The organism is Pseudomonas sp. UBA5706 (assembly GCF_002419965.1).
GTDB lineage: Bacteria > Pseudomonadota > Gammaproteobacteria > Pseudomonadales > Pseudomonadaceae > Aquipseudomonas.
In genome coordinates, this window is record NZ_DIHC01000034.1 from 1 (window position 1) to 115343 (window position 115343).

Below are 115343 nucleotides of genomic sequence, written 5' to 3' on the forward strand. Positions count from 1 at the left end.
TTTTACCGGACACTAGTGACGTTCTGCGTGGGAATGCCGCCAGGGACGCTCTGCGTCCCATCGACGCAGAGCATGGGCATGATCATTTACCAGCGTTTCAAACCAACTCGACCTTACGCAGCTCGCTTTTCAGGTAGGCGTAATAAATCGGCCCTGCTACCACGCCGGGTAATCCGAACGCGGCTTCGAATATCAGCATCGCCAGCAGCAATTCCCACGATTTGGCACTGATCTGCCCGCCCACGATGCGCGCGTTGAGAAAGTACTCGACCTTGTGGATCACGATCAGATACCCCAGTGCCGCCAGTGCCACCCAAATGGATAACGACATGCCGACGATGAAAATCAGCGTGTTGGACATCAGGTTACCCACCACCGGCAGCAAGCCCAGCAGGAAGGTCAGCACGATCAGGGTCTTGGTCAGGGGCAGGTGCACGCCACACAACGGCAGGACCACGGCAAGGAAGATCGATGTAAAGGCAGTGTTCAGCAGCGAGATCTTGATTTGCGCGAACACAATGTTGCGAAATGCCTGGCTCAGCAGATGCAGACGCTCGAACAGTGCCGCCGCCAGTGGCTTGCGTTTGGTGACATCGGGAATGCGTTGCAGCGCAATGATCGCCCCGAGCACCATGCCGATCAGCAGTGTCACGAACATGTGCGCCGCGCCTTTGCCCAGCAGTTGCAGCTCGCCGATATGCTTGGTCAGCCAGGCGCTGAGCGACACCTGAAATTCAGTGGCACTGGCCGGCAGGTAGCCATCGATGAACGGCGGCAATTGTCCCCGGGCGCGGTCGACCAGAATCATGAACTTGTCCAGCGATGCTCCCGGGTTCTCGGCCTCATGCAGCACGAAACTGATCGCTCCGGCAAACAGCAACGCCAGCACACTGACCACCAGCGTCCCCAGCAATGCCACCGCCAGCCAACGGGCACGCTCACCGGCAATCAGGCGCTGCAGTTGCGGTGTGAGCATGTCAACGAGTTCGTAGACCAGCAAGCCTGCCAGCAGACTGGGCAGCAATTTGAGCGGCAACACCAGCAGCAAACCAACGAACACAAGGATGCAACTGGCCAGGTACACATGACGCGGCGAAAACGTTGGCATACAGCCTCAAAACGAACGGCTTGAAAAGACGGGCAGTCTGCCAGCGTTCCTGGTCGAGGACCAGCGCCGAAAAGTGTCGTTAGTCGACAGGGCATCGCTTCGCCAACCTCTGGCGCCACACGGCCTGCCGCTGGCGGCGGAATCATGATCGCCGCCTTCGGCAAGCCGCGCTGCTATGTGTTAGGCGGGGTGAGTGACGCTTTACTTTTTCTTCAGGCACTCGCTCATGAAAGTCTTGCGCGCATCGCCCTTCAACGACTGTGTGCTGGCGCTCGTGTTGCAGGTTTTCATCTTCTCCTGCTGGGTGGCGGCTGGCGCAGGAGCGGCTTTCAGGCAGGTGCTCATGAATGCCTTGCGCTCATCGCCCTTCAAGGATTTGGCCGATGCATCGGCGTTGCAGGTGGTCATCTTGTTTTGCTGTGCGGTGGCAGCGAAACCTTGGGAACCCATCAACAGGCCCACGACCAGTAAAGGAACACGGAGCATTTTCATCGACTTTCTCCAGGGACGCCGCGAGTCGCGCAGCATTAAAAATGCAGTGTAGCCAAAGAATGTTGCGTCATATTTCCGAGAAAACCCAAGACGCGGTAGACGTAGTTCCTGACACGTCGATAATGGCGCCTCACTTTACTGCCGGTAACACCATGCAATACCTGTATCCCCTGTTCACCGTCATGATCTGGGCGGGCAACAACGTCATTACCAAAGCTGCCGCCGGACGCATCTTTCCGGCCGAGATCGGGTTTTATCGTTGGCTGCTGGCAGGGCTGCTGTTCACGCCGTTCCTGCTGGGCCCGGTACTGCGTAATCGCGCCGCAATCAGGCCTATCATCGGCAAGGTCGCGATACTGGGCGTGCTGGGCATGGCGATTTATCAGAGCCTTGCGTACTACGCGGCGAACATCACCACCGCAACCAACATGGGCATCATCCTTTCACTGGTGCCAGTGATGACCCTCGGTATGTCGATTGCCAGCCTCGGCACAGCGCTCACCGCAGGCGCATTGGTCGGGGCACTTGTGTCATTCGCAGGGGTGCTGTTGGTGGTGTCGCAAGGCAGTTGGGCGGTGCTTGTCGCGCACGGGGTCAATCTGGGCGACCTGATGATGCTGATCGCAACGCTGGCCTATGCGACATACAGCACGCTGCTAAAGAAGTGGCAGTTGCGCATGCCGCCGCTGCAGTTGCTGTACCTGCAAGTGCTGGTGGCAATCGTTGCGCTGTTTCCGTTCTTTGTGCTGTCACCAAAGACCGGATTGAATGCCGGCAATATCCCTCTGGTGCTCTATGCCTGTATTCCGACCTCGATGGTTGCACCGCTGCTGTGGATGAAAGCCATCGGCATGCTTGGCCCGAGCCGCACGACGCTGTTTTTCAACCTGGTGCCGATTCTCACAGCGCTGGTCGCAGCCCTGGCATTGGGCGAACGACTGGCGTCGTACCATTTCATCGGCGGTGCACTCACGCTAGGCGGCGTGATCCTGGCTGAACGCTGGACCACGCCGCTGCGCAAAGCCGCGATCAGGTGACGCTTCACACCTCGTCGCGATTTTCCGCGCTGTGAATCGACACGTCGGTGATGCCCGCGACATGGGGCAGATCGACATGCGGATTGCCTGCGTCGAGCGGATCGTCATCCAGCGCGACATGGTGCTTCAGCGCCAACTCGTGAACCACTTCGATGATCGGTACATCCAGATTTTCAATCACATCAACGTGATGTTCCCCAGCGAGGGTGTACTCGATTTCATAAAGCTCTTTATCGCTCATCGCACTACTTCCTTAATGACCCCGGATGGGTCGACTGATCACGAACTACGGCTCATAAAGTCAAAGGCCGGCGGCTTTGAGGCGCGCGGCGTGCTCGAGAAACAACCCCACAGGATTTGCCCCCTTGCCCACCAGACCCCAGTGCTGGTTGACGATGTCGAAATGGTCGAGCGGGTAGTCGTCACCGATGACCGTGCCCAGGTGCGAACTGTATCGCCCGACCATGCCATCTGATTGACCTCGCTCTTTCGTGAACGTGCGAGCAAATATTCGACAGGCGAGATTAGTGGTATCCAAGCGGTTCTTGCCGCGATTGGTACGCCCCGGTTGCAAGGTGCCCGACCAGGAGTAGTAGCGCACGCCATTGACCAGTTCCTGGCCGTGACCACCCCAGGTCTGCGGCAGCCCCTGCGGGAATGAAGCATTGAATCGAGCTACGCCGAGGGTGGTCAGGGAGTGGTGCGCAGCGTCGACATCGGTAGGCAAGCGGGTGCCGCGATAGCCGGTATCAAGCGCCGCCAGAATCAGCGCGATCATGCGTATGCCGCCATTGACCAGCCGACCACGCACCGTACCCGGCGGGAAACGCTCCTCAAGATGGTCGGCCAGTTCCGAGCCATGATTGGGGCCGGCGATCGAGGTGACGGATGCCACCAGGTCCGGCCGCACGCCGGCGACGTAGCGAATCGTCAGTGCGCCTTGGCTGTGGCCGATCAAATTGACCTTGGCGGCGCCGGTTTGCTTAAGGATTTGCTGCACTCGCGCCAGCAATTGCTCGCCGCGGATCTCGGTGGAGTTGACTGCCGAGACCATCACTGGAATCGCCGTCGCCCCGCCGCGGCGAAGTGCAGGGACGATGCCGTACCAATACGGATAGCCCCCTAGCCTGACGAACCCCAACAGTCCGGGCACCAGTACGATCGGGTAACGCGTGGCTTGTTCGTGCGTCATGGGCCGTTAATTTCCTGTGTGAGCGGTGTAGCAGGGGTGCATTTCTACAGACACTCGACGCAACCCATCTATCCCTCATGGAAAACCCGGTAATGCCCCATCGCCATCTTTGATCGAACTCTTTTCGTGCGCCGATGCCCATAACTGCAACGGGCCGCTAACGGCTTTTCTTATGGAGTGAAAGGTTATGTACAAGCAATCCCTGGCAGTAGTGTTCGCAATGGCCGCGCTGGCTGGCTGTACATCGACAACCTTGCAAAACCCGGTGGACTACGCGACGTATCGCAATGAGCCGCTGGTCAAGCAAATCGATGACGGCATGACCGAGCAACAAGTGCTGACTATCGGCGGCGAGCCTTCGAACCGCGTACATCGCAAGGTTCACCCAGGCACCTGCAACAACTACATCCTGAACAAGGATGGTCATCAGCAAGCCTATTACGTGACGTTCGGCGCCAATGACCGCGTGGACAGCAAAGGTTTCATGACCTGCGAACAGCGGGAAGCGAATGAGAAGGCGAACTGACCGCCTGATGGCCTGAGGGCAGGCGACCTGCTCGCCCACGCTCAGATAGGCAGCCAAACGTGCCCTGATTGACTGGCTTGCCGGCCTCAAGCTGTTCAGGGCAAGCCTGCTGCCAGCAGACCCGATGCGGCAGCAGGTCACGCCTCAAGCGTCGAAACAGATAAAACTTTGCCCGCGCGTAAGACTCACACCTTAAGACCCGATCTCACCGGGCGCCGGTCAGGCGTAAACGGCCGGCGTATCAAGAGCGAGACGGCAAAACCGTATTAGCCCTGGAGATGAATGATGAGTGATGTGCAGCAATTAACCGATATCAGTATCCTGCGCGAACGTGCGCGTCACAACGTTGAAAACGGCGCTGTGACCGAAGGCTATGACGCCGACCGCGAACAAATCCTGCGCCTGCTCAACGCCTCGCTGGCCACCGAATGGGTCTGCGTGCTGCGTTACAAGCGCCACTACTACATGGCCAAGGGCGTCAAGGCTCAAGTGGCTGCTGCCGAATTCCTGGAGCACTCCGAGCAAGAAGCCCAGCACGCTGACAAACTTGCTGAACGCATCGTGCAACTGGGTGGCGCACCGGAACTGAACCCCGACCTGTTGTCGAAAAACTCTCACGCTCAATACGTGGCAGGCAACACGCTCAAGGAGATGGTGACCGAAGACCTTATCGCCGAGCGTATCGCCATCGACAGCTATCGCGAGATTATTCAATACATTGGCGAGAAAGACCCGACTACACGCCGGATCTTCGAAGAAATCCTCGCTCAGGAAGAAGAACATGCCGACGATATGGCAGATATCCTCGACGGGCTGTAACGCTTCAACAAGATGCAAAAAGCCAGGGCATATGCTCTGGCTTTTTTGTGGGTGCAACGCCTGTAATCGGCCCCCCCTTCCAGCACCGGCAACCGTTTGGACAGGCCTTGGGAAAGAAGAACAACAGGCCTGTAGCCGCCCGGCCTGCCAGCGGTGGCGTCTGATGATCGCCACCGTCGGCAAGCCCTGCACCACAAGATGTGTGAGGTTACTGCACAGTCTTCGGCGCGTTGCCCGAGCGCATCTGCTCCAGCAACGGCGCGCACTGGTTGGGTTCGCCACCGCTAGGCGCCACCAGCGCCAGAAGACCGGCCGCCGGACCCGCCGCCGCGCCGAGCAGAACCATGCCAGCGCCACGCAGTAACAACGGACCAGACTGTACACCCGCGCTCGGCTTGACGAACGGCCCGCGCACGTAAAGCGGGGAGCGCAGGGAGAACAGTCGGAAGCCTTTGGATTGCGGCGTGATCTTCATGTCCAATTGCTCGGTTTTCATGTTCGCCGTGCCATTGATGTAGATGATCGCGTTTTCCGTATCGAATACCGAGAGTTTGGTGGTCGCAAGACCGTCCTTGATGTCCAGGTCCGATGCCGCGCAATTGATCTTCACTTCCTTGTCGCCGAACAAGGTGCCGATGATGTAATTACCCACGTTCAGGCCGGCAATCTCCATCAGGTCACGACTGATCGCCCCGTCATTGACCAACAGCTTGAGCTCGCCGTTGGCAGTGCCCAACAGGGCCGCCACCGAGTTACCTTTGCCACTGATGTCGGCATCGCCGTTAAGCTCGCCAAAGCTGGTCTTCATCGGTTCAAACGTCGGAAACAATTGCTTGAGCTTGAAGTGTCGAGCCGTCAACTTCGCCCGGCCGTCAAGCGGATGGGTATGGCCGTCGAGCTTGATATCAGCGTCCAGCGTGCCACCCGCCACACCGAAGCGCAGCGGTTGCAGAATCAGCTGACCGTTATTGAGTACCACATGGGTATACAGGCCAGTGAACGGCAATTCGGCGCTCTGGACGATTTTCTTGCCGGTGAATTCGACGTCGGCGTCCATCGCGCTCCAGCGATCGGTCTTGAACTCCTCGACCGGCAGCACCTTATCGGCCGGCTGTTTGCTTTCGCCGCCGCGGTTTTTCTGCTCGGCGTTAGAGTCGGCACCAATCAACGGTTTTAGGTCGGCCATTAGCAACTGATTGGAAACCAGCGCGCCGGTCAACTTGGGACGCGGCTGACCGGCAACGAAGCCCAGATCACCGTGAATGTCACTGTTGCCGATCTTGCCATTAAACCCCTTGTACTGGAACGTCGCCCCAGCCGGGTCATGCAGCTTGGCAATCAGGCGGCCATCAGTGGAATAAGGCGGTGAATCCGGCAAGGTCACGCCCGTCAGCGGGTACAGATTGCCGAGGCTGTCACCCGACAATTTCAAACGCAGGTCCAGCTCGCCCAGGTTCTGAGGGTCGGTAACCGTGCCCGCGACCGCCACCCGTGTATGCCCGGCACTGACATCTGCCTGCACTGGAAAAGGCAGTGCCGCGTCTTTCAGCGCGAGTAAGCCACCCACCTTGCCGCTGCCGTCGAGTTTCTGGCCGTGATATTGGCCCTTGGCAGTGAACCCAAATGCATAATCCTGAGCTGAGGCGCCTTTGTCCTGAACCTTCTTGGCCTCACCGCTACCGACGATGTCACTGAACGGAATCGGCTTGCCCAGCGGGTCGACGACGACATCGACCGACGTGTTGATCTTCTGGTCGTTGTAGCTGACCAACCCTTTGTCGAAACCAATCGAGCCGATATCCACGACCCAGCTGGAAGGCTTGGCGTTGGGATCACTCTTGGGCAAGTCAAATACCCAGTTCGCGCGACCGTCAGCCAAGCGCTCGATCTTCGCGTCGGGTTCGGTGAGGTCAATCCGCGGGATGACCACGCGCTGCGCCAGCAACGGCAGCGGTGACAGACGCATATCCACGCGCTTGAGGGTCACCATCTGCGGGGTCTTCGACCACTCGGGGTTACCCAGCGCAATGTCTTCGGCCGACATATGCGGCCACGGTATCCACGCGCGCCAGCCCCCTTCATCCGGCTCACGACGCCAGTTCACCGCCAGATTGCCATTAATGGCGAACGGCCGATGCAACTCGGCGGAGACCTTTTCATTGATGGTCGGCTTAAGCCGGTTCCAGTCGAAGGTTGCGATCACGATGATCAGTATGGCCAGCAACAGCAGCAGAATGCCGACTGTCCAGGCAAAAATCTTACGGCCTCGCGTCATTGCGTTTTCCCCCTTATACCGACGGCCCATCCTGGACACGTCTCACACGTCGTAGCCCTTCGACTGACAAAAAGGCTGTGGGTTTGATGAAATGCAGAACTTGGCGTGCGAATAGTTCCGTATACCCGATTCGGGACGCTTGCAAATCTGCCTGCAAGCGCTCGCCGATGCAGCTTCAGACCCCGTCTTATAAGGGCTAGCAGGCTTAATCAATTCTGTCGATGGTGACCATCAGCTCTTTGAACTTCTTTATAAACACCTGGCCGGTAAAAATAGCCCCACGTTCACCACACGCACTTATCACGAGCAACATCCCATGAAACGCCAACTGATCGCGTTGACACTTTCGCTTCTCGCTTCAAGCGCGTTCGCCATGCCAGCGAGCCAACAGCCCCTCGGCGAAATGCACACTGCTCGACAGGCTGGCCTGCCGACCCTGGCCCAGGACGCGCCGAACCGCTTGATCAATCAATATCAACGCGTCGCCGACAACGGTCCCGATCGGCTGGTACAGCAATACCAGCGCGTATCCTGAGTGATCGCCGAGTCGATGACACCGTCCAAGCCTGGCCCAGAAGCCGGGCTTTTCAGTTCCGGCGACACCAACCCGGTTCGACGTCGTGCAAACGCATTTGCTAGAGTGCTGCCCATTCTTCCATCAGATGCCGCTCGCCCCATGTTGCCCCGCGCCGAACAGAAACAGCAGACTCGCCACGCCCTGCTCGATGCAGCCAGGGGTCTGATGGAGAGTGGCCGCGGTTTTGGCAGCCTGAGCCTGCGAGAAGTGGCGAAGACGGCCGGCATCGTACCCACGGGCTTCTATCGCCACTTCGACGACATGGACCACCTCGGTCTGGCGCTGGTCAGTGAAGTCGGCCAGACCTTCCGTGAAACCATCCGCCTGGTAAGGCGCAACGAAAACACCAACGGCGGGATCATCGATGCATCGGTGCGGATCTTTCTGGATGTGGTGGCGGCCAACCGCTCGCAGTTTCTGTTCCTGGCTCGCGAGCAATACGGCGGTTCGCTGAAGGTGCGTCAGGCGTTGGGGGCGCTGCGCGAAGCGATCATCGCCGACCTTGCGACGGACTTGGCGTCGATGTCGAAATTTCATCACCTGAACACCGATGACCTGTCGGTGATGGCGGACCTGGTGGTCAAAAGTGTGTTTGCCATGCTGCCTGAACTCATTGACCCACCGCCGGTGACTCTGGCAGAGCACCTTACCCCGCGTGCCAAGATTACCCAGCAACTGCGCTTCATCTTCATCGGCGCCAAGCGCTGGCAGGGGCTTGGGAGCATCGAATAACGCTCTAAGTCCCGCGTGCATCGGGCCACACGGAACGCTGCAGGGCCCAGGTAACTGGAAGGCACGCCGGATTAAAGCGTTCGGAATCGGTGCAGCAACAGTGTGCGCGCACCATAAAAGAGCACGCCAACGCCCTGCTATAAATCACATCACCGCGCTCACCGGCTAATTCCTGACTAAGCTGTCATTTGGCAAGCCACTTGCTCTGGCTTACGCATCGCACATTGCTGGAAGTTTTCCGATGCTGGTGATTCATCAACGTATCGAACCTCAGGCCGCATGGACCGCCGAGCTGCATTTGAATTTCGAGGCGCGCAGCAAGAGTCGCCTGCGCTGCTTCAGCGCCGCAGGCGAAGACGTGGGCCTGTTTCTGGAACGCGGGCAGCCACCGCTGCGCGACGGGGATTTTCTCAAGGCTGAAGATGGCCGGATCGTGCGCGTCTGTGCCCGCCCCGAACAACTGATGCACGTCACCTGCAGCAACGCCTTCGAATTGACTCGCGCCGCCTATCACTTGGGTAACCGCCACGTCGCGCTGCAAGTCGGCGACGGCTGGCTGCGCCTGCTCGACGATTACGTGCTCAAGGCCATGCTCGATCAACTGGGCGCGACTACCGAATCCATTGAAGCGCCATTCCAGCCGGAACATGGCGCCTATGGTGGCGGCCATCATCACTCCCGCGCCGGAGAAGAGGACTTCAATTACGCACCGCGCATTCATCAATTCGGCGTGCGCACATGAACAAGGCCTGGGCGCTGCTGCGTCTGGCCAGCCCGCAATTGCCCATCGGCGGCTACAGCTATTCGCAGGGTCTGGAGATGGCCGTGGAGCAGTCCATCGTCAGCGATCCACCCAGCGCCGCTCGCTGGATCGGTGACCAACTGTTGCTCAACCTCGCACGCTTCGAAGCGCCCTTGTTGCTGGCCCATTGCACGGCGGCTGCCGAAGACGATTGGGCAACCTTGCACCGATTGAGCGACCAACACCGCGCCAGTCGGGAAACCCGCGAGTTGCATCTGGAAAGTCGGCAAATGGGTTACTCGTTGCAGCAGTTGCTCTACGGGTTGCCCGAACTGGATCAGGCGGCACGTGACTGTCTGCAACAGGTCGAGCAACCGCATCTTGCGCTCGGGTGGGCGCTGGCGGCCCGCGCCTGGCAAATCGAGCCACAGGATGCCCTGGCCGCCTGGCTCTGGAGCTGGCTGGAAAACCAACTGGCGGTGTTGATGAAAACCCTGCCGTTGGGTCAACAGGCCGCGCAACGGCTGACCAGCGAGCTGACACCGCTGCTGCAGAACGCGCAGCAGCATGCCACCGGGCTTGACCCCGAATACATTGGCAGTGCCCCGTTCGGCCTGGCGCTGGCGAGCATGGCCCACGAGCGTCAGTACAGCCGCCTGTTTCGCTCCTGACTGCTTGCGCCGCATTACCTAGCACTGCAACACGAACCGCATAAGAAGATAACGGAGAGCATTTCATGAACAGCCAACCTTTGCGCGTCGGCATCGGCGGCCCGGTCGGGTCCGGCAAGACCGCCCTGACGCTTGCCCTGTGCCTGGCGCTGCGCGATCGCTACAACCTCGCCGTGGTGACCAATGACATCTATACCCGCGAAGACGCTGATTTTCTGGTGCGCAATGAGGCCCTGGCGCCCGAGCGCATCATTGGCGTGGAAACCGGCGGCTGCCCGCACACGGCGATTCGCGAGGACGCCTCGATCAACCTCGAAGCCGTGGACCAGTTGAATCGTCGATTTGCAGGGCTTGACCTGATCATCGTTGAGTCGGGCGGTGACAACCTTTCCGCGACGTTCAGCCCTGAGCTGTCGGACCTGACGATTTACGTGATCGACGTTTCGGCAGGCGACAAGCTGCCACGCAAGGGCGGTCCGGGTATCTGCAAATCCGATCTGCTGGTGATCAACAAGATCGACCTGGCACCGCTGGTGGGTGCGTCGCTGGAGATGATGGACCGCGACACCCGGAAGATGCGTGGCGACAAGCCGTTCGTATTCAGCAACCAGAAGACCGGACATGGCCTCACGGACATCGTCGCCTTCATCGAACGCCAGGGTCTGCTGACCGCCGCCTGATTTCATTTACTAAGGAAGACCATTGATGAAGTGCAAAAAAAATTTGGGCAAACACGTCTTTGGCGCGCTGGCGCTGTTGCTGGTTCCGGCGCTCGCCTTCGCCCACCCTGGCCACGATGAAAGCGGGCTAATGGCGGGTATCAGCCACCCATTGGGCGGCGTCGATCACCTGCTGGCGATGATTGCCGTCGGCTTGTGGGCGGCGCAGCAGAAAGGCGCAGCGCGCTGGGCCCTGCCTTGTACATTCGTCGCCGCCATGCTGATCGGCGGGCTGCTGGGCTTCGAAGGACTGGAACTGCCGGCGCTGGAAAGCGGCATTGCGGCCTCGGTGTTCGCACTGGGTCTGGCCGTGGCGCTGGCTGTGCGGCCGCCGCTGTTCGTGGCAGTCGCTGCGACTGCGTTGTTCGCGATTTTTCACGGCGTGGCGCACGGGCTGGAACTGCCTGAGATGTCCAGCCCCTGGGGTTACGCACTGGGCTTCATCGGCGCCACCGCTGCCCTGCACGCTGCCGGTTATGCCGTCGTGCGTTTGCTGCCAGCGGCGGCTGCACCGGTTGTACGGATTGCCGGAGCGATGTCAGCTGCTACCGGCGTGTGGTTGTTCGCGGGCTGAACAACGACTCGAATTCCGCTTGCCTCGTGCCTCTGTGGTCTCAACAGCGTTCGCGCCTCTTTGGCCCGACGCAATCCCCGTGGGAGACGCCGGAGGTTACGACGGCAGCGAAGCCATCATTCAGATTACTCAGCACCGGCTGACCCACCGCATTCTCCACTGTCGCACAGCTCCAGAAGCCCACAGGTTCAGCAGTGTTCTCACCTACACAGGCTCGCGGCGTTTGTATCTGTACAGGTCGGCATTTCATCCAATGCAGATGTGCTCCTGACTCAACATCCCCGCCTCCTGCTACCATGTCGCGCCATTTGCCCCATTGCTGCGACGACATCCGATGCCTGACGCTTCTCTCAACGCCGCCAAGTCCCAAATGTCCGCCGTGTTCTCCACTGTGGAGCATCACTTCATGACGGTGATCGTGCCGCTTTGGCAGGGGCCTGGCTGGAATGCCGAGATGGCGTTGCCTTACGAGGCGCTGGACGCGCAGCACCAGCCACTGGCGCCGCAGCGTTATCGGGCCATGGCGTGTGCGCGGCAGCTGTTCCTGTTCTCCAGCCTGATGGGCCACCCGTGCGTTCCGGATGCGCAGGTACGTGCGTCTGCGCTGTTCCGCTCGCTGCAACGGCATTTCCACGATGCCGAGCACGGCGGGTGGTTTTACAGCATTGATCCACAGGGTGCCCCGCTCGACCGGCGCAAGGATCTCTACACTCACGCCTTTATCATCTTCGCTTGCGCGCATTACTGGGCGAAGGTGCGTGAGCCGCTGGTGGAATCGGTACTCAACGCTGCTCTGAACGTCGTGGCCGAGCGATTTGCCGATGGCGACGGTCTCTATGAGGCCGTGCTGAACGAAGACTGGTCATCGCTCGATGCCGGGCCGCTGCAAAACCCGCTCATGCACCTGGCTGAGGCTTTTCTGGCGACACTGCAAGTGCGCGAAGACGCCAACACCCTGACAGCCCTGGATGCTCTGGTAGAAGCCATGCAGCGGCGCTTTGTCGATGTCGAACACGGGGTGATGCTGGAGAAGCCGCTCGGCGCGGTGGATAACTGGTCCGAGCCGGGGCATCAGTTCGAGTGGTTCTATTTGCTGGAATCCTCAGAACACCTGCGCGACACGCCCCTGCATCGCTCGCTGACCCGCGCTTTCGCCCGCGCACAGGCTCAGGGGGTCGATGCGGTCGGCGGCGCAGTGGTCGCGATGCTGGAGGTGGATGGTTCGGTGAAAGACGGCACTCAGCGCATCTGGGCGCAGGCTGAATACCTGCGCGCGTTGACCCTGCGTCCTGACAATCAGGCAACGTTGGCCTGTCAGTTGAACGCGCTGCGGCAGCGCTTTCTGCATCCGCTTGGCTGGCACGAATGCCTGGACGGCGAGGGCCACATCAGCCGCAGCGACATGCCCTCGACCACGCCTTATCACCTGGCGACCTGCTATATCGGGCTGGCGGAGTATTTTAAGGCCTGACCCAAACAGGCTGGAGCCAGCAAGCCGGCTCCTGCAGTCATGCGCCACGCTGCAACGCCAGCCTGTTACTTGGCCTCCCCACGCGAACGATCAATCGAGAAGCCTGCCCAGGTCTGGCTCACTGGCATCAGTTCCAGATTGTTTACATTGACGTGGGCTGGCGTGTTCATGATCCAGAAGATGGTTTCGGCAATGTCCTGCGGCTGGATCGGTTCGGCACCGGCGTAGGTCGCGTCGTACTTGGCCTGGTCGCCACCGAAACGCACCATTGAGAACTCGCTCTCGCACAGGCCCGGCTCAAGGTTGGTCACGCGTACGCCGGTGCCGACCAGATCATTACGCAGGTTCAGCGAGAACTGTCCGACAAACGCTTTAGTGCCGCCATACACATTACCGCCCGGGTACGGATAATTGCCCGCTACCGACCCCAGATTGACGATGCTGGCCCCGCGACCGTAGGCGATCAGACGAGACAGCAGCGTACGGGTAGTGTAGACCAGCCCTTTGACGTTGGTGTCGATCATGGTGTCCCAGTCATCCAGATCGCATTTGGGCGCAGGGTCGATACCCAAGGCCAGACCTGCGTTGTTGATCAGGCCGCGAATCTTCGCGAACTCGGCCGGCAGACCTTCGACGGCTTTCTCCACGGCCACGCGATCGCGCACATCCAGCGTCAAGGTATGAACCTTGGTCTGCTTCGACAATTCGGTGCTCAGGGCCTGCAGGCGATCCTCACGACGCCCGGTCAGCACCAGCGACCAGCCCGCCTCTGCAAAGCGTCGCGCGCAGGCTTCGCCAAACCCGGAAGTGGCACCGGTAATGAACACGGTAGAAGTCATGTGGTTCTCCTGACTGGATACGGGCTTATGAATAAGCGTGGATTAACGCAAATGTCTTGCGTGTAGGAAAGTTCTGGAGAATGCCCGCGCCAATGGCTATGGATCAAGCCCAAGGCGAATAATCGTCCTACTACGCGCTCACCCTGGCCAAACTGATCAAAAAACATACAGCGCGATCAACGCCATATGCCCCGTGGCCTGGACGCAGTTTTGCCCACGTTATCCACAGTCAGGCCCACAAAAACCGGGGGCAACCTTGAAACGTGCAAGCCACGTCATACGGGGCCTGTGGGCACATCACCTACCGATTTCTCTTGACCCGCGCCCGCGTATCTGTACATAAATCAACGACGCATCCCGTCGACAGACAGGATCCAGCTGACAAGCCTAGAGATGGCGCTACCTGCGGCGGTCTTTCCAAGGGTTGCACACAGAGTTATCCACAGGCGTGCGCACATCGTTAGCTGTATAAAAAACCAGCTAAGCAAGCGTTGACAACTCGCCTCAAAATACCTTTCGAACCCACTGATCAATAATTAACCACCGCGCTACACACCACGTATAACGAGGCCTGTAGCCAACTGCCACCAACTTATTCACAGCCACTTCCACAGTAATTCTGAACAAGTCAAAACAGTGACAAAACAACCATTTGCAGCGGCTATATGTCGCGCTTTAACAGCTGTTCAAAATTGTTTTCCACAATTTCAATCCTGAAAAAAAATGCCCCGTGTGCGATCCACCGGGGCATTGTTTTTGGGATTGCTGGTGAAGGCGTCAATGCCCGCCAAGATAAGCGTTTCTGACCTCTTCGTTGCTCAGTAACTCCTGGCCCGTGCCTGTCAGTCGAATCTCGCCATTGACCATTACATAGGCCCGATCCGACAGCTTCAGCGCGTGGTTGGCGTTCTGCTCGACCAGAAAGATCGTCATCCCGGTCTTCGCCAGTTCGCGCAGTGTGGAGAAGATCTGTTTAACGATGATCGGCGCCAGGCCCAGGCTCGGTTCATCCAGCAGCAGCAACTTGGGCCGGCTCATCAACGCACGGGCGATGGCCAGCATCTGTTGCTCGCCGCCGGACATGGTCATCGCCCGCTGGTTACGCCGCTCCTTGAGCCGCGGAAACAACTCGAACATGCGCTGCATGTCTTCGCTGGCGTACTTATCCCCAATCGGGATCGTGCCCATCATCAGGTTCTCTTCTACAGACATGTCGGGGAACACGCGTCGGCCTTCAGGCGATTGAGCAATGCCGTTGGACGCAATGTAGTGCGACGACTTTTGGGTGATGTCCGTGCCCTGGTAGATAATCTGCCCGCTGGCGGCACGCGGCTGGCCAAAGATCGACATCAGCAGCGTGGATTTACCCGCGCCATTGGAACCGATCAGGCTGACGGTTTCGCCTTCGTCGATATGCATCGAGACTTTTTTCAGGGCCTGAATCGGCCCGTAATACACATCGATCTCTTTGAGTTCGAGGATCGGCTTATTCATACCAGCTCCTCTTCATCAGCACCCAGATACGCCGCGATCACCTTCGGATCGTTACGGATCTGCTCCGGCTTGCCTTTGGCAATGACGTTGCCGTGGTCAAGCACGACGATGTCGTCGGAAATCCCCATGACCATGCCCATGTCGTGCTCGATCAGCACGATGGTCATGTCATGGTCGTCGCGCAGGTGACGGATCATGCTGCTTAGCGCTTCGGTTTCCTGGGGGTTCAGGCCGGCCGCCGGTTCGTCCAGGCAGATCACCTGCGGGCGGGTGCACATGGCCCGGGCAATCTCCAGACGCCGTTGCTGGCCGTAGGAAAGCTCACCGGCCAAGCGGTTGGCACAGTCCACCAGGTCCACCACTTCCAGCCAATAGAACGCCGTGTTCATGGCGTCATCTTCGGCCTTGCGGTAACCCTTGGTGTTGAGGATCCCGGCAATCATGTTGCGATTGACCCACATGTGCTGAGCCACCAGCAGGTTCTCGACGACCGACATTTCCTTGAACAGCCGAATATTCTGGAAAGTGCGCGCCAGCCCTGCGCGGTTCACCAGGTGCGTGCCGCCGAACATCTTGTAGAACAGGCGGCTGCCGAAACGCTTGGGCGAGGCGAAATCGCTGGCGCGGAACTGCTCACCGAGCAGCTGGATCACGTTGGTTTTCTTGCCCCGCGCATTCAGCTCGATGCGCCCGCCAGTGGCTTTGTAAAAGCCGGTCAGGCAGTTGAACACTGTGGTCTTGCCTGCGCCATTAGGGCCGATCAAGGCGAAGATCGAGTTACGACGTACCTGCAAGCTCACGTCGCTGAGGGCCTTGATGCCACCGAAGTGCATCATCAGGTTCTCCACGGATAGAACGATTTCGTCGCTCATCACGCGCCCTCCACATTGGCCAACACGCCTTTGCGTGGCTGAACGCCGGTGCGGCTGATGCGGATCAGGCCCCGTGGGCGCCAGATCATCATCAGCACCATCAGGATGCCAAACAGCAGCACGCGATATTCGGCAAAGCTGCGCAACATTTCCGGAGCGACGGTGAGCACGAACGCGGCGATCACCACGCCCACGGTGGAACCCATGCCGCCCAGGACGACGATGGCCAGGATCAGCGCAGACTCGAAGAAGGTGAACGAGGTCGGGTTGACGAAGCCTTGGTAGCTGGCAAAGAACACCCCGGCCAGGCCGGCAGTGGACGCGCCGATGGTGAACGCCGAGAGCTTGACCAGTACGTGGTTCAGGCCCATGGAGCGGCACGCGATTTCGTCTTCGCGCAGGGCTTCCCAGGCACGGCCGACCGGCATACGGGTCAGCCGGTGCTTGATGTACAGCACGGCCAGTACCACAAGGAACAGCACAGCGTAGATGAAGACGAATTTCAGATTCGGGTTGTAATCGAAGCCAAAGTACTCATGGATCGGCACCCCGCCGTCCTTGGCACGACGCCCGAATTCCAGGCCGAAGAAGGTCGGAGAAGGCACGGGGACGCCGTTCGGACCGCCAGTGAACGACAGCCAGTTATTGAGCACCAGACGAATGATCTCACCGAAACCCAGGGTCACGATGGCCAGGTAATCGCCGTGCATGCGTAATACCGGAAAGCCGAGGATGCATCCGGCGAAAGCCGCAGCAATGGCCGCCAGCGGCAGCGCCGACCAGAACCCCAGGCCCAGATACTGGTAACCCAGTGCCAGGCCGTACGCACCAATGGCATAGAACGCCACGTAGCCCAGATCGAGCAGCCCGGCCAGGCCCACTACGATGTTCAGGCCAAGACCCAGCAGCACGTAGATTAGGCCGAGGATGACCACGGTCAGCACGTACTTGTCAGCGAACACCGGGAAGATCACGGCGATCAGGATCATCAATGGAATGATGAAGCGCAGCCGAGTCTTATAGCCCGGTGGCAGTACGTGCACGCCGGAGCCGGAGCTTTCGAAGCTTTGGGCAATGGCCACGCCTTTAGGCGTTTGCAAGAACAGGCTCATCAGAAAACGACCAACCACGACCACGCCAACCAGCACGGCAACACGCCCCGGCTGCATATTGAAGCCGTAGCCGTCCAGGACGATGCCGACGATCGGGCCGAATACAATCAGCGCCAGCAGACCGGCAACCACCGCGTCGATCACGCTTTGTTTGATATCGATGGGTTTGACAGGAGCAGACATGATTACACCTTCGCCACGAGCGGGCGACCCAGCAGGCCTTGGGGACGAAAGATCAGAATCACTACCAGCAGGCCGAAACTGAACACGTCTTTGTAGTCGGAGTTGATCAGTCCGGAAAATTGCGACTCGGCAACCCCCAGGATCAATCCGCCGAGCATCGCGCCCGGCAACGAACCGATACCGCCGAGTACCGCTGCGGTGAAGGCCTTGATGCCGATGACGAATCCGGCGAAGAAGTCGAACGTGCCGTAGTTCAAGGTAATCAGCACGCCTGCCAAAGCGGCCATGGCTGCACCGATGACGAATACGTAGGAGATGATCCGGTCGGTGTTGATGCCCAGGATCGAGGCCATCTTGCGATCCTGCTGCGTGGCGCGGCACATGCGGCCCAGCTTGGTGTACTTGATGATGTAGGTCAGCACGCCCATGCCGACGAACGCGGCAATCAGGATGAAAATCTTGGTGTAGGTGATTTGTACGAAACCACTGCCGACGTCAAAGCGCATGGCGCCTTCAAGCAGGGTCGGAACGCCTTGTTGGCGCGGGCCCTGGGCGATCTGCGCGTAGTTCTGCAGAATCAGGGAAATACCGATGGCACTGATCAGCGGTGCCAGACGCGTCGAGTTGCGCAGCGGCCGGTAGGCCACCCGCTCGATGACGAAGCCGTACACACCGGTCACCACGATGGTAAAGATCAGCGTGCCTAGAATCAGGAAAGGGAACGACTCGATGCCGAAAAACGACAGCACGGCCAAGCCGATGGCTGCGAGATAGGCCGAGATCATGTACACATCGCCGTGGGCGAAGTTGATCATGCCGATGATGCCGTAGACCATCGTGTAACCGATGGCGATCAGGCCGTAGACCGAACCGAGGGTCAGGCCATTGACCATTTGCTGCAGGAAAATACCATCCATCACGCACGCTCACGAACTTGAAAGGCCAACCTGGCGCGCGCCGGATGTCTCCTCGTGAGAAACAAAGGCACGTGCGCGAAGGCAACAGAAGGTCCGATGCCGCGCGAAGCAGCATCGATTACCGGCCGGGGCCGTTTCGAGGTTCCAAGCCAACGAAACACCCCAACCGACTAGGCGCTCGACTTACTTCTGCTTTTCGAGCTGGTGGTATTTGCCGTTCGCGTCCCACTGGTAAACCACGTAGTCGGAGACCTTCAGGTCGCCTTTGGTATCCCAGGCCTTTGTGCCCATGACCGTGGTCACATCGTGGGATTTGAGGAACTTGGCAGCGTCTTCGCCCTTGTTCGACTTGGCGCCGTTGAAGCCAGCGGCCAGGGCCTGAACCGACGCGTAGGCGTACAGGGTATAGCCTTCAGGCTCGTACCCGGATTTGCGGAACTGCTCAACCACTGCCTTGCTGTCCGGCAGCACGCGCGGGTCGGCGCCGAAGGTCATGTACACGCCGTCGACGTACTGTGCGCCGCCTGCGGTGGTGACCAGTTCGTCGGTGACAACGCCATCGTCCGACATGAATTTCACGTCTTTCAAACCTTCAGTGCGCAGTTGTTTGACGAGCGGGCCGGCTTCCGGGTGCAGGCCGCCGAAGTAGACAACATCGGCGCCGGTAGAGCGGATTTTCGTGACCAGGGCGCTGAAGTCTTTCTCGCCACGGGTCAGACCTTCTTCCAGGACAGGCTTCACGCCGCGCTTGGTCAGTTGCAATGCCGTAGCGTCCGCCAGGCCTTTGCCATAGGTGTCCTTGTCGTTGATGACCGCGACTTTCTTGGCCTTGAGCACGTCAACGATGTAATCGCCTGCGACCACGCCCTGCTGGTCGTCACGACCGCACATACGGAACATGGCGCTCAGGCCGCGCTCGGTAACGGTGGGGTTGGTCGAGCCTGGGGTGATCGCGATGATGCCCGCCTCGTCATAGACTTCCGAAGCAGGAATGGTCGAAGACGAGCAGAAATGGCCGACGACGCCCGCCACTTTGTCCGAAGCCGCCTTGTTGGCGACCGCTACAGCCTGTTTCGGCTCACACGCATCGTCATAAGCCGTGAGGGAGATCTTCTCGCCGTTGACACCACCCGCAGCATTGATCGCATCGGCTGCCGCCTGGGCGCCTTTCATGTATTGCTCACCGAATGAGGCATTCGCACCCGTCATCGGACCCGCCACGCCAATTTTCACGTCAGCCTGCACAAACGTAGCCGCACCCATTGCAGTAGCGATTGCGATTGCCAGAAAGCCTTTCCTGTAAAACGTCTGCGACATGAGTTGGTGCTCCTAGGTTTTTTAATTAGCACTGCGACCGCCCGTAACCGGTGAGCAAGTGGCGTGCCATCGGTTTTTTATTCTTTAAAAAGTCGTTGTTTTGTTGTTATTCGACTGTTTCGAGCCCTTGTGCATCGGGCGTGCAACCCTCTAAACCATTCAAGGTGCAACCACGCATCTTAAGAAGAGCAACCCTGCCTTATAAATTTCGCAACCGGCGCAACCTGACCTGTACAACCCTGTTGTTACAACGTGCGTCACCGAACTGCACACCGTTAGTGCGCAACCGCTACGGGACGCACCATATCAGGAGAACAACAGCGTGAGCATGCAGCTCTGCCGTGCTGGAACGCGTCATATCACCACCCTCAAACACTGCCCCGCATGGTATAGCGAAAAGCCAGCCTCGTATAAAGAGCTGCGTAGACCAATGGCGCTGAGCGGCTTCATCGGTGTGAACGGAATCGGCAGCGCATCCTGGCTGCCGCTGCACAGGTAATCGGCGAACGCTTTGCCCACGACCGTGCCGGTGGTGTTGCCGCGACCGTTGTAGCCTGTCATCGCGACCAGTCCTGGTGCAGGCTCATACATGCGCAGCAGGTGATCTGGCGTAAAGTCGATGCGGCCCGTCCAGGTATATTCCCAGTCAACCTTTTTCAGATACGGAAAATAGTGTCGTTGCACGCGATCGGCCCAGGCTTCGAGGAACCAGTTCGGCTTCCGGTTGCCGTTGCCCAGACTGCCCAGCAGCAACCGCCCGTCAGCATCGCGACGAATACTGCTCAGCACCTGACGCGTGTCCCAGGAGCCTTGCCCGTCGGGCAGAATCTGCCGCGCCGCATCTTCGGTAAGCGGCGCTGAGGCAACCTGGTAGTAATAACCGGGGAAGAAACTGCGGCGCACCTCGGTCCACTGCCCTTCGGTGTAGGCATTGGAGGCGATGATCACTTGATCGGCAACGACCGAGCCATGCTCGGTGATTACGCACCAGCGCTGGCCTTGACGCTCCAGACGCTTGACCGGCGAGTGATCGTAACGCTCGCCACCCAGCATCGCGACTGCAGCTGCCAGACCGCTGGTGTAGGCCATCGGGTTGATGGTGCCCGCACGGTGGTCCAGCAAGGCCGAGGTGATCTGCCGGGTGCCGGTGGCTTGCTGGCAGGCTTTGCCGGTGAGCAACTCGACGGGTGCTCCGCGACGGCGCCATTGTGCTTCGCGGCTGCGCAGGTCGATTTCGCCCTTGGCGTTGTGCGCCATGTGCAGCGTACCTTTGCGCGTGGCCTGGCAGTCGATGGCGTATTTCGCTATCAGGCTGAAGACCAGCGACGGCGCATTGCCGAGCATGCTGTTGAGCTGGCTGCCGACTTTCTCGCCGAAACCGGCTTCGATCTGGTCGGGTGGAATCCATAGCCCGGCGTTGACCAGACCCACGTTGCGCCCTGAGCCGCCCTGGCCGGTACGATGAGCCTCGACGATAGCAACCTTCTTGCCGTGTTCGAGCAGATGCAGCGCTGCCGACAACCCGGTGATACCTGCGCCGATGACGCACACGTCAACGCTCGCCTCCTTCTTCAACGCTGGCGCTTGCGGCCTTTGCGGCGTCAGCGTTTCCCACAGACATTCTTCGCGTAGCGGCATCGCAATTCCTCGGAAAGAGACAACGATGATTCAAATAGACTGACCAACCGTTCCTAGGCTGCGCGTCGGAACGCATTCAGTGATGCTCTGCGTCACCGCCGAGCGTCCATCAGCGCGCACTCACGCAGAGCGTCGGCACCCTCACCAAAACTCGATGTTGTTTGGGCTGCCCTCTTCGCCAGCAAACTCACTCGCGAATGAGGCCTGCGCGGTGCCGCTTGTGCACCGCCCCGGTCAATCAATCAAAGGTGATCCCCTGCGCCAACGGCAGCTCGCGGGAGTAGTTCACCGTTGCTGTCTGACGACGCATGTAGCCTTTCCAGGAATCCGAACCCGATTCGCGACCGCCGCCGGTTTCCTTCTCGCCGCCGAACGCGCCACCGATCTCTGCACCGCTGGGGCCAATGTTGACGTTGGCGATGCCGCAGTCGCTGCCCAACGACGAAATGAACTGCTCGGCCTCGCGCACATCGGTGGTGAAGATGCACGAGGACAGGCCTTGTGGCACGTCGTTGTTCAGGCGCACTGCGTCGCTGAACTCGTCATAGCCGACCACATATAGGATCGGTGCGAAGGTTTCGCTGCGCACCACATCGCTGTGCTCCGGCATTTCGACGATGGCAGGCGAAACGTAGTACGCATTGGGGAATTGATCGGCCAACTCGCGCTTGCCGCCGAACACCTTGCCGCCTTCACTCAAGGCTTGTTCCAGCGCTTGCTGCATGTTGTCGAAGCTTTGCCGGTCGATCAACGGCCCAACCAGATTGCCTTCCAACGGGTGACCGATGCGCACTTTGGCGTAGGCCGCCTTCAGACGCTCAACGAACTCGGCCTTGACCGAGTAATGCGCGATCAACCGACGCAGCGTGGTGCAACGCTGGCCCGCAGTGCCGACTGCGCTGAACAAGACCGCCCGCACGGCCAGGTCCAGGTCGGCGCTCGGGGTCAGGATCATAGCGTTGTTGCCGCCAAGCTCCAGGATGCTGCGAGCGAAACGTGCGGCGATCTTTGGCGCCACTTCGCGCCCCATGCGGGTGCTGCCTGTGGCACTGATCAGCGCCACGCGGGGATCGTCCACCAGCGCTTCGCCGGCGTCACGGCCACCCATCACGCACTGGGTGAGGTACTGCGGCGCATCGGCGAATTCAGCCGCAACGCCGTCGAACAGCGCCTGACAGGCCAGTGCGGTGAGCGGTGTCTTTTCCGACGGTTTCCAGATCACCGAGTTGCCGCACACCAGCGCCAGTGCGGTGTTCCACGACCAAACCGCTACCGGAAAGTTGAATGCGCTGATCACGCCGACCACGCCCAACGGATGCCAGGTTTCACGCATATGGTGGCCGGGGCGCTCCGAGGCGATGGTCAGCCCGTAGATCTGGCGGGACAGGCCGACGGCGAAGTCGCAGATGTCGATCATTTCCTGCACTTCGCCCAAGCCTTCCTGAGTGATCTTGCCGGCTTCCCACGACACCAACTCGCCCAGATCGGCCTTGTGCTTGCGCAGCGCTTCGCCGAACAAACGCACCAGTTCGCCACGACGTGGAGCAGGCACTTTGCGCCAGGCCTGGAACGCGTGTTCGGCACGGGTGATGCGCTGCTCGACCTCGGCGGCCGCTTCCCAGCTTACCGAGGCGACCTGACTGCCATCGATCGGCGTATGAACAGGCTTGTCGCCGTTTTGGTAAAGCGCAGGGTCGACACCGAGGCGTTTAAGTAAGTCGCTTAGCAGAGCGTTGGGCATGATTTCTCCAGACTTGAGGTAGAGCGTTAACGCGAATTCGCAATGTCGGGACACGAGCGTTTCGTCAGGGTCTAGTAATAGCTGGCCGTGAGCGAGTCAACAAACGACCATTAAGCGAGATATCATTCCGTTTTTTCATGCTGACGCCGAGCACGCCTGAATATGCTGAACAAACGTCATCTACCGTCCGTCACGGCGCTGCAATGTTTTGAAGCGGTAACCCGGCACCTGAGTTTCACCCGCGCCGCCGAAGAGCTGAACCTGACCCAAAGTGCCGTCAGCAAGCAGGTCGCGCAGCTTGAGGAGATGGTCAGGCATCTGCTGTTCAGCCGCGTGCGGCGACGCCTGCAATTGACGCCGGCCGGGGCGTTGTATCTGGCCGAGGTACGCAAGGTCCTCACGCAGATGGAGATGTCCACGCACTTTTTGCGCTCCTACGGCGGCGAGACGCAAGTGCTGCGGGTCTCTACGCCATCGACCTTCGGCGCGCGCTGGCTGGTCCCGCGACTCAAAGGCTGGCGCCTGCGTCATCCGCACATTCATCTGGACCTGGTGAACGAGCAGGAAAGCGACGACCTGGCCCAGAGCCGCTGCGACATGTCGTTTTATTTCGGTCAGGGCGCCCGGCCCGGCGCAGAAAGCGTGAAGCTGTTCGGCGAGGAGTTGGTCCCGGTCTGTTCTCCCGGCAGCCTGCCGGATGAACCCTTTACCGATCCGACCCAGTTGGCCGACCTGGTCCTGCTGCAAAACGCCCATCGTCCACAGGGCTGGCATGATTGGTTCGACAGCCAGGGTTACCAGACTGAACATAGTTACCACGGACCGCGCTTCGAAACGTTCTACATGTGCATTCGTGCCGCGCAAGTGGGCTGCGGCGTGGCGCTGCTGCCAAGGTTTCTGGTGGAGGAAGAACTGGCGGACGGCAAGCTGGTCATCCCCTGGCAACACGCGCTGCCCAGCCGTGACGCGTATTACCTGGCCTACCCGGAACACGCAGCGGAAGTGCCGAAAATCAGGGTGTTCGTGGAATGGATGCTCGAGCAACTGCAAGCCCCCACTCCCCATTAAGCCTATGGGCGCGCTGGCCCGCGATAGGGCCGTGTCAGAAACCTATCAGCCAAGAGACATGCCGCCATCGCGCACGCCCACACTAGATGGATACTTCGCCGAAACAAATCTGCCCCAAGCTGGCGACGACTGGCATTATGTCGGCCATCGTCAATAACAAGCCGGGCGTAGTGGCATGGAGCCAATATTTGCCGTCGCCACAAGGCTGTATGCGTCACCGACTCGGTTTTCTTAAGCCGCACATTTGCGGCCACTGCTGGCTGGAGCGACACAATGAGTGAGAGCGCTTTTGCAGGTCGTATCGTTCAGAACCTGCTCGATACCGACCTCTACAAGCTGAGCATGATGCAGGCTGTACTGCACAATTACCCCAACGTCGACGTGGAATGGGAGTTCCGCTGCCGCAACGGGGAAGACCTGCGCCCTTATCTGGCGGACATCCGTCATCAGATCGAGCGGCTGTGCGATCTGTCGCTGAGCGCCGAAGAAACCGGGTTTCTGGAGCGCATCAATTTCATGAAACCGGATTTTCTGCGCTTTCTTGGTCTGTTCCGATTCAACCTGCGCTACGTGCAGACCAGCATCGAGAATGACGAGCTGTGCATCCGTCTCTCTGGCCCCTGGCTGCATGTGATCCTGTTCGAAGTACCGATCCTGGCCATCGTCAGCGAAGTCCGCAATCGTCATCGCCACCCCGAGATTCTGCTGAGCCAGGCCCGCGACCAGCTGTATCGCAAGTTCGACTGGCTGAACGCTACCGCTACCGCCGATGAGCTGGCAGAGCTGAAAGTCGCTGATTTCGGCACCCGAAGACGCTTCTCGTTCGCGGTGCAGGAAGACGTCGTGTCGGTATTGAAAAAGGACTTCCCCGGCCAGTTCGTCGGTACCAGCAACGTCTACCTGGCGCGCAAATTCGACCTCAAACCGCTGGGCACCATGGCCCACGAATGGATCATGGCGCACCAGCAGTTGGGCCCACGCTTGATCGACAGCCAGATCGCCGCGCTCGATTGTTGGGTCCGCGAATACCGCGGCCTACTGGGGATTGCTCTGACCGACTGCATCACCACCGATGCCTTCCTGACCGACTTCGACCTGTTCTTCGCCAAGCTTTTCGATGGCCTGCGTCATGATTCGGGGGACCCGGTGCAGTGGGCCGAAAAATGCATCACCCATTACCAGAAACTCGGCATCGACCCGATGAGCAAAACACTGGTGTTCTCCGATGGCCTGAACCTGCCCAAGGCGCTGGAAATATTTCGCGCCTTGCGCGGTCGGATCAACGTCAGCTTCGGTATCGGCACCAACCTCACTGCCGACATTCCCGGCACCGATCCTATGAGCATCGTGCTCAAAATGACGGCCTGTGCAGGGCAGCCTGTCGCGAAGATTTCCGACGAGCCCGGCAAGACGCAATGCAAGGACCCGGAATTTGTGTCCTACCTGCGTCACGTATTCAAGGTGCCAGCCTGATTCGAGCACCGCATTTACCCTTTTGAATGCCTATTTTTCTTCTTCTAAAAAAGGAGTCAATCATGCAAGCCGTACAGCTCGAGATCGCCAGGGCCCTTAAGGTTCAGGCGCCCTTCGCCAATCAGGGCGAGCTTGAAACCGAGGTCGCCCGTCGAATTCAGTTCATCAAGGATTGCCTGCACAATGCGCGTCTGAAGGTGTTGGTGTTAGGCATCAGCGGCGGCGTGGACTCGTTGACCGCTGGCCTGCTGGCGCAACGTGCCGTGCGCCAGTTGCGTGAAAGCACCGGCGATGACGCCTATCAGTTCATCGCCGTGCGTTTGCCGTATCACGTCCAGCACGATGAACACGAAGCCACCGCGTCCGTGGATTTTATCAATCCTGACGAGCGTCACACCGTGGACATCGCACCATCGGTCAAGGCGCTGGTCGAGCAGGTCAAGGCCTTCGAAGGCCAGCCCGATACGGCTGTCGATTTCGTCAAAGGCAACGTCAAGGCGCGCACACGCATGGTGGCGCAGTACACCATTGCCGGGGTACGCGGCGGGCTGGTGATCGGTACCGACCATGCAGCCGAAGCGGTGATGGGCTTCTTTACCAAATTCGGTGATGGCGCCTGCGACCTCGCACCGTTGAGCGGCCTGGTTAAGAATCAGGTACGGGCCATCGCCCGCAGCTTTGGCGCGCCGGAATACCTGGTCGAGAAAATTCCGACTGCTGACCTCGAAGACCTGGTGCCAGGTAAACCCGACGAAGCGTCCCACGGCGTGACCTACGCCGAGATCGATGCTTTCCTTCATGGCCAGCCGCTGCGTCAGGAAGCGTTCGACATCATCGTTAATACGTATCGCAAGACGCAGCACAAGCGTGACCTGCCGTACGCACCGTAATAAAGGCGAGCATTTGTAGCAGCACGGCGTGCCGGCGGCGGTTCCAACGTCGGCAAGCCGCACTGCTGCAAGGGTCCCGCGTACAGCCCCTTTGGGGCGGTCAATAGAAAATGGAATGAACCCGTCGATTTTTTTCGCTTGATGGCATTTGCCATCGGGGCTTACATAGCGTCCTGACTTTCTCGCTCAGAGACGCTAACGATGACCGCGTTCCAAGGCCTGTTCTCCCTCGTTGCTGCAACCGTCGGCCAGCCTGCTGCAGATTGGCTGGAACACCGCGTCGAAATCCCGCAGGCGCTGCAGAACTTTTCCTGGTCCCCCGATGGTATTCATCGTGTCTGGCTGGCCGAAGCGTTGAACCTGTGCCTGTTTCGCAAACTAGTTGAGGCGGTGCCGGACGGTCTGCGGTATGTCGATGAGCAGTTCGAAGACGGTCGTAAGGTGGTGTTCGATCATGGCGCCATTCGGACCGTGGACTGGGCGCACAATGGTGAGCTGCCACGCGGACGACAAGCCTTCTCGCGGCTGCTTGAACCGCTTGGCTTCACTGACGTGCGCACCTACCCGCTGACCAAATTGCACATGACCGGTTGGGGCTACCGGCAGATGGATCTGCCCGAAGACATCGCGCAGTTTTTCGTCTCCGAGCTGCACCCGGGCCGTCTGAGCCAAGCGTTTCAGGATGCGGTTAGCCGCGTGGTCGGTTCCAGCCGCGACCCGCTGAGCAGCGAAGACCTAAGCGTGCTCCAACGCCTGCGGGCAACCCGCCATTGCAGTTTCGATGAAGCTTTGCATCTGCTACCAGCCCTCTACCGTGCATTCGGACGCCAGCACGGCGCGGTACGGGAAGCCGACTACCGTCAGTTGCTCAGTGAAAGCGCGGAGATGGCCTGGATCGCTACCGAGGGCAATAGCTTCAACCACCTCACGGATCGAGTGGAAAACCTGGAGGGCACGGTCGAAGAACAGCATCGTCGCGAGCGACCGATGAAGGACAGTGTCGAAGTATCAGGCTCGGGACGTGTGATGCAGACCGCATACAAAGCGTGCAGCGTGAGCCGCGACCTGCTGAACGCCGAAGGCCTGCTCGAGATGCATCAAGTGCTGGGCTCGTTCGTCGAATTCATCCAGCGCAAGATTGATCCCGAGAGCGGCAGGATCGATCTGAATTTCGACAGCAGCAACGCGCAGGGGATTTTCAAGATGACCGACTCGAAGCGGGCGTGAACGGGCGGCGTCTCCCACGCGTATCCGGGGCAGTCAGCATCGTGACCGCCCCGCTACGTGAATCACTTTAGCGTTACAGTGCCTTTCATCATGCTGATGTGGCCTGGGAACGAGCAGAAGAAACCATATTTTTCTGCCGGGTCGAGCTTGGAGACATCAATCTTCAGCGAATCGGTCTCGCCCGCACCGATGACCTTGGTGTGAGCGAGGACGCGCGCGTCGCCCTCTTTCAGGTAATCCTTATCAATCCCGACGCTCAGACCGTCGGTGGCAATCGAGGACATGTCAGCTTCTTTGCTGATCACCAGGTTATGGCCCATGACGTTTTTCGGCAGGCTGCCGGAGTGCCTCAGATTAACGGTGAACTCCTTGCAGCTTTTGTCGATTTCGATGGCTTTGGTATCGAACGACATTTGGTCAGTAGAATCCACGTCCACTGAGCATTCAGCGGCAAAAAGGTGGCCACTGACGAGAGTAAGCAGGGATGCAGCGACAATCTTGCGAATCATGGTGACTCTCCTGAATGGGTATCTCTGTATTTTTGTATACAAAGCTTGCCCTAACTTTAAACAATTTAATAGCCGCATAGTATCAAAGATGCCTGACTGGCCTCTTTGGGTGCCATGAAGACGATCAAGCAGCGCACGATACAGAGTCCTTCCAGGATGGGCACCTCACTCATCCATCATGCCGCTCAATAACCGTTGGCGCAGTTTGCTCGCCGCCTATACCTGTAGCGCGGGCGGCGACTGCGCCAATGCCCGTCAGGATTTCAGCAAATGCTGCCCTGCGATTTACGGGGCTGATCGTACAAAATCCAGAGCGGTGCCACTGAAACGAACTGCCCTGCATAAAATACAGGTCAGGCTACGCACCGTTCTCAGGCAGAATGGACAGACTTATCGCCCGCCTCGAGGATTGCCCATGGCCAAACCCAACTATTCCTTCGCCAAACGTCAACGCGATCTGGCCAAGGAGCAGAAGAAAGAAGAAAAGTTGCAACGCAAGCAGGCCGAGAAAGCAGAGCCTGTTGCCGAAGAAGGCGAGGCCGTTGAACAGCAGGAACAAGACAAGCCCGCCGATTGATCCGCATTACACCCCCGACCCATCCCAGGGTATGTGGGTATGGGCACCCCCGATAGCAAGACGCTTGCCCGCGATGCGCCAGTCAATCCGGCGCATCCATGGCGCAGGCGCGCACTTCGGATGCCTGCAACCCGTCTCACCCCGCAATCGGCATCACTGTGACGCGCACTTCCGGGTCGTGATGGCCACCGCCGAGGATCACGCCGCGCAGCGGCGAAACATCGGAAAAATCCCGCCCCCACGCCAGGCTGATGTGTTCAAGCGAAGGCTGGATATTGTTGGTCGGATCGAAGTCCACCCAACCCAGCACCGGACAGAACACCGAAACCCAGGCGTGTGACGCATCAGCTCCAATCAGGCGCGGCTGACCGGGTGGCGGCTGGGTCAGTAGATAACCACTGACGTACCGCGCCGCCAGTCCACGTGAGCGCAAGCACGCCAGCATCAGGTGCGCGAAGTCCTGACAGACGCCGCGACGGGCTTCCAACACTTCCACCAGCGGAGTCGCCACCTGGGTCGCTTCACCATCGAAGATGAACTCGTCGAAGATCTTCTCCATCAGTGCCTGCGCACACAGCAGCAGCGGCCGCCCTGCCGGGAAGCAACTGACCGAGAATTCGATGAACGACTGCTTCAAGTGCACATAGGGCGATTCGAAGCGATAACGACAGGCTTCCAACAGGTCTGGCGACATTCTCGACGCGCTGTAGGTTAACGTGCTGCGCGCCAGGTCCCATGGCGCGGATTGCTGGAAGTCCAGTGTCGGGCGCTCCAGCACCTCGATCAGCAGACGCGCGTTGACCTGCAATTCATCATGGGGACGCTCGAAGGCCAGACGCGTCAGCGGGTTGCCAAACACATCCAGCTCGTCCCGGCGCGTCGTGGGCGTCGGACTGATCACCAACTCCTGCTCCAGACAACGCTGCCAGGGGCTGTGCCGCGGCCACAGGTGAGCCAATTGCTGAGCCAGCGACACCGGGGTGTCGTACTTGTAGTGGGTGTCGTGAAATATCTGGTAATGAGCGCTGTTCATCAGACGGACACCGTGCGCTGGCTTACATCGTCGACGTGGGCAAAATGGCGCAGCGCCAGACGGTCGGAGACCTGGCCAGTGGTGTCGCCAATGCTTTGCAACAGATCCGCCAGACCGTGCAAAGCGGCCCTGACACTGCTTTCACCAAACAGGCCGTTCTCCAGACAACCCAGATCGAAAGCCGCCAGCCGTTGCGTCAGCTTCGCAAGACTAGCTTCCTGGGGCACACCGAAGTCGTCGTTCAAGCGTTTTACCGAGCGTGTCACCAGCTTGAGCTGGAACAGCACGGCGTGGGGGTTCTGTTCATTGAGCAGCAGCAGGTCAAGCACCGGAATTACCTGCGGCATCGCCAGATATCGCGAGCGGTAGGTGATGCCGCTGTTACCCAGTTCCAGCAGCCAGTCGAGCGCGTCCTGATCGAAAACGGCAGCGCTGCGCAGGAACGCCGCCAGACTGGTACTGAGAAACTGCAGTCGCTCGATGCGCCGACCGATCATCAAAAAGCGCCAGCCTTCGTCGCGGGTCATGTCATCCAACGCAAAACCGGACAGCGCCGCCAGGGACATGACCAACCGATTAAGCAAGTCCAGCAGTTCGCCGAAGTTCGGGGTGTCGGTGTCCAGGTTCGCCGCTTCGTGCTGCAACTCCACCAAGGCCTGCCAGTTTTCTCGCGACAGCTTGCCGCGCACCTGCGACGCCGCCCACTGCAACCGCTGCAGATTGGAGCTAAGGCTGAACGACCACTGTTCACCCCGCAATGCCGCAAGCAAGCGTTCGCGCAGCTCGGTGCCTGCTTTCTCGTCTTTGCGAGGCACAAGGTGCAGGCGCTCGCCCAGTTCGACCGCTGCTTGCAGGGCCAGCGGGTCATTACCATCGACGTAGCGCGCCAGCATGATGCGCAGCAGCCGCGCACTGTCGTCGCAACGCTCACAGTAACGGCCGAACCAAAACAGATTTTCCACTACCCGCGAGGGCAGATACGGGTCGCGGCGAATCAGGTCGTGCACGCCCAATGAACGCTGGCCTTTCCACTGTTCGCTGCCCAATGTGCGCTCGCCGAGAATCCAGGTGTCCTTGCTGGCGCCACCGCGCTGCATCGACACCACATCGGCGTCGGCCTCGGCGGCCACCCGCGTCAGACCACCCGGCAGCACGCGATAGCCGTCGGCCGTCGCGACCGCATAGACCCGCATCCCGATGGCGCGGGGTTGCAGTTGCGTTTGCGCACCCTGCCAGACCGGCGCCTGAGACAGTTGCGCCAGTTCCTGAGCGACATAGGCGTATGGCCGGGCCTGCATGCGTGCGGCCAGGGCCTGGCGCTGTTCCTCGTTCAAATCGCGGCCAAACACCGGCGCGAAGCTTTGCGAGGGGAACGCAGGCTTGATCAGCAATTCAGGCATCTTCTCCAGCGCCTGGGCCAGCACCGGCGGTTCGCCGCACCACCAGGTCGCGATCGACGGCAGGACCAACGCTTCGCCGAACAGGTACTCATTAATCTTTGGCAGGAACCCCAACAGCCCCGGTGATTCCAGCACGCCACTGCCCAAGGCGTTGGCGACCAGCACCCGGCCCTGACGTACAGCTTCCAGCAAGCCGGGGACGCCGAGCGCCGAGTCGGTGCGTAACTCCAGCGGGTCGCAAAAGTCATCGTCGAGGCGCCGCATGATCGCATGCACTCGGCGCAGGCCATTGAGGGTTTTCAGGTACACCGTCGCATCGCGCACGGTCAGATCGCTGCCTTCGACCAGCGGATAGCCGAGCTGACCGGCCAGGTACAGGTGTTCGAAATAGCTTTCATTGAAGCGTCCCGGCGTGAGCAACACGACCAGCGGGACCTCATTGTTGCTCGGTGCCTGCCGCGCGAGCGTTTCCTGCAGCGAGCGGAAGAAGCCGGACAAATGCTGCACTTCAAGGTCGCGATACAACTCGGGAAACGCCCGCGACACGATCAGACGACTTTCAAGCGCGTAGCCAGCACCGGACGGCGCCTGAGTACGATCTGCCGTGACCCACCAGCGGCCGTCAGGGGCGCGCGCCAGATCGACCGCATAGACATGCAAGAACGTGCCCTCCGGCGGCATCACACCTTGGCACGGCCAGAGAAAATTATTGTGCCCGAACACCAGTTCGGCCGGCAGCAGCCCTTCGGCAATCAATAGCTGCGGGCCATAAAGATCTGCCAATACCGCGTTGAGCAAGCGCGCGCGCTGGGCGATGCCTGCTGCGAGCCGCTGCCATTCCTCGACCGGAATCAGATGCGGCAGCAGGTCCAGCTCCCACGGCCTGTCCGCGCCTTTGGGGTCGGCATAAACGTTATAGGTGACGCCGTTTTCCTGAATCTGCCTGGCGACCAACGCCTGACGCTGGATCAATTGCGCAGGTGTGCTGCGTTGCAGATGCTCATAGAAGCGCCGCCAATGCGGTCGGACAGCGCCACTGGCATCGAGCATCTCGTGATAGGTACCCGCGCAGAACGGGTATCGGTCAAGCAGGTCGGGCATGGAAGGCTCGGCAGACAGCTAAAGGAGTCAGGTTAGCGCAGAGAAAAATGACACACGGTGGCTGGCTTCCCTGCGGCCACTTTCCGGGTCAGCCTGACGTGCAAATTCAGGCTGACCGTCCGGGCCGTGTTTTTACCGATGCAGACGCATATCCAGCGTCATGGGTAATTCATCGTTGACGGTCAGTTCGGGTACCGTCAGTTTGCCGGGGCTGTGGCCGATGCGGAAAAACCGCGACAGGCGCCGGCTCTCGGCTTCGTTGGCGTTCACTGGCAGGGATTCATAATTGCGCCCCCCCGGATGGGCGACATGGTACTCGCAGCCGCCGAGCGAGCGCTGCATCCAGGTATCAAGAATGTCGAACACCAGCGGCGCATGCACGGGAATGGTGGGCTGCAAGGCATTGAACGGCTGCCAGGCGCGATAACGCACTCCCGCCACGAACTCACCGACCCGGCCAGTGGGCTGCAGCGGCACCGGCACGCCGTTACAGGTCAACAGGTAGCGCTGCGGCGGCAGCCCCGTGATTTTCACCTGCAAGCGCTCAAGCGACGAGTCCACGTAGCGCACCGCGCCACCTGCCGCGCCCTCCTCACCCAGCACGTGCCAGGGCTCCAGAGCCTGACGCAGTTCCAGCTCGATACCGCTGACCGCGTAGTCGCCGACTTTCGGAAAACGAAACTCCAGATGCGCCGCGAACCACTCGGTGCGCAGCGGATAACCGGCCACGTTGAGTTCGTCGATGACATCAGCGAAGTCCTGCTCGATGAAGTGCGGCAGCATGAAGCGATCGTGAAGTTCTGTGCCCCAACGGGCCAGCTTGGCCGGTGCATAGGGCTCGCGCCAGAATCGAGCGACCAGGGCCCGCAACAGCAGCTGCTGCGCCAGACTCATGCGCGCATGGGGCGGCATCTCGAACGCACGCAGCTCCAGCAGCCCCAAACGGCCGGAGGCGCCATCGGGCGAGTACAGCTTGTCGATGCAGAACTCGGCGCGGTGGGTATTGCCCGTCACGTCGATCAGCAGATTACGCAGCAGCCGGTCCACCAGCCAGGGCGGGCACTCCTCACCTGGCGCCAGCATCTGCGAGAAAGCAATCTCCAGCTCGTACAGCGAGTCGTTGCGTGCCTCGTCGACACGCGGAGCCTGCGAGGTCGGACCAATGAACAGGCCGGAGAACAGGTACGACAGCGACGGATGGTTATGCCAGTAACTGATCAGGCTGCGCAGCAGATCAGGCCGACGTAGGAAAGGTGAATCCCCCGGCGTCGCGCCACCCAGCACGAAGTGGTTACCGCCGCCGGTGCCGGTGTGACGCCCGTCGATCATGAATTTTTCGGTGGTCAGGCGTGTCAGCCTCGCTTGCTCGTACAGAAACTCGGTGCGTTCGACCAACTCGTCCCACGTGGATGAAGGCTGCACGTTGACCTCGATGACCCCCGGATCCGGTGTAATACGGAAGTTGGCCAGGCGCGGATCACTCGGCGGCTCATAACCTTCAAGCAACACTGGACAATTCAGCGCCTCGGCGGTCGCTTCTATGGCGGCCACCAGCTCAAGGTAGGCCTCAAGAGATGGCAACGGCGGCATGAACAGATACAGACGCCCCTCCCGCGCTTGCGCGCTCAACGCGGTGCGGGTCAGCCAGTGCGCCGATTCATCGATTTTCGGCGTACGTTCGCTGTCGGTGTCTTTTTGATCGGTCAGGTTGTTCAGACTGCTCTGCACCTCATCACGGTCCGGCAGATCCGGGAAGTCCTGGTTATGGTCGATCGGATGAATGTACGGGTATTGCGCAGCGTTGACCCACGGCTGCGAAGCCAGCGGCAGACGATAGCCCAAGGGAGAATCCCCTGGCACCAGCCGGCAGTGGTCGTCGCGCAAGTACCAACGCCCGCTCTGCCAGCGATCATCGGCGGCAGTGCGCGCCAGCGGCAGGACGTGACCAATGATCTCGTCCAGGCCCTGGGCAAAGACTTTCCTCAGCCGCGCGCGCTCCAGATCGTCGCTCAGGCGCGAATCTTCAGCGGTGACGTTTTTTGGCAAGGCGCCTTCACGCCACAGGTAATAGAAGTGATCTTCATAGGCCGCGAAGACGTAACGCGTCGGCAGTTTCAGCCGCTCGGCAACGTTGCGCAGGAAGCGTCCGGCCAGCTCGCCGTCGGTGCCGTAATCCTGCTTTTCATCAGCGATCAACGCGGCATTGCGCCATACCGGTTGGCCATCGCGACGCCAAAAGCAGTTCAGCGACCAGCGTGGCAACTGCTCGCCCGGGTACCATTTGCCTTGGCCAAAATGCACGAGGCCGTGGGGCGCGTAATGTGCGCGCATGCGCTGATACAACTCGGCAGAGAGCGCGCGTTTTTTCGGCCCCAACGCGGCAGTGTTCCATTCGTCGCCGTCGCGGTCATCGATGGACACGAAGGTCGGTTCGCCGCCCATGGTCAGGCGAACATCGCTGGCGATCAAGTCGCTGTCGATCTGTCGACCTAGCGCCTGAATTTCAAACCACTGCGCTTCGCTATAAGGCTTGGTGACACGCGGTGCCTCCCAGATACGTTCCACTGACATTTCGTGGCTAAACCGGGTTTCGCACGGCTCCACCATCCCGCTGATCGGCGCCGCGGAAGACGGTTCAGGGCTGCACGCCAGCGGGATGTGGCCCTCACCGGCAAACAGCCCGGACGTGGCATCAAGCCCCACCCAGCCTGCACCGGGCAGGTATACCTCGCACCAGGCATGCAGGTCGGTGAAATCAACATCGGTGCCGGAGGGACCATCCAGCGCTTTGACGTCAGCCTTAAGCTGGACCAGATATCCGGAAACGAACCGCGCAGCCATTCCCAGGTGGCGCAGCAACTGCACCAGCAACCAAGCCGAATCCCGGCAGGAGCCTGACGCGCTTTCAAGGGTGAATTCCGGGGTCTGAATGCCCGGTTCCATGCGAATCAGATAACCGATGTCGCTGGCCAGGCGCTGATTGAGGTTCACCAGAAAATCGATGGCCGGCACAGGGGTGCGGTCAATGCTGTCCAGGTAGGCCTGAAACCTGGGTGTCAGTGGCAGCTTTTCCAGATACGGCAACAACTCGTGGTGCTCATCTCTGGCGTAGGTGAACGGGATCTTCTCGGCGTAGGGCTCGAGGAAAAAATCGAACGGATTGAACACCGCCATCTCGGCGACCAGATCCACTTCAATGCGCAGTTCGTCGGTCCGCTGAGGGAATACCAGCCGTGCCAGGTAATTGCCCTGCGGGTCCTGCTGCCAATTGATGAAGTGATTGTCAGGCAGCACGTTCAGCGAATAGGACAACACTCGCGTACGGCTGTGCGCCGCCGGCCGCAGGCGCACGATCTGCGGCCCCAGCTCCACCGCCCGTTCATAGCGGTAATGCGTGACATGGTGCAAGGCAAAGTGAATCGACACGGCGTGCCTCCTGCGAGCCTGGACGGTAGCGAAACCGCGCAAGACTTATGCCAGCCAGACAAGTCTGCCGCGTTTGGCGCTGCAGGGGCTCGGTCAGCCAGGCACGGCACCAAAACCGCGCCCGCTTCGGCGGATGGTGCAAGGCTCGCACGGAAATGAGGCGGGTGAAGTTATTTACGGCGACGTCCTCGGGCGTGGCGGATCGCGAGAAAGCGGTTGCGCTGATAACGGAGCCGCAGGACGGCTTTGCGCAACTCCCGATACTGAGCGCAGTTGAGAACCAACAGCCCGAGTATTGGGCAAAACACTCCCAGAAAATAACTGACCTTATGTGGGCGGTGTTCGATGGTCGGCAGCACTGTGAGCAAGCATGAGAACAACACCAGAACGATGCCCCATATCCACCGTGGACGGCCCAGGATGACGAAGACGTGGCAAACGCAAACGAAGACGATGGCCACTGTCACCGCTCGTTCCATCCACAGTCTGCTGATGTCTGGCGGTACATCCGGGTAGAACGCGCTGGTCGTCAGGATGCCTGTCATCATCACAGAACCGACGGTTGCGAGCAGGCCACTGATGAAGAATGGAAAATAGCCCTTCATGAACGAATCCTTTCATCCTGACACGTGTTCATGCGAGGAAGGATAGGCAGTCAATGGTGGTGTCGATGTAGGAGGGATTTCACTGTGGTGTAGGAACGGTCTCAATCTCTCTGAGCGTATTGCGGTCATGGCGCCAGTGCGAAAAGGTGCGCGTCGACAATGGGTCGATCACTGTTTTTCAGGGAGCATTAATGGCAATCGATATGTTTTTGAAGCTGGGCGATATCAAAGGCGAGTCCAAGGACAGCGTCCACGCCGAAGAGATAGACATTCATACGATGCAGTGGGGCATGTCGCAAGCAGGCTCGATGCATCAGGGCGGCGGCGGTGGGGCGGGCAAGGTCAGCATGCAGAACCTGAATCTCAACAAGGCGCTGGACAAGGCCTCGCCCAATCTGATGATGGCGTGTTCCAGCGGCAAGCATTACCCGGAAGCGACGCTGACTGTGCGCAAGGCCGGCGGCACCGCCCCCGTGGAGTACATGATCATCACGCTCAAGGAAGTGATGGTCGCCTCCTATCATACGGATGCCGGTAGCGGCGATGAGACATTGCGCGAGACCATCGCGCTGAACTTCGGCAAGGTCGAAATCAGTTATCAGCCGCAGAAAGCAGACGGTAGCAAGGATGGCGGGCCAGTGAAGTACGGCTGGAACATCCGCGAAAACGTGAAGATGTAAACGCAAAACGCCAGCTCTAAAGCTGGCGTTTTTGTACCGCGTGATTCGTCAGCGCGGAAAGACAGGTTGGCGCGAGGGCTTATTGCTCTTTGCGCCCTTCCCACCTTTGGCTGCATCGGCGCGCTCCTTGGCAGCCTGCTTGTTGCGTGCAGCAGCGGCGGCCTTGGCTTCTTCGCGCTTGTCCCAAGGCTTGCTGCCGTCGCTGCCACGTTGCGGCAGGCCAGTGTGTTGCGTGAGGATCTTAGTGGTCCTGGCCACCTTATGGCTGCCAGCCGGGGTTGAGTTATTGCGACGAGCGCTTTGGTACCCCTCGGTCTCAGGCTGATGAGACGGAATCAGCTGGTTTTTGCCAGGGCCGATAAGGTCGGAACGCCCCATGCGCTCCAACGCCTCGCGCAGCATCGGCCAACCCTTCGGATCGTGATAGCGCAGGAACGCCTTGTGCAGACGGCGCTGCTCCTCACTCTTGACGATGGTGACCGCGTCGCTCTTGTACGTAACCTTGCGCAGCGGGTTCTTGCCCGAGTGGTACATGGCGGTCGCGCTGGCCATCGGCGAAGGATAGAACGCTTGCACCTGGTCAGCCCGAAAGCCGTTGCCCTTGAGCCACAGCGCCAGGTTCATCATGTCTTCATCGGTGGTGCCGGGGTGGGCCGCGATGAAGTACGGGATCAGGTATTGCTCCTTGCCCGCTTCTTTGGAGTATTTCTCGAACATGCGCTTGAACTTGTCATAGCTGCCAATGCCCGGCTTCATCATCTGGTTGAGCGGACCTTCCTCGGTGTGTTCCGGGGCGATCTTGAGGTAACCACCAACGTGGTGGGTCACCAGTTCCTTGACGTACTCCGGCGACTCGACTGCCAGGTCGTAACGCAGGCCAGACGCGATCAGGATCTTCTTCACACCCGGCAGTTCACGCGCACTGCGATACAGCTGGATCAACGCCGAGTGGTCGGTGTTCAGGTTCGGGCAAATGCCAGGGAACACACACGAAGGCTTGCGGCAGGCGGATTCGATTTCCGGGCTCTTGCAGGCGATGCGATACATGTTCGCGGTCGGACCGCCGAGGTCGGAAATGACGCCGGTGAAGCCAGGCACCTTGTCACGGATCTCTTCGATCTCGCGAATGATCGAGTCGTGGGAGCGGTTCTGGATGATCCGGCCTTCGTGCTCGGTGATCGAGCAGAAGGTGCAGCCGCCAAAACAGCCGCGCATGATGTTTACCGAAAAACGGATCATGTCGTAGGCCGGAATCTTTTCCTGGCCGTAAGCAGGATGAGGAATACGTGCGTACGGCATGCCGAACACGTAGTCCATTTCTTCGGTGGTCATCGGAATCGGTGGCGCGTTGAACCAGACATCGACATCGCCATGCTTCTGGACCAATGCACGGGCGTTGCCGGGGTTGGTTTCCAGGTGCAATACGCGATTGGCGTGCGCGTACAGAACCGGGTCGTTACGCACTTTTTCCATGGACGGCAGGCGAATGACGGTTTTGTCGCGGGTCATGCGCGGGCTCGCCAGGATCTGCACGACCTTGGCTTCGTTGGCATCCTCGACCGGACCCTTTTCCTGCTCGATGGCGCAGGCTTGGGTGTCCTGGGTGTTCACATACGGATTGATGATCTTGTCGACCTTGCCCGGCCGGTCGATGCGGGTGGAATCGACTTCGTACCAGCCCTCAGGCGTGTCGCGACGGATGAACGCAGTGCCGCGCACATCGGTGATGCTTTCGATGGTTTCGCCGTAGGACAGACGATTGGCCACCTCGACGATCGCCCGTTCGGCGTTGCCGTACAGCAGAATGTCGGCGCAGGCGTCGATCAGAATCGAGTTGCGCACCTTGTCTTGCCAGTAGTCGTAATGCGCAATGCGACGCAGCGAGGCCTCGATGCCGCCAAGAACGATTGGCACGTTCTTATAGGCTTCCTTGCAGCGCTGGCTGTACACCAGGCTCGCACGATCCGGGCGTTTGCCGGCCATGCCGCCAGGGGTGTAGGCGTCGTCGGAACGGATTTTCTTGTCTGCGGTGTAGCGGTTGATCATCGAGTCCATGTTGCCGGCAGCAACACCGAAGAACAGGTTCGGCTCGCCCAGCTTCATGAAGTCGTCTTTGGATTTCCAGTCTGGCTGGGCAATGATCCCGACGCGAAAGCCTTGCGACTCCAGCAGCCGGCCGATGATTGCCATGCCAAACGACGGGTGATCGACGTAGGCATCACCGGTAACAATGATGATGTCGCAGGAATCCCAGCCGAGCTGATCCATTTCTTCCCGGCTCATCGGCAGGAAAGGCGCTGGCCCGAAACACTCGGCCCAGTACTTGGGATAGTCAAATAACGGCTTGGCTGCTTGCATGTCGATGACCAGTGTTCGTAATCAGGAAGGCGAGTTTCGCGTGGGAATTCGCGGGCGCGGAGAATAGCACAAAATTTGATCAAATCCGACGGCGTAGGTCGGATTTGTGGGTTGGCGTGGGATTGCGGTTTTGGTGCCCGTTGGGGCTATCGCGAGCAAGCGCGCTCCTGCATTTATTGCAACGTGCCGTATTCAGAAAGACCGCGTTGGTCGCCTTGCGGGGGCCGAGGTTTTGCTGACCTACTCATCATCGTCAAAGTTGTAACTACCCGGCGCCAGGTTTTCAAAGCGCGTGTACTTACCGATAAACGCCAGCCGTACAAAGCCGATGGGGCCGTTACGCTGTTTGCCGATGATGATTTCAGCGATACCCTTGTGCTCTGTTTCCGGGTGATACACCTCGTCCCGGTACACGAACATGATGACGTCGGCGTCCTGCTCGATCGCTCCGGATTCCCGCAAGTCGGAGTTCACAGGACGTTTGTTGGGCCGCTGCTCAAGCGAGCGGTTGAGCTGTGAGAGCGCCACCACCGGACAGTTGAATTCCTTGGCCAGCGCTTTCAGGGACCGGGAAATCTCGGAGATCTCGTTGGTCCGGTTATCACCGCTAGAGCCCGGAATCTGCATGAGTTGCAGGTAGTCGATCATGATCATGCCGATCTCGCCATGCTCACGCACGAGTCGACGAGTCCGCGCGCGCATTTCCGACGGACTGATACCAGCCGTGTCGTCGATGAACAGCTTGCGGTCATTGAGCAGGTTCACTGCAGAGGTCAGCCGCGGCCAGTCATCATCGTCCAGTTGACCGGAGCGGACTTTGGTCTGGTCGATGCGACCGAGCGAGGAAAGCATACGCATGATCAGCGATTCGCCTGGCATCTCGAGCGAGAAGACCAACACCGCCTTTTCGCTACGCAGCACCGCGTTCTCGACCAGGTTCATCGCGAAGGTGGTCTTACCCATCGACGGACGGCCCGCAACAATAATCAGGTCAGAGGGCTGCAGACCGCTGGTTTTCTCATCGAGGTCGGTGTAACCGGTCGACAGACCTGTGATCCCCTCACCGAGGTTGAACAAGGTGTCGATACGGTCGATGGCCTTGGTGAGCAGGTCGTTGACCCCCACCGGGCCGCCGGTTTTGGGCCGCGCTTCAGCGATCTGAAAAATCTGCCGCTCAGCTTCGTCGAGGATTTCCTCAGCGGTGCGCCCTTCCGGGTTGAACGCGCTGTCGGCGATTTCGTTGCTGATACCGATCAGTTGCCGCAAAGTCGCGCGCTGCCGCACGATCTGGGCGTAGGCCTTGATGTTGGCGACCGACGGAATGTTCTTCGCCAGCTCGGACAGATAGCCAAGGCCGCCGACTTGCGACGTCTGGCCTTCCTTGTCCAGTTGCTCGGACAGGGTTACGACGTCGATAGGCAGGTTCTGATCGGCCAGTTTGGCGATGGCGCGAAAGATCAAGCGGTGGTCATGCCGGTAGAAATCGCCATCCGAAACCTGATCAAGCACGCGTTCCCAGGCGTTGTTGTCCAGCATCAGACCACCGAGCACGGCCTGTTCGGCCTCGATGGAATGCGGAGGCACCTTCAGGGCAGCGGTTTGCAGGTCGTATTGCTCGGGAGCGGAAATATCGTTCATGGCCACACGGAATCAGGGAGTTGAAACAGGATACTCAGAAATGACAAAGGGCACGACCTGAGAACAGGACCGTGCCCAATGCTAACCGGCTGACGAGCGAGTCGCCAAACGGTCAGATTCCCGCACCAGGGTGCAGGAATCAAACGGCTTAAGCAGCCACCACAACAACGCGAACGGTTGCTTCAACATCGCTGTGCAGGTGCACGGCTACGTCGTATTCGCCAACGTTACGGATGGTGCCGTTCGGCAGACGAACTTCAGCCTTGGCAACTTCAACGCCAGAGGCGGTCAGTGCGTCAGCGATGTCGTGAGTACCGATCGAACCGAACAGCTTGCCTTCGTCACCAGCGGTGGCAGTGATAGTCACTTCCAGCTCAGCCAGTTGAGCAGCACGACTTTCAGCCGAAGCTTTACGGTCTGCAGCGGCTTTTTCCAGCTCAGCGCGACGCTCTTCAAACGCGGCCAGGTTGGCAGCGGTTGCAGCGGTGGCTTTGCCGAAAGGCAGCAGGTAGTTACGACCGTAGCCAGCCTTAACGTTTACTTTGTCGCCCAGGTTGCCCAGGTTGGCGATTTTTTCCAGCAGGATGAGTTCCATTTGGTAATAACCTCTTAACTTTAACCTTCACCGTTCGCAGAACCGTTATCGGCGTCCTTCGACGCCAGACGGCCGCGAAAATCAATCAGGCTGTCGACAATGGCAAACACCACCAGCAACGGATAAATCAGCTGCATGAACAGCAACAACGTGACGTACAACCCCACCAGCCAGAACCGGGTCAGGCGCCTTGCAGCCACCAGACCATGAACCAGAGCCAGCCCCGCGAACATGAGCGGCACGCTGCACAACGGCGTCAACATTGCCAGTTGCGGACCGAAATTCGGTCCCACTAGCATGCACACCAGCAGCACCAGCATCGGTGCCCGCGGGAGTTTCAAGCTGCGAAACTCGCGCCCGAAACCGCCCGGGTTATACAACAACGCCTGCCAGTAACGCCCAAGAATCAGGCATACCACGCTGACGATCTGCAACAACGCTGCTATCAGGCCGTTAAGGACCGGTGTAATCAGTGCTCCCAGACGCGCTCGCTCTTCTACCGACATCTGCTGGTAGACATCACCGAAGACGTGAGGCAGAAGTTTCTGCAACTCCCCCGCCATGGCTTCGATGGGCTCGCGGAAAACCGCCCCCAGAATCACTGCGTACAACAATCCAAGCCCCACGCTGACCAGCAGCACGCGGACCCAGGACTCGCTGGCGCGCAACACAGCCGCCAACCCCCATGAACCCAGCAACACCATCAGGGTGCGTGGTTCACCGAAATACCACCAGACCAAGGCCGGCAGCAGAGCCCAGGCGAGTACGCTCAAGGCGTCGCTCAACCCGCGTCGCAGGAGCACAAGGCAACCTGCGGCAGCACTCAACCAGAACAACAGCGGCAACGCCGCACATCCAACCACTACCAGAGTGGCCTGCACGCGGCCGCGCATGATGAAGTCAGCCATGGCGCGCATGCGATTTATCCCTTACTGCGTTTTGTCGACTTAACCTGGTCTCAGCGGCCGTGGCTGTCGGTGTAGGCCAGCAGGGCCAGGAAGCGGGCGCGCTTGATAGCGGTAGCCAGCTGACGCTGATAACGAGCTTTGGTACCGGTAATGCGGCTAGGAACGATCTTGCCGGTTTCGGATACGTAGGCTTTCAGGGTGTTGAGATCCTTGTAATCGATCTCCTTCACATTTTCAGCTGTGAAGCGGCAGAATTTACGACGACGGAAGAAACGTGCCATGTAATGGGCTCCTCAAAAGGTCCGTGGATTACTCGTCAGCGTTATCGCTGTTGTCGCTGTCATCACTGTCAACGCCTTCAGCGTCGGAGTGCTCAGGACGGTCGCGACGCTCACGGCGCTCACTGCGGTTTTCTTCAGCCTTGAGCATTTCGGACTGGCCGGTAACGGCTTCGTCGCGACGGATGACAAGGTTACGGATCACGGCATCATTGTAACGGAAGTTGTCTTCCAGCTCGGCCAGGGCCTTGCCAGTGCACTCAACGTTCAGCATCACGTAGTGAGCCTTGTGAACATTGTTGATTGCGTAGGCCAGTTGACGACGACCCCAATCTTCCAGGCGGTGGATCTTGCCGCCGTCTTCTTCGATCAGCTTGGTGTAACGCTCAACCATGCCGCCGACTTGCTCGCTCTGGTCCGGGTGAACCAGAAAGATGATTTCGTAATGACGCATGAATGCTCCTTACGGGTTGTAGCCTGCCGCCAAAGCGGTCAGACAAGGAGTGAATAACACTGGTTTATCTTGCACAGGGACAGGCACATGAGCGCCTGCCGTGACAGCAAGGGGCGCAATTGTAGGGAAGGCCCCGTGACGAAGCAAGGAGATTGGTGAATATTTGAGCAACAGATACAAGCTACAAGCCAACGCAGGAACCGCTTGAGCCTGAGGCTTGTAGCTTGAGGCAGACTATTTCCGTGCAGCGGCGCGCTGGCGCATGGCCTCGAACAGGCAAACGCCTGTTGCCACGGAGACGTTCAGGCTGCTAACGCTGCCCGCCATGGGCAGGCGAACCAGGTAGTCGCAATGCTCACGGGTCAGGCGGCGCATACCTTTGCCTTCCGCCCCCATGATCAGGATTGTCGGGCCGGTCAGGTCTTGCTGATACAGCTCTTGTTCGGCCTCGCCCGCTGTGCCGACAACCCACAGCCCGCGCTGCTGGAGCTTCTCAAGCGTGCGTGCCAGGTTAGTCACTGCGACCAGTGGAATCACTTCCGCCGCGCCGCATGCGACTTTTCGTACCGTCGGAGTTAACGTTGCGGACTTGTCCTTAGGTACGATCACTGCCAGCGCACCTGCCGCGTCGGCGGTACGCAGGCAAGCGCCGAGGTTGTGCGGATCGGTTACGCCATCAAGCACCAAAATCAGCGGTGCGCCTTCGGTACGGTCCAGCAACTCGTCGAGCATCGCCTCGCCCCAGACCTGGCTTGGGCTCACATCCGCCACCACACCTTGATGAACGCCTTCAACCCAGGCGTCCATTTCCCGGCGCTCAGCCTGACCGATCGACACGCGATTCTGCGCAGCCAGTTCGATCAATACCTGCACACGCGGGTCGCTACGCCCCTCAGCCAGCCAGATCTGCTTGACCCGTTTTGGATGGTGGCGCAACAAAGCTTCCACAGCGTGCACGCCGTAGATTTTCTCCAGCTGACTCATGACTTCGCCTTAGGTTTACGCGCCCCGCCGCTCTTGGCAGCCGGGGCCGAGTCCGATTTTGACGAACCCTTACGGTGCTTACTCGGTTTCCCTGCTGTACCAGCCGTTGGAGCGGAATCACTCCGTGCCGGCTTTCCCGACGAAGCCTTGCCACCACCCTTCGCTTCTGCCAAAAGCGCCTTCTTCATCTCGCGGCTTTTACGCACTTCGGCGTTTTTCGCTACGGCATCGCTCGGACGATAGGCCTCGACGACCGGCTCTTTGCTGGCACTGCGACGGCTTGGCCGGGAGGCACTGGCTTTCTCTTTCTCTTTCTCCACCGGTGCAGCAGGCTCTGCAGCCTTGCGCTTGCGGCCAATCGGCGCGCTGGTGGTTTTTTCCGACATTTCGAAGTCGATCTTGCGCTCGTCGAGGTCGACGCGCATGACCCGTACATCAACGGTGTCGCCCAAGCGGAAGCTACGACCTGTGCGCTCACCGGCCAAGCGATGATGAACCGGATCGAAGTGATAGTAGTCGCCCGGCAACGCGGTAACGTGCACCAACCCCTCAACGTAGATGTCAGTCAACTCAACGAACAGACCGAACCCCGTCACAGCCGTGATGACACCCGGGAACGACTCACCCACGCGGTCCTTCATGAACTCGCACTTGAGCCAGTTCACTACGTCGCGCGTCGCCTCGTCGGCACGCCGTTCGCTCATCGAGCATTGCTCGCCCAATTGCTCCAGTCCGGCTTCGTCGTACGGATAGATGCGCGCTTTTGCAATAGTCGGCGCACCGGCCCGGCGAACGTGCGGGGTCTCCTGCTTGGAGCGGATGACGCTGCGAATCGCGCGGTGCGTCAGCAGGTCCGGGTAACGCCGGATCGGCGAGGTGAAGTGCGTGTACGCCTCGTAATTCAGACCGAAGTGGCCGTTGTTGTCCGAGCTGTAAACCGCCTGGCTTAGCGAGCGTAGCATCACGGTCTGGATCAGGTGGTAATCCGGGCGATCCTTGATGGTCTCCAGCAGCGCCTGGTAATCCTTCGGCGACGGGCCGTCTTTACCCTTGTGCAGGGAAAGACCCAGCTCGCCGAGGAAAGCGCGCAGTTTTTCCAGGCGCTCGGGCGGCGGGCCATCGTGGACGCGATACAGGGCCGGAATTTCGTGCTTCTTGAGGAATTCAGCAGTGGCCACGTTGGCCGCCAGCATGCATTCCTCGATCAGCTTGTGAGCATCATTACGGGTGGTAGGACGGATTTCCGCAATCTTGCGCTCGGTGCCGAAAATGATCCGGGTTTCCTGGGTTTCGAAATCGATCGCGCCACGCGTGTGTCGGGCGGCCAAAAGTACCTTGTACAGCGCATAAAGCTGTTTCAGGTCCGGCACGACTTCGCTGTACTCGCCACGAAGCTGCCGAGCTTCGGTGGTTTTCGGGTGCTCAAGGATCGAGCTGACCTTGTTATAGGTGAGGCGCGCGTGGGAGTGGATCACCGCTTCGTAAAACACGTAGTCGGTCATCTCGCCGGATTTGGAGATGGTCATCTCGCAAACCATTGCCAGACGGTCTACCAGTGGATTCAGCGAGCACAGGCCGTTGGACAGCTGCTCCGGCAGCATCGGCACCACACGCTCTGGGAAATACACCGAATTGCCGCGCACCTGGGATTCGGCGTCTAGCGCAGAACCGATCTTCACGTAGCTGGAGACGTCGGCAATGGCCACGTAAAGCTTCCAGCCGCCGGAGAACAGGCGTAGCTTGCCGGGCTTGGCTTCGCAATAGACCGCATCGTCGAAGTCGCGGGCGTCTTCGCCGTCGATCGTCACGAATGGCAGATGGCGCAGGTCGACGCGGTGTTCCTTGTCTTTCTCCTCGACTTGCGGCTTGAGCTTGGCGGCTTCCTTGAGTACGGCTTCAGGCCAGACGTGAGGGATGTCATAGGTCCGCAGCGCGACATCGATTTCCATGCCTGGCGCCATGTAGTTGCCCACGACTTCGACCACGTCGCCCTGCGGCTGGAAGCGCGGCGTTGGCCAGTGGGTGATCTTCACTTCAACGAACTGACCCACCCTGGCGTCGGCATTGCGGCCGGGCGTGACCAGCACTTCCTGCTGGATCTTTGGGTTATCAGGCACGACGAAACCGATGCCGCTCTCTTCGAAATAGCGACCCACAACGGTTTCATGCGCGCGGGAAATGACTTCCACGATCACGCCTTCGCGACGGCCGCGGCGATCCAGGCCAGAGACTCGTGCCAGCGCACGGTCGCCGTCAAACACCAGACGCATCTGCGCCGGACTCATGAACAGGTCATCGGAGCCATCATCGGGAACCAGGAAGCCGAAGCCGTCTCGATGACCGCTGATGCGACCCAGAATCAGATCCAGCTTGTCCACCGGCGCGTAGGTTCCGCGGCGGGTATAGATCAATTGCGCATCGCGCTCCATAGCACGGAGACGGCGGCGCAGTGCCTCGATCTGGTCTTCAGTCGTAAGACCAAATTCTTCCACCAGTTGCTCACGGGCAGCGGGCGATCCGCGCTCGGAGAGGTGTGCCAGAATCAGCTCACGGCTAGGGATGGGGTTTTCGTATTTTTCCGCTTCACGAGCGGCCTCGGGATCGAGGGACTGCCAATCGGCCATTAGAATGAGTTCACCTTATCTGTATGTAATTAGTTTGGCATATACCAGATTGAAACGCGAAGACAGCGTTTGCTGAGACTTTTCGCTATTTCAAAAAAATTTCACCGCAGGGGTTTACAGCCCCGATTCTCGTCCGTAAGATGCGCCCCACAACGACGGCACTGCCAAGTTGTAGTTGAAATCAAACGAAATATCGAGCGAAATCAACGCATTGCCCAGATGGTGAAATTGGTAGACACGCCAGCTTCAGGTGCTGGTGACCTTACGGTCGTGGAAGTTCGAGTCTTCTTCTGGGCACCAATTCAAACGAAACCGAGCCAAGTGCTCGGTTTTGTGCTTTCTGAGCCTTGAAAATTCCGTCTTATAAAGCAGTTTTGAGCGTAGATCAGTTCCTCGCCGCTGTCTTGCTGCGCCCTGCGCCCGATCCCGGCCCCGCCTGATTGTCACTCCTCCCCGATATTTCTCAAAATCTTGTTGCAATGAGATGAAAAATCTAATTAAATCAGCGCCATGCCCAGGTGGTGAAATTGGTAGACACGCCAGCTTCAGGTGCTGGTGACCTTACGGTCGTGGAAGTTCGAGTCTTCTCCTGGGCACCAAACAAACAAAACCGAGCCATGCGCTCGGTTTTGTGCTTTCTGGGGGTTGACAGGGTCCGGCGATAAATGTGGACCAATGCGAGCCATCACTGGCAGCCGCTCCGCATGGCTGGAACACATGGCGCGCACGCCCATACGAAATGGCGCAGTCCCACACCAGGCTGAACTGCGCCTCGCGCGCTTGCGCTACCCCCCCTGCATGATCTCCTGATCAAGAGGACATCGAATCGGGCACTAGCCCACCTTGAAAGTACTTTTATCAGACGGATACCAAAGCTTGTCGCGATAAACCCAGTAATTAACAACCAAACTTCCCCCAACCAATGGCGAATAATCAGGGACCGGCAGCTTAGCAGTGACGGATTGTGCCCGCAGGTCGGAAGAGTCGACTTTAAAGTCCGCGTCATCATAGTCAACGGTCGTTGCATTGTCCTTGATCCCCCGCCTGATGATTTTCACCGTCTCATCCAACGCCATTCCGGGATATTCAAGAGTAAACGTGACACCACTCGCGTCATTATTATTCTCGAATTAGTTGAACTCAAGCGTATTCTTTTGAGCCTCTGAGAGTTGAGACGCTGCTAAATCAAGCCCTCAGCCTTTGCAGTCACTTAATAGCTGATTTTGGCCATTCTTCCTCGAAGCGCCTTCAACTTTTAGGTAGATCCAATCAACTGGGTGACGTCCTGCGCCATCAACTCAGCCTGCCAATAAATGGTCGGATCACGCCCGGTCGCCTCGAGGAATACTAACCGCAAATGATCACCCAGATTAAAACTGAAATAACCAACGCTTTGCTCCGATTGCAAAAAGGAACGGAAGGACCATGTCTCCTCTGTATGCCAAATCTTTAGTAGTTGCTTGTTCCGGAATCGGCAATCGATAGGCCCGCACAATATATTGCACGTTCTTCGTTTTGTCCTTTATCGTTGGCACCCAGGGCTTTGTAGGATACTTATAGAACACTGGGGTGTTTGCCATTTTTTCGCCCTCGATTCTGACCAGGCAGGCGTGCGCACACCGGGTCAGAAAGTGCCAATATCCTTTCAGCAACTTCAAGCACAACGTAACAATACGGCAGGCTAACTTGCATTCCAGAACAGATGATGAAGAATGATAGCCGAGGAGGAGAATTATCGGACGCATCGACATCACCGTTGCTAATGCCACAATTAAGTAAATATCGCGATATACAGGGCCGGCTTTATATCGATCCCCTCAACTAGCGTCACGCCTTAAACTGCCCCAGGCTCGCCTTTAATTGCGCCGCCAATCGGTCCAGGGTCTTGCCGCTGGCCATTGTCTCGACAACCGCCCGAGCCGCTTTTTCCGCTTGGTCATGAATCACTTCTACCCGACCTCTCACGGCCTGCGCACCTTGGGCCTGAAGTTCAGCCGCGCGGGTCGCCAGGCCAATGGCGGCATGCACCTGCTCGACCGACGCTTGGACGCTTTTCTGCAGACGCGCACTGTCACGCAACACTTCAAGCCCTTCCTTCGCCTGACGCCCAGCCAGGCCTATGGTAGCCACAGCTTCCTTGGCGCCCGATTGCAACTTAGAGATGTGTGCCTGTATGTCGCCGGTCGAGCTCTGAGTCTTGCTGGCTAACGCCCGAACTTCGTCCGCCACCACAGCAAAACCTCGCCCGGTCTCGCCTGCACGCGCCGCCTCGATTGCAGCATTCAGCGCTAGCAAGTTGGTTTGCTCAGCAATGCCGTGAATGACTTCCAGCACCACCTCGATCTGCTCGCTTTGTTGTGCAAGACGCTCGATAACCTGTGCACCGGTTTCGACTTGTCCAGCAAGCGCTTCGATCAAATTCCCAACCTGGGCGGAAGTACGCGTGGTCTCGTCAGTGGCTTGGCGAATATCCACCACTTGTTGCAGCGCTGCCTGCATTGCCTGACTCTCAGCCTGCGCCTCATCAGCCATCCGTCCCAGCGCCTGAAGGCTTGCAGCCACTTCGTCGCGCTGCAATTGCGCAGTGGCATCGGCGCCGGCGTTGCGCCTGCTCATGGAGCCAATTTCCACGCCTGTCTGCCGCGCGACATCCCCCGCCTCCCGAACAATAGGCTGCAACTTGTCGACAAAGCGGTTGACCGCTGACGCCATGTCGCCGATTTCGTCATGACTGTTGAGCATGACCCGCTTGGTCAGATCACCCTCGCCTGCCGCCAGATCGTCCAGCGCATGAATGAGTAACTGCAGGCGTAAAACGACGCGACGCCCCAGCACCACCGCCAGCACCAGCAACACACCCAGCCCCACCAGTGCCAGACCGACACCGATTCTCCAGCGCAAGGCCTCGGCCGCCTCCCGAACCGTGGAGCTGGTGTTGGTCGTCATCGCCGATGCGGCTGTCTGTGCTACTTGCAGACGGGAACGCAGAGCCGCGGAGCTTTCCGTGGCCGCACCACCGAGACTGTCGGACACCAATTGTTCGCCATTGCCAATCAGCGCGGTGAAGCGCTTATCAAGGGCGGCCAGGTTGCTTTCGACCGCAGCCGTCGATACGCCCATCCGCACTTTGCCGATCTCGACGCCATTTGGACTGATGGACGCTTCGACGTAGTAGACCGATGGATCTTTCTGCGCAGCACTGAGCACCTTGTCCATCGCCCGCTCGCCCTCCCCCTTGGCTAACAGCGCCTTTATCGACTCGTTATCACGGTTGAGGTATCGGGTCAGGTGCTCGCCTTGGGCGTCGTCATACACCACGAACAGCACGTTGGGATTGCGCTGGGCACGGCGTGCGAATTCGGAAAGGGTCGGAGTATCGCCATCCCACATCGCACGTGGAGCGACAGCGGCAAGCAGCTCCGCCATGTCAGTGGCAGAGTCCTTTAGATCCGCTTCCAGCGTGGCACGCAGTTGCCTCTGTTCGTCTTTCAAACGGGTGGAAAGACCAGCACTCAAGCGCTGACGGGTGTTTTGTGAAAGGCTGTCCAGGCTGGACGTTACGTCACGACTTGCGTGCTCCAATTCGCCTGACAAGTGTTGCGAATCTACACTCAGGCGCGCAGCAAGCTCCCCCTCAAGCGCAGTCACCGTGCTCCGGGTCAGGGCGACCGCTACGAGCACTTGCACCAAAAGAGCGATGCCCAGGGCAATGAATACGGGTCGCAGCAAGCGGCTGCGCAAAAGCGAAAGTATAGCTAACACCGGAGACTCCCTCACAACAAAACGCCATCAAAATGATGTCATTTTTTATGACGTTATCTGCAGCAAAGCCCGTGCCGTTCTGTAATTGAGTTCAAGCGGGCAAAAGAAAGGGCCGCCTGGGCGACCCTGTTCTTTATTTCCACGACTATCAGTCGAACGGATGACGCAATACGATGGTTTCGTTGCGATCCGGGCCTGTCGAAATAATGTCGATCGGCGCGCCCACCAGTTCTTCCAGGCGTTTGATATACGCGCGAGCGTTGGCTGGCAGCTCTTCCAGGGTCTTTGCGCCCAAGGTCGATTCGCTCCAGCCTGGGACCTGCTCGTATACCGGCTCCAGGCCAATGTAGCTGTCAGCATCGGTCGGCGCATCGATTACCGCACCGTTTTCGTTTTTGTAACCTACGCAGATGTTAATGGTTTCCAGACCATCCAGAACGTCCAGCTTGGTCAAGCAGATGCCCGAAATGCTGTTGACGTCGATGGCGCGACGCAGGATGACCGCATCGAACCAGCCGCAACGACGAGCGCGACCGGTCGTTGCGCCGAACTCATGACCACGCTTGGCCAGGAATGCGCCGACATCGTCGAACAGTTCGGTAGGGAACGGACCCGACCCGACGCGAGTGGTATAGGCCTTGGTGATGCCGAGGATGTAATCCAGGAACATCGGGCCGACCCCCGACCCGGTGGCGATGCCGCCAGCGGTAGTGTTGGAACTGGTGACGTACGGGTAGGTACCGTGATCGATGTCCAGCAGCGAACCTTGCGCGCCTTCGAACATGATGTCCTTGCCAGCGCGACGCAGGGCGTGCAGTTCGGCGGTGACATCGAGCATCATCGGCTTGAGCAGCTCTGCGTATTCCATGCACTCGTCGAGTGTTTTCTGGAAGTCGACCGCCGGCTCCTTGTAATAATTGACCAGCACGAAGTTGTGATAATCCAGCAGCTCACCCAGCTTGGCGGCGAAACGCTCACGATGGAACAGATCACCAATACGCAGGCCGCGACGCGCGACCTTGTCTTCGTATGCCGGGCCGATGCCACGACCGGTGGTGCCGATCTTGTGCTCGCCACGGGCTTTCTCACGCGCCTGATCCAGCGCCACGTGGTAGGACAGGATCAGAGGGCAGGACGGGCTGATGCGCAGACGCTCGCGCACAGGAATGCCCTTATCTTCCAGCTTGGTGATTTCGCGCATTAGAGCGTCAGGCGCTACGACCACACCATTGCCGATCAGGCACTGCACGCCTTCGCGCAGTACACCGGACGGAATCAGGTGCAGAACGGTTTTTTCGCCATCGATCACCAGGGTGTGACCGGCGTTGTGGCCGCCTTGATAGCGTACTACCGCGGTAGCATGTTCGGTCAGCAGATCAACGATCTTGCCTTTGCCCTCATCACCCCATTGGGTGCCCAGGACTACGACATTCTTACCCATAACACTTGTCCTCATTCGCGCAAACTTGGTGCCGGCGGCAGCCGACTGGAAAACTCAAGAGGCCAGCGGCATTACCTGCCAGAACTCGCCATGCTGAATCAATTGCCGATCACAGTCGGCTTCTTTCGCGGCCCCGGCCGATTGGCCGGGCAACGCTTGAACCACGCGCTGACCTTCGCTGCGTAGCTGACAAACCTTCTGCCAGAGTGCCGCGTCGGTGCTGTCAGGCATCCAGATACCGCCCGATGGTAGCTTGATCCGTGCCTGCCCCAGCGTGACCAGGGTTTTTAAATCGGTGGAGAAACCGGTTGCCGGACGCGCGCGACCGAAGTCGGCACCGATATCATCGTAACGACCACCCTGGGCGATCGACTGGCCGACGCCCGGCACGAACACCGCGAATACCACCCCGGTATGGTAGTGATAGCCCCGAAGCTCACCGAGGTCGAAGTACAGCGGCAACTCAGGGAAACGAGCCGACAGACGCTCAGCGATTTCCAGCAAATCATCCAGCGCTTCTATCACCGGCGTCGGCGCCCTGGCCAGACGTTCGCGGGCAGCGGCGAGCACCTCGCGACCGCCACACAGATCGACCAGCGCGCGCAGCATGGCAGCCAGGTCCGCTGGCAGGTTCGCCGTCAGCGCAATGACTTCATCGATCGCTTTGCGCTGCAGGGCATCGAACAGTTGTTGCTCGACCTCACCGGACAACCCGGCCGCACGGGCCAAGCCCCGGTAAATGCCGACATGACCGAGGTCCATATGTACGTCGGGCACATCCGCCAGTTGCAGCATAGCCAGCATCAGGCTGATGACTTCGACATCGCTGCTCGGGCTGGCATCCCCGTACAACTCGGCACCCAGTTGAATCGGGCTGCGCGAGGACGACAATGCACGAGGCTGTGCGTGCAGTACGCTGCCGGCATAGCACAGACGGCTCGGCCCTTCGCGGCGCAGGGTGTGAGCATCGATGCGGGCAACTTGCGGGGTAATGTCCGCGCGAAAGCCCATCTGCCGACCCGACTGCGGGTCGATGACTTTAAAGGTACGCAGATCCAGATCCTGGCCGGCTCCCGTAAGCAGTGATTCAAGGTATTCGATGTGCGGGGTAACGACGAACTCGTAGCCCCAGCTCTGAAACAGATCCAACACCTGACGACGCGCCACTTCTATGCGCGCAGCTTCCGGCGGCAGTACTTCCTCGATGCCATCCGGCAGCAGCCAGCGGTCAACCGTTGCCATTACGCCTTTCCCCTATCATCCGGGCGGCCAACCCTTGGGCAAGCCTTGAGTGAAGCAGACAGCGTTCAACCCAGCGAACGTGCCGGGGACGCTTCATCCCCGAACAAACTGCGCTGCAGTTTTGCGAACACTGTCCTCGAAAAAACTGCCGCGCACGAAATACGCCACGGCCAATCAATCGTGTAGACGCAAAAAAGCCGGGAATTTCCCGGCTGCCGCATCATACACACGTTTTGCCATACGATCACCCCGCCAGGCAGTTTTGCCGCCCGGCGGGATCATCGACCACGGTACACGTTACGGTTTTGCTTTCTCCAGATAGCGGAAGAACTCGCTGCCCGGATCGAGGACCATCACGTCACTCTTGTTGGCGAAGCTTTCGCGGTAGGCGCGCAGGCTGCGATAAAACGCATAGAACTCCTGATCCTGACCATAAGCCTTGGAGTAGATCGCAGCGGCCTGTGCATCACCATCACCACGCGCCTCCTCGGACTCGCGATAGGCCTCGGCCAGCAGCACCCGGCGTTGCCGATCGGCATCGGCACGAATGCCTTCGGCCAGCTCGTTACCCTTGGCACGGTGCTCGCGCGCTTCACGCTCACGCTCGGTGCTCATGCGTTCGAACACGCTACGATTCACTTCCTTGGGCAGATCGATTGCCTTTACACGAACATCGACCACTTCGATGCCCAGTTCTTTCTCGGCCATCTTGTTCAGCGACGCGGTGATGTCCGCCATTAAGGCATCACGCTCACCCGACACGGCCTCATGCAGGGTACGTTTACCGAATTGGTCACGCAGGCCCGATTCAAGACGGCGAGACAGACGCTCGTCGGCGATTTGCTTCAGACCCGATGTCGCAGTGTAGAAACGCTCAGCGTCTTTCACGCGCCATTTGGCATAGGCGTCGACCATGACAGCCTTCTTTTCCAGCGTCAGGAAACGCTGCGTCGGCGCGTCCAGCGTCAGCAGGCGACCATCGAACTTGCGCACTTGGTTCACATAAGGAACCTTTACATGCAGGCCCGGCGGAACATCGGCCTGGACCACACGACCGAATTGCAGCAGCACCGCTCGCTCGGTCTGAGCGACGATATAGAAGCTGTTCCACGCCACGACGGCGAGCACGACACAAACGATCAGGGCGACCAGAGATTTATTGCTCATTAGCGAGTCTCCCTCGTGCGCGTGTCGCGTTGCTGTTGCAGGTCCGCGGCTCGAGAGCCAGGGTCAACGGCGGTGGCCGCTGCCGCACTCGACGCCGGTGTCGAGCCGTTACGACTGCTCTCGATCATCTTGTCCAGTGGCAGGTAAAGCAGGTTGTTCTGGCCCTTGTCGCCGGTCACGAGCACCTTGCTGGTGTTGCTGAACACTTCTTGCATGGTGTCCAGATACAAGCGCTCGCGCGTAACTTCCGGCGCCTTGCGGTACTCGGCGACCAGTTTGGTGAAGCGGTCGGCCTCACCTTTGGCGCGGGACACCACTTCATCGCGGTAACCGTTGGCATCTTCAACGATGCGTTGGGCCTGACCACGGGCTTCTGGAATGACACCATTGGCGTAGGTTTCAGCCTGATTGCGCGAACGTTGCTCGTCTTCACGGGCACGAATCACGTCATCGAAGGCTTCCTGAACTTCACGAGGTGCCGCAGCGCTTTGCACGTTCACCTGGGTCACGGTAATACCAGTGCGATAAGTGTCGAGGAAACGCTGAAGGCGGTCCTTGATCTCGCTGGCCATCAGCTCGCGACCTTCGGTCAACACCTGATCCATCGCGGTCGAGCCGACCACGTGGCGCAGTGCGCTCTCGGTTGCATGCTGCAGACTGACTTCAGGCTGATCAACGTTCAGCACGAAAGCCTGCAGGTCGGTGATCTTGTACTGCACGGTCAATGGCACTTCGACGATATTCTCGTCCTCGGTGAGCATCTGGCCCTGCTTGCTGTACGCCCGTTCACGCGTGACGTTCTCGAGGTATTTGCGATCGAAGGGCGGGAAATAGATGTTCAAACCAGCCCCGACCGTTTCGTAGTATTTGCCGAAACGCAAAACCACCGCCTGCTCTTGCTCGTCGACCACGTAGATAGCGTTGTAGAGCCAGATGGCGAGCAGCACGACAAGACCGATGCCGAGCAAGCCAAATCCGCCGCTCTTGCCCGATCCACCGCCATTGCCGCCGCCATCGCCACCACTGCGTTTCTTACCACCACCGAACAACCCGCTCAGGCTTTCCTGCAGCTTACGGAAGGCCTCGTCGAGATCCGGCGGCCCCTTACGGTCGCCGCCCTTGCGCTTACCACCCCAAGGATCCTGATTATTCGAGTTGCCACCCGGCTCATTCCAAGCCATAGCGCTCTCCATCTGATAAAGCAAAGACGCGCCCACGGCGCGCCGACCAATGCTACAGAATGCCCATCGAAGCAGCACAACCGCTTCTGAAGGCTTTTATTGCAAAGTGTGTTGCTCGATGAATTCCAGCGGCTGCAGTCCTTCGCGACTCACCAGGCGATTGAATTCAACTCGGGGTAAACGTACCGCCAACAAGCTCTGCCCCTCATCGTCATGCTCTTCGCTCTGCACTGCGCCCAACTGAAAGAACTGAGCACGCAGCCTTGCGAAACGTTGCGACAGACACAGGGTGCCAACGAACAGATCGTTGCCCAGCAGCTCTGCAATGGCTTGCTTGAGCAGATCCAGACCTCGACCATCACGAGCGGAAACCCAGACCCGCTGCGGCTTGCCGTCGGCATCGCGTTGAATCTGAGGCTCGACCCCCTCGAGCAAATCGAGTTTGTTATAGACCTCAAGCATCGGCAAGTCCTGGGCACCGATCTCTCCCAGTACCGCCATCACCTGTTCGATCTGCTCCATGCGGTCGGGCTCGTGAGCGTCGATGACGTGCAGCAGAAGGTCCGAGTTGCTCGATTCTTCGAGCGTCGCCCGGAAGGCCTCGACCAGTTTGTGTGGCAGATGGCGGATAAATCCCACCGTGTCGGCCAGCACGATCGGCCCCAGGTCGTTGAGTTCCAGTCGGCGCAGGGTCGGGTCCAGCGTCGCGAACAACTGGTCAGCGGCGTAGACATCGGAGTCGGTCACCGCGTTGAACAGTGTCGATTTCCCGGCGTTGGTGTAGCCCACGATGGAGACAGTCGGGATGTCAGCGCGGGAACGGCCGCGACGAGCCTGATCACGCTGGCTGCGGACTTTCTCAAGGCGACCCTTGATCTGACGCAGGCGAACCCGCAGCAGACGACGGTCCGTCTCGAGCTGGGTTTCACCGGGACCGCGCAGGCCAATACCACCGCCCTGACGCTCAAGGTGAGTCCATCCGCGAACCAGACGCGTGCTCATGTGCTCGAGCTGTGCAAGCTCGACCTGCAATTTGCCTTCATGAGTCCGCGCGCGTTGGGCGAAAATGTCGAGAATCAGGCCCGTACGGTCAAGCACGCGACACTCGAAAACACGTTCGAGGTTGCGTTCCTGACTGGGCGTAAGGACGTGATTGAAAATGACCAGATCGGTTTTTTCGGCGTGGACCAGATCGCGCAACTCCTCGACCTTGCCGCTGCCTACCAGATACTTGGCGGTTGGCCGATGCCGTGGCACGTTGATGAACGCAACAATGTCGGCACCTGCCGAAAGAGCCAGCTCCCGGAACTCCTGCGGATCTTCACGCGCCTCAGGGTCCTGACCATCCAAATGAACGAGGATTGCCCGCTCACCACCTTCGTGGCGCTCAAAGAACAAGGCAGACTCCTATCAAGCGTTACCTGGCTCAGCGTCACCCTGTTCGGACTCGGTCGCGCTAGGCAGACGAATTGGACGAACCGGAACAACGGTAGAGATAGCGTGTTTGTAAACCATTTGGCTGACAGTGTTTTTCAGCAAAATTACGAACTGGTCGAAGGACTCGATCGTGCCTTGCAGCTTGATACCGTTTACCAGATAGATCGAAACCCCCACTTTTTCTTTACGCAAAGTGTTCAGGTAAGGGTCTTGTAGCGAATGCCCTTTTGACATGTGCCGCACTCCTTTAAGGATCAATAGAATAAATTCGAAAACATTGGCTTGGGCCGTTACCCCCCAAGGATAGACGGCTATTGCAAGGACTCAGCTCAATATGGAGGCCGACCCCAGGTATTTCAAGGCGCGTGGCAGATTGTCGCAAGCCAGGCTGTCCAACCAGTGTAAATCTTCCCAACTTCGTAACCAGGTGAACTGTCTCTTGGCCAACTGGCGCGTGGCAATAATGCCGCGTTCCTGCATCTGGTCCCGAGTCAGCCCTCCGTCCAGATAGTCCCAGACCTGACGATACCCTACAGATCTTATAGACGGTAAATCCGAGTGCAGGTCACCCCTGGAACGTAACGCTACGACTTCTTCGACGAATCCTTCATCCAGCATTTGCCTGAAACGCAGTGCAATCCGGTCATGCAGTACCTTGCGATCCGTCGGAGCGATCGCCAGATTTGCGACAGTATAGGGCAATTGATGACGCCCCGAACCGCCAGCTTGAGCACTTTGCGCACTTTGTTGCGCACGATGTGCGGTCATGCTCATCCCGCTGACCCTATAGACTTCCAGCGCCCGAACCAGCCGCTGGGGATCGTTAGGGTGAATTCGAGCGGCCGATACCGGATCGATACTAGCCAACTCATCGTGCAGCGCCTGCCAGCCACGGCTGGCCGCCTCTGCCTGGAGTTGCGCGCGAACGTCAGCATCGGCGGCCGGCATGTCAGCCAGGCCGTCCAAGAGAGCCTTGAAATACAGCATGGTGCCGCCTACCAGCAGGGGAATTTTCCCTTGGGCCGTGATTTCGGCCATAGCCTGCAGCGCGTCCTTGCGAAAGTCCGCTGCCGAATAGCTCTGCGACGGGTCAAGGATATCGATCAGCCGATGCGGATGTCTGTCCAACAACGCTTTTGAAGGCTTGGCCGTGCCGATGTCCATGCCACGATAAACCAGCGCCGAATCAACGCTGATCAGTTCGCAGGGGAGCACCTTGGTTAACTCGATAGCCAGGTCGGTCTTGCCAGCGGCGGTCGGCCCCATCAGGAAGATAGCCGGAGCAAGAGCACTCATCAGCGACCGCGCAGGAATAATTTGTCGAGATCGTCCAGGCCCAGCTGGGTCCAGGTCGGACGTCCGTGGTTGCACTGACCGCTGCGCTCGGTGTTTTCCATGTCGCGCAGCAGGCCGTTCATTTCCGGGATCGCTAGACGCCGATTAGCGCGTATCGCGCCGTGGCAGGCCATGGTGCCAAGCAGTTCGTTCATGTGCGCCTGAACACGGTCGCTGGTGCCATACTCCATAAGGTCGGCCAACACGTCGTGGACCAGGCGATTGGCCTCGGCTTGCTTGAGCAAGGCTGGAATCTGGCGGATCGCCAGACTTTCAGGCCCGAGGCGCTGCAACTCGAAGCCCAGTTGCTGAAAGGTCGTCATATGCTCTTCTGCACAATCGGCTTCGCGCTGACTGACTGCGATCGACTCAGGCACCAACAACGGTTGCCCGCTCAGACCTTCGCTGGCCATGGCGATCTTCAGGCGCTCGTACATGATGCGTTCATGGGCTGCGTGCATATCCACCAGCACAAGGCCGTGGGCGTTCTCGGCGAGGATATAAATCCCCTTGAGCTGAGCCAGCGCATAGCCCAGCGGCGGTACATCACCCTGAGATTCAGGTAACGGGATGCCATTGTCTGCCGTAGCACTTGTGAGAGCGCCCGGCAACGGGGCAAAGAACTCACGATAGGCCGCCTGCGCTTCTTCGGCAGGCAGTACCGACGAGGGACGTGGCGTGTATTGATATTGATAACCCGACCCACTGCCGGAACCTGGGGCAGGATTGGGAGGCGAATTCCAGGGAGCCCCCTGCGGAGCCTCCAGCACGTTATTGGCCAAGCGCATTTCGCCTTGTGGGCCGAATTCTCCGGCTTGCGGCCCGGTCGGACGCACCAGCGCGGTAACTGAGGTCGTGCCTGCCAGTTGATCTTCCGGCCGCACGTCACCCAGCGCGCGGTGCAGCGTGCCATAGAGGAAGTCGTGCACCATGCGCCCGTCACGAAAACGCACTTCGTGTTTGGTCGGATGCACGTTGACGTCGACCACCGCCGGATCGACTTCAAAAAACAATACAAAGGTCGGGTGACGCCCGTTGAACAGCACGTCGCGGTAGGCTTGGCGCACCGCGTGGGCCACCAGTTTGTCGCGCACCGCACGGCCATTGACGAAGAAATACTGCAAATCCGCCTGACTGCGGGAAAACGTCGGCAACCCAACCCAGCCCCAGAGCTTCAGACCGTTGCGCTCGACTTCGATAGGCAGCGCCTGTTCGAGGAAGCCTGGACCGCAGACCGCCGAGACACGCCGCGCGCGGGCAACGTCGTCGCGGGCTTCGTGCAGACTCAGCACAGTCTTGCCGTTATGGCGTAAATGGAAGGCCACGTCGAAGCGTGCCAACGCCATGCGCTTGATCACTTCTTGCAGATGATCGAACTCGGTCTTTTCGGCCTTGAGGAATTTGCGACGAGCGGGCGTATTGAAAAACAGGTCGCGCACTTCCACCGACGTTCCCACCGGATGGGCTGCAGGCTGTACACGAGAAGCCATATCGCGGCCTTCGGTTTCCACCTGCCAGGCCTGATCGGCGTTGCGTGTACGAGAGGTCAGCGTCAAGCGAGCGACGGAGCTGATTGACGCCAGCGCCTCGCCACGAAACCCCAGACTCAAAACCCGTTCGAGGTCTTCAAGCTCGCGAATCTTGCTGGTGGCATGACGCGCCAGCGCCAGCGGCAGGTCATCGGACGAGATTCCACCGCCGTCATCGCGCACCCGCAGTAGCTTGACGCCCGCCTGCTCCACGTCGATATCGATGCGTCGAGCCCCCGAGTCCAAGCTGTTCTCCAACAACTCTTTGATCACCGAGGCCGGACGTTCTACAACCTCGCCCGCAGCGATCTGGTTTGCCAGGCGCGGACTGAGCAATTGGATACGTGCAGCCTGAGCCGCAGGGCTATTGTCGAGGCCGGCATTCGGATCCGATTCGTCGAGCAACAGGTCAGTCACGGCTCACCCGCCAGTTCCGCACTCGGAATCTTTAACTGCTGCCCGGCTTTCAGCTCATCGGAACGCAGGTTATTGGCTGAACGCAGGGTTGCCATGCTCATGTCGTAACGGGCCGAAATCATGCTCAGCGACTCGCCAGAGCGCACCATGTGCTCGCGCACGCCCATTGCCAGCTTGCCGTTGTCACGCAGCCAGGCGATGTAGGTGCCTTGGGGCGGATTCTGCTGGAAGAATTGCTTTACCCCAGCGGTAATCGAACGCGCCAACGCCTGTTGATGGCTGGCTCCTTGCAATTTGTTGGCCTCGGCGGCGTTAGAAATAAAACCGGTCTCGACCAGGATCGACGGGATGTCTGGCGACTTGAGCACCATGAACCCCGCTTGCTCGACGCGCGCCTTATGCAATGACGTCACGCGACCGATATTGGTCAGCACCTTCTGCCCCACGTTCAGGCTCGACGTCAGCGACGCGGTCATCGACAGGTCAAGCAGCACGCCCGCCAGCATTCGGTCCTTATCGTCCAGACTCACGGCGCCTGCCCCGCCGATCAGGTCGGAACGGTTTTCACTGTCTGCCAGCCAGCGCGCGGTTTCGGACGTGGCGCCACGCTCGGACAGTGCGAACACCGAAGCACCGAACGCGGCTGAGGACGGCGCAGCGTCAGCGTGAATGGAGACGAACAAGTCAGCCCCTTTGGCGCGAGCGATTTCGGTGCGCTTGCGCAGCGGGATAAAATAATCGCCGGTGCGCGTCAGCTCGGCGCGATAGCCCTTCTCGGCATTGATCTGACGCTGCAATTCCTTGGCAATGGACAGTACGACGTTTTTTTCTTTCTGGCCTTGACCACCCGAGGCGCCGGGGTCTTCGCCGCCGTGCCCGGCATCGACCACTACCACGATGTCCCGCTTGCCGTTGGGCACAGGGGTTAGTTTGATTTCGGGTTTCGACGGGCTGATGGGCACCGCAGGCGTTGCGGGCGCCACTGTCGCCGGTGTGTCGGCGACGGTGGGCGGCGGATTGGCATCCGCGGGGTTGTCATACAGATCGACCACCAAACGATTGCCGTACTGCTGGTTCGGTGCCAAAACGAAGCTCTTCGGCGTCACGGCCTTTTTCAGGTCGATGACCACGCGCAGGTCATCCGGCGTACGTTGCGCAGAGCGCATGCTGGTAATCGGCGTATTGGCGGTCGGAATGTTCAGGGAGCCACCCAGCGTCGCGCCATTGATGTCGATCACCAGGCGGTCCGGGGACTGAAGGGTGAAAACGCTGTGCTGAACCGGCCCGGACAAGTCGAAGACCAGCCGCGTGTTATCCGGAGCACGCCATAAGCGGACACTTCGTACCTGTGAAGCGGCCAATGCGTCGACGGCCAGCGTCGTCAGCAGCAGTCCAATCACAGTAACCAGCGCGCGCATGCGCATACCTAACCCCATATTTATTTGAATTCCAAAGCCAATGCGGCACACCACTGCTCACCGCGTGAGCTTTTCGGGCTCAGGGTCAGCGCTCTGCCTTCGGCGTGCGGCCTAATGGTAATGATCAGGTCGGGCTTTGGCAAAAAGCCTGCACCGAGGTCAGGCCACTCGATCAAGCAAAGGGCTTGACCTTCGAAGTAGTCGCGTATGCCGAGGAATTCTAGCTCTTCTGGATCAACAAGTCGGTAAAGATCAAAGTGATACGCGCGATTTCTCCCAATTTCGTAAGGTTCTACGAGGGTAAAGGTAGGGCTTTTTACCGCACCCGTGTGACCCAGGCCGCGGATGATGCCCCGTGAAAGCGTCGTCTTGCCGGCGCCAAGATTGCCTTCCAGAAAAATAATCCCATTGCTTTCAGTGACTTGGGCAATCCGCGCACCAAAGTCGGTCATCGCCTCTTCGCCTGTCAGGTGCAGGGTTAACTCAGACACGGTTGTTGCTCCTCCAGAAGCATGCGAATGACAGGAATCAGATCAGCGGCGGCCATTCCACGTCCGCTGGCGCCACATTTTTCTCCGGCCAGTGAATGCAGCCACACCGCCAGACAAGCCGCTTGGAACGCGGGCATATTCTGAGCCAGCAGTGCACCGATGACACCTGACAGCACGTCGCCCAAGCCGCCGGTCGCCATTGCAGGGTGGCCGTGGTCGGCCAGTGCCAGTTCACCTGCCGGGTCGGCGATCAGACTGCCGCTGCCTTTGAGTACGCAGACCGCGTTGAATTTTTTTGCCAATGCCCGGGCCGCCGCCGGGCGATCGGCCTGTACCTCTTTGGTGCTGATGCCCAGCAACCGCGCGGCCTCACCGGGGTGCGGGGTGATCACACAATCCTTGGGCAACTGCACGAAACTGGCTGCCAGCTGATTCAGCGCATCGGCGTCCCAAACCTGCGGACGCTCGGCATTGGCCGCCGCCGACAACAGGCTGCGGCCCCAGCTGTGCTGCCCCAGTCCGGGCCCAACGACCAGAACGGTTGCGGGCTCGATCAGCGCCATCAACTGATTGGCGGAGCTGATGCCAGCGGACATGACTTCAGGAAAGCGACTCAGCGCCGCGCTAATGTGCGCGGGCCGGGTTGCCAGCGTGACCATGCCCGCCCCGCAGCGCAAGGTGCTTTCGGTAGACAGCAAAGCAGCGCCGCCAAATCCGAGATCGCCGCCGATGACCAACACTCGACCGAACATGCCTTTGTGGGCAGTGCGCGGACGCGGCTTGAGCTTGGGCAGGTTAAATGTATCCAGACGTGTAACGCTGATCGGGGTCTGCTCGACAATCGCCGGATCGGCTTGCAGATCGTCAAAAACCAGCTCTCCCACCAGGTCGGCGGCATCGCCGGTGAACAGCCCGGTTTTCAACCCGATGAAGGTGACAGTGAGGTCCGCGCGCACCGCTACGCCCAGGGTTTGCCCGGTGTCCGCGCAAAGCCCCGACGGAATATCAACCGACATGACCGGCAGGCCGCTGTCGTTGATCAACTCGATGGCATGGTCATAAGGAGGGCGGACTTCGTCTTTCAGACCCGTGCCCAACAAGGCATCGATGATGATTCCGTTCAGCGTTTGCTGATGCCAGTCTTGAACATCGACCTGTTCGCGCAGCGCTTCTTGATAGGCTGCTTGCGCGTCACCGGTCAGCACCGACCAACTGCCAACGGCGAGCACCGTCACCTGCCAACCTGCTCGCTTCGCCAGTACCGCAATCAGATAGCCATCTGCGGCGTTATTGCCATGTCCGGCCAGCACCGTCAGTTGCCGCCCGTCTGGCCAACGGCGACGTATCGCGCGCCAGGCGGCGTGGGCAGCGCGCTGCATCAATTCGAATCCCGGTGTACCTGCGGCAATCAGGCGTGCATCGAGGTCGCGCACCTGGGCTGCGCTGTACAGCGCGTCGGGAAAAGGGGGTTTGGCGTGCAACATGCGTCATTAGGCTCCGATGTCTGGCAGAATTATACGCACCTGCGCCCCGGTGTCCTCCTTGCATGTCCGCGATTTCTGTCGATCCATTAACCCATTCAATGCCCCTGACGGATGTCGGGTTGGCCGAGCTTGCCCTGTCCATCAAGACCTGGGGGCGCGAGCTCGGCTTCCAGCAGGTCGGCATTTCGGGGCTGGATCTGGCGGAACATGAGCAGCATCTGGAACGCTGGCTCGAAGCCGGATACCACGGCGAGATGGACTATATGGCAGCGCATGGCAGCAAACGTTCGCATCCCGAAGAACTGGTGCCGGGTACGCTTCGCGTGATATCACTGCGCATGGACTATCTGCCGGGCGATACGCAGATGGCACAACTGCTGGTCCAGCCGGACAAAGCGTACGTTTCGCGTTATGCATTGGGCCGCGACTATCACAAGCTGATCCGCAAGCGTGTGCAGCAACTGGCCGAACGCATTCAGCAGGCCATCGGGCCATTCGGCTATCGCGCTTTCGTCGACAGCGCACCGGTGCTGGAAAAGGCCCTCGCCGAGAAAGCCGGGCTGGGCTGGATCGGCAAGAACACGCTGGTGCTCAATCGCAAGGCCGGGAGCTACTTCTTTTTAAGCGAGCTGTTTGTCGATCTGCCGCTTGCCGTGGATCCGCCCCACGCCACCGAACATTGCGGGCGCTGCACCGCCTGTCTGGATGTATGCCCGACCAACGCCTTCGTCGGGCCTTATGTACTGGATGCGCGGCGCTGTATTTCGTACCTGACCATCGAGCTGAAAACCTCAATCCCCGAAGAACTCCGATCGCTGATCGGCAATCGGGTGTTCGGCTGCGATGACTGCCAGATCGTCTGCCCTTGGAACCGCTTCGCCCGCCCGACCGATCAGACCGACTTCAAACCGCGCCACGGACTGGATAATGCAGAGCTGACGACGTTGTTTCTTTGGGATGAAACAACCTTCCTCAGTAACACCGAAGGCTCGCCGTTGCGTCGTGCTGGGTATGAACGGTGGTTGCGAAATCTCGCGGTGGGGCTGGGCAATGCGCCGTCGAGCATCCCGGTACTCGAGGCGTTGAAGACGCGGCGGGAACACCCCTCAGAGATGGTGCGTGAGCATGTGGCGTGGGCGTTGCGGCAGCATGAATTGCGCGATTGTTGATGACCGGCTACGCCTTCGGAGGAAACGGATCTGCGAACGCCCGGGATCAGTGCCCATCCTTATACACAAACTTGGGCATTTCCCAATGGAACCTGATCGCCAGCAATCGCAGCAGTAAACCGCCAAATAGCGTGATCAGCGTGCCCTGCTCCAGCGCTAGCCCTGCGTACTGACACAACAGAAAGCACCACGCAGCCGCGAACGAAACGCTGGCATACAGCTCGCGACGGAAGATCAACGGGATGTCGTTGCAGAAGATGTCACGCAGGATGCCGCCGAACGTACCGGTAATCACCCCGCTGACGGCCGCGACCATCATGCTCAACCCCATCTCCAGGGCAGTCATGCAGCCGATCACGGTGAAAGCCACCAGTCCGAGTGCATCAAGTACCAGAAACAGCGAGCGCAAATGGCGCATCAGTGGCGCAATAAGGATGGTGACCAACGCCGCAACGCTGGTGAGAACCAGGTATTCCGGGTGCTTGACCCACGTCAGTGGGTAGTGCCCCAGCAGCACATCACGCACCGAGCCACCACCGAGCGCGGTAATGCAAGCGATCAGCACCACGCCGAACCAGTCCATGCCACGTCGCCCGGCAGACAGCGCACCGGTCATGGCTTCAGCGGTAATGGCGATCAGATAGAGTACTAACAACATGGTGGCGGTCCCTGCGAGAAGGGGCGCAGTCTAACCACTCGGCGCGAGCACCAAAAGGGGGCGTAAGTAAGCAGCCCCCCCTCGCACTGGCGCTTAGACCTTGATGAAGTGCTCGCGATAGAAACGCAGCTCGGCAATCGACTCACGAATGTCGTCCAGCGCCAGGTGAGTGCTGCCCTTCTTGAACTTCAACTCAGGCGACCAGCGCGCAGCCAATTCCTTGAGCGTGGACACGTCGAGGTTGCGGTAGTGGAAATAGTTTTCCAGCGTCGGCATGCGCTTATAAAGGAAGCGACGGTCCTGGCAGATGCTGTTGCCACAGATCGGCGAGCTGCGCTCGGGCACCCACTGCTTGATGAATGCCAGGGTAAGGGCTTCGGCTTCTTCGGTGGAAATCCTGCTCTCGCGCACGCGCTGGGTAAGGCCCGAGCCGCCGTGTTGACGCGTGTTCCACTCATCCATACCACTGAGCAGTTCGTCGCTTTGATGCACCGCGATTACCGGCCCTTCGGCCAGAGTGTTCAGCTCACTGTCGGTGATGATGGTCGCCATCTCGATGATCACGTCGTTATCGGGGTCCAGACCGGTCATTTCCAGGTCGATCCAGATCAAATTCTGCTTGTTCTGCATATGTAGGCTCCTCAGCTCAGGCGCGCAGTTTAGCGTAGGCGAGCGTGCTAGACTCGCTCCCGCCTCACCTAATCAGCAGCTTTATGCGGCATCAATTGGATCACTGAACACTCATGGCCAAACGCCAACTCAACCGTCGCCAGAACTGGCGCATCGAAAAGATTCAAGGCGAGCGCGCTGCCCGCGCTGCCAAACGTGAATCACAAGCCCTGGAAACGCTCGAAGGCGGCGATCTCGGCCCTGAACAAACCGGGCTTGTGATCGCGCATTTCGGCGTTCAAGTGGAAGTCGAGGCGCAGGAAGGCGAGCTGAGCGGACAGGTGTTCCGGTGCCACTTGCGCGCCAACCTGCCCGCGCTGGTAACCGGCGACAGGGTCGTTTGGCGAGCCGGCAACCAGGGCATCGGCGTGATCGTCGCGCAGCTGCCGCGCAACACGGAGCTGTGCCGACCGGACACCCGCGGCCAGCTCAAACCGGTGGCTGCCAACGTCGACATGATCGTTATCGTCTTCGCCCCGGCGCCCGAGCCCCATGCCAATCTGATCGACCGCTATCTGGTCGCGGCCGAACACGCTGGCATCTGCCCGCTGTTGCTGCTGAACAAGTTCGACCTTATCGACGAGCACAATGCCCCCGCGCTCAATGCACTGCTGGCGGTTTACCGGACACTGGGTTATCCGGTGCTGGAAGTCTCCGCGCATCACGGCGACGGCATGCAGCAGCTGCAAGATCTGCTCGACAGTCACATCAGCGTATTCGTCGGGCAGTCGGGTGTGGGCAAGTCGTCGCTGGTGAACAGCCTGCTGCCGGAAGTCGGCACACGGGTCGGACCGCTGTCGGAATATTCCGGGCAAGGTACGCACACCACCACCACCGCCCGGCTGTTCCACTTCCCTCGCGGTGGCGACCTGATCGACTCCCCGGGGATTCGCGAATTCGGCCTGGGCCACGTCAGCCGCGCCGACGTCGAAGCGGGCTTCATCGAGTTCAACGACCTGCTTGGCCGCTGCCGCTTTCGCGATTGCAAGCACGACCGCGAACCCGGCTGCGCTCTGCTCAAAGGCCTGGAAGAAGGCCGCGTGCAGCAGCAGCGCATGAACAGCTATCGCTCTATCATCGCAAGCTTGCCGGACAGCGGTTATTAACGGCACATCCAGTTACCTGTAGCAGTCGGCTTGCCATCGATGGCGTCCTTACCATCGCTGCCGCTGGCAAACCGGACTGCTACGAGTGTCGCTGCCTGGCCACGCAACACTCTATCGTCTGCACATACAAAAACGCCGCGATCATCGCGGCGTTTTTGTCGGAATCCAATCAGTTCTTCGTCTCTTCGATCTTCAATTGCCCTTGATCGAAAATGTTCAGCCTCTGCCGAATCTCGTGGGGCTGGGCGTAAGCCTGGCGGTCAACGGCGGGGGTTGCGATCGATGCGCCAGGACTGGCCGCCGGACCAGTCGGTGAGGCCGGAGCTGGCACTGGCACTGGCACTGGCACTGGCGGAGTATCCGGTTTTGGCGCTTCACCGACGTTCTGAGCATCTTCGATACGTGCTTGGGCCTTCTTGGTCAGGACCACGATATCGATGCGGCGATTGACTGGGTTGTTCGGGTTTTCCTTGTCGTACAGCGAAGAAGACGCGTAACCCACCACCCGCGCCACCTGCGGATCTGGATAGCCGCCTGCGATCATCGCGCGTCGGGCGGCGTTGGCGCGGTTGGCCGACAGCTCCCAGTTACCAAAACCGTTGTTGCCCACATAAGGGGTCGCATCGGTATGGCCACTGATGCTGACCTTGTTCGGCACACCTTTAATGGTGTCAGCCATCGCCAGCAGAATGTCCTCGAAATAAGACTTCAAGCGCGCGCTGCCGATGTCGAACATGGGCCGGTTTTCGGCATCCGTGATCTGGATGCGCAGGCCGTCCTGAGTGATCTCGAACAGGATCTGATCCTTGAACTTCGCCAGCTGCGGGTTCTCGTTAACCTTGGTTTGCAGTTCCTGCAGCAGCATTTCCAGGCGCTCCTGCTCGATCTGCTCGGCTGCCGCATCCTGTTGATCGGCATCCACGGGCACTTTGTCTGGCGCCGGGGTGGATTTCACTTCAGGGTTGAGTGTCTGGTCGGGCGACATCTCGGGGGAGCCACCCAGGTCGATGACATAAGGCGAGCCGCTGTCGGAGAAGCCAACCGGGTCCTTGAAGTAACCGGCAATGGCGATCAACTGCTCGGGCGTTGCCGACGACATCAGCCACAGCACGAGGAAGAACGCCATCATCGCCGTCGCGAAGTCAGCGAAGGCGATTTTCCAGGCGCCGCCGTGGTGCCCTCCGCCGTAGCGCTTTACACGCTTGACGATAATTGGCTGATTATTTTCCATGGATCAGCGACCGCGAACCGCTTGTTCCAGCTCACTGAAGCTGGGACGGTGTGCCGGGTAGAGAACCTTGCGACCGAATTCGACCGCCAGCGAGGGCGGCACACCCGAGGCCGACGCCACCAGGGCGGCCTTGATCGACTCGTACACATTCATTTCTTCCTTGGCATCATGGGCCAGGGAAGTGGCCAACGGACCGAAGAAACCGTAGGCCGCCAGAATACCGAAGAACGTACCGACGAGGGCCGCGCCTACGTGCATCCCGATCGCCGCCTTGTCGCCGGAGCCCAGGGACGCCATGGTCACGACGATACCCAATACCGCCGCTACGATGCCAAACCCGGGCATGGCGTCTGCCACACCGGTCACCGCGTGGGAGGGGTGCTCCAGCTCTTCCTTCATGCTCAGCAACTCCATGTCGAACAGGCCTTCCAGCTCGTGGGGGGCCATGTTGCCGGACGACATGATGCGCAAGTAGTCACAAATGAAAGCGATCATGCGGGTGTCTTTCAGGATGCCTGGGTATTTGGTGAAGATCGGGCTGTTTTCCGGCTCCTCGATGTCGCCCTCAATCGCCATCATGCCTTCACGACGGCTCTTGTTGAGAATCTCGTAGACCAGTCCCAGCACTTCCAGATAGAACGCGTGGCTAAAGCGCGAGCTGAACATCTTCAAGGACTTCTTGACGACCAGCATGGTCATGTAGCCCGGGTTCGCTTGCAGGAATGCACCGAGCGCGGCACCGCCGATGATCATCACCTCGAAAGGCTGGATCAGCGCTCCGATTTGACCATGAGAAAGTACGTAACCGCCGAGGACGCTCGCGAGAACGACGATGATGCCGATAATTTTTGCCATAGGTAGAAAATACTTACTGAGTCGGGTTCATGGTCATTGTGCGAGAAGCGCTGAAAACTCTTGTTCAACTTATCGGCACCAGTGCGCCAGACTATAGTCAAATCAGGCGAAAAACTGTCTGCGGTGTGGCGCCAGCGTATCAGCGCAAAAGCCGGCATGATGCCATCATCCGATACCGATCAAAACCTCCCAGCCGTATGGGCCTTGTGAATGCAATCAGCTAAAGCCTCGTCGCTCCCCGTTCCGCAGACACTCGATGCCTGGATCAAACAGCTGGATGGCCTCGCCCTGCCCGTTCCCACCCATGCCCATGCCCGGGTGCATGCCGCCTTGAACGACAGTCGCCGCTCACTACGGGAAATCGCCGACCTGATGCAGGACAGCCCGGCGCTGGTACTCAGCGTGCTGCGGGAGGCTAACTTGCACAGCGGCGGGCTGGCTGAGCCTGCCGAAAGCCTGGAAGTTGCGCTTAACCGCCTGGGACTGGCGCGCGCAAGCACGCTACTGGGCCGCTTGCCGAGCGTCGAGCTGCAGAAAATCCCCCCAGCGCTGCGTCAGTTGCAGATGATTAGCCAACACGCCGCGCAACAGGCTTATGGTTTGTTTGCCAACCAGTTGGCGCGGCTCTGGCAGGATATCCATCTGGGCAGCTTGCTGTTTCTCGCGCCGCTTTGGCCGATGGCATTGGCCCATCCCAAGCTGCTGGAAGAATGGGAGCTGCGGGTCGTCTATAAGGGCGAGTCGGCCAAAGTCGTCGAAAAAGCCTTGTTCGGCGTGCGCTTGGTGCGGCTATGCCAGGCACTGGCGCAGCATTGGCAATTGCCGATGTGGGTCATGCAGGGTTACCGCCTGTTAATCAGCGAGCAACGCAGTTTGGTAAAAGTGCTGCGCGTCGCCCATGAGAGCGACGATCCGCTCAAGCAGCAACAACAACTGGACGCGGACCTGCCGCTGCGTCGCTGGTTTAATCAGCCAGCCAACACGATTCTGCTGGCAAATGGCCTGGCCCTATCCACCCAGCAAGCCTGGGACACCCCGCACACGATGCGCTGGGAATTGCTGACCAGCCTATATTTGCAACAGCCATTGAGTGACCTGCAGCAACAGGTACACCAGAACGCTGCCGCCAGCGCCCGTCAGCATGCGGAGCCCGGCGTCTGGCACCCGGCCGAGGCCTTGCTCTGGCCCTGGGGCACACGACGTATACACGAAGCACTGCTGCCAGCCCCACCGCCTTCCCCCGAAGCGCTGCACACCTGGCGCAAACACTGCAGCGACTTGCTAAGAGAGCCCAGTGCCTTCGCCAACGCCATGCACTTGACTACTTGCGCGCGGGACGCCCTGCTGGCGTCGGGCATGCACCGCGCAGTATTGCTGATGATCGATCGCAAGACCGACAGTCTTCGCGTGCATCAGATTGCCGGTGTGGATCCGTCTGCCGCTTCGCTGCTTGTTCCTTACAAAGACAGCACGGTGCTGCAAAGACTGCTGGCCCAAGCCACGCAATTGCGCCTGACTGCCAGCAACAATGCTCAGTTTTCGGCATTGCTGCCGCCCCAATTGCGCCATCTGTTTTCAGGGGAGAACCTGCTCATCCGCTCGCTGGGCAGTAATGGTCGAGTGGTGATGGTGGTCATGGCGGATCAAGGTGGGGGGCCGTTCTCGGAGGTGACGGTCCAGGCGTTCGGCAAAACCGGACAATGCATCGAGAAAGCGCTGACCACCTTTAGCCATCGCAATGGCTGATGGCTGCGCTACAATTCGCCTCTTTCATGATCTGGAGACCCCACATGCCTGCCTTCTCAAGCTTGCCGCTGGTGATCGAGCCCGCAGACCTGCAGGCACGCCTTGGCGCTTCAGAACTGATACTGGTTGATCTGACCAGCGCCGCCCGGTATGAGACTGGCCATATTCCGGGGGCGCGTTTCGTCGATCCGAAGCGCACGCAGTTGGGCATTCCTCCAGCGCCTGGCCTGCTGCCGACCCAAGCGCAGCTTGATGCGTTGTTCGGTGAGCTGGGCCATAACCGGAATGCGGTCTACGTGGTCTATGACGATGAAGGGGGTGGCTGGGCCGGTCGCTTCATCTGGCTGCTGGATGTGATTGGCCATTCGCAATACCACTACCTGGACGGCGGCCTGCAGGCCTGGCAGGCCGAAGGTCTGCCACTGTCCACTGAGGTGCCCGATGCTATTGGCGGTTCGGTGTCGGTAACCGTGCACGACGAGCCGACCGCCACTCGTGAGTACCTGCAAAGCCGACTGGGCGCCGCCGACCTGGCAATCTGGGACGCACGCGGCCCGACGGAATATTCCGGGGAGAAGGTCGTGGCGGCCAAAGGCGGTCATATCCCCGGCGCCGTGAACTTCGAATGGACCGCAGGCATGGATCAGGCGCGCAATCTGCGCATTCGTCGGGACATGCCGCAGATCCTCGAAAGCCTTGGCATCACGCCGGATAAAGAGGTCATCACCCACTGCCAGACTCACCATCGTTCTGGTTTCACTTATCTGGTCGCCAAGGCGCTGGGTTACCCGCGAGTCAAAGGCTACGCCGGCTCATGGGGCGAATGGGGCAATCACCCGGATACGCCCGTGGAGAAATAGCCGAGCGCCGGTGCTGTCCCGATACGTCTTCACCTATTGAAAAACCCTTTTGAAACGCTTTAGGAATCTTGATGAAACAGCGTCTGTTTATTCTTTTCCAATACCTGCTTCCCCACCATCTGCTGTCGCGTCTGGCTGGCTGCGTTGCCGAGTGCCGCGTGCGCTGGTTCAAGAATGCCTTCACTCAATGGTTCGTGCGCCGCTACCAGGTGGACATGTCTCAAGCGCTGGTCGAGGATGAAACGGCATACCCGCACTTCAACGACTTCTTCACCCGTGCCCTGAAACCAGGCGCACGTCCTCTGGATGAAACGCCGGGCGCGATTCTGTGCCCTGCCGATGGCGCCGTAAGCCAACTAGGGCCAATCGAACACGGGCGTATCTTCCAGGCCAAGGGCCACAGTTACAGCGCGCTGGAGTTGCTGGGAGGCGATGCGCGCTTGTCAGCGCCTTTCATGGGCGGTGATTTCGCTACCATTTACCTGTCGCCCAAGGACTACCATCGCGTGCATATGCCGCTGGCCGGCACCTTGCGTGAGATGGTTTACGTGCCGGGCCGTCTGTTCTCGGTCAATCAGACCACCGCTGAAAACGTACCCGAACTGTTCGCCCGCAACGAGCGCGCCGTTTGCCTGTTCGACACCGAGCGCGGCACGATGGCAGTGGTTCTGGTGGGAGCAATGATTGTTGCGTCCATCGAAACCGTGTGGGCCGGCCTGGTAACACCGCCAAAACGCGAGCTGAAAACCTTCCGCTACGATGAAGCCGCCCGCGCGCCAATCCATCTGGAGAAAGGCGCCGAACTCGGTCGATTCAAACTGGGCTCCACCGCGATCGTGCTATTCGGACCCAATCAGGTGCAATGGGCCGCGCAACTTGCAGCCGGATCGCCTACGAAAATGGGTCAGTTACTGGCGACGCCGACACAGGCCTGATTCTTGCCAGGCAGAGTGTGCAAGAGCGTTTTTTTGGCGGAGTGCACCTGCCATGCATTCCGCCAGGGTCGTCTGGACGCACGTGGAGCGGCGCTGATAAAGTGTCACTTTGACATCAAGGGCTGTTCCAAGGATCCAATGCTGGTAGAGTCGTTAACCAGCCGTCTAGGAAACTTCGCTTTTCAGTTACGTAAACTTGCTCTTTTCGCTCGGTATCGTGTGTCCGCATTGCAGTTCTCGATGCCATTTGGGCCAGTAGTTGTGGGAGTTTACCTGTCACATGAGTAAATTAAGTCTGCCACTGTTGTTGCGCGCTCCTGTGCCGACGCAGTCGAGCCTGTCGTTCTGTGACGCGACGCCAAAAGACCTGAAGCGCTGGATCTCTACCCTCCCGAAAGCCAATCTTGGCGAAATGGCCCGCCGGCTGTATCAGGGGCTGGGCGAACTCAATCAGCTGCTGACCCCCAGCGAAAACCGCCTGCAACTGCTGGAGCTGCTGCGCCCGGAAGTGTTTTTCGTGTGCAGACACCTGGAACGCCATTTCCTCAACCAATCGGTAGTCCTGGAAGAACGCCCGCGCAAGGTCGCGAACCTGTGTCAGGCGCTGCAGAATCATCTGGCAATCGGCTACAAGCAAATCATCGCCAGGGTGGGCCCCAGGCTCACCCGGGACCGTACCACGCTGCTGACCACAGCATTGCAACGCGCCCTGCATTGCCTCAACGGCCCGCTGATCCGCGCCAACCAGCTCTATTGTCCGGTACAGGACGGCTTGTGGCTGGAGCTGCATCAGATCTATCAAATCGCCCGTCAGAACCAACTGCACACAACCCCAGTGGCCGATAATCAGGCCCACCATACGCGCACCCTGACCGTCGAACAGACCTACATCGTGGCGCTGCTGATGGGTTGTTCGCGTTGCAATCAGATGCGTCAGCACAATATCGGCAAACTGGCCGACGCGCTGGATGCGTGGAGCTCGATGGTTACCCTGCAGCAACCCATCGATGATGCCAGCCTCTATAGCGTTGCCTACGGCACCGACACTGCGCCGCGATACACCTCGCTGTATGGCGAAGATCAACGCAGCCATCTTTTGGGTATCAACCCGCGACCCTTGTCGGCAGCTTTGCAGCGTTACATCGAAATGCCCGTCGATCAGCGTTCTCAGTCCTACCTGCACGTGCCGCCGGGCCTCTCGATCGACGTGTTGCAACATCTGGCGGCGGCGTGGGGCGACGTTTCGGAGCGCGCGTTTCAGCGTACCGCGGCCCAAGGTACCCTGACGGTTTGCGTTGGCATGAGCGCCCTTCACTACTTCGTGGGCGGTCAGAAAAGCTTCAGCGACCTGCTGCTGGTCCCCGCGGGCGCACTGAGCAAGGTCGCCCAATACACGTTGCAGCCCCTTGAGCCCACTGTTGATGACCCCTGGTCACACGCGATGGACGTCCAGCGCGGTGGCACATCGAGTACCCTGCTGCCGTTCGAGGAGATCCAGTATCAGCGCGAAGAATCCGACGGGGGCGCGTCGGCAACGGACGGGCAAACGAGCTTTCCGACCTACAGCCTGAACATCGTCAACCACAGTCCGGGAGGTTACTGCCTGGCCTGGCCCAAGGAAGTCCCGGACCAGCTACAGGCCGGTGAAATGATCGGCATTCAAGACCATGGCGACGGTTGGAGTATCGCGGTGGTGCGCTGGGTGCGTCAGGTGCGAAGCGGCGGCACGCATATGGGCGTGGAGCTGATTGCCCCGTTCGGCCAGGCGTGCGGCATGCAATTGCTGCGTGACGAGCAGAGCAGCCAATACCTGCGGGTGTTGTTGCTGCCTGAGGTAAGGGCCATCGACGTACCCGCTACCGTCATTGCACCACGCTTGCCATTCGAAGAAGGCAGCAAGGTGATGATCAACAGCAGCGGCGAAGAGCGACGGGCCACGCTGAGCAATCGCAAAGCAACGACCGGCAGCTACAACCAGTTCGAATACGAAATGCTCGAAGGGCCCAAGAAAACCGCTGCAGAGTCGGGGCCGGAACAGGAATTCGATTCGTTGTGGACGGTCTTGTAGGAAGTCGTTCGATCGACAGCAGCCGCAGCGTACAGGAGGACGCTTAGCCGTCAGCCAGCCATGCCGCGACAGGGTCGGCACGGCAGCAATCTTCTCGCGCACCGGTTATTTGCAGCAGTCCGGCTTGTCGGCGGTCGCGATTCCAACGACGCCACAGCCGGCAAGCCATCCCGCTACAAGCGGATCTATCAGGCGCTGCGCCCTTCCCGATCACGGAATCCCAGCAGATACAGCACACCGTCCAGCCCTAACGTAGAGATCGCCTGCTTGGCAGACTGCTTGACCAGCGGCTTGGCGCGGAACGCAACGCCCAGGCCAGCGATGGCCAGCATCGGCAAATCATTCGCGCCGTCGCCGACCGCGATGGTCTGCTCAAGGCTCAAACCTTCCCTGATCGCCAGTTCACGCAGCAAATCAGCCTTGCGCTGGGCATCGACGATCGGCTCGATGGCATTGCCGGTGCATTTGCCGTCGACCACTTCCAGCTCGTTGGCGAAGATGTAGTCGATCCCCAATCGGGCCTGTAACTGACGAGCAAAATAGGTGAATCCGCCCGAAAGAATCGCGGTCTTGTAGCCCAGACGCTTGAGCTCGGCGAACAGCGTCTCGGCGCCTTCGGTCAGAGGCAGCGACGCGCCGATTTCGTCCAGCACCTTGATGTCCAGGCCCTTGAGCAGCGCCAGGCGTTCCTTGAAGCTGGCACGAAAGTCCAGCTCGCCACGCATCGCGCGCTCGGTTATTTCTGAAACACGCTCGCCCACGCCATGGGCTTTGGCCAATTCATCGATGACCTCGGCTTCGATCAGCGTCGAGTCCATGTCGAACACCGCCAGACGACGATTGCGGCGGAACAATGAATCCTGTTGAAACGCGATGTCGACGTTCAGTTCCTGCGCCACGTGCAGAAATTCGGCCTGCATCTGCTGCTGGTCGGCAGGCTCGCCACGCACGGAAAACTCGATGCAACCCTTGCCCTTTCCGGTGGGCGTGTCCAACGGCATACGCCCGGATAAACGATCGATGCGGTCGATGTTCAAACCGTATTTTGCAGTGATCGCGCTGACCGTCTGCAACTGCTCGGCCGTCACCTTGCGCGTCAGCAAAGTGACGATGTGCCGCGCCTTGCCCTGACCGCCCACCCAATGCTGGTAATCGGTTTCGGACACCTGAGTGAAGCGCACCTGCTGGCCCAGCTCGTCGACCTTGGCTTGCACGTTCCCGAGCACCCGAGCGCCTGGTTCGGTGTCGGGAATCTCGACCAGAATCCCGAACGACAGGGCGTCGTGAATCACCGCCTGACCAATATCCAGAATATTCACGCCACCTTGAGCCAGAACGCCAGTAATGGCCGCAGTAAGACCCGGACGGTCTACGCCGGTGATGTTTATCAGGACAATTTCGCGCAAGGCGCACCCCCGCAGTGGAAAAAAACCGCATTCTACTCACTTTCAGTGACCGCCGGGCACAGTGAGCGCTTTGCCGCATCTGGGTCGCTCGCTATACTGCGCCCCAACTTATTCAAGAGAGCCGCGCTCAGTGAACCGGCCCACGCCAGTAAAAACCGACAACTTCTTCTTGCTGATCTTCCGGGCACTGCGTCACCGACGCGTTCCGATTGCTTTGCGCATCGCCAGCCATAACGTGATCCTCGTCGCGCTGGCGCTGGTTATCTACGCCTGCGTGATGGGCCTGCAGTTCAAGCAAGCCATGCACGAGCAGGCGGACGCATTGGGGCAGGCCCTGACCACGCAAACCGCGACCTCCGCCACAGAGCTGCTGGTGTCCAACGACATCCTCAGCCTCAACGTGTTGCTGGGCAATCTGGTGAAAAACCCGCTGGTGGCCCATGCGGCTATTTACAGCGTGGACAATCGCATCCTTGCCGAAGCGGGTCAGCGTCCAAAAAACGGGCTGTTGGGCGAAGCCGAAGGCCTCTACGAGATCAAGGTGACCTTTCAGGATGTAGTCGCAGGAACGTTGCGTATCAGCCTGGACATGACGCAGTTCCAGCAGCCCTTGACCATCAGCCTGCAGAGCATGGGCATTCTGGCCGGGATTCTGCTGGCACTGGCGCTGGCCTTGAGCCTGCGGCTGGGGCGGCACATCTCCACGCCCATGCTGCAATTGCGCATGTGGCTACGTTACATAGACCCTTACACCCCTGCCACGGATCGTCAGGATGAAATCGGTGATCTGGCCCGCCAGCTCAAGGCGTCCTACGCGCCGCCCGAGCCTGAGCCGGAACCTGTTCCGGAGCCGGTGCAGATTGAAGACGAAGAAGACTCCTCCGCGCAATTCGATGCCAGCGACCTGAGTGATCCCGAGTTCGACGACGCGCCGAAACCGCGCGCAACGGCGATTCCAGCCCGCCGCATCGTCGCCGAGGAAGACGAAGACGACGACGAAGATCCCTTCGCCGACCTTCGCGACAACAGCCCCACGCCGCAGAAGCCTGCACCGCGCCCCCTGTTGCCCGTCGCGCCTTCGCAGCCGCAATACAGCGCCGTACTGGCTGTGCAGCTGGGCTCTCAAGAGCAGCTGCGTCGTCTGCCGCGCAGTCGTCTGACGGAATTGCTGGAACGCTACCGCGACTGTATCGATCAGGCTGCCTCGCTGTACGACAGCGAACTGCACACGCTGAACGATGGCAGCTCGCTAATGGTGTTCAGCACCCAGGACAGCGGCGACGATTACCTGACCAATGCGATTTGTTGCGGCGAACTGCTGCGCGCGCTCAGCCATGCACTGCAGATTGAAGTCGCTGACAGCGGCATTACCCTGCAATTGCAGTTGGGCCTTACGCTGGGTGAAGGCCTGCACGGCATGAACCAGATCGATCTGCTGCTGACGGAAACCGCACAGGATGCCTTGGCCCTGTCGCAACACAGCCGCAACCTGCTGTTGGTAGAGCGCAAAATCAGCGAAGACCACACGATTCGCCAGCGCGCCCGCATCCGCCCGATCGCCAGCCCCGAGGGCGCAAGCTGTGTTGAACGCTTGCTGGAGCCATACCCTTCGATGCTGGAGCGCCAGTTGGCGCGGATGCACGAGGCGCGCAAGGCCTGATGCATCCCGCGCATGCCGCATGCCTTGGGGAGTGCGGCGTTTCCGGTGACCTACCCTTGATGCTGCCCGAAAGGCTGTAGCGATCCTGAGAGAGTCCGCACGGGCGAACTGATGCCAAACAGCTGCCGAATCAAGCGATCCGTCCTTGCCTGATACATCGGCTGTCGAATTTCACTGCAGGTCCTCGGCAGGTCACAGCAAGCTTGCGCCTATGGTCTTCGGCCAGCATCAATCACGATCCAGCCATCGCCCACAAAAAAGCCCGCATCGCTGCGGGCTTTTTGTCTGGCGTCTGACTTAGAAGCGGAACACTTCCAGATCGGTGCGAATCGGCGAGGCCATCGGGATTTTCGGCTTATCTTGGTCGGTGCGCGTCTTGGCCGGCTGAGCGGTCTTTTTCGGCTGCTCAGCGACCAACGGCTGACTGGCAACCGGTTTGACCGCCACGCTCAGTTGATCGGCCAGACGCTGCAAAAGTATGCCCTGAGCCTTAACCTGTGCAGCCGAGCTGCCTGCATGACGCTCTTCCAGGTGTATCAGTTTGCTGTCCCGCACGATGCCGCGGCGGTCCAGCAGGCGCCACTGCGCATCGAGCACCGCCGGCTGGTGCACGCCGGAGTCCAGACGAGTGATTGATAGCACCACCTGCACGTCCGGGCTGAAGTTGGCAGCCGCAGGCGCCATGACCACACGCTGGCTGTCCAGTTTCCAGGCCAGTTGACGCAGCAGCAGTTGATTGATGTCAGAAGATAAGCTGCCTGCCCATCGACCGTCGGTCGACGCTGTCAGGCTGCCGTCGGGCTGACGCTGTAGGAATGTCTCCCGTTGCAAATAATCGGCAACGGAAACCGGACCGAGCAAAACAGCGACTCCGGCGCTTTGCTTCGGTTGCCCTGGCTCACCACTGTCCAGCTGGTAAAGCGATTGAGGCTGATGAACGCTGCACCCGGCCAAACCCAGAACGCCGGTCAACAACAGAACAAAAGGAACGCGTAGAAAATTCATCATTCCGTCCAAGTGGCCAGCGCACGGCAGCCACGATGTTAAAGACTCAAGAAACATGAAGGCACTCGGCCATGCCTAGCCCTCAAGACGTCATATCATCCGTGAATATGCGCAATGACTCCAGCGATTCTGCGTCGATCTTCGTGACAAAACGAAGATCGACAGCCTGATTAACCGCTTAAGTCACGTTTTCCACCAACAATGAATCAACCCGCTGAAAACCACGCGGCAACTTGTTGCCACGGCGACCACGCTCGCCCTTGTAATGCTCCAGATCGTCCGGCTTGAGCGACAGCGTACGCTTACCTGCCTGAAGCACCAAGGTGGCGCCATTGGGGATGACCGCCAGGTCGGTCACATATTCTTCGCGACTGGCGACCCGCTCACCCGCAATGCCGATGATCTTGTTGCCCTTGCCTTTGCCAAGCTGCGGCAGGTCACTGATCTTGAAGACCAGCAGACGCCCTTCGGTAGTGACGGCGGCCAGCCAGTTCTGCTCACGGTCAGCCACCGGACGCGGCAAAATGACTTTCGCACCCGAGGGCAGGCTGAGCACCGCCTTGCCCGCCTTGTTCTTGGCTTGCAAGTCTTCCCCCTTGACCACGAAGCCATAGCCGGCGTCGGACGCGATGACGTAAAGCGCGTCATCATCCGGCAGTAGTACACATTCAAAGGTAGCCGCAGGTGGCGGCGTTAAGCGACCGGTCAGCGGGTCGCCCTGGCCACGGGCCGACGGCAGGGTATGGGCCGCGAGCGAGTAGCTGCGCCCGGTGGAGTCGATGAACACTGCGAACTGGTTCGAACGCCCCGCGGCGGCGGCCTTGAAGCCGTCGCCCGCCTTGTAGGAAAGCGCCGTCGCGTCGATGTCATGACCTTTTGCGCAACGCACCCAGCCTTTATCCGACAACACGACGGTCACAGGCTCGGTCGGCATCAGCTCGTTTTCCGACAGTGCCTTGGCCTCGGCGCGCTCGACGATTGGCGAGCGACGATCATCGCCATAGGTCTGTGCATCGGCAATCAATTCAGTGCGCACCAGCTTGCGCAGTTTGGTTTCGCTGCCCAGCAGGGCGCGAAGCTTGGCTTGCTCCTTGAGCAGTTCGTCCTGCTCGCCACGCAGCTTCATCTCTTCCAGACGCGCCAACTGACGCAGGCGGGTGTCGAGAATGTAGTCCGCCTGGATCTCGGACAGCTCGAAACGCGCGATCAGCTCAGCCTTAGGGTGTTCGGCGGTGCGAATGATGTGGATCACTTCATCCAGGTTCAGGTAAGCCGTGAGCAAACCTTCCAACAGGTGCAGGCGACGTTCGACCTTGTCCAAACGAAACTGCAGGCGGCGACGTACGGTGTTGATACGGAACGTCAGCCACTCGGAAAGCAGCGCCTTGAGGTTCTTCAACTGCGGCTTGCCGTCCAGACCGATGATGTTGATGTTCACCCGGTAACTGGACTCAAGCTCGGTGGTCGCGAACAGGTGCTGCATCAGCTCTTCAGGATCGACGCGGTTGGAGCGCGGGATGATCACGATGCGGCAAGGATGCTCATGGTCCGACTCGTCGCGCAGGTCGGCAACCATCGGCAGCTTCTTGGCCTGCATCTGCGCGGCGATCTGTTCCAGTACCTTGGCGCCAGACACCTGATGCGGCAGCGCGGTAACGACGATGTCGCCATCCTCGACGCGGTACACCGCGCGCATGCGCACCGACCCACGTCCGGTTTCGTAGATTTTCAGCAAGTCGGCACGAGGCGTGATGATTTCCGCTTCGGTCGGATAATCCGGCCCCTGTACGTGTTCGCACAGCTGCTCGATGGTGGCTTTGGGCTCATCGAGCAGCCGGACACAGGCCGACGCCACCTCCCGCAAGTTATGCGGCGGGACATCGGTGGCCATGCCCACAGCGATGCCGGTAGTGCCGTTGAGCAGAATGTTCGGTAAACGCGCAGGCAAGACCGCCGGCTCGTCCAGGGTGCCGTCGAAATTCGGCACCCAGTCCGCAGTACCCTGGCCCAGCTCGGTGAGCAAGACTTCGGAATAACGCGACAACCGCGCTTCGGTGTAGCGCATGGCAGCGAACGATTTGGGATCGTCCGGCGCCCCCCAGTTACCCTGACCATCGACCAGTGTGTACCGGTAGCTGAAGGACTGCGCCATCAGCACCATGGCTTCATAGCAGGCCGAGTCGCCGTGAGGGTGGAATTTACCAAGTACGTCGCCGACGGTGCGCGCCGACTTCTTGTGCTTGGCGTCAGCGTCCAGGCCCAGCTCGCTCATGGCGTAGATAATGCGTCGCTGCACAGGCTTCAGGCCGTCGCCGATATGCGGCAAGGCACGGTCCATGATCACGTACATGGAGTAGTTCAGATAGGCCTGTTCGGTGAAGTCAGCCAGCGACCGGCGTTCTACGCCGTCCAGGCTGAGGTCAAGGGAGTCGCTCATGCGGGCCTCATCATTTTGTCGTCTGACGCAGCAGCAATGTGCCGCCACGTTGTGTGAATTCGAGTTGCTTGATGGCGCTCATACCCAGCAGCACCTGATCACCGTCCAGGCCGGGCACCACCAGGGCGCGTACGTTGTTCAAGACGATATCGCCGATTTGCAGGCGTTCCAACGTAGTCCGAAACGCGTCGGTGCGGCCGTTGGCCGTGCTCACCTGGATCGGGTCGCCGCGTTGCAGATGCAACGTCTCGGCCATGTCTTCGGGAATGGCGACGTCGGTCGCCCCCGTGTCGAGCATGAACTGCACAGGGCGCGTGTTGATCTGCCCCGTCATCACGAAGTGTCCCTGTCGGTTGCTTGCCAGTTGCACCTGGACATAGCCGTCACCGTGCTCGGAGGTGACGTCACCGTTCGGGTTTTCCTGACGCTGTTCCCATTCACCGAAAAACCGCGTCGCCAGAAACAGCGCCGCGGCCCAGGCAACGATCAGCATCAAGCGCCCGGCGCGTTTGCCGGGAGGTGCCTGGGTCAAGGCTTGCCGCCCCAGCCACCCTCTGGCGCAGCGAAGCGCCAGACGATGGGGCGTTTTTCACCGTCAGCGCGGGCGCCGAAGTTGTTATCGATACCAACCCAGGCTCCGGTGTCATCCACGATCAGGGCTTCGGTCAGGCCGTACTTCTGATCGTAGAGCCGATTGGGCAGCAACGCTTCCTTGGCGAACGACCAGCAGGTTTCCAGTTGCCCGGTTTCCAGCGTTCGACGACAGATGCGATACGCCGCCCGCTCAAGGGTGTACAACTTGCCGTTGAACAACGAGATGTCGGAAAAATCCTTGGCGACGGATTTGCCGCCCAACTGCGGCGGCAGAATGTCATTGCCGGACTCGACCCGCAAAATACAGCTCGCGCCACAGCTCCAGCTGTCTTTACTCAACTTTGCAGTCAACAGGCCACGTTTTTCACGCTCGGCGGCCAGCCACAGCTGATCGCCTGCCGGATTGATGGCAATGCCTTCGAAAATCGCGTTGAAGTGCTGCAGCATGCCGGCGGACTGGGCTTCCTGAACCAGCTTCTTCGGCAATGGCAGCCAGCTCGGCGCACCATCGACCGGGACTTTCAATACCGTAGCGAAGCCTTCGCTGACCAAATAGCGGTTACCGGCGGCATCACAAGTCACACCTTCGAAATCCAGATCGCCGCCACGAATCAGCGACGCCGCCTTGGCCATGCCACGCAGTGTCGGGGACAGTCCGCTGTCGGGGATGGGCGGAATTTCAAGCTTCAGCGCATGGGCCTTCCACACGGTCGCCGCAGTGTCGAGGCTGTACAGCAACGTGTCGTCGCGGTCGGACACCGTCCATAGCACGCCATTACACGAGGCCAGACCGGACAGATTGCCACCTACCATGTCGTCGACTGCGTGCTCGGACAGCAGCTTGAGTTCGGGCAGGGGCTTTTGTGCAAGCGCCTGCGCGGCGAATGCAGGCGTGACGGTCAACACCAGGGCCGCCAGCCAGCCTCGGTTCAAACCAGCACCTCGGCCAGGTTGCCCTTGGATTCGAGCCAGGTCTTGCGGTCGCCCGCACGCTTCTTGGCCAGCAGCATGTCCATGATCTCCGATGTGGCTTCGAAATCGTCCAGGGTCAGTTGCACCAGGCGCCGGGTATTGGGGTCCATGGTGGTTTCGCGCAATTGCGGCGGGTTCATTTCACCCAGGCCCTTGAAACGCGTGACCTGCGGCTTGCCGCGCTTCTTCTCGGCCACCAGGCGGTCAAGAATGCCATCACGCTCGGCTTCGTCCAGGGCGTAATAGATGTCCTTACCCAGGTCGATGCGGTACAGCGGCGGCATGGCGACGTAGACGTGACCGGCGTCCACCAGCGGGCGGAAATGCTGGACGAACAGCGCACAGAGCAACGTGGCGATGTGCAGACCGTCAGAGTCGGCGTCGGCGAGGATGCAGATCTTGCCGTAACGCAGCTGGCTCATGTCTGCCGCGCCGGGATCGACACCGATGGCTACCGCGATGTTGTGCACTTCCTGACTGGCGAGTACTTCGCCGCCATCGACTTCCCAGGTGTTGAGGATCTTGCCGCGCAACGGCAGGATGGCCTGGAATTCCTTGTCTCGCGCCTGCTTGGCCGAGCCCCCGGCAGAGTCACCCTCCACCAGGAACAGCTCGGCACGCATAGGGTCCTGCCCCGCACAATCCGCGAGTTTGCCCGGCAGCGCCGGGCCTTGGGTAATGCGTTTGCGCTCGACCTTCTTGCTAGCCTTCAGGCGGCGACCGGCGTTGTTGATTGCCAGTTCCGCCAATTGCATGCCCATTTCCGGGTGCGCATTGAGCCACAGACTAAAGGCATCCTTGACCACTCCAGACACGAACGCCGCGGCCTCGCGGGAGGACAGACGCTCCTTGGTCTGGCCGGAGAATTGTGGCTCCTGCATCTTCATCGAGAGCACGAAGGCGATACGCTCCCAGACGTCTTCCGGCGCCAGCTTTACCCCACGCGGCAGCAGGTTGCGGAATTCACAGAATTCGCGCATCGCATCGAGCAGCCCTTGGCGCAGACCGTTGACATGGGTGCCGCCCTGCGCGGTCGGAATCAGATTGACGTAGCTTTCCTGCACGCTGTCGCCGCCCTCGGGCAACCACAACAACGCCCAGTCAACGGCTTCCTTGTTACCGGCGAACGCGCCGCAGAACGGTTCTTCCGGCAAACGCAGAAAGTCATTGACCGAATCCTGCAGATAAGAGCGCAGGCCGTCTTCGTAATGCCACTCGACCTTCTCGCCGCTGCTCTTGTCTTCGAAACTGACCAACAGGCCCGGGCACAGAACTGCCTTGGCCTTGAGCACGTGCTTGAGGCGGCTGACCGAGAATTTGGGGCTGTCGAAGTACTTGGGGTCTGGGGCGAAATACACGCTGGTACCGGTGTTGCGCTTGCCAACGGTGCCGACAACGGCCAGTTCGGTGGCCTTGTAGCCATCCGCGAAGGTCATTTCGTATTCGTTGCCGTCACGCTTGACCCGCACCCGCACCTGGGTGGAAAGCGCGTTGACCACGGAAATCCCTACCCCGTGCAGACCGCCGGAGAACTGGTAGTTCTTGTTGGAGAACTTGCCGCCTGCGTGCAGCTTGGTAAGGATCAGCTCGACACCCGACACGCCCTCTTCCGGGTGAATGTCCACCGGCATGCCGCGACCGTCGTCGGCCACTTCCAGCGAGTTGTCGGCATGGAGAATGACCTGCACCGATCTGGCATGACCGGCCAGGGCTTCGTCGACACTGTTGTCGATGACTTCCTGGGCGAGGTGGTTGGGCCGCGTGGTGTCGGTGTACATGCCCGGCCGCTTGCGGACCGGGTCGAGGCCCGAGAGGACTTCGATGGCGTCTGCGTTATAAGAGCTAGCGCTGGGATTGGCCATGGGGTCTCGTCATCAAGTCGTTCATGAAATTTCGGAGTGACACTGTGATACCTGTTTGTTTCAGCAAAAACATCGATCAAGCGCCCGCGATCAAAGCGCCGAAAGATCAATCGCCTGCAAAAGCTCGGGGGCGAATCCGGCAATACTCAACAGGGTAGGCATTTTTTCCGCAAAACCCTGGAAGCCATGATCGCCACCGGCTTCTATTCGCAAGGCACAGGCGCGATAAAAAGCCTGCGCGCGCCGATAGTCCAGCGTCTCGTCACCGGTCTGCAACCACACTTGAATACGCTGCGGATCCTGCGGGGCGGGCACTTCAAGCTCAGCCAGCGCATCCACATGGTCGTGCGTCAGCTCCCAGGCTTCGCCGGTATAAAGGTTTTTCTGCGTGCCCAGAAAACCGTCGAACAATTGGTGCGGATTCACCGCCGGATTGATCAACACTGCCTTCAGGCCATAACGTTCGGCCAGGTGAGTCGCATAGTAGCCGCCGAGTGAGCTGCCGACCAGTAATGGCCGCCCGCCCAGTTCGTCGATAGCCGCTTGCATCTGAACCAGGGCCTGGCGTGGATGGTGATGCAACTCCGGCACGCGCAATCGCTCGCTGAGCCCTAGGCGCTTCATCAAGCCGGCGAGCTGCGTGGCCTTTTTCGACATGGCCGAGCTGTTCAGGCCATGCAGATAAAGAAGAGTCGAGTGATCGTGATCCACAACGGGCCTCCAGAAGCTGCGAGTCGAATTGATCGCAGGGCAAAGCCACGCAGTTTACAGGACAACTGCGCGAAGACTCATGTGTTGATGATTCGCCAGGAATTCAGGACATGCCCTTCAATACCCGGCGCCACTGAGGTCAACCTCGAACAGGTCGGGATGAACGCGGGAAACACCGGTTTGGATCTGCCCATCGTCAAGCAGACGCAACCAACGATAGCCTGGCGCCAGCGAATCGAGGGCGAAGTCTCCGCTATTGGGCGCAAACTGAATGCAGGTCGAGGGCGAAGCGAGCAGGCGCACGCCGTCGCGGAGCTGGTCGAATTCCTGATGCACATGACCCCAGAGCAGCGCCCGCGTCTGCGGAAACCGCTCCAGCACGGCAAACAGCGCATCGGGGTTTCTAAGCCCGATCGGCTCCATCCACGCCGCCCCAATGGGCACCGGGTGATGATGCAGGCACACCAGGTGATGACGCTCCGGGGCTTCGCTCAAGGCTTGGGCGAGCAGTTGCAGTTGCTTGTCTTCCAGGTAACCGGGGACCGAGCCGGGCACCGCTGAGTCGAGCAAGGTGACGCGCCAATTGCCGATATCCACCACGGGGTCGAGAAAGTCGCTGTGCTGAGCGGCGATGGACATTTCCCGCAGCTCATCATGATTACCCGCAAGCCAGCGCTTGGGGGCATCGAGCCGCTCGCTGGCCTGGCGAAATGCCTGATAGGACTCGACCGTGCCGTCCTGGGACAGGTCACCGGTCGCCAGCACCAGATCGATCCGGCTTTGTTCGGCCAGCACCAGATCCACCACGGCGCGCAGGCTGTCACGGGTTTTCATCCCCAACAGCGTGCCGTGCGCTTCAGCGAACAGATGACTGTCGGACAGTTGAACCACCAACACGGAAGACGGGGTTGAGGATGCACTCGGCAAGGGCCGGCTCCTTTAGCAGATATGGCCGGATTATGGTGTCAGATTGTTGCAACGGCAAACCGGAAAGAGGGTGACGGTTCTCATTTATGGCAGAGGCTGCCCGTGGCGTACCTTTAGGAGACGTTGCAGGCTACGACGGCAGCGAACGTGCAGCATCAATCACCCTCGATGTCACCGACACGACGTCTTCGCCGGTACGCCGATTTCCAACGTCATCAAGGTGGCGACGAAGTGAGTTAGCGCACAGCCTCGTACTCATGGCCGCACGCCAGGCAGTGGCTGAGCCACTCGCCGAGAAAGAGATTCAACTGGGCCTTTTCGTCGGGCTGGTGCATGTCGGCGTTGGGGTACGGGTAAATGCCCTGAAAACGCCGAGCATGTTCGGCCCCGATGACTTCGGCCATACGCGCGTCGTGATAGACCTGTACTTCCAGCACCGGAACCGGCAGCCACGGCAGGCTGTGCTCCTGACGAACCTGCAAGGTCGTGGTGTACGGACAGTCAAGTATCACCTCGACTGCCAGCACGCCCAACATCTGATCGCCCTGGGTGACCGCCACCCGACGGGAACGTTGTGCATGGCGCATGTCAGGTAACAGACGCATCAAGCGCGCGTAGTTCGCCTCGCAGGCTGCTTGCAGCCCGGCGAGGTCGACACGGTAGCGCTCGCGCAGAAGATTCACGACCACAGCCCCCTGATTTCAGCGCGATTGAGCGCCAACCACTGTATTGCGATGATAGTTGCCGCGTTGACGATACGTCCGTCTTTTACAGCCTGCATGGCGTCGTCGAACGACCAGACCGACACACGGATGTCCTCGGCCTCTTCTTCCAGCCCGTGCACCCCACCTGCCCCCTCGCTCTCGCATTTGCCCAGGTACAGGTGAACGAATTCGTTACTGCCACCGGGCGACGGAAAATACTTGGTGATCGGCCACAGCGCGCTGAAGGCCAGCCCGGCCTCTTCTTCGCCTTCACGGTGGGCAACTTCCTCGGGCTGTTCTTTCTTGTCGATCAGGCCGGCAACCATTTCGATCAGCCAGGGGTTGGGATGCTTGCCAATCACCCCCACCCGGAACTGCTCGAGCAGCACCACTTCATCACGCTTTGCGTCATAGGGCAGCACGCATACAGCGTCATGGCGCACGAACAATTCGCGCTTGATCTCAGGGCTCATTCCGCCGTCGAACAGCTCATGACGCAGGCGCAGGCGGTCCAACTGATAGAAACCCTTGAAGCAGGTTTCGCGGTGGACGATCTCATGCTTGGTGGGTGTCGATTGAGTGGTATCGGTCATAAATTTCTCACTGCAAAGCACGGGTGACTTCACGCCATCCTAACGTGCCGTGGAACGGGATGCACAGCCCTTGAAGTTGGTAAATCCGGCACTCAGGGTAGACGACGGCAAGGGAATGGCACTCTAATCCGCCCAGTGGCGAACTGATTGCGCCGCACGCAGTCCAAGCCTGTTGCCGTTACCCCCTGTGATGGCCCTTTATGCCAACGCCAAGGATCAACATGTCGTTTCTGAAGATCATTTCAATGGCCTGCCTGGCCCTGATACTGGGCGCCTGCCAAGGCCTGTTTCAACCCAACCTGCGCAGTCCGCTGACCGTTCAGCGAGACGCCTCCGAACTGATCAAGCCTGGCTGCACCACCGACGATTGCCCTTTGGTGAACATCGACACGGTGCATTTTCCGGACGAGCCCAAGCTCGACGCCATCGTCCAGCGCACGCTGTTGCAACTGACCCGCAGCGACAGCGATGGCCCGGTGCCGCCGACTCTCAAAGCCTATCAGGAGCAATTCCTGGCCCGTGCCCCGGCACGCAACAGCAGCTATCTGCAGGCCAAGGTACGGGAGCAGCATGACGGAATCGTGGTGGTCGAGCTGTCCAGCTACCTGGACACCGGCGGCGCTCACGGCGAACCAGGCCGTGCGTTCATCAACTATTCCCGTCAGCAGCAACGGGTTCTGACCCTGGCCGACATGCTGGTGCCAGGTCAGGAAGCTGCCTTCTGGGAAAAAGCCGAGCTGGCGCATCAAGCCTGGCAAATCAGCGTCAAGCTGGATAAGGATACCGAGTTCCAGAAGATGTGGCCTTTCAAGCGAACTTCCAACGTCGCCCTGACGTACGGTGCAGTAATCCTTAAATATCCTGTCACCACCATCGCCCCTTACGCCATGGGCCATATCGAGCTGAAGATTCCTTATCCTCAGCTCAACGGTATCGTCAAACCGGAACTGTTCCCCGGCCGGAGCTGATTGCCTTACTCAACACCAGTTGCAGCACGCCAGCCAGGATCAAGGCTGGCAGTGTTGCACCGATAGTCGGGTAGAGATTAGCCAGCAGGTGGTAGGTGACAATCCCGCCCAGCCAGGCAAGCAACGTCATCCAGCGCAACCCCACCGTCGCGGTGCCATGACGGCGACGACGCAGGATGAAATGATCCACCAGAACCACGCCAAACAACGGTGCGAATACCGAACCGATCAGCAGTAGGAAATTCTGATACTGAGCCAATGGCGCGAAGCAGGCGATGAGCGTGCAGATAACGCCGATGGCCAGCGCCAGGTGCTCAACCTTCGCCTTTAACAAGATGCCGCTGGAAACCGCTGCCGAGTGAATGTCAGCGAAGGCATTTTCCGATTCGTCGAGCAGAATCAACAGCAGTGGAATCCCCATCCCTGCCCCGGCCAATGCCAGTAACAATGCATTGGCTTCACCACTCGGCGCAAACGCCAGGGTGTAGGCGACGCCCAATGTCATCAACCAGAAGTTACCGATGAAAAAACCCAGCACCGTACCGCCGAACACGCCGCCCGCACGTTTGCCGAACCGCGAATAATCGGCGATCAGTGGCAGCCAGGACAGCGGCATGGCGATAGCGATATCGAAACCCGCGGCGAACGGCAGCGAGCCATCTGCGGTATGTAACCAGAGTGCCGATAGATCAGCCTTGGCCAGCAGGTTCCAGGTTAGCCAGAGACACGCCGCGAGCAGCAGCCAGATGCCCCATTTGCGCAGGATCTGCCTGACGAAAGTCAGAGGACCACTGACCGCAAGCAGGGTCGCAACGGCGCCAAATACCAAGGTCCAGAGCAGCGGACTGGCCCAAAGGCTGGATTCGGAAAACGCGCCCGCGCCCAGCAGACTGGCTGCATCGCGCATGACGATGATCTCGAACGAGCCCCACCCCACCAGTTGCAGCAGGTTCAGAATCGCCGGCACGCCCGCGCCTTTGTTACCAAGACTGAGCTTGAGCGCGGCCATGGAAGACAGACCGGTGTCGCTGCCGATCACGCCAACAGCGGCGAGCAGCAAAACACCGACCAATGTGCCAAGGAAGATCGCCAGCATCGAGCCTGACATACCCAGCCCTGGCGCGAGCAACGCGCCGGTCTGCAGGACCATCAGGCCGATGCCGAGGGAAAACCACAGGGAAAACAGATCGCGCGCGCCGAAGACACGTTTATTGGCGGGGACGGGAATGTCGGGTGAATAGGTACCGGGTGTGTTCACGTCATTTTCTCGGATGAACAAAACAATGATGATCGTTCCCACGCTTTGCGCGGGCATGCATGCCTGGACGCTCCGCGCCCCATGTGACGCCGAGCAACACCCATGGCGTTACCACGCAGAGCACGGGAACGATCAGTCCCAACTTTTAGCTCGCCGCTCGCGGCTAGACCTTCTTGTAAAGCTGGCTGCCTTCCTGCTTGAAGCGCTCGGCCTGCTCGCGCATACCCTCGACCACGGACAGGTCCACCGCCTCGATCTTCTGGTTGGCTGCGTATTCGCGCACTTCCTGGGTGATTTTCATCGAGCAGAATTTCGGCCCGCACATCGAGCAGAAATGCGCGACTTTGGCCGAATCCTTCGGCAGCGTCTCGTCGTGGTACGAGCGCGCGGTGTCGGGGTCCAGGCCGAGGTTGAACTGGTCTTCCCAGCGGAACTCGAAGCGCGCCTTGCTCAAGGCGTTGTCGCGAATCTGCGCGCCCGGATGACCTTTGGCGAGGTCGGCGGCGTGTGCGGCGATCTTGTAGGTAATGATCCCGGTCTTCACATCGTCCTTGTTCGGCAGGCCCAGGTGCTCCTTCGGCGTGACGTAGCAAAGCATCGCGCAACCGAACCAGCCGATCATCGCCGCGCCAATGCCGGACGTGATGTGGTCATAGCCCGGCGCAATGTCGGTGGTCAGTGGGCCGAGGGTGTAGAACGGCGCTTCGTCGCAACATTGCAGCTGCTTGTCCATGTTTTCCTTGATCAACTGCATCGGCACGTGGCCAGGGCCTTCGATCATGCACTGCACGTCGTGCTTCCAGGCGATTTTGGTCAGCTCACCGAGGGTTTCCAGTTCGCCGAACTGCGCTTGATCGTTGGCGTCGGCAATGGAGCCTGGACGCAGGCCATCGCCCAGCGAGAAGCTGACGTCGTAGGCCTTCATGATTTGGCAGATTTCGTCGAAGTGGGTGTAGAGAAAGTTTTCCTGATGATGGGCCAGGCACCACTTGGCCATGATCGAACCACCACGGCTGACGATCCCGGTGACGCGCTTGGCGGTCAGCGGCACATACCGCAACAGCACACCGGCGTGAATGGTGAAGTAGTCGACGCCCTGTTCCGCCTGCTCGATCAGCGTGTCGCGGAACAGCTCCCAAGTCAGATCCTCGGCAGCGCCGCCGACTTTTTCCAGCGCCTGATAGATCGGCACCGTGCCAATCGGCACTGGCGAGTTACGGATGATCCACTCGCGGGTTTCGTGAATGTGCTTGCCGGTGGACAGGTCCATCACCGTGTCCGAACCCCAGCGAATGCCCCAGGTCAGCTTCGCCACTTCCTCTTCGATGGACGACCCCAGCGCACTGTTACCGATGTTGCCGTTGATCTTCACCAGAAAGTTACGGCCGATGATCATCGGTTCGAGTTCGACGTGGTTGATGTTGGCCGGAATGATCGCGCGGCCACGGGCGATTTCTTCGCGCACGAACTCAGGGGTGATTTCTTTCGCAATGCTCGCGCCGAAGCTGTGTCCGGCATGTTGCTGCTTCAGCAGCCCCGCGGCGCGGGCCTCTTGCAGCTTCATGTTCTCTCGGATGGCGACGTATTCCATCTCCGCGGTGATGATGCCCTGACGCGCGTAGTGCATCTGGCTGACGTTGGCCCCGACCTTGGCGCGACGAGGGTTGCGCACGTGAGCGAAGCGCAGTTTGGTCAGCTCGGCATCGGCCAGGCGCTGCTGGCCGAAATTGGACGTCAGGCCGGCCAGTCGTTCGGTGTCGCCACGCGACTTGATCCACGCCGAGCGCACATCACCCAGGCCTTTGCGCACGTCGATAATGACGTTGGGGTCGGTGTAAGGGCCGGATGTGTCGTACACGCAGACCGGCGCGTTGATTTCACCGCCAAAGTCCGTTGGCGTGACGTCCAGGCTGATTTCACGCATGGGCACGCGGATGTCGGGGCGCGAGCCCTGAACGTAGATTTTCTGCGAACGGGTGAACGGCTGAACCGACCCCGAATCGACCTGGGCTGACTCACTCAGATTGGCGTTTTTTAGTGTTGTATTCATCACGGGCTCTCCAGACATCATCCAGCGGCGGATTGATTTGTCGGAGCTTGAGCCTGATTCGAACGGACGGAGGCACCCTGAAACGAACACGGATGCTGAGAATCGAAAAACGAGGACTGTTCAAAAAATGAACGAAGACGACCCCGGACGACACTCAAGAGGACTCGCCGGGAGACGAGAAATCTTGTTCCCTACGCAGGCGCTAACCTGATCAGGTTCAACGGGATCCGGATTATCCGATCTCAGCCTCATATCAAGGCACCCCGACAAGAACGGCGTCAGTCTAGACGCCGTGTATCGAAAACGCCAAGCGGGGAATTCAAACGCACGTTAAATGGCTGCTTAAGCGGATTGTTGTCGGGTTGCCACGGAACTACACTCGCTGCGCGGCGCCAAAGCCGTCGGAACAAGACTTGGCGACAACAACTTCTAGGGAATGTCTATGCTGCGCAAATTTTCACTGGCCATTGCCGTGTCGTGTGCTTCGAGTGCAATGGCCGCAGCAGCGGACTTGCCTCTACCGACCAGAACCGGGCTGGTCAGTGTCTATCAGGAGGCCGTGAACAATAACGCCGACCTGGCTGCAGCGCGCGCCGATTATGACGCGCAGAAAGAAATCGTGCCCCAGGCCCGCGCCGGCCTGCTGCCGAATATCTCTGGCGGCGCCGATATTAACGACACACGCACCAAGATCGACGAGCCGTCTGCGGTGATCAACCGCAGTGGCACGGTCTATCGCGCGACCCTGAGCCAGCCGATCTTCCGCGCTGATCGCTGGTTCCAGCTTAAGGCTGCCAAGGATGTCAGTGAGCAGGCGCTGTTGCAGTTGTCGGCGACCGAACAGAACCTGATCCTGCAAAGCGCCGAAGATTACTTCTCGGTGTTGCGCGCCCAGGACAACCTGGCCTCGACCAAGGCTGAAGAGGCGGCGTTCAAACGGCAGCTGGATCAGGCCAACGGGCGCTTCGATGTCGGCCTTTCGGACAAGACCGACGTGCTGCAGGCCCAAGCCAGTTACGACACCGCCCGCGCATCGCGAATCGTAGCCCAGCGCCAGGTGGACGACGCGTTTCAGGCCCTGATGACCCTGACCAACCGCGAATACAATTCCATCGAAGGCATCGTGCATACCCTGCCGGTGCTTGTCCCGACACCCAACGATGCGAAATCCTGGGTCGACACGGCTTCGCAGCAGAACCTCAATCTGCTGGCTAGCAACTATGCGGTCAGCGCCGCCGAAGAAACCCTGCGCCAGCGCAAGGCCGGCCACGCTCCGACCGTCGATGCGGTGGCGCAGTACGAAAAAGGCGACAATGATCCCTTGGGTTTCAGTAACCCCAACTACACCGGGCAAGACTTCCACGGCAGCGTCGAGCAACGCACCATTGGTTTGCAGGTGAATATCCCGATCTACAGCGGCGGTCTGACCAGCTCGCAGGTGCGTGAGGCCTATGCCCGCCTCGGCCAGAGCGAGCAACAGCGCGAGGGCATGCGTCGGCAGGTGGTGGAAAACACCCGCAACCTGCATCGCGCAGTGAACACCGATGTGGAGCAGGTCCAGGCGCGCAAACAGTCGATCGTCTCCAGCCAGAGCGCGCTGGAGGCCACCGAAATCGGCTATCAGGTCGGTACGCGCAACATCGTCGACGTACTCGACGCGCAGCGTCAGTTGTACGCCTCGGTGCGCGATTACAACAACACTCGCTACGACTACATACTCGACAACCTGCGCCTGAAACAGGCAGCCGGAACCTTGAGCCCGGGGGATCTGCAGGACCTGTCGCGCTTCCTGAAGCCTGACTACAACCCGGACAAGGATTTCCTGCCGCCGGATCTGGCGAAAGAGGCGGCGAAGAATTTTGAGCGGCCGAGCGCAAGGTAGGCAGTTGATCTCGCCGAAGGGATGAATCATTAGCGCGGATCGCTTTTGTATCCTGCCCAAATAGCGTGGGCGTTCAGCTCGCGAGCAAGCTTGCTCCTGCTGGCTGCGCCCAGAATCAACAGCGACTCAGTGCAGGACCAGCAGTTTTGCGATCCCGTCCAATAACCGCTGCAACGCCCCCTGATTGGCTTTCATCACCTGCAACCCGGCGTCAGCCATAGCCCTGGCCTGCTGCGGCTGTTCGATCAGTCGCTGCACCACCGCTGCCAGCCCTGCTGAATCATTGACCTCTTCCAGCGCCCCGGCATTGCGCAGCATCGCAGCGATTTCGAGGAAGTTGAACAGGTGCGACCCACTGAGGATCGGTTTATCCAGCGCCGCCGGTTCCAGCAGGTTGTGGCCGCCATTGGGCACCAGGCTGCCACCGACGAAGGCGATGTCAGCCAGCGCATAGAGAAATAGCAGCTCGCCCATGGTGTCGCCGATCAGCACCGACGTCCCGTTTGTCACAGGCGCAGCCGTGGAACGACGAACACTGGTGAAGCCCTGCTGCTGGCTCAGTGCGAACACGCTATCGAAGCGCTCGGGATGGCGCGGTACGAGAATCAGCAGGGCATCGGGGTGGCTTTTCAGCACGTCGCGGTGGGCGGTCAGCACCACTTCATCCTCGCCCGCGTGCGTACTGGCGGCGATCCACACAGGACGCACAGCCGTCTGCCAAGCCTCACGTTGTTGCGCCGCGCGCTCCAGCAGTTGCGGGTCGATGGTCAGGTCGAACTTGATCGAGCCGGTCACTGTGACGCATTCCGGCCGCGCACCCAGATCACGAAAACGTTGAGCTTCGGTTTCGGTCTGCACGGCAATCAGGCTCATTTCAGCGAGCATTGGTCGGGTGAGTTTGGAGAACTTTCCATAGCCACGCGCAGAGCGTTCCGAAAGGCGCGCGTTAGCCAAGACCGTCGGGATCCCTCGCTTGGCACATTGATGAATGAGATTGGGCCATAGTTCGGTTTCCATGATGACGCCGATCTTTGGCTGGATGTGATCAAGAAAGCGCCCCGCCGCCCAAGGGAAATCGTAAGGCAGGTAGCAATGTTGAATGCGCGGCTCGTTGCCGAACATCGACTGGATGCGCTCGGACCCGGTCGGCGTCATGCAGGTGATGGTGATCGGCAGCTGTGGATAACGCACCAGCAGGGCGCGAATCATCGGTGCAGCGGCAATGCTTTCACCCACCGACACCGCGTGCACCCAGATGCCGCCTGTTTGCATCGGCGGCATCCCGCGAGCGAAACGTTCACCGATACGTTGCGCGTACGCCGGGGCCTTGCGCGCACGCAGCCACAGGCGCAGAGCGATCAGTGGCAGGCCAAGGTGGAACAGTAAGGTGTAGAGAGTTCTATTCATGGGCGCGGAGTTTATCAGCCATATGGACTTTATAGGATGAGCGTGGAGTCGCACGCACCCGCGCAATACTCCTTCGCACGCCTGCAGCACGCACTCCCTCGCCGTCCTCAAGGGAAGCTGGCGTCCGCGCCTGCGATCGCACAGACTCACGCTCAGACCGGTTTCGGGCGTGCGATCGCAGACTGCATTAGTTTTGCGTGCTCTCAAGACCCGCCGGAATCGAACACCGCTTATTCGAAGAGAGCCCCATCATGCCTGCCTACTACCTGCTCGCCATCGCCATCTGCGCCGAAGTCATCGGCACCGTTTCCATGAAAGCCGTCAAAGGCCTGAGTACGCCACTGCCGCTGCTGTTGGTGATCGTCGGTTACGCCGTGGCGTTCTGGATGCTGACACTGGTGGTGCGAACTATCCCCGTGGGCGTCGCCTACGCGGTCTGGGCGGGAATGGGGATCGTCATGGTGAGCATCGCCGCGCTATTTATCTATGGGCAGAAACTCGACCTGCCGGCCATTGCCGGCATGGGGCTGATCGTGGCAGGCGTGGGGGTGATCCAGCTGTTCTCGAAAACGGCCGGTCATTAAGGGGGGTCATTGAAAAGCGCCTTCCCCTATAATGGCGCGATTCGCTTTGCCATCTGAGGTATCCATGCCATCTGCTCTATCCACTGACGTTTTGATTGTCGGCGCAGGCGTTGCCGGTCTCTGGCTCAACGCGCGTCTGCGTCGGCAGGGTTTTTCGACAGTGCTGGTGGAGAGCGCCGGCCTCGGTGGCGGGCAGACCTTCAAGTCTCAGGGGATCATCCACGGCGGCGCCAAATACGCGCTGCATGGCGCGCTGTCCGGCGCCTCTGAAGCCATCGCCGATATGCCGCGCCGCTGGCGCGAAGCATTGGATGGCAACGGCGAACTGGATCTGCGCGGCGTACGATTGCTGTCCGAGGCCCATTACCTGTGGTCGCCGGGCACCATCGCCGGCAACCTCACCAGCTTTTTCGCCAGCAAGGCGGTGCGTGGCCGGGTCGATCAGGTCAAGGGCAGCGAGCTGCCCGCCGCCCTTCAGGACCCGCGTTTCAAGGGCAAGGTCTATCGTCTGGCGGAGCTGGTGATCGACGTACCCAGCCTTGTTGCGAAACTGGCAGAACTGGCGGGTGACAGCCTGTTGGCAGGCGACGTCATCGAGCCGCTGCGCGATGAGGGCCAGTTAACCGGCCTGCGCGTCGACGGTCGCGACATCCGTGCCCAGCGCGTGGTGCTCAGTGCAGGCGAAGGCACTGCCGACCTGCTCAAGGCGTTCAACATCAGCCAGCCAACCATGCAGCGCCGGCCGTTGCACATGGTTCTGGTCAAGGGCCCGACACTCAAGCCGCTGTACGCACACTGCCTGGGCGCTGGGCCGAAGCCGCGCATTACCGTCACCACGCATCCAGCTGCGAACGGTCAGTGGGTGTGGTATCTGGGCGGCGATATCGCCGAAGCCGACGGCGTGGCCCGTGGACCCGCCGAGCAGATTGCCTTCGCAAAAAGAGAACTCTCGCAGCTGCTGCCGTGGGTCGATCTGGGTCAGGCGCAGTTCGCCACTTTGCGGGTGGATCGCGCAGAGCCGCAACAGAGCGGACTGGTCAGGCCTGACAACGCCTATCTCGACGTGCAGGGCCGCCTGCTGGTGGGCTGGCCGACCAAACTGGCGCTGGCACCGGATTTCGCCGATCGTGTCCTGGCCTCGTTGTCACACGACGGTATTCATCCGATTCCGCAACCGACCTATGGCGACCTGCCCCGGCCGTCACTGGCTAAACCTGTGTGGGACGTGCTGCTGCCATGAAAACCCTGCACGACCTGCATCGACCTTTGGGCAGCCTCGGCATCGACGTGTCCCCTATCGGCTTGGGGACCGTCAAGCTGGGCCGCGATCAGGGCGTTAAATACCCCAGCGGCTTCACCATTCCCAATGATGACGAAGCGCGCATGCTGCTCAAACAGGCGCGGGATCTGGGCGTCAACCTGATCGATACGGCCCCCGCCTACGGCCGCAGCGAAGAACGCCTCGGCCCGCTGCTGCGCGGTCAGCGTCGCGATTGGGTGATCGTCAGCAAGGTGGGCGAAGAATTCGAAGCGGGCCAGTCGAGCCACGACTTCAGCGCGGCGCACACACGGCTGTCGGTCGAGCGCAGTCTGAAACGTCTGGAAACAGATTTTATCGATCTGGTGCTGGTGCACTCCGACGGTAACGACCTACATGTGCTCACCGAATGCGGCGTCTACCCGACGCTGGCCGAACTCAAGCGTGAAGGCAAGATCCGCGGCTTCGGTTTTTCAGGCAAGACGGTTGAAGGCGCATTGCTGGCGCTGCAGCAAGGCGACTGCGCGATGGTCACTTACAACCTCACTGAGCAAGGCGAAAAACCGGTCCTCGACTACGCTGCCTGCCATAACAGGGGCATCTTGATCAAAAAGGCCTTGGCCAGCGGGCACGTTTGCCTAAGCCCCGGTGTCGATCCTGTACAAGCCAGTTTCGAACTGCTGTTTGCACACCCTGGCGTGAGCGGTGCTATCGTCGGGACGATCAATCCTCTGCACCTGGCCCATAACGTAGCAACCGCCGCCGCCGTGATACGCCGTCAAGCCTGAAGTGGGCGGCCGACCCCAACGCAAGAAGGAGCCGATATGCCGCGAACCCTAATAAGAAAAAACCCCAGCAACTTCAAGACACTGCCGCTGCTCGTCGAAGCCACCCCGGAAAGCCTGAGCTACCAAAGCATCGGGATGCCGCTCAATTTCTCCCAGACCCTGCAACGTCGGCGCAACATCGAAGTGGAGGACAGCGAACGGTTTTCCACCGAGCTGGCCAATCTTGGTGTGTCCGTGCGCCTGACCCTCAATTGGCAGAATCGCGATTACTGGGTGCTGGTGCGCCAGCGTCGTCAGGACCGGGGCGATGTGGTCTTGAAGCTGATTTCCGGTTATGTCCCGGCTCATGAGCTGAACCTGCCGCTGCATACGGCGATCCAGGAAGTGGCCGAGGAATGCCTGATCGAAACGCCCCAAGGCTGGCTCGGTGGACGTTTCAATGAGACCTGGCTGCCCACCCCTTACGCCGCGGCATTGCACTACCGCGAGGCCCTGCCCTTTCGCCTAAGCCCGTTGTCCGGTGCTGCGCGACCTGTGCGCTGTGGCAGCATGACGCTGATCGAGCGTCCCCGAGCCTATGTTCATCTGCCCACCGCTTCATTGCAGTTGATCTACGACCTGCGCCTGGAAGTGCCCAGAGAAGCACGACCGCTGAGCCTGTTTCACGTGGACGAGGTGCTGGAGAACGATCAGCTGGTCGCCCGGCTTAATCGCAGCAAACCTGATCTGTACCTGATGCCGCTGGAGAACGGCTCGCCGTTGCCGGAGCTATACACCCTCAAGAATGACAAGCTGACGCCCGCTGGTACGCGCGGTCTGTATTTGGCGGAAAGCTTCGCCGCCCAGGAAGGCTGGGTAGTGAAGGAGGAGCGGATTCGCTGGAAGGACTGGCTGCTGCAGCAAGGCATGACGCCGCCCAAGCCAGAAAAGACAGGGATCAAGCGCAGGTTGAAGGTGGGCGCCAAACAGCTGCTGCGCATTGCACGCAAGACGCTGCATAAGTCGTAGGCAAACTCGCATGATCGGCAATGAACTCCTGTAGCACGACGCGTCGGCAGGAGCGACCTCTAAGGACGCCACCGCCAGCAAGCCGTGCTACAGGGGGAATCGATCACTGCCCTCGAATCTTCTCGACAATGGCGGTCGTCGAGCTGTTTTCGACCAGTCCCAAGACCCGCACTTCGCCACCGTGGGCCTGAACGAGCGACGCGCCGACCACCTGATCGACGTTGTAATCACCCCCTTTGACCAGCACATCGGGCTTGACGTGGCTCAACAGGTGCTCCGGCGTGTCTTCAGGGAAGGCGATCACCCAATCCACGGCGCCAAGCCCTGCCAACACGGCCATGCGCCGGTCAACGCTGTTGATCGGGCGGCCAGGGCCCTTGAGGCGGCTGACCGAGGCATCGTCGTTGACCGCAACGATCAAGCGATCACCCTGTGCCCGAGCCTGCTCCAGGTAGGTCACGTGGCCCGCATGCAGAATGTCGAAGCAGCCGTTGGTGAATACGATTTTCTCGTTGTGCGCACGTGCGTCATCAATGGCGAGCAGCAACTGATCCAGACTCAACACACCACGCTCCGAACCCTCGGCGCGCTGAATCGCGCGGCGCAACTCGGGCGCACTGATGGCTGCCGTACCCAGCTTGCCGACGACGATCCCGGCAGCGAGGTTGGCCAGCGCCACCGCGTGCGGCAACTCCTCGCCGGCCGCAATGGCCGCAGCCAGTGTCGAGATGACGGTGTCGCCAGCGCCGGTCACATCGAACACCTCACGGGCACGGGCCGGCAGGTGCAAGGCTTGCTGGTCGGGACGCAGCAGGGTCATGCCGTGTTCGCCACGGGTGACCAGTAATGCGCCCAGTTCAAGCTCGGCCATCAACCGGGCGCCCTTGGCTACCAGTTCGCTCTCATCGACACAATGACCGACGATGGCTTCGAATTCGCTGAGGTTTGGCGTAATGACGCTGGCGCCACGATAGATCGCGAAGTCTTTGCCTTTCGGGTCGGCCAGTACAGGAATGCCGCGTTCTCGGGCAGCCTTGATCAACACCTGATGGTTTCTCAAGGCTCCCTTGCCGTAGTCGGAGAGCACCAGCACCTTGACACCCTCGAGCAGAGCATCGACTTCGGTGCTCAGGGCGTGTGCGTCGGTGGCGAAGGGTTCTTCGAAATCAATGCGCAGCAACTGCTGATGGCGGCTCATCACGCGCAATTTGACGATGGTGGGCTGGTGGGCGATGCGCTGGAAACGCGCGGTGACGCCCGCTGCCATGAGGCTGTTGCTCAGGCTCTCGGCTGCCTCATCCTGACCGGTAACGCCGACCAGCGAGGCTTTGGCCCCCAGCGCGGCGATGTTCAACGCCACGTTGGCGGCGCCACCTGGACGATCTTCGATCTGGTCGACCTTGACCACCGGAACCGGGGCCTCAGGCGAAATTCTCGAGGTACCGCCATGCCAGTAGCGGTCGAGCATGACATCGCCCACTACCAGAACCGGTGCCTGATCGAAACGTGGCATGGACAACTTCATCGAACAACCCGTAACTAAGAATGAACAGGGGCGGAATCTTAACACAGGGTTTGCGAAGGCTTGAGAGCGAGAGGGAACTCGATGCGCCCGTTGAAGGATGACTCACTGCCGGAGCGCGCTCGCCTGCGAAAGCAGCGCGCCAGTGAACACCGTCGTCACTGGCGCTTCGCGTTCGCTGGCGTTGTAACCTCCGGCGTCCCCCTACAGATGCCTTGCCAAGGCGGAATTCGGCGTATGCACGCGATCTATTGCAGCAGCCGCCTTGCCGGAGAACGCGTCGAGGCGGCCGCTACAGTGTTTAGACCGCACCGACCGGCGCGGGCTCGTCCAGGCCCATTGCATGCAGACGCGCGTAGTAACCGTTTTGCTCCAGCAGCTCGGTGTGGGTGCCACGCTCGACAATGCGGCCCTGGTCCATGACCAGAATCAGATCGGCGCGCTCGATGGTCGACAGGCGGTGTGCGATGACCAGCGTGGTACGGCCTTTCATGACGTGGTCCAGCGCTGCCTGAATGTGGCGCTCGGATTCGGTGTCCAGCGCCGAGGTCGCTTCATCGAGAATCAGCAGCGGCGCGTTTTTCAGCAGTGCGCGAGCGATCGCCAGGCGCTGGCGCTGACCGCCGGACAGCAGGACGCCGTTTTCACCCACTTGAGTGTCAAAACCTTCAGGCAACTGGTCGATGAACTCCTTGGCGTAAGCGTCGTCGGCTGCGGCTTCGATGTCGGCGCGCGGCGCACCGGCCAGATCACCGTAGGCGATGTTGTTGGCGACCGAATCGTTGAACAGGGTCACCGCCTGATTCACCTGAGCGACGTGGCGACGCAGGTTACGCAAGCGGTAGTTCTCGATTTCAACGCCATCAAGCAGGATCTGCCCCGACGTGTGGTGATAGAACCGCGGAATCAGATTGGCCAGTGTCGACTTGCCACTGCCAGAGCGGCCCACCAGTGCAACCATCTGCCCGGGCGCTGCCGTAAAGCTTATGTCGTGCAACACCTGGCGCGCGGTTTGCGGATAAGTGAAGCTCAGGTTGCGGACTTCCAGGTTGCCCTGGACGCGCTCCAGTTCGACGCTACCGCTGTCCACTTCCGGCTCCACGTCCAACTGCTCGAAGATGCTTTCCGCACCGGCGACACCTTTCTGGATTGTCGAGCTGACTTCGGATAGCTGACGAATCGGCTTGGGCAAAAGGCCCGCCGCCGTGATGTAGGCCACCAGATCCCCGGCGGTGGCGTCACCGCGCAGCCACAGCACCAGGAACATCAGCACGGCCATGGCGGTGTAGATCACCAGTTGCAGCAGCGGTGTGTAGATCGCGCCGGTCTTGGTCATGCGCAGCTGTTTATCGGTATTGCTGGTGCTCGCCTTGGCGAAACGCTGTTCTTCGTACTTCTCGCCGCCAAAGCTGCGAACCACCCGGTAACCCTGGATGGTTTCCGAGGCCACGTGGGTCACATCGCCCATCGCCACCTGGATTTTCTTGCTCTGCTTGCGGAATTTCTTGCTTGAACTGCCCACCATGAATGCGATCAACGGCAGGATCGCCAACATCACGATGGTCAATTTCCAGTTCATCCAGACCAGATACAGGAACAGGAACACGATGGTCAGGCCTTCACGGATCACTACCTTGATCGCGTCGGTGGCGGCGCCGGTGACCATGGTCACATTGAAGGTGATGCGCGAGATCAGGTGCCCGGAGTTATGGGTATCGAAATAACGATTGGGCAAGACCAGCAGTTTGTTGAACAACTGGACCCGCAGGTCGTGGACCAATCCGAGGGACACCTTGGCCAGAAAGTAATTGCCCAGATAAGAACCCAGCCCCTGCCACGCCGCGATCAACACGATCAGCAATGGCACAGCCTGCAGCAACTGCAGATCACGCAGATAAGGCACATTGGGAAACAGCACGGCCTGAGGGTTGGTCAGGCCGTCGACGAAATACTTGAGGATGCCGGCCAGCATCGGCTGGGTCGAGGCGAAAATGACAAAGCCGACGATGCTGAGCAGGAAGATGCCTAGGTAAGGCTTCACATAAGTCAGCAGTCGGAAATAGATTTTCAGGCTGGAGGATTCGCGTTTCTCTGGCGTGCTCATGGTCATCGATACGATAAAAAGAGCCGAAATACTAACACACGGGTACGGTATTGGGCCTCGGGCAACCCGCTGAGGTATCATGGCCGCCATTTTCGAAGGAGCCCGCATGCGCGCACTCGCCTACGCTGACTACCAAGCCTTACGCAAAGACGCGCAAGTCATAGAAGCCGACTTCTTCGGGGACAAGGTGCTACGCCTGACCGACGGCAATTACATGAAGCTGTTCCGGCGCAAACGCCTGATCTCATCGGCGGCGCTCTTCCCCTACGCCAAGCGCTTCGCCAGCAACGCCCTGACCCTTCGCAAACGCGGCATCCCCTGCCCACACGTGCTCGCGACCTACCGGGTCGCCGAGATCTCACGGGATGTGGTGCATTACCAGCCACTGCCAGGGCAGACCCTTCGTCAGATGATCGCCGACGCCACGCATTTTCAGGATGCTGCCCTGCTCAGGAAATTCGGCCGGTTCGTCGCCGAGCTGCACAACCTGGGCATCTACTTTCGTTCGCTGCACTTGGGCAACGTGGTGATGACACCTGAAAACGAACTGGGCCTGATCGACATCGCCGACATGAAAACCTCGCGACGTCCGCTGCGCAAACGCCTGTGCCTGCGCAACTTCCAGCATATGCGTCGCTACCAGCACGACCACGCATGGCTGCTGCAGAAAGGCGGGGACCTGTTTTTCGAAAGTTACATCGAGCACAGCGCTCATCAATGGAAACGCCAGATCCTCAGCGAGCATCTGGCATTGGCCGAGCAGGCGTGAGGCTTAGCTGACCTGCTCCTTGCTTTCGGATTTGCCAAGGCACAGCGAAAGCACGAATGGCATCCACACCACCATCCACATGGCTCGCGCACGGCCAAAAACCGTAAACACGTCGAACTGCACGGCAACCGTGGCGAACACCCAGATCATCAGAATCGCCATGCCCAGGCTTTCGGTACGATGGCGCCACGCACGAAAACCCAGCCATAGCCACAGCCAGATCCACAACGCCGTGAACGGAATGCCGTACTGCACCGCAGTGTCGAGTATCAGGTTGTGGCAGTGGCTGAAGATAACCCCGCCCGCCGACACCTCGTAATCGCTGCTCAGGCCAATCCCCAGCCAGGGGTGGTGATGAATCAGCGCCAATGCGCCCTTCATCAATACCATGCGCTCGGAATCACCACGTTGCAGAATCGAAGGCTCGAATATCGCCAGCGCCACAGCGGCGACCAGGGCGATGATCGCCAAGGCGCGATAGAAGCGCCCGCCGCCAAGCAAGACGACCACAGCAGCAACGGCCATCAGGGAAACGATCGAGCCTCGGCTGCCAGTCATGATGACGAACGCCACCGAGCACGCCTGCAGCAGCGCCCAGATCACCCGGCCGCTGAGCTTCTGAGGCCACCAGGTGCAGCTAAGCACGACCAGCGCGGCGATGGTGTAGCCCGCCGGGTTGGGGTTATCCATGAAGCCACCAAAGCCGTACATCCGGTCGATGCCGCGCATGGGGTAGGTCATCAGCGCCGCCAGCGAGTAAAGCCCGGCCAATGCGCCCCACAGGATCATCATGCTTTGCAGCGGGCGATTGAACGTGCGTCCCCAAACGATCCAGCCAAGGATCAGCGTGAGGAAGAACAGCTCCCGCTTGACGATGGTCAGGTAACGTTCGGCGCCCACGCTCCACGACAACGAGATGATCGACCAGCTAAAAAGCAGCAGGAACAGCCATAGCTCGCGCCGGTTCAGCACGGTGTGGCGAAACTCATGAAAATAACGAACGATCAGGTACAGGCAGGGCAGATAAACGAAGGCGGTCAGCAGCCAGCTGTAGAATTTCATCGTCGGCGTCAGCAGCACGCCCGCCACGCTCCAGAACAGACCCAATGCCAGCAGCACGCCGGCGATGCCCAGGTGGTCACTGATGGAGCGCAACTGCGCATTTCCTTGCGAAACGACTCGGCTGAACACTTGCTGATCCTGTAAAGATTGACTCACTGGGCACCCTTGGGCTTTCTATATTTGAAGACGAAGTGCCTGAACCTCTTCCACGTCACTCGATTCCAGCGATGGACCGGAACGCTGGCAAACAACCCTCGGGCAAACTTCTTGTCCGCGACCACCGACTCTTTGAGAGCCTTGTTGATAATCGCCAGACGGCCTGCGTCATAGGCCGGGTTATCTCTGTAGGCCTCGATGACTTTCAGGTCATAGATCAACTGGCTTTTGTAAGCGGTCTTGGAAATATTGGTTTCATGTCGACGGTACAGCGTCACACGATCCGGAAGAATGTGAACCTGATAGCCGGCATTGGCGATGCGAAGGGTCATCTGGAAATCCTGGACCTTGATCGACGGATCGTAGCCACCCACCCGGTCAATTGCCTCGCGGCGGTACATGGCCACCGGCCCGCCAACGGCATAGGCATCGGCGAGCAACTCGTCGAAGCTCCAGTTCTGAACCGGCGCCTGAATGGCGAGCTTGTGCTTGAGCGGTTTGCCCTGGGAGTCGATATAGATGACCTTTGCGCCCAGCAGGCCCACTTCCGGGTGTTCCTGCATGTAGCTGACCTGACGACGAATGCGCCCGGCCAGCATCACGTCGTCGGAATCATGCGTCACCACCAGATCGCCACGGGCATGGCTCAGGGCATGGTTGAGCGCGGCACTGACGCCTTGGTTTTCCTGCTGGTAGAACTGAAAATCATGGGTCCGACGCAGGGCTTCGATTTTTTCTGCGCTGGCATCGGTCGAACCGTCATTGACGACGATCAGCTCGAAGTTGTCATAGTCTTGCTCAAGGACGCTCAGCAGCGACTCTTCGATATAAAGCTCATGGTTGAAACATGGCACTAGAATCGAGACTAAGGGCCATTTCATATCCGCACTCGACCCTTGGCCTCTGGCTGCACATTCACAGGCCATACTCCCGGAGGTTGACGGTGTATTCCATGACACGCTGCTGGTGAGAAAGAAGGCATGCGGAGATTATCTGATTTCAAATTGGTATCGTTATAGTCAGCGCATAAACCGTTCAAATTAAATCCCTAACGCTGCTCGCAGCTTCTCGAACCCGCTTACTGGCGCCTGTTTGCGCAACGGCGGTTCGAGTTCACGCACGATTCGCGCGCCGATCGCCCCGAACCCAAACTGAGACACTGCCAGATCGCGCCCATTGACCGCAATACGCTCAGCCAGATTAGGATCGCCTCGCAACACTTCGAGTTTTCTCTGCAATTGCGGGATATCGCTGTAAAAAACCACGTTGTGCATGTCCTGCAAGCCTAGTGCATGGTTTTCAGCCTCTCCCTGATCATAGGCAAGGAGCACGCATCCGCAGGCCATCGCTTCGAAATTCTTGATCATGAACTCACCCATGCCGACGTCCGCGCTGACGAAAAACCGGATGCGGTTCAGGGTGTCGCAATACTCGTCGCCGGATTTGGTGCGGGTCACCACCAGCTTTTCGACCTGTCCAAGCTCATCAAGCAATGCCTTGCGGCCGCTGTAGGCTACGCTGTTGGTGCTGCCGACGAACGCCAGTTCGATGTCCCGCTCACGCCCCTGATCGCACAGCAACGCCTGGTCATAGCCCTTGGGCACGAAAATCGCGTCGAAACCTTCCTGGCGCAGTCGCTCGCTGACCACGAATCCGGAGCTGAGCACGCGCACCCACGGCAGCTTGCGATAGTGCGCGCTGAACTTGCCGGTGTATTTGCACGGGATGTAGTTCTGGTAGGCATCGTGCTCAAGAATGACCAGATTGGGTACCGTACGAATGAAGCTCGCCTGCCGAATCTCCTGCTTGAAACGCAGGAAGAACACGATACGGTCATATCGCGTCACGTCCACCTGCTGGCGAAAGTAGCGCCGTAGATTGCGCTGCTCGCCAGAGTCGAGCCAGCGCAGATCGCATTCGCAGTGGGCCGCGACGCCTTCGTACAGGCGATCCAGAATGGCGCGTTGCTCTTTCTGGACCAGAAATAGAACCTTCATGGGCTTCCTTTATAAAACCAGATCTCGGCCCGGCCTCTTGATGCATCGCTTACACCATCAAGGGCAATCAGAGCTCCCGGCGCCAGAACAGTTCGTGGCGGCGCACGGCCTTTCTGAAAAATTCGTTCTCACCTTCCGCTGGCCAGCGGCGAGCGGTGAGCAACTTCTGCAGCCAGCGCCGAATCCGGCGTTTGAGCGGTGCAGGCGGCTGCAGGTCATGCATCATACCCAAGGCCATGGCCTTTTCTCGCTGCTGATCGATATCGAGCTCGATACTGTAGGGGACCAGGGGCTGCGAGGCGTCGAACACCGGTGGCAGCGCGACCCCGCTATAGGCATCGCCCATCGGCCAACGGTCATTGTCATGAAGATGGTTGGCATAACCGAGAATCACGCTTGGTTGCCACTCCAACCCCTGCAAGGCTTGGAGCACAGCTGCCTGGGAGCAGATGTGGTCGGGATGCGGATCGATGGTCGCGTGCGGCATGACCAGCACCTGCGGCCTGGCCTGTAGCAACAACGCGCGCAAATCGGCAATCAGGTTATTCCAGGTCGGTGCGCCATCGGCATCGCCGGGTAAGGAAAAGCTGTTGAATTGCCGAAAGATCCGGGTATCGCTCAACTCCGCTTCGCGAGACGCGATGGGCTGATCGGGGGCGGCCTGCATAGCGGGGAGTTGAAGGCAGAAATAGCCTAATTGCACGCAACGCGATTCCGGCACGCCGGCCCAGCGCGGCACCGTGATGCTGTCCCAGGCACGCAAACGGCCCTTGATGCGCGCTGCCTCGGCACGCTGCATACCCATCTGCTGATAGTGCTCGGCTTCGATTTCGCCTGCGGTCAGGGTGACGATCCAGCTTTCATCGGCCTGGCTGTACAGACCGAACGCGGCCAGTTCAGCGTCATCGGCATGGGGGGCAATGACCATGACCCTTTGGCGTCGAACGTCAGCATGGGCGAACGACCACAACTGCGGTTGCCCATGAATGTTGCAATGACGCCCGCGGATACGCAGCGTGCCCGCGCTTAGCGCAGCAGCGAAGCCGGTGAGATTGAGGTAACGCAAGCCCTTCGCGCCGCGCTCGAAGACCTGACTGTCGCGCAGCTGGCCACTGCTCAGCTCGACGGCAGGATCGAAGAACCGCCCCAGCCATGAACTTTTGATCGACAACGCCAGCACAACCGTTTCCGAACCGTGCATAACAGGGATTTGATCGACCACCAGCAGATTACCTTGCAGGGTCACCCCGGGTACTTGATTGGCTTCCGGGAGCTGATAAAGGTAGTCGTCGCCGGGTGAGTAGAACAGATGGTCAGAGAACCAAGCCTCATGACCCACCCAGCCCAGTACTGCGAGTACCAGCGGCAACCACCACGCCACCAACACGCCAAGCAGCACCAGAATGACCAATGCCACCAGCAGCGCCACGCGCTTGTTGCGACGGTGGCGTTTGAGCAATGCCTGTTTTCGGCTCAAATCTGAAATACCGGTACAGGGTTGCACCAACGATCCTTGTACTCACGGTCGGCGCGACCGAAGGAAAAACGCAGCGCCTTGTCACGTGCCCGAGCATCCTCCCAGGCACTTTGCGTATTAAGGAAGCTCAACACACTGCCGGGGCTGAAGTCGCGGGTTTCGGGATCGACGCCGCCGTTGACGTATTCAATGCTGATCCACTGTGGCGATTCGACACGGTAAATCAGCTGAATGGCGATCGGCGCGTCATTGAGGAAAATCACCGAACCGATGACCAGCTCACGCAACATCTCGACGACCTGCGCCATGTGCGCAGCGCCGGTGGCTGCGAATCCCCAGCGGCGCTGGAACAGATCGCAGTACATGCGCGCAATCTCGGCACTGCTGAAGTCGGTCACCGGACGGACAACGCCGCCCGCCTCCTCGAGCAGGCGCAGCTCGCGGCGCTGGTTGTAGCGAAATTTCTTCGACAACTCTTCCGGGGTGCGGGCCATGGCCAGGGATTCGGCCTGGGGCTGCAACGCGGCGAAGCGTCCTTCATTGAGTTGCGACAGGTAGCGCCCACGATGACGCAGCGTCACTTGGGCATCGGCGGCGGCAGGCAGGATAAGCTCGGCATTGCCGAGATCGAACAGGCCTTTCTTGCCATGGCTTTTCAGCACGTCCTTGGACAGCGCCAGCGAGCGGCCCCAGGTCGGGATCGCCGCCCGAAGTTCGCCGTCCTGTTCCCAGCCCAGGTAGCGCACCGGGATCTGCGCCAGCGCAGCCAGCCGCTCGACCACCAGAGGATGGGTCGCGACGCTGCCGCCGAACCGCTCCCAGGCGCGTTGATAGGCAGGCGCATCGATCAGCGTCCAGCCACGTTCCCGCCAGGCTTTAAAACGATTGAGCATCAGGACTCCGCAGTCAGGTCGGTGACCTGCGGCAGACGCCAGAAGACAGTGCGCACGGCCTCATCGGAAAACCGCTCACGCAACCGATCCAGCATCATCGCGGCGCATGACGCGCGTTGCTCGGTATCCAGGCGGGACAGATGAGTCAGTCCCTGTGCAAGGTGCTCGGCATCGCCCAGCGGGAAAAGAATGCCGATGCCTTCGACCACTTCCCGGGCGCCCCCGGCAGCGGTCGCGATCACCGGCACTCCGGCAACCATGGCTTCCAGAAGCACCATGCCGAAGGGTTCGTGATCGGAACTCAGGGCAAAGGCATCGAATGCCTTGAAGTACCGACTGGCGTGAGGCACCTGACCCGGCAACATGACCTGGTGCCCGATGCCCAGTTCCATCGCCAGCTCCTTGAGGTCCTGCTCGAGGCGGCCTTTGCCCAACATCACCAAATGACTATTGACTGGCAGCGTAGGCAACGCCTGGGCGAAACCGCGCAACAGCGTGGCCTGATCCTTATCCGGGTGCAGCCGACCGACATTGCCGACGATCCACGCGTCTTGCGGCAGACCCAACACTTCGCGGGCCTCTTCACGGGACACTTGGGTTGCTGCAAGTTGCTCGATGTCGATCCGGTTATAAAGCGTCTGAATGCGCCCGGTCGGCCATTTGGGCAGGCATCTGCGCATGTCGTCGCGCACCGCATCGGACACGCCGAGCAAGCTCAGGCGCATGCGCAACAGATGCGCGAACAGCTTGCGGCTGCGGCGCTGATAGTCGCCAAAGGCGTGATGCACACCGATCACCGGCAAACCGGTGGCCAGCAGCGCGATGTAGATCGGTTTAAAACGGTGAGCGATACAGAACGCGAAATCCCGGGAGGCGGCAATTTTCCGCAGATCGCGGATGGCGCCCAGCTTCAGGCCACGAATGGCCTTGGAGCTGTACTCCATGAACAGCACGTCGTCGGACGCGCAGCCCGCGGCGACGTCCAGGTCGGCAGCGCCGGTCAGGAATACCGTCGTGACCCGGTATCCCTTTCCCGCGAACAGGCTGGCGTATTGACGGGCGCAGTCGAGAAACGGCCCGTCATAGCCGTGACAGAACTGCAACACATGGCGCTCAGCCGAGCGTGTCATAGGTGTCCGCGCCGTCTTTGACCACCAGGATGTCTTCCATGATCAGGTATTGCAGGTCCGAGCCAAAGAACATGTTCAGCGCATCGGTCGGCGAGCAGATCATCGGTTCGCCACGACGGTTCAGCGAAGTGTTCAGCGACACACCGTTGCCGGTCAGGTTCTCCAGCGCCTTCATCATGTCGTAGTAACGCGGGTTGTATTCTCGCTTGAGCACCTGAGCACGGGACGTGCCGTCTTCGTGGACCACTTCCGGCACGCGGGTCTTCCACTCTTCGGCGACTTCAAACGTGAAGGTCATGAACGGCGCCGGGTGATCGATCTTGATCATCTGCGCAGCAACGGTGTCGAGCATCGACGGGCAGAAAGGCCTCCAGCGCTCACGGAACTTGATCTGGTGGTTGATGCGATCGGCAACCCCGGCCACGCTCGGGCAGCCGATGATCGAACGACCACCCAGCGCACGCGGGCCAAATTCCATACGGCCCTGGAACCAGGCCACAGGGTTGCCATCGACCATGATTTTGGCGATCTGCTCGGGCATGTTCTCAAGCTTGCGCCACGCCGGCGCGCTCGGATGACGGGCGCAGGCCGCGATCACGTCTTCGTTGCTGTATGACGGGCCGAGGTAGACATGCTCCATCTTCTCGACCGGCACGCCGCGTGCGTGGGAAACGTAGGCCGCCGCACCGACCGCCGTACCGGCGTCGCCGGAAGCTGGTTGCACGAACAACTCCTTGACTTCCGGGCGCGCGATGATCTTCTGGTTCAGCTTGACGTTCAGCGCACAGCCGCCGGCGAAGGCGATCTTGCCAGTTTCCTTGAGGATGTCGCCCAGGTAGTGGTCCATCATCTGCAGCGCCAGCTTTTCGAACAACGCCTGCATGCTGGCCGCATAGTGGATGTACGGCTCATCGGCGATATCGCCTTCGCGCTTGGGACCCAGCCACTCGATCAGCTTGGGCGAGAAGTAAAAGCCCTTGCCCTTTTCTTTATAGCGACGCAGGCCGATGACGTTGGCGTAGTCGGTGTTAATCACCAGTTCGCCGTTTTCGAAGCTGGCCAGACGCGAGAAGTCGTACTTGCTGGCATCGCCGTACGGCGCCATGCCCATGACCTTGAACTCGCCGTCGAGCATTTCGAAACCCAGGAACTCAGTGATCGCGCCGTACAGGCCGCCGAGGGAGTCTGGATCGAAGAATTCCTTGATCTTGTGGATCTTGCCGTTCTCGCCATAGCCAAAGAACGTGGTGGCGTACTCACCCTTGCCGTCGATGCCCAGGATCGCGGTTTTCTCTTTGAAGCCGGAGCAGTGATAGGCGCTGGAGGCGTGGGCCAGGTGGTGCTCGACCGGCTCGATCTTGATCTTTTTTGGATCGAAGCCCAGTTGTTCCAGGCACCAGACGATCTTGTTGCGGTAGCGCTTGTACCGACGATTGCCCATCAGGATAGCGTCGAGCGCGCGATCCGGGGCATACCAGTAACGCTTGGCGTAGTGCCAGCGCGCTTCGCCAAACAAGCTGATCGGGGCAAACGGAATGGCGACCACATCGACGTCCGATGGCTTGATGCCGGCCTGCTCAAGGCAGAACTTCGCCGACTCGTAAGGCATGCGGTGCTTTGCGTGCTTGTCGCGCACAAAGCGCTCTTCTTCGGCAGCCGCAACCAGCTTGCCGTCGATGTACAGGGCCGCGGAAGGATCATGGCTAAGGGCGCCGGACAGGCCAAGGATCGTCAATGCCACTAGGGTCTAGCCTCTTAAGTCTGCAGACAGGCGTCGTGCGCCTGAAAAATAAGGTGTGCCCTGCGCGGGAGCGGCGGGCAGCTAAAGCGCGGGATTATAGCGTAATGAACCGAGATATGGCGCTCGACGAAAGAACGCATCCGCCTGCCCCTTGCACTGCACGCCCTGCCTGATCCGGTGGAAAAAGACCTGCAACTGCCCTTTATGACGTCTGCGCCCCAAGATACATATCTACCGCTTTCACCTGATCACGCCGTGATTGATTGAGTGCTTATCACGCGCAAATCCCTGCGCAACAGATGCCCTCACTCACAAGAGCCTTCAGGAAAACAGACATCATGCAGACGCTTTCCCCCGTTCTCTTAACACCCGCCGCCACGCAACGCGACGCCACAGCGGCGTTGAAACGACTGACCCGCATCATCAGGACACTGTCCAAGGAACTGTCCCATCTACCGCAAACGCCAGGCTCCCTGCTCACCGCCCTGGACACAGGCAACAGCAGCCAGGTGGAGCAGGAGCTGAACAGCCTGCTGCAACGGATCGATGCCTTCTGGCAAGCTCGCGGTGACACGGAGCAAAGCCGACATTCGCTGTTCGCCACATGCTTGGAAAAAGCCCTCTACGACGAAGCGCAGCTCAAATCCCATGAGAACGAACTGGGGCCGAATGCCGTAGCGTGCGTTGCGCGTTCCGATTCGTTCGAAACGGGCAGTTCACAAGGCCAGGTAAGCGTTTATTCGCTGCATGTACAGTTCAATGAACAAACGCGGGTGGAAATCAAAGGTGCTCTGGTCATGACCGCTGCAGCCGGTCGCACATTGCTGGCACTGCCCGGCAGTGGGCTGACGGAATTTGCAAGCCATCAGGCCATGTCGCAAACGATGGCAGGGTGGCTCAACGACCACGTGCTGCGATGGGCATTGCTCATGAACGCCGACCAGCGGCATCAGGATGCAGCCGTTGCAGTGACAAACGACCCGGACTTGTTCATTGAGCGGTTTGGCCCCGCCGACATCCACCTTCAGCCGATCACCACTGATCCCTATCACCACGCATTGCAGCGGCAGATGCACAAGCAGGGCGAGGACCTGCGTTACCTCTGCGGCGCCGGAATGAGCCCTGAACCGCAACAGCGCGCTATACGGATCGTCGCAGCGCTAAGCATGTCCGGGCTATTCGGGCCGTCGGCCATGCTGGCACGCCGCGAGCAGGCTCTGGCCGAGCGTAAAATGCGCACAGACTTACCCGACTGGGTGAAGATTGCGGCGCCAGCGGACCTCGACACCTACATTCAGCATGTCAATCGCTATGACCATGCACGCCAGGCCCTGGCCAGCGCACTCAAAGGTGCCGCCTCTGCCGAGCAATACGCGCAAGTGAGCCTGCGCGCTCATTTGACCAACGACCTGGGTTACGAACTGGAGCCCGACGACATCACCGTAACGACTCAGCGAACGCTGCCTTTGACGGGTGAAAGCTATACCACCACGCGCACCCTGACCCAACTGGCGCTATTGGGGGTGCACCCGGATGACCGACAGACCGGTTCGCAATTTCTGACCCGCACCACCATCGGCCTCGAGCAAAGGTCAGCCCAAACCGCCACTACCCGGCTGACCCCGGCGTACCTGGCGCGTGCGGTCGATGAGCTGAACCTGCGAGCCAGCTTCGCCGATTACCAACGCAGGGCATATGCACTGCCAGGCAATCAGCAGCTCATGCGTAAGCTGGTCGACCTGCAGGTCGTCGAGGCGGCGTATGCGGCAAAGATGCAGGGACATATTTCGTGCGAAGACTTCGCCATCATCCATGCCATCACCCAATCGCTGCCTGTTGAAGAGGGCACGGTGCTACGGGTTCAGCACATCCGGATCGACAATCGCGGCATTCTTGGCCGCATCCTGGTGTTCAGGAAGGAGGACACTCAAGGCAGGCTGGATCGCTTGCTCATGTTCGCCTCCGAGGCGCCACGCGCTCGGCTGTTCCAACGTTTTCACAACCAGACCCAATTGCTTCATGAACTGGTGGGCTGGCTCGCCATTCCGGCGATGACGGATTACCTGCTTCAGCAATCGCCTGCCGACAGCCGCCAGGGACTTAGTGAAACCCTGGAAGCGCTCAGACAGAAACCGTACCCGGCGCCCGGCTTCATCCAGTTGATCACGCTGGACAGCTACGATGCGGGCCTGCGCAATTTCGTCAGGGAAAAGATTGATGTAATGCTTTCGGAACATCAGGCCCATATGCCCGATTGGTATCAGCAGGCCAGTGCGTCACAGCGTCAGAAGTTGATCGCGCTGGAAGACGCCCTCGCCGGCGCCGCACGCAACTACCAAGCCCAGGCTCATACCAGGGTCCAGGACTTCGAAGACTATGTGCACCAGCGCGCCAGTGAAAAAATAAGCCAGTTGCTTAAGGTGCCGGCGGGCACGGTAGACCCCGACCAGATCCTCATCATCTCCGAGCGGGAAACGCTGACTTACACCCAAATGATGCGTAACGGCTATGACGACAGCATTAGCCTGATCACCCCGACCGCCGATACCACGGCGGTATTCAGAGGGCCCCAGGGTCTTGATCTGAGCACACTGACTCCGGCAGCCGTTGCGCGCTCGGTCCATGGCAAATGGCTCGCCGATGACTACGCCGCGCTGATCCGACGCACGCTGCTTAGCCCCGAGTCCACGGGTTACGCGTACCGACGTCAAACCAGCACCCTGATCACGCAATTGCAAATGCAGGCGGCAGCCCTGCGCAGCCTGCTCAAGGGGCACATCGGGCCCGATCAATATCAATGGCTCGCCACAGCAATCGATAACCTGGGCCGAAGGGACGCCCAGATGCGCGAACGGTATCCGGTGTACCCCCTGCAAATTCACATCGACAAACCATTCATCGCCTCACACCTGAGCCTGTTCGACCAGTTGGTGATTCCGGACACCCACCTGACCCAAATCGAGACCGTCCAGGGATGTTTCGCCCTGCTGTCGAACGAAAACCGACTGGCGCCGTTGCTCTACACGCCGGGCGCACCCGACGGGATCGAGTTCCGGGTGTTCAGTTCGTTCGTGGAATCGCTCGGGCAGCCTGGAATGATCGACTATTACAAAGACCGCTGCCGGCTCAAGGCACGTCGCGCTTTGGCGTTCTTTCTGAACGATATGAAAAAAGGCAATGCCAACAAGCGCCCCTGCTTGCCAAAAGAGCACATTGCCGATTTTGCCCAGGTCTGCTTCAACCGGCCGATTGAACGCAAGTTGCGTGACGTGGAGCAAACCACCACCGGTCGTCATGACATGTTGAGCAAGGTGGTCTGGAACAGCGTAGACATCATCGCC

95 protein-coding genes, 2 tRNA genes, 2 pseudogenes and 1 riboswitch (1 of these 100 running past the window's edge) are annotated in these 115343 nt (G+C 59.7%); of the genes and pseudogenes, 34 read left to right on the plus strand and 65 right to left on the minus strand.

Going from position 1 to position 115343, the window contains the following annotated elements; all coding sequences use genetic code 11:
- Positions 1 to 97: 97 nt before the first annotated feature.
- Together B3I26_RS16125 and B3I26_RS16130 are read right to left on the minus strand one after the other, a co-directional pair.
- Positions 98 to 1108, minus strand: coding sequence for an AI-2E family transporter (locus tag B3I26_RS16125; RefSeq protein ID WP_296259009.1), 1011 nt, complete (start codon positions 1106 to 1108; stop codon positions 98 to 100).
- A gap of 201 nt (positions 1109 to 1309) precedes the next feature.
- Positions 1310 to 1600 (minus strand): PsiF family protein, encoded by a 291-nt coding sequence (locus B3I26_RS16130; protein WP_296259011.1) that lies wholly within the window; start codon positions 1598 to 1600, stop codon positions 1310 to 1312.
- A 152-nt stretch (positions 1601 to 1752) separates the two neighbouring features.
- Between B3I26_RS16130 and B3I26_RS16135 the strand changes: the two genes are divergently transcribed.
- Complete coding sequence (locus B3I26_RS16135) at positions 1753 to 2637, plus strand: DMT family transporter (protein WP_296259168.1); 885 nt, start codon at positions 1753 to 1755, stop codon at positions 2635 to 2637.
- Positions 2638 to 2641: 4 nt separating this feature from the next.
- On the opposite strand, the gene B3I26_RS16140 is transcribed toward B3I26_RS16135, so the two are convergent.
- Together B3I26_RS16140 and B3I26_RS16145 are read right to left on the minus strand one after the other, a co-directional pair.
- Entirely contained in the window at positions 2642 to 2878 is a 237-nt protein-coding gene (locus B3I26_RS16140) for a hypothetical protein (RefSeq protein ID WP_296259013.1), read from the minus strand.
- Between the two features lie 60 nt (positions 2879 to 2938).
- The gene (locus B3I26_RS16145) at positions 2939 to 3829 is read right to left on the minus strand and encodes an esterase/lipase family protein (RefSeq protein ID WP_296259014.1); all 891 of its coding nucleotides are present in this window, start codon (positions 3827 to 3829) and stop codon (positions 2939 to 2941) included.
- 187 nt (positions 3830 to 4016) lie between these two features.
- Here B3I26_RS16145 and osmE point away from each other — a divergent pair, with 187 nt between their 5' ends.
- Both osmE and B3I26_RS16155 read left to right on the plus strand, forming a co-directional pair.
- Complete coding sequence (gene osmE / locus B3I26_RS16150) at positions 4017 to 4355, plus strand: osmotically-inducible lipoprotein OsmE (RefSeq protein ID WP_296259015.1); 339 nt, start codon at positions 4017 to 4019, stop codon at positions 4353 to 4355.
- A 285-nt stretch (positions 4356 to 4640) separates the two neighbouring features.
- Complete coding sequence (locus B3I26_RS16155) at positions 4641 to 5174, plus strand: ferritin-like domain-containing protein (protein WP_409522037.1); 534 nt, start codon at positions 4641 to 4643, stop codon at positions 5172 to 5174.
- A gap of 208 nt (positions 5175 to 5382) precedes the next feature.
- On the opposite strand, the gene B3I26_RS16160 is transcribed toward B3I26_RS16155, so the two are convergent.
- Positions 5383 to 7449 (minus strand): AsmA family protein, encoded by a 2067-nt coding sequence (locus B3I26_RS16160; protein WP_296259017.1) that lies wholly within the window; start codon positions 7447 to 7449, stop codon positions 5383 to 5385.
- 316 nt (positions 7450 to 7765) lie between these two features.
- Here B3I26_RS16160 and B3I26_RS16165 point away from each other — a divergent pair, with 316 nt between their 5' ends.
- From B3I26_RS16165 to B3I26_RS16195, 7 genes are all read left to right on the plus strand, one after another.
- Positions 7766 to 7984 carry a hypothetical protein gene (locus B3I26_RS16165; protein WP_296259018.1) on the plus strand — a complete coding sequence of 73 codons (219 nt, stop codon included), beginning with the start codon at positions 7766 to 7768 and terminating at the stop codon, positions 7982 to 7984.
- A 141-nt stretch (positions 7985 to 8125) separates the two neighbouring features.
- Positions 8126 to 8758, plus strand: coding sequence for a TetR family transcriptional regulator (locus B3I26_RS16170; RefSeq protein ID WP_296259020.1), 633 nt, complete (start codon positions 8126 to 8128; stop codon positions 8756 to 8758).
- Between the two features lie 241 nt (positions 8759 to 8999).
- The gene (ureE, locus tag B3I26_RS16175) at positions 9000 to 9500 is read left to right on the plus strand and encodes an urease accessory protein UreE (RefSeq protein ID WP_296259021.1); all 501 of its coding nucleotides are present in this window, start codon (positions 9000 to 9002) and stop codon (positions 9498 to 9500) included.
- Positions 9497 to 10171: an urease accessory protein UreF gene (locus B3I26_RS16180; protein WP_296259023.1), complete on the plus strand. Its 675-nt coding sequence runs from the start codon at positions 9497 to 9499 to the stop codon at positions 10169 to 10171. The genes ureE and B3I26_RS16180 overlap by 4 nt, the downstream gene beginning before the upstream one ends.
- Positions 10172 to 10236: 65 nt before the next feature.
- On the plus strand, positions 10237 to 10851 hold the full coding sequence (ureG, locus tag B3I26_RS16185) for an urease accessory protein UreG (RefSeq protein WP_133750888.1): 615 nt from the start codon (positions 10237 to 10239) through the stop codon (positions 10849 to 10851).
- A gap of 25 nt (positions 10852 to 10876) precedes the next feature.
- Positions 10877 to 11464 carry a HupE/UreJ family protein gene (locus B3I26_RS16190; protein ID WP_296259025.1) on the plus strand — a complete coding sequence of 196 codons (588 nt, stop codon included), beginning with the start codon at positions 10877 to 10879 and terminating at the stop codon, positions 11462 to 11464.
- A 334-nt stretch (positions 11465 to 11798) separates the two neighbouring features.
- Positions 11799 to 12935: an AGE family epimerase/isomerase gene (locus B3I26_RS16195; protein WP_296259027.1), complete on the plus strand. Its 1137-nt coding sequence runs from the start codon at positions 11799 to 11801 to the stop codon at positions 12933 to 12935.
- A gap of 65 nt (positions 12936 to 13000) precedes the next feature.
- Here the strand turns inward: B3I26_RS16195 and B3I26_RS16200 are convergent, their stop codons facing one another.
- The 8 genes from B3I26_RS16200 to B3I26_RS16235 all read right to left on the minus strand — a co-directional run bounded on the left by B3I26_RS16200 (position 13001) and on the right by B3I26_RS16235 (position 23048).
- Positions 13001 to 13774 (minus strand): SDR family oxidoreductase, encoded by a 774-nt coding sequence (locus B3I26_RS16200; protein WP_296259028.1) that lies wholly within the window; start codon positions 13772 to 13774, stop codon positions 13001 to 13003.
- A gap of 777 nt (positions 13775 to 14551) precedes the next feature.
- Positions 14552 to 15268, minus strand: a complete 717-nt coding sequence (locus B3I26_RS16205; RefSeq protein WP_296259030.1) for an ABC transporter ATP-binding protein — start codon at positions 15266 to 15268, stop codon at positions 14552 to 14554.
- Positions 15265 to 16140 (minus strand): ABC transporter ATP-binding protein, encoded by an 876-nt coding sequence (locus tag B3I26_RS16210; RefSeq protein ID WP_296259032.1) that lies wholly within the window; start codon positions 16138 to 16140, stop codon positions 15265 to 15267. The genes B3I26_RS16205 and B3I26_RS16210 overlap by 4 nt, the downstream gene beginning before the upstream one ends.
- The gene (livM, locus tag B3I26_RS16215) at positions 16140 to 17435 is read right to left on the minus strand and encodes a high-affinity branched-chain amino acid ABC transporter permease LivM (RefSeq protein ID WP_296259034.1); all 1296 of its coding nucleotides are present in this window, start codon (positions 17433 to 17435) and stop codon (positions 16140 to 16142) included. The genes B3I26_RS16210 and livM overlap by 1 nt, the downstream gene beginning before the upstream one ends.
- A 2-nt stretch (positions 17436 to 17437) precedes the next feature.
- Positions 17438 to 18352 carry an ABC transporter permease subunit gene (locus tag B3I26_RS16220; RefSeq protein ID WP_296259036.1) on the minus strand — a complete coding sequence of 305 codons (915 nt, stop codon included), beginning with the start codon at positions 18350 to 18352 and terminating at the stop codon, positions 17438 to 17440.
- A 183-nt stretch (positions 18353 to 18535) separates the two neighbouring features.
- Positions 18536 to 19669 (minus strand): branched-chain amino acid ABC transporter substrate-binding protein, encoded by a 1134-nt coding sequence (locus B3I26_RS16225; protein WP_296259038.1) that lies wholly within the window; start codon positions 19667 to 19669, stop codon positions 18536 to 18538.
- A 354-nt stretch (positions 19670 to 20023) separates the two neighbouring features.
- On the minus strand, positions 20024 to 21307 hold the full coding sequence (locus B3I26_RS16230) for an NAD(P)/FAD-dependent oxidoreductase (RefSeq protein WP_296259039.1): 1284 nt from the start codon (positions 21305 to 21307) through the stop codon (positions 20024 to 20026).
- Positions 21308 to 21545: 238 nt separating this feature from the next.
- Positions 21546 to 23048 carry an aldehyde dehydrogenase family protein gene (locus B3I26_RS16235; protein ID WP_409522036.1) on the minus strand — a complete coding sequence of 501 codons (1503 nt, stop codon included), beginning with the start codon at positions 23046 to 23048 and terminating at the stop codon, positions 21546 to 21548.
- Between the two features lie 162 nt (positions 23049 to 23210).
- Between B3I26_RS16235 and B3I26_RS16240 the strand changes: the two genes are divergently transcribed.
- The 4 genes from B3I26_RS16240 to B3I26_RS16255 all read left to right on the plus strand — a co-directional run bounded on the left by B3I26_RS16240 (position 23211) and on the right by B3I26_RS16255 (position 27706).
- Positions 23211 to 24116, plus strand: coding sequence for a LysR substrate-binding domain-containing protein (locus B3I26_RS16240; RefSeq protein ID WP_296259040.1), 906 nt, complete (start codon positions 23211 to 23213; stop codon positions 24114 to 24116).
- Between the two features lie 273 nt (positions 24117 to 24389).
- Positions 24390 to 25589: a nicotinate phosphoribosyltransferase gene (pncB, locus tag B3I26_RS16245; protein WP_296259041.1), complete on the plus strand. Its 1200-nt coding sequence runs from the start codon at positions 24390 to 24392 to the stop codon at positions 25587 to 25589.
- Positions 25590 to 25651: 62 nt separating this feature from the next.
- A complete protein-coding gene (nadE, locus tag B3I26_RS16250; RefSeq protein ID WP_296259043.1) occupies positions 25652 to 26479 on the plus strand; it encodes an ammonia-dependent NAD(+) synthetase in 828 nt (275 codons plus the stop codon).
- Between the two features lie 201 nt (positions 26480 to 26680).
- The gene (locus B3I26_RS16255) at positions 26681 to 27706 is read left to right on the plus strand and encodes a 2-oxoadipate dioxygenase/decarboxylase family protein (RefSeq protein ID WP_296259045.1); all 1026 of its coding nucleotides are present in this window, start codon (positions 26681 to 26683) and stop codon (positions 27704 to 27706) included.
- A gap of 62 nt (positions 27707 to 27768) precedes the next feature.
- Here the strand turns inward: B3I26_RS16255 and azu are convergent, their stop codons facing one another.
- Positions 27769 to 28215, minus strand: a complete 447-nt coding sequence (gene azu, locus B3I26_RS16260) for an azurin (RefSeq protein ID WP_296259046.1) — start codon at positions 28213 to 28215, stop codon at positions 27769 to 27771.
- Positions 28216 to 28630: 415 nt separating this feature from the next.
- Between azu and B3I26_RS16265 the strand changes: the two genes are divergently transcribed.
- Positions 28631 to 28792 carry a hypothetical protein gene (locus B3I26_RS16265; protein ID WP_296259178.1) on the plus strand — a complete coding sequence of 54 codons (162 nt, stop codon included), beginning with the start codon at positions 28631 to 28633 and terminating at the stop codon, positions 28790 to 28792.
- Positions 28793 to 28928: 136 nt separating this feature from the next.
- Here B3I26_RS16265 and B3I26_RS16270 read toward each other — a convergent pair whose 3' ends face one another.
- The 4 genes from B3I26_RS16270 to B3I26_RS16285 form a co-directional block, all read right to left on the minus strand.
- A complete protein-coding gene (locus B3I26_RS16270; protein ID WP_296259048.1) occupies positions 28929 to 29825 on the minus strand; it encodes a transglutaminase family protein in 897 nt (298 codons plus the stop codon).
- Positions 29825 to 32326, minus strand: a complete 2502-nt coding sequence (locus tag B3I26_RS16275) for a circularly permuted type 2 ATP-grasp protein (RefSeq protein WP_296259050.1) — start codon at positions 32324 to 32326, stop codon at positions 29825 to 29827. The genes B3I26_RS16270 and B3I26_RS16275 overlap by 1 nt, the downstream gene beginning before the upstream one ends.
- Positions 32327 to 32458: 132 nt before the next feature.
- On the minus strand, positions 32459 to 35752 hold the full coding sequence (locus tag B3I26_RS16280) for a DUF2126 domain-containing protein (RefSeq protein WP_296259052.1): 3294 nt from the start codon (positions 35750 to 35752) through the stop codon (positions 32459 to 32461).
- Between the two features lie 170 nt (positions 35753 to 35922).
- The gene (locus tag B3I26_RS16285; protein WP_296259053.1) at positions 35923 to 36357 is read right to left on the minus strand and encodes a hypothetical protein; all 435 of its coding nucleotides are present in this window, start codon (positions 36355 to 36357) and stop codon (positions 35923 to 35925) included.
- Positions 36358 to 36548: 191 nt separating this feature from the next.
- Between B3I26_RS16285 and B3I26_RS16290 the strand changes: the two genes are divergently transcribed.
- The gene (locus B3I26_RS16290) at positions 36549 to 37037 is read left to right on the plus strand and encodes an Hcp family type VI secretion system effector (RefSeq protein ID WP_296259055.1); all 489 of its coding nucleotides are present in this window, start codon (positions 36549 to 36551) and stop codon (positions 37035 to 37037) included.
- Between the two features lie 48 nt (positions 37038 to 37085).
- Here the strand turns inward: B3I26_RS16290 and B3I26_RS16295 are convergent, their stop codons facing one another.
- The 8 genes from B3I26_RS16295 to rnr all read right to left on the minus strand — a co-directional run bounded on the left by B3I26_RS16295 (position 37086) and on the right by rnr (position 46876).
- Positions 37086 to 39395 (minus strand): YgiQ family radical SAM protein, encoded by a 2310-nt coding sequence (locus tag B3I26_RS16295; protein ID WP_296259056.1) that lies wholly within the window; start codon positions 39393 to 39395, stop codon positions 37086 to 37088.
- A 240-nt stretch (positions 39396 to 39635) separates the two neighbouring features.
- Positions 39636 to 41033 (minus strand): replicative DNA helicase, encoded by a 1398-nt coding sequence (gene dnaB / locus B3I26_RS16300; RefSeq protein WP_296259057.1) that lies wholly within the window; start codon positions 41031 to 41033, stop codon positions 39636 to 39638.
- A 148-nt stretch (positions 41034 to 41181) separates the two neighbouring features.
- A complete protein-coding gene (gene rplI / locus B3I26_RS16305) occupies positions 41182 to 41628 on the minus strand; it encodes a 50S ribosomal protein L9 (RefSeq protein WP_296188284.1) in 447 nt (148 codons plus the stop codon).
- A 20-nt stretch (positions 41629 to 41648) separates the two neighbouring features.
- On the minus strand, positions 41649 to 42545 hold the full coding sequence (locus tag B3I26_RS16310; RefSeq protein ID WP_296259058.1) for a hypothetical protein: 897 nt from the start codon (positions 42543 to 42545) through the stop codon (positions 41649 to 41651).
- 41 nt (positions 42546 to 42586) lie between these two features.
- Positions 42587 to 42817: a 30S ribosomal protein S18 gene (gene rpsR, locus B3I26_RS16315; protein ID WP_037015707.1), complete on the minus strand. Its 231-nt coding sequence runs from the start codon at positions 42815 to 42817 to the stop codon at positions 42587 to 42589.
- Between the two features lie 28 nt (positions 42818 to 42845).
- Positions 42846 to 43268 (minus strand): 30S ribosomal protein S6, encoded by a 423-nt coding sequence (gene rpsF, locus B3I26_RS16320; protein ID WP_062379020.1) that lies wholly within the window; start codon positions 43266 to 43268, stop codon positions 42846 to 42848.
- Positions 43269 to 43502: 234 nt separating this feature from the next.
- Positions 43503 to 44252: a 23S rRNA (guanosine(2251)-2'-O)-methyltransferase RlmB gene (gene rlmB / locus B3I26_RS16325; protein ID WP_296259059.1), complete on the minus strand. Its 750-nt coding sequence runs from the start codon at positions 44250 to 44252 to the stop codon at positions 43503 to 43505.
- Positions 44249 to 46876 (minus strand): ribonuclease R, encoded by a 2628-nt coding sequence (gene rnr / locus B3I26_RS16330; RefSeq protein WP_296259060.1) that lies wholly within the window; start codon positions 46874 to 46876, stop codon positions 44249 to 44251. Before rnr ends, rlmB begins: the two co-directional genes overlap by 4 nt.
- Positions 46877 to 47089: 213 nt before the next feature.
- On the opposite strand from rnr, the gene B3I26_RS16335 reads away from it, so the two are divergent.
- Positions 47090 to 47176: transfer RNA gene (locus B3I26_RS16335), tRNA-Leu, on the plus strand.
- Positions 47177 to 47388: 212 nt separating this feature from the next.
- A tRNA-Leu gene (locus B3I26_RS16340) sits at positions 47389 to 47475 on the plus strand.
- Between the two features lie 234 nt (positions 47476 to 47709).
- Here the strand turns inward: B3I26_RS16340 and B3I26_RS16345 are convergent.
- The 13 genes from B3I26_RS16345 to B3I26_RS16405 all read right to left on the minus strand — a co-directional run bounded on the left by B3I26_RS16345 (position 47710) and on the right by B3I26_RS16405 (position 63780).
- Positions 47710 to 47952, minus strand: coding sequence for a hypothetical protein (locus B3I26_RS16345; protein ID WP_296259061.1), 243 nt, complete (start codon positions 47950 to 47952; stop codon positions 47710 to 47712).
- 751 nt (positions 47953 to 48703) lie between these two features.
- On the minus strand, positions 48704 to 50638 hold the full coding sequence (locus B3I26_RS16350) for a methyl-accepting chemotaxis protein (protein ID WP_296259062.1): 1935 nt from the start codon (positions 50636 to 50638) through the stop codon (positions 48704 to 48706).
- A gap of 148 nt (positions 50639 to 50786) precedes the next feature.
- Positions 50787 to 52079, minus strand: a complete 1293-nt coding sequence (locus B3I26_RS16355; protein WP_296259063.1) for an adenylosuccinate synthase — start codon at positions 52077 to 52079, stop codon at positions 50787 to 50789.
- A 54-nt stretch (positions 52080 to 52133) separates the two neighbouring features.
- Positions 52134 to 53321: an ATP phosphoribosyltransferase regulatory subunit gene (locus B3I26_RS16360; protein WP_296259064.1), complete on the minus strand. Its 1188-nt coding sequence runs from the start codon at positions 53319 to 53321 to the stop codon at positions 52134 to 52136.
- 297 nt (positions 53322 to 53618) lie between these two features.
- Positions 53619 to 54488, minus strand: a complete 870-nt coding sequence (gene hflC / locus B3I26_RS16365) for a protease modulator HflC (RefSeq protein WP_296259065.1) — start codon at positions 54486 to 54488, stop codon at positions 53619 to 53621.
- A complete protein-coding gene (hflK, locus tag B3I26_RS16370; protein WP_296259066.1) occupies positions 54488 to 55669 on the minus strand; it encodes an FtsH protease activity modulator HflK in 1182 nt (393 codons plus the stop codon). The genes hflC and hflK overlap by 1 nt, the downstream gene beginning before the upstream one ends.
- 96 nt (positions 55670 to 55765) lie before the next feature.
- Complete coding sequence (gene hflX / locus B3I26_RS16375; RefSeq protein WP_296259067.1) at positions 55766 to 57067, minus strand: ribosome rescue GTPase HflX; 1302 nt, start codon at positions 57065 to 57067, stop codon at positions 55766 to 55768.
- 12 nt (positions 57068 to 57079) lie between these two features.
- Entirely contained in the window at positions 57080 to 57340 is a 261-nt protein-coding gene (gene hfq / locus B3I26_RS16380; protein ID WP_010221594.1) for an RNA chaperone Hfq, read from the minus strand.
- A gap of 90 nt (positions 57341 to 57430) precedes the next feature.
- Positions 57431 to 58402: a tRNA (adenosine(37)-N6)-dimethylallyltransferase MiaA gene (gene miaA / locus B3I26_RS16385; RefSeq protein WP_296259069.1), complete on the minus strand. Its 972-nt coding sequence runs from the start codon at positions 58400 to 58402 to the stop codon at positions 57431 to 57433.
- On the minus strand, positions 58402 to 60387 hold the full coding sequence (gene mutL / locus B3I26_RS16390) for a DNA mismatch repair endonuclease MutL (protein ID WP_296259070.1): 1986 nt from the start codon (positions 60385 to 60387) through the stop codon (positions 58402 to 58404). The genes miaA and mutL overlap by 1 nt, the downstream gene beginning before the upstream one ends.
- Positions 60384 to 61823 carry an N-acetylmuramoyl-L-alanine amidase gene (locus B3I26_RS16395; RefSeq protein ID WP_296259071.1) on the minus strand — a complete coding sequence of 480 codons (1440 nt, stop codon included), beginning with the start codon at positions 61821 to 61823 and terminating at the stop codon, positions 60384 to 60386. The genes mutL and B3I26_RS16395 overlap by 4 nt, the downstream gene beginning before the upstream one ends.
- A 2-nt stretch (positions 61824 to 61825) precedes the next feature.
- The gene (gene tsaE / locus B3I26_RS16400) at positions 61826 to 62296 is read right to left on the minus strand and encodes a tRNA (adenosine(37)-N6)-threonylcarbamoyltransferase complex ATPase subunit type 1 TsaE (RefSeq protein ID WP_296259073.1); all 471 of its coding nucleotides are present in this window, start codon (positions 62294 to 62296) and stop codon (positions 61826 to 61828) included.
- Positions 62284 to 63780 carry an NAD(P)H-hydrate dehydratase gene (locus tag B3I26_RS16405; RefSeq protein ID WP_296259074.1) on the minus strand — a complete coding sequence of 499 codons (1497 nt, stop codon included), beginning with the start codon at positions 63778 to 63780 and terminating at the stop codon, positions 62284 to 62286. Before B3I26_RS16405 ends, tsaE begins: the two co-directional genes overlap by 13 nt.
- A 98-nt stretch (positions 63781 to 63878) precedes the next feature.
- Here B3I26_RS16405 and queG point away from each other — a divergent pair, with 98 nt between their 5' ends.
- Positions 63879 to 64949: a tRNA epoxyqueuosine(34) reductase QueG gene (gene queG / locus B3I26_RS16410; RefSeq protein WP_296259171.1), complete on the plus strand. Its 1071-nt coding sequence runs from the start codon at positions 63879 to 63881 to the stop codon at positions 64947 to 64949.
- Between the two features lie 46 nt (positions 64950 to 64995).
- On the opposite strand, the gene B3I26_RS16415 is transcribed toward queG, so the two are convergent.
- Positions 64996 to 65607, minus strand: a complete 612-nt coding sequence (locus B3I26_RS16415) for a trimeric intracellular cation channel family protein (protein WP_296259076.1) — start codon at positions 65605 to 65607, stop codon at positions 64996 to 64998.
- Between the two features lie 93 nt (positions 65608 to 65700).
- Positions 65701 to 66237: an oligoribonuclease gene (gene orn, locus B3I26_RS16420; protein ID WP_296259077.1), complete on the minus strand. Its 537-nt coding sequence runs from the start codon at positions 66235 to 66237 to the stop codon at positions 65701 to 65703.
- A 113-nt stretch (positions 66238 to 66350) separates the two neighbouring features.
- On the opposite strand from orn, the gene rsgA reads away from it, so the two are divergent.
- Entirely contained in the window at positions 66351 to 67382 is a 1032-nt protein-coding gene (rsgA, locus tag B3I26_RS16425) for a small ribosomal subunit biogenesis GTPase RsgA (RefSeq protein ID WP_296259079.1), read from the plus strand.
- A gap of 169 nt (positions 67383 to 67551) precedes the next feature.
- Here rsgA and motB read toward each other — a convergent pair whose 3' ends face one another.
- Both motB and motA read right to left on the minus strand, forming a co-directional pair.
- Positions 67552 to 68613 (minus strand): flagellar motor protein MotB, encoded by a 1062-nt coding sequence (motB, locus tag B3I26_RS16430; protein ID WP_296259080.1) that lies wholly within the window; start codon positions 68611 to 68613, stop codon positions 67552 to 67554.
- A 3-nt stretch (positions 68614 to 68616) separates the two neighbouring features.
- On the minus strand, positions 68617 to 69468 hold the full coding sequence (gene motA / locus B3I26_RS16435; protein ID WP_296259081.1) for a flagellar motor stator protein MotA: 852 nt from the start codon (positions 69466 to 69468) through the stop codon (positions 68617 to 68619).
- Positions 69469 to 69678: 210 nt separating this feature from the next.
- On the opposite strand from motA, the gene B3I26_RS16440 reads away from it, so the two are divergent.
- From B3I26_RS16440 to B3I26_RS16455, 4 genes are all read left to right on the plus strand, one after another.
- Complete coding sequence (locus tag B3I26_RS16440; RefSeq protein ID WP_296259083.1) at positions 69679 to 71214, plus strand: HDOD domain-containing protein; 1536 nt, start codon at positions 69679 to 69681, stop codon at positions 71212 to 71214.
- Between the two features lie 44 nt (positions 71215 to 71258).
- Positions 71259 to 72074 carry a rhodanese-like domain-containing protein gene (locus B3I26_RS16445; RefSeq protein ID WP_296259084.1) on the plus strand — a complete coding sequence of 272 codons (816 nt, stop codon included), beginning with the start codon at positions 71259 to 71261 and terminating at the stop codon, positions 72072 to 72074.
- A gap of 65 nt (positions 72075 to 72139) precedes the next feature.
- Positions 72140 to 73009 carry an archaetidylserine decarboxylase gene (asd, locus tag B3I26_RS16450; protein WP_296259172.1) on the plus strand — a complete coding sequence of 290 codons (870 nt, stop codon included), beginning with the start codon at positions 72140 to 72142 and terminating at the stop codon, positions 73007 to 73009.
- A gap of 280 nt (positions 73010 to 73289) precedes the next feature.
- Positions 73290 to 75077: a molecular chaperone gene (locus B3I26_RS16455; RefSeq protein ID WP_296259085.1), complete on the plus strand. Its 1788-nt coding sequence runs from the start codon at positions 73290 to 73292 to the stop codon at positions 75075 to 75077.
- A 188-nt stretch (positions 75078 to 75265) separates the two neighbouring features.
- On the opposite strand, the gene serB is transcribed toward B3I26_RS16455, so the two are convergent.
- Positions 75266 to 76483 (minus strand): phosphoserine phosphatase SerB, encoded by a 1218-nt coding sequence (gene serB, locus B3I26_RS16460; protein ID WP_296259087.1) that lies wholly within the window; start codon positions 76481 to 76483, stop codon positions 75266 to 75268.
- A 130-nt stretch (positions 76484 to 76613) separates the two neighbouring features.
- On the opposite strand from serB, the pseudogene B3I26_RS28900 reads away from it, so the two are divergent.
- Both B3I26_RS28900 and B3I26_RS28905 read left to right on the plus strand, forming a co-directional pair.
- A pseudogene (locus B3I26_RS28900) lies at positions 76614 to 77340 on the plus strand (histidine kinase); the annotation flags it as partial.
- 77 nt (positions 77341 to 77417) lie between these two features.
- Positions 77418 to 78143, plus strand: a pseudogene (locus B3I26_RS28905) (histidine kinase); the annotation flags it as partial.
- A gap of 297 nt (positions 78144 to 78440) precedes the next feature.
- Here the strand turns inward: B3I26_RS28905 and B3I26_RS16470 are convergent.
- The 9 genes from B3I26_RS16470 to B3I26_RS16510 form a co-directional block, all read right to left on the minus strand.
- Entirely contained in the window at positions 78441 to 79148 is a 708-nt protein-coding gene (locus B3I26_RS16470; RefSeq protein WP_296259089.1) for a PqiC family protein, read from the minus strand.
- Between the two features lie 178 nt (positions 79149 to 79326).
- Positions 79327 to 81585: a DNA topoisomerase IV subunit A gene (parC, locus tag B3I26_RS16475; RefSeq protein ID WP_296259091.1), complete on the minus strand. Its 2259-nt coding sequence runs from the start codon at positions 81583 to 81585 to the stop codon at positions 79327 to 79329.
- Between the two features lie 10 nt (positions 81586 to 81595).
- Positions 81596 to 82078: a retropepsin-like aspartic protease family protein gene (locus B3I26_RS16480; RefSeq protein ID WP_296259173.1), complete on the minus strand. Its 483-nt coding sequence runs from the start codon at positions 82076 to 82078 to the stop codon at positions 81596 to 81598.
- 35 nt (positions 82079 to 82113) lie between these two features.
- On the minus strand, positions 82114 to 83112 hold the full coding sequence (locus B3I26_RS16485; protein WP_409522035.1) for an esterase-like activity of phytase family protein: 999 nt from the start codon (positions 83110 to 83112) through the stop codon (positions 82114 to 82116).
- Positions 83109 to 85013, minus strand: a complete 1905-nt coding sequence (gene parE / locus B3I26_RS16490) for a DNA topoisomerase IV subunit B (RefSeq protein ID WP_296259092.1) — start codon at positions 85011 to 85013, stop codon at positions 83109 to 83111. The genes B3I26_RS16485 and parE overlap by 4 nt, the downstream gene beginning before the upstream one ends.
- A 90-nt stretch (positions 85014 to 85103) precedes the next feature.
- Positions 85104 to 85670, minus strand: coding sequence for a YqiA/YcfP family alpha/beta fold hydrolase (locus tag B3I26_RS16495; RefSeq protein WP_296259176.1), 567 nt, complete (start codon positions 85668 to 85670; stop codon positions 85104 to 85106).
- Between the two features lie 171 nt (positions 85671 to 85841).
- Complete coding sequence (cpdA, locus tag B3I26_RS16500; protein WP_296259094.1) at positions 85842 to 86651, minus strand: 3',5'-cyclic-AMP phosphodiesterase; 810 nt, start codon at positions 86649 to 86651, stop codon at positions 85842 to 85844.
- 236 nt (positions 86652 to 86887) lie between these two features.
- Entirely contained in the window at positions 86888 to 87340 is a 453-nt protein-coding gene (locus B3I26_RS16505) for a DUF1249 domain-containing protein (RefSeq protein WP_296259096.1), read from the minus strand.
- A complete protein-coding gene (locus B3I26_RS16510; RefSeq protein ID WP_296259097.1) occupies positions 87331 to 87948 on the minus strand; it encodes an NUDIX domain-containing protein in 618 nt (205 codons plus the stop codon). Before B3I26_RS16510 ends, B3I26_RS16505 begins: the two co-directional genes overlap by 10 nt.
- Positions 87949 to 88169: 221 nt before the next feature.
- Between B3I26_RS16510 and B3I26_RS16515 the strand changes: the two genes are divergently transcribed.
- Entirely contained in the window at positions 88170 to 88916 is a 747-nt protein-coding gene (locus B3I26_RS16515; protein WP_296259099.1) for an RsiV family protein, read from the plus strand.
- On the opposite strand, the gene cytX is transcribed toward B3I26_RS16515, so the two are convergent.
- Both cytX and thiC read right to left on the minus strand, forming a co-directional pair.
- On the minus strand, positions 88885 to 90174 hold the full coding sequence (cytX, locus tag B3I26_RS16520; protein ID WP_296259100.1) for a putative hydroxymethylpyrimidine transporter CytX: 1290 nt from the start codon (positions 90172 to 90174) through the stop codon (positions 88885 to 88887). The two genes, B3I26_RS16515 and cytX, sit on opposite strands and share 32 nt — an antisense overlap.
- Positions 90175 to 90337: 163 nt before the next feature.
- Entirely contained in the window at positions 90338 to 92224 is a 1887-nt protein-coding gene (thiC, locus tag B3I26_RS16525) for a phosphomethylpyrimidine synthase ThiC (protein ID WP_296259102.1), read from the minus strand.
- A 171-nt stretch (positions 92225 to 92395) separates the two neighbouring features.
- Positions 92396 to 92500, minus strand: a riboswitch (TPP riboswitch).
- 166 nt (positions 92501 to 92666) lie between these two features.
- Here thiC and B3I26_RS16530 point away from each other — a divergent pair.
- The gene (locus B3I26_RS16530) at positions 92667 to 94106 is read left to right on the plus strand and encodes a TolC family outer membrane protein (protein ID WP_296259103.1); all 1440 of its coding nucleotides are present in this window, start codon (positions 92667 to 92669) and stop codon (positions 94104 to 94106) included.
- A gap of 126 nt (positions 94107 to 94232) precedes the next feature.
- Here B3I26_RS16530 and waaA read toward each other — a convergent pair whose 3' ends face one another.
- Complete coding sequence (gene waaA, locus B3I26_RS16535) at positions 94233 to 95513, minus strand: lipid IV(A) 3-deoxy-D-manno-octulosonic acid transferase (RefSeq protein ID WP_296259105.1); 1281 nt, start codon at positions 95511 to 95513, stop codon at positions 94233 to 94235.
- A 251-nt stretch (positions 95514 to 95764) separates the two neighbouring features.
- Here waaA and B3I26_RS16540 point away from each other — a divergent pair, with 251 nt between their 5' ends.
- The 4 genes from B3I26_RS16540 (at position 95765) to B3I26_RS16555 (ending at position 99151) form a co-directional block, all read left to right on the plus strand.
- Positions 95765 to 96097: a DMT family transporter gene (locus tag B3I26_RS16540; RefSeq protein ID WP_296259107.1), complete on the plus strand. Its 333-nt coding sequence runs from the start codon at positions 95765 to 95767 to the stop codon at positions 96095 to 96097.
- Positions 96098 to 96161: 64 nt separating this feature from the next.
- Positions 96162 to 97337, plus strand: a complete 1176-nt coding sequence (locus tag B3I26_RS16545) for an NAD(P)/FAD-dependent oxidoreductase (protein ID WP_296259108.1) — start codon at positions 96162 to 96164, stop codon at positions 97335 to 97337.
- Positions 97334 to 98143 carry an aldo/keto reductase gene (locus B3I26_RS16550; RefSeq protein WP_296259110.1) on the plus strand — a complete coding sequence of 270 codons (810 nt, stop codon included), beginning with the start codon at positions 97334 to 97336 and terminating at the stop codon, positions 98141 to 98143. The genes B3I26_RS16545 and B3I26_RS16550 overlap by 4 nt, the downstream gene beginning before the upstream one ends.
- Before the next feature lie 36 nt (positions 98144 to 98179).
- Positions 98180 to 99151 carry a metal ABC transporter ATPase gene (locus B3I26_RS16555; protein WP_296259112.1) on the plus strand — a complete coding sequence of 324 codons (972 nt, stop codon included), beginning with the start codon at positions 98180 to 98182 and terminating at the stop codon, positions 99149 to 99151.
- Between the two features lie 103 nt (positions 99152 to 99254).
- Here B3I26_RS16555 and hldE read toward each other — a convergent pair whose 3' ends face one another.
- Both hldE and msbA read right to left on the minus strand, forming a co-directional pair.
- Positions 99255 to 100676, minus strand: a complete 1422-nt coding sequence (gene hldE, locus B3I26_RS16560; protein WP_296259113.1) for a bifunctional D-glycero-beta-D-manno-heptose-7-phosphate kinase/D-glycero-beta-D-manno-heptose 1-phosphate adenylyltransferase HldE — start codon at positions 100674 to 100676, stop codon at positions 99255 to 99257.
- A gap of 298 nt (positions 100677 to 100974) precedes the next feature.
- Positions 100975 to 102777 carry a lipid A export permease/ATP-binding protein MsbA gene (gene msbA / locus B3I26_RS16565; RefSeq protein WP_296259114.1) on the minus strand — a complete coding sequence of 601 codons (1803 nt, stop codon included), beginning with the start codon at positions 102775 to 102777 and terminating at the stop codon, positions 100975 to 100977.
- Positions 102778 to 102883: 106 nt separating this feature from the next.
- On the opposite strand from msbA, the gene B3I26_RS16570 reads away from it, so the two are divergent.
- A complete protein-coding gene (locus B3I26_RS16570; RefSeq protein WP_296259115.1) occupies positions 102884 to 103546 on the plus strand; it encodes a phosphotransferase in 663 nt (220 codons plus the stop codon).
- Positions 103547 to 103549: 3 nt separating this feature from the next.
- On the opposite strand, the gene B3I26_RS16575 is transcribed toward B3I26_RS16570, so the two are convergent.
- From B3I26_RS16575 to B3I26_RS16605, 7 genes are all read right to left on the minus strand, one after another.
- Positions 103550 to 104764 carry an O-antigen ligase family protein gene (locus B3I26_RS16575; RefSeq protein WP_296259116.1) on the minus strand — a complete coding sequence of 405 codons (1215 nt, stop codon included), beginning with the start codon at positions 104762 to 104764 and terminating at the stop codon, positions 103550 to 103552.
- The gene (locus tag B3I26_RS16580) at positions 104761 to 105645 is read right to left on the minus strand and encodes a glycosyltransferase family 2 protein (protein ID WP_296259117.1); all 885 of its coding nucleotides are present in this window, start codon (positions 105643 to 105645) and stop codon (positions 104761 to 104763) included. The genes B3I26_RS16575 and B3I26_RS16580 overlap by 4 nt, the downstream gene beginning before the upstream one ends.
- A 159-nt stretch (positions 105646 to 105804) precedes the next feature.
- Positions 105805 to 106761 carry a glycosyltransferase family protein gene (locus B3I26_RS16585; RefSeq protein WP_296259118.1) on the minus strand — a complete coding sequence of 319 codons (957 nt, stop codon included), beginning with the start codon at positions 106759 to 106761 and terminating at the stop codon, positions 105805 to 105807.
- Positions 106762 to 106828: 67 nt separating this feature from the next.
- Positions 106829 to 108238, minus strand: coding sequence for a PIG-L deacetylase family protein (locus tag B3I26_RS16590; protein ID WP_296259119.1), 1410 nt, complete (start codon positions 108236 to 108238; stop codon positions 106829 to 106831).
- The gene (locus tag B3I26_RS16595; protein ID WP_296259121.1) at positions 108235 to 109131 is read right to left on the minus strand and encodes an antimicrobial resistance protein Mig-14; all 897 of its coding nucleotides are present in this window, start codon (positions 109129 to 109131) and stop codon (positions 108235 to 108237) included. The genes B3I26_RS16590 and B3I26_RS16595 overlap by 4 nt, the downstream gene beginning before the upstream one ends.
- A complete protein-coding gene (locus B3I26_RS16600) occupies positions 109131 to 110261 on the minus strand; it encodes a glycosyltransferase (RefSeq protein WP_296259122.1) in 1131 nt (376 codons plus the stop codon). Before B3I26_RS16600 ends, B3I26_RS16595 begins: the two co-directional genes overlap by 1 nt.
- On the minus strand, positions 110245 to 112002 hold the full coding sequence (locus tag B3I26_RS16605) for a carbamoyltransferase family protein (protein ID WP_296259123.1): 1758 nt from the start codon (positions 112000 to 112002) through the stop codon (positions 110245 to 110247). Before B3I26_RS16605 ends, B3I26_RS16600 begins: the two co-directional genes overlap by 17 nt.
- 338 nt (positions 112003 to 112340) lie before the next feature.
- On the opposite strand from B3I26_RS16605, the gene B3I26_RS16610 reads away from it, so the two are divergent.
- Positions 112341 to 115343, plus strand: partial view of a membrane-targeted effector domain-containing toxin gene (locus B3I26_RS16610; protein ID WP_296259125.1) — the 5' end (the start) only. It continues 3099 nt past the right edge of the window; only the first 3003 of its 6102 coding nucleotides appear in the window; its start codon is at positions 112341 to 112343; its stop codon lies beyond the right edge, outside the window.

Coding starts and splice junctions, on each gene's coding strand:
- B3I26_RS16125 (WP_296259009.1), bottom strand. CDS start 1,108: ATGCCAACGTTTTCGCCGCGTCATGTGTACCTGGCCAGTTGCATCCTT.
- B3I26_RS16130 (WP_296259011.1), bottom strand. CDS start 1,600: ATGAAAATGCTCCGTGTTCCTTTACTGGTCGTGGGCCTGTTGATGGGT.
- B3I26_RS16135 (WP_296259168.1), top strand. CDS start 1,753: ATGCAATACCTGTATCCCCTGTTCACCGTCATGATCTGGGCGGGCAAC.
- B3I26_RS16140 (WP_296259013.1), bottom strand. CDS start 2,878: ATGAGCGATAAAGAGCTTTATGAAATCGAGTACACCCTCGCTGGGGAA.
- B3I26_RS16145 (WP_296259014.1), bottom strand. CDS start 3,829: ATGACGCACGAACAAGCCACGCGTTACCCGATCGTACTGGTGCCCGGA.
- osmE (WP_296259015.1), top strand. CDS start 4,017: ATGTACAAGCAATCCCTGGCAGTAGTGTTCGCAATGGCCGCGCTGGCT.
- B3I26_RS16155 (WP_409522037.1), top strand. CDS start 4,641: ATGAGTGATGTGCAGCAATTAACCGATATCAGTATCCTGCGCGAACGT.
- B3I26_RS16160 (WP_296259017.1), bottom strand. CDS start 7,449: ATGACGCGAGGCCGTAAGATTTTTGCCTGGACAGTCGGCATTCTGCTG.
- B3I26_RS16165 (WP_296259018.1), top strand. CDS start 7,766: ATGAAACGCCAACTGATCGCGTTGACACTTTCGCTTCTCGCTTCAAGC.
- B3I26_RS16170 (WP_296259020.1), top strand. CDS start 8,126: ATGTTGCCCCGCGCCGAACAGAAACAGCAGACTCGCCACGCCCTGCTC.
- ureE (WP_296259021.1), top strand. CDS start 9,000: ATGCTGGTGATTCATCAACGTATCGAACCTCAGGCCGCATGGACCGCC.
- B3I26_RS16180 (WP_296259023.1), top strand. CDS start 9,497: ATGAACAAGGCCTGGGCGCTGCTGCGTCTGGCCAGCCCGCAATTGCCC.
- ureG (WP_133750888.1), top strand. CDS start 10,237: ATGAACAGCCAACCTTTGCGCGTCGGCATCGGCGGCCCGGTCGGGTCC.
- B3I26_RS16190 (WP_296259025.1), top strand. CDS start 10,877: ATGAAGTGCAAAAAAAATTTGGGCAAACACGTCTTTGGCGCGCTGGCG.
- B3I26_RS16195 (WP_296259027.1), top strand. CDS start 11,799: ATGCCTGACGCTTCTCTCAACGCCGCCAAGTCCCAAATGTCCGCCGTG.
- B3I26_RS16200 (WP_296259028.1), bottom strand. CDS start 13,774: ATGACTTCTACCGTGTTCATTACCGGTGCCACTTCCGGGTTTGGCGAA.
- B3I26_RS16205 (WP_296259030.1), bottom strand. CDS start 15,268: ATGAATAAGCCGATCCTCGAACTCAAAGAGATCGATGTGTATTACGGG.
- B3I26_RS16210 (WP_296259032.1), bottom strand. CDS start 16,140: ATGAGCGACGAAATCGTTCTATCCGTGGAGAACCTGATGATGCACTTC.
- livM (WP_296259034.1), bottom strand. CDS start 17,435: ATGTCTGCTCCTGTCAAACCCATCGATATCAAACAAAGCGTGATCGAC.
- B3I26_RS16220 (WP_296259036.1), bottom strand. CDS start 18,352: ATGGATGGTATTTTCCTGCAGCAAATGGTCAATGGCCTGACCCTCGGT.
- B3I26_RS16225 (WP_296259038.1), bottom strand. CDS start 19,669: ATGTCGCAGACGTTTTACAGGAAAGGCTTTCTGGCAATCGCAATCGCT.
- B3I26_RS16230 (WP_296259039.1), bottom strand. CDS start 21,307: ATGCCGCTACGCGAAGAATGTCTGTGGGAAACGCTGACGCCGCAAAGG.
- B3I26_RS16235 (WP_409522036.1), bottom strand. CDS start 23,048: ATGCCCAACGCTCTGCTAAGCGACTTACTTAAACGCCTCGGTGTCGAC.
- B3I26_RS16240 (WP_296259040.1), top strand. CDS start 23,211: ATGCTGAACAAACGTCATCTACCGTCCGTCACGGCGCTGCAATGTTTT.
- pncB (WP_296259041.1), top strand. CDS start 24,390: ATGAGTGAGAGCGCTTTTGCAGGTCGTATCGTTCAGAACCTGCTCGAT.
- nadE (WP_296259043.1), top strand. CDS start 25,652: ATGCAAGCCGTACAGCTCGAGATCGCCAGGGCCCTTAAGGTTCAGGCG.
- B3I26_RS16255 (WP_296259045.1), top strand. CDS start 26,681: ATGACCGCGTTCCAAGGCCTGTTCTCCCTCGTTGCTGCAACCGTCGGC.
- azu (WP_296259046.1), bottom strand. CDS start 28,215: ATGATTCGCAAGATTGTCGCTGCATCCCTGCTTACTCTCGTCAGTGGC.
- B3I26_RS16265 (WP_296259178.1), top strand. CDS start 28,631: ATGGCCAAACCCAACTATTCCTTCGCCAAACGTCAACGCGATCTGGCC.
- B3I26_RS16270 (WP_296259048.1), bottom strand. CDS start 29,825: ATGAACAGCGCTCATTACCAGATATTTCACGACACCCACTACAAGTAC.
- B3I26_RS16275 (WP_296259050.1), bottom strand. CDS start 32,326: ATGCCCGACCTGCTTGACCGATACCCGTTCTGCGCGGGTACCTATCAC.
- B3I26_RS16285 (WP_296259053.1), bottom strand. CDS start 36,357: ATGAAGGGCTATTTTCCATTCTTCATCAGTGGCCTGCTCGCAACCGTC.
- B3I26_RS16290 (WP_296259055.1), top strand. CDS start 36,549: ATGGCAATCGATATGTTTTTGAAGCTGGGCGATATCAAAGGCGAGTCC.
- B3I26_RS16295 (WP_296259056.1), bottom strand. CDS start 39,395: ATGCAAGCAGCCAAGCCGTTATTTGACTATCCCAAGTACTGGGCCGAG.
- dnaB (WP_296259057.1), bottom strand. CDS start 41,033: ATGAACGATATTTCCGCTCCCGAGCAATACGACCTGCAAACCGCTGCC.
- rplI (WP_296188284.1), bottom strand. CDS start 41,628: ATGGAACTCATCCTGCTGGAAAAAATCGCCAACCTGGGCAACCTGGGC.
- B3I26_RS16310 (WP_296259058.1), bottom strand. CDS start 42,545: ATGCGCGCCATGGCTGACTTCATCATGCGCGGCCGCGTGCAGGCCACT.
- rpsR (WP_037015707.1), bottom strand. CDS start 42,817: ATGGCACGTTTCTTCCGTCGTCGTAAATTCTGCCGCTTCACAGCTGAA.
- rpsF (WP_062379020.1), bottom strand. CDS start 43,268: ATGCGTCATTACGAAATCATCTTTCTGGTTCACCCGGACCAGAGCGAG.
- rlmB (WP_296259059.1), bottom strand. CDS start 44,252: ATGAGTCAGCTGGAGAAAATCTACGGCGTGCACGCTGTGGAAGCTTTG.
- rnr (WP_296259060.1), bottom strand. CDS start 46,876: ATGGCCGATTGGCAGTCCCTCGATCCCGAGGCCGCTCGTGAAGCGGAA.
- B3I26_RS16345 (WP_296259061.1), bottom strand. CDS start 47,952: ATGGCGTTGGATGAGACGGTGAAAATCATCAGGCGGGGGATCAAGGAC.
- B3I26_RS16355 (WP_296259063.1), bottom strand. CDS start 52,079: ATGGGTAAGAATGTCGTAGTCCTGGGCACCCAATGGGGTGATGAGGGC.
- B3I26_RS16360 (WP_296259064.1), bottom strand. CDS start 53,321: ATGGCAACGGTTGACCGCTGGCTGCTGCCGGATGGCATCGAGGAAGTA.
- hflC (WP_296259065.1), bottom strand. CDS start 54,488: ATGAGCAATAAATCTCTGGTCGCCCTGATCGTTTGTGTCGTGCTCGCC.
- hflK (WP_296259066.1), bottom strand. CDS start 55,669: ATGGCTTGGAATGAGCCGGGTGGCAACTCGAATAATCAGGATCCTTGG.
- hfq (WP_010221594.1), bottom strand. CDS start 57,340: ATGTCAAAAGGGCATTCGCTACAAGACCCTTACCTGAACACTTTGCGT.
- miaA (WP_296259069.1), bottom strand. CDS start 58,402: ATGAGTGCTCTTGCTCCGGCTATCTTCCTGATGGGGCCGACCGCCGCT.
- B3I26_RS16395 (WP_296259071.1), bottom strand. CDS start 61,823: ATGGGGTTAGGTATGCGCATGCGCGCGCTGGTTACTGTGATTGGACTG.
- B3I26_RS16405 (WP_296259074.1), bottom strand. CDS start 63,780: ATGTTGCACGCCAAACCCCCTTTTCCCGACGCGCTGTACAGCGCAGCC.
- queG (WP_296259171.1), top strand. CDS start 63,879: ATGCCCCTGACGGATGTCGGGTTGGCCGAGCTTGCCCTGTCCATCAAG.
- B3I26_RS16415 (WP_296259076.1), bottom strand. CDS start 65,607: ATGTTGTTAGTACTCTATCTGATCGCCATTACCGCTGAAGCCATGACC.
- orn (WP_296259077.1), bottom strand. CDS start 66,237: ATGCAGAACAAGCAGAATTTGATCTGGATCGACCTGGAAATGACCGGT.
- rsgA (WP_296259079.1), top strand. CDS start 66,351: ATGGCCAAACGCCAACTCAACCGTCGCCAGAACTGGCGCATCGAAAAG.
- motB (WP_296259080.1), bottom strand. CDS start 68,613: ATGGAAAATAATCAGCCAATTATCGTCAAGCGTGTAAAGCGCTACGGC.
- motA (WP_296259081.1), bottom strand. CDS start 69,468: ATGGCAAAAATTATCGGCATCATCGTCGTTCTCGCGAGCGTCCTCGGC.
- B3I26_RS16440 (WP_296259083.1), top strand. CDS start 69,679: ATGCAATCAGCTAAAGCCTCGTCGCTCCCCGTTCCGCAGACACTCGAT.
- B3I26_RS16445 (WP_296259084.1), top strand. CDS start 71,259: ATGCCTGCCTTCTCAAGCTTGCCGCTGGTGATCGAGCCCGCAGACCTG.
- B3I26_RS16455 (WP_296259085.1), top strand. CDS start 73,290: ATGAGTAAATTAAGTCTGCCACTGTTGTTGCGCGCTCCTGTGCCGACG.
- B3I26_RS16470 (WP_296259089.1), bottom strand. CDS start 79,148: ATGAATTTTCTACGCGTTCCTTTTGTTCTGTTGTTGACCGGCGTTCTG.
- parC (WP_296259091.1), bottom strand. CDS start 81,585: ATGAGCGACTCCCTTGACCTCAGCCTGGACGGCGTAGAACGCCGGTCG.
- B3I26_RS16480 (WP_296259173.1), bottom strand. CDS start 82,078: ATGCTGATCGTTGCCTGGGCCGCGGCGCTGTTTCTGGCGACGCGGTTT.
- parE (WP_296259092.1), bottom strand. CDS start 85,013: ATGGCCAATCCCAGCGCTAGCTCTTATAACGCAGACGCCATCGAAGTC.
- B3I26_RS16495 (WP_296259176.1), bottom strand. CDS start 85,670: ATGTCGAAAAAGGCCACGCAGCTCGCCGGCTTGATGAAGCGCCTAGGG.
- B3I26_RS16510 (WP_296259097.1), bottom strand. CDS start 87,948: ATGACCGATACCACTCAATCGACACCCACCAAGCATGAGATCGTCCAC.
- B3I26_RS16515 (WP_296259099.1), top strand. CDS start 88,170: ATGTCGTTTCTGAAGATCATTTCAATGGCCTGCCTGGCCCTGATACTG.
- thiC (WP_296259102.1), bottom strand. CDS start 92,224: ATGAATACAACACTAAAAAACGCCAATCTGAGTGAGTCAGCCCAGGTC.
- B3I26_RS16530 (WP_296259103.1), top strand. CDS start 92,667: ATGCTGCGCAAATTTTCACTGGCCATTGCCGTGTCGTGTGCTTCGAGT.
- waaA (WP_296259105.1), bottom strand. CDS start 95,513: ATGAATAGAACTCTCTACACCTTACTGTTCCACCTTGGCCTGCCACTG.
- B3I26_RS16540 (WP_296259107.1), top strand. CDS start 95,765: ATGCCTGCCTACTACCTGCTCGCCATCGCCATCTGCGCCGAAGTCATC.
- B3I26_RS16545 (WP_296259108.1), top strand. CDS start 96,162: ATGCCATCTGCTCTATCCACTGACGTTTTGATTGTCGGCGCAGGCGTT.
- B3I26_RS16550 (WP_296259110.1), top strand. CDS start 97,334: ATGAAAACCCTGCACGACCTGCATCGACCTTTGGGCAGCCTCGGCATC.
- B3I26_RS16555 (WP_296259112.1), top strand. CDS start 98,180: ATGCCGCGAACCCTAATAAGAAAAAACCCCAGCAACTTCAAGACACTG.
- hldE (WP_296259113.1), bottom strand. CDS start 100,676: ATGAAGTTGTCCATGCCACGTTTCGATCAGGCACCGGTTCTGGTAGTG.
- msbA (WP_296259114.1), bottom strand. CDS start 102,777: ATGAGCACGCCAGAGAAACGCGAATCCTCCAGCCTGAAAATCTATTTC.
- B3I26_RS16570 (WP_296259115.1), top strand. CDS start 102,884: ATGCGCGCACTCGCCTACGCTGACTACCAAGCCTTACGCAAAGACGCG.
- B3I26_RS16580 (WP_296259117.1), bottom strand. CDS start 105,645: ATGAAATGGCCCTTAGTCTCGATTCTAGTGCCATGTTTCAACCATGAG.
- B3I26_RS16585 (WP_296259118.1), bottom strand. CDS start 106,761: ATGAAGGTTCTATTTCTGGTCCAGAAAGAGCAACGCGCCATTCTGGAT.
- B3I26_RS16595 (WP_296259121.1), bottom strand. CDS start 109,131: ATGCTCAATCGTTTTAAAGCCTGGCGGGAACGTGGCTGGACGCTGATC.
- B3I26_RS16600 (WP_296259122.1), bottom strand. CDS start 110,261: ATGACACGCTCGGCTGAGCGCCATGTGTTGCAGTTCTGTCACGGCTAT.